Below are 107,139 nucleotides of genomic sequence, written 5' to 3' on the forward strand. Positions count from 1 at the left end.
CCCCCGCGACACCCACGACCTGTCTCCGTTAGCACGCGAACCTAGGCAAGTCAGCACTAGAGGCTGTCCAGTAGGGCAGACGGCCTCACCCGCGCGGGCGCACAGGAGAGGTCACTCGCGCTACCATACAATGAGGCACGGCCAGGCTCGTCCCCGCCCTCACCGTTCCGCCGCCGCTACGGCTTCACGTGGTTCGAGTCCCCGTTGGGCCAGTAGTGCCACGGCGCGAACCCATGCAGCTTCGTGGCCGAGTCATAGACGCCATCCGGCTTCATCCACTTGGCGTGCCCGTCGAAGAAGTTGACGTTCACTCCCTCATTGTGCGGCAGCGGGGTCATCCCGGGCGTGTACGTCGCGCCATAGCCGTGGGCCGCCGAGCACGACGCCAACTGGTTGTAGTTCTCCACGATCATGAAGTGCTCGGCCGGCGATTGGAACTGGGCCAGAGGCCAGCTATTGCCGTGATGGTAGTTGAACCCGTAGCACGCGTAGAGGTTGCCGGGGACTGCGGGCGGCCGGCTCGGACACGAGAAGAGTTGAGTGTTCTTGACGTACGGCATGATGAAGTTGGGCCAGAAGTACGGATCGGGATAGCGGTAGTTGGGCGCCCGCTCGTCGTAGTCCTGGCAGTACGCCATCGTCGCGATGCCCAGTTGCTTCAGATTGCTCAGACACGAGGTCTGGCGCGCCTTCTCCCGTGCCTTGGCGAACACGGGGAAGAGGATCGCCGCGAGAATGGCGATGATGGCGATCACGACCAGCAACTCGATCAGCGTGAAACCACGGCGCGTCATGGGTCCTCACACCCTTCAGTAGATTGCCGTCGGCCCCCGGAGCCATGCTCCGACGGTCGTGGCGGCTCCCTCGTGCGTCTCTCGACATCTCGCCCGGGGGGCGCAGGGGAGGCGCTGCGCTCCCCGGGCGGTCCTCACGCTACCTCAGTACGGCCAGGCAGGATACCAGTGCAGGTCCGACGTCGGTTCTCCCGAGGAGAACTTGCTGGCCGGATACCATTTCGCGTGCCCGTCCACCAGCGCGAAGTTACTGCCGCCGTTGTGCATGTTCCGCGCGGTCGTGTCCATCGCCGCATCGGAGTTGGGCACCAGCCGGTACCGGTAGTAGTTCGAGCTCTGCGTCTCGCACAGCATGACCGTCTCGGCCGGTGACACAAAGGCGGACAGCGCCTGCTGAGGCCAGCCGTTGCTCACGGCATACGTGCATAGGTACGTGTTGGCCGGCGCGTCGGCCGGGTCGAGGGCCTTGTCCCCTGCGCTGGGGCACAGGAAGATCTGCTGGTTCTTGGTGTAGGGGACGATGTACTGGTACCAGTACGGATCGCTGACAGTCGGGACCGCCGGAGCCCCCCAGTACCCATGCCACCGCTGGGACATCTCGTCGTAGTCCTGCACGTACATCAAGCTGGCGAGGGCCAGCTGCTTGAGGTTGCTCAGACAACTGGACTGCCGCGCCTTCTCGCGGGCCTTCGCAAACACCGGGAACAGGATCGCCGCCAGAATGGCAATGATGGCGATCACCACCAGCAGTTCTATCAGTGTGAAGCCATGCTTTCTCATGTTGAGTTTCCCTTTCCTCCTGAGTGGCGAATGTAGCACCGAATGACTGCGCAAACACAACCACCGCGCCATGCTCGGGGGGCATGACGCCAGCACGTCTGCGCATGCGGTTCTCTCTCAGGCAGCAGGGAGGCTAGGGGCCACGGGGACAGGCACAGCGCCGCGCCAGCACCAGCCGGGACGGCATGATTGGCAGTACGACTGCCGGACTCGCTGCGAGGCTGGGGCCGGGACGCTGGGGTGTGGGCGGCGTCAGGCGGAACCGAACCGGATGGACCCGCTGCCGCCACAGGCGGCCGCTCTCCTGGACGAGGCGGCACCGCTCGGAAGCGTCATGGCCGCGCAGGCTGCGAAGGAACGTGTCGGGGCCTGGCGCCAACTGGTCAAGCACCAGCCCCCCGGCAGCCTGGACGGCCGGCGCGCGCGCCACCACCGCCGGGCTCGTCAGCACGACGAGGGCCACGACGGCAGCCACAAACGTCAGGGGGTAGCAGTCACGCCTCATTGCCACGCGTCCCGTCAGGTCGGACACTCCCGCCAATCGAGGTATGTCTTCGCCACGGGCACGCCGATGTCCTGCTCCGTCCTTCCCCTTCCTGCGACGAACGTCTACTCTGGCGTCAGCGTCGTCAGCGTCAGCAGGCTCTGGGCGGGCAACTCGACCGCCACCGCGCCCTGAACGACAGGGACGGGCTCCAACTGGCGGAAGCTGTCCTCCGCCGAGGTCCGCACGGCCTGCAGGCGCGTCAGGTCGGCGGGCAGCCCGCTGAGGCGGGCCGATCGTGCCGCGCCCAGGTTCGCGATGTGCACCGTCAGGGCAGCGCCCGCGCTGAAGGCGGTCACCAGCACCTTGGGGTGGTCCGAGACCGTCGTCAGCGCCTGGGAGTGGTACGGCGTCAGATTGCAGAAGTGCTTCACAAAGAAGAACCGCACCGTCGGCGTGATGCGCTCCTGTCCCTGCTCCTCCTTGCTCAGCTTGACGATGCTGTAGTCGGCGGTGAACTCCCACTGCATCGTCCCCTGTGGCCGGGCATGCAGCAGCAGCTCCTGGTACATGCGCACCTCACGGAGCGCATAGGAGGTGTTGTCGTACGCCCGTGTGCGCCAGGCGCCCGCATCCACCCCCAGCTCAGTCACCAGCAACGGCAGCTTGAGGCGCTCCGCCAGGTCGCCCCAGGCCGCATAGTCGGCGGCGCTGCCCCCGCCCCACGAGTGGAAGGCCACCGCCCCCACGTACTGCATGGCCTCCGGGTCCGCGGCCGCCGGCAGCGCGTACGTGTGGGTGCCCCGCGGCCCCGTGGCGTCCGCCAGCAGCATCCGGGTCTTGAGGCCCTGGGCCTTGAAGTACGCACCGATACGCTTGATCGCGTCCCGGTGCTCCTCCGGCGAGAAGAACACCCGCACGCCGATGTTGGCCTCGTTGAAGCAAAACAGGTCCGGCTCCACCCCGTACTGCCGCCTGGCGTACTGCAGGTACGTCCCCAGCAGCTCCAGCAGTTCGGGCCACTTGTCCGGGTGGATGCGGTGGCGGCTGTCGCGTGGCGCGGCCCCCCCATCCTCGTACAGCCAGCCGGGCAGGTCCCAGATGCTGATGACGTAGGGTCTCCCCAGGCCCTGGATCTGCTTGGCCAGCTCGAACTCCCGGCGGAGATTGCTGCCGGCCTTGTCGCGGCTCTCGAACGCCGCCCAGTCGGGAGCGCCGGGATCCTCGTTGTCGTTCTGCGGCTCCCACTCGGTCGCCGTCAGCTCCGTCCGCGCCCACGCCTGCTTCAGGTGGCTGAGTGTATACTGCGTCACGGGCGACTCGATGGCGAAGCAGTAGTTGCCGCCAAAGCCATCGAGACGGTAGCGGGGATGGCCCGGATCAACGCTCAGCTTCGCGGGCGTCGTGTCCGGCTTCAGCGTCGACGTCAGCGCCACTCGTACGGCGGTGCTCTCGCCCGGCTTCAGGCCGGCGGCCAACTGGCAGAACGCGCTGTAGGTCTCAGTCTTCCACTCCCGGTTGTCCTGCACCGTGACCGGCAGCACTCGGTCCAGCGCCACGGCCAGACTCCCGTCACCGACCGGCATGCCGCAGGTCAACGCGTCGGCCTGCCCGCGCAGGAAGTGCCGGGCCGCCGGCGGGTCCACGGGCATCGTGGCCGCGGCCACTGCGGTTCCCCCGGCGGTCAGCGCCGCCTCCCCGCCGCGGAAGCGGTCCTGCGGCAGGTCCAGCCACAGGTACACACCATCTAGGTCCACCGCCGCTTCGGCGGTCACCCGCATCTCGACGACCACCTGGCCCCCCTGTTCCGACACCGTCTCCTCGTAACGGTAGAACTTCCCCGACTCGACCTCGATACGCCCCGAGCAGACCCGCTTCCCCTCGACGGTGCTGGTCTGGACATCCCGCGCGTCCGTGAGGCTGGGTTGCCTGCCCCAGCCGCGCAGCGGCAGACGGAAGTTGAGCACCACCGGGAGTTCCTCCCCGGCCACCGTCAGCGCCGTGACCCGACCGTTGCGATCCATGGTCGCGACCTGCGCGTGTCCGAAGGCTGCGGGGAGCATGACGACCAGCAGAGGGAGCAGAGGCAGGCGCATGGCAGACCTCCGAGGGGTCACCCGTGGCGGGTGTGGGTTGGGTCTCCACCAGGTGTTCGCATGTCGGGGCGGCGCCGGCGTCTCGCTCGTGCGCGCGCAGATGCCGGTGCCCCAGACACACCTCTTCACTTCCCTATCCGCCGCCGCCCTCCTCCCGCCCGCCGCCCCATGTGGGAGCGGTCACCGACCGCGACCTCCGTGCCCCCCGCCAGGCAGGCTCTCGCCCCCTTCCCGGCGAAATGACTGGTGCCTCTCAGCCTGCCCACGAGGTCCTCACACATGCGCCGGTGTCTCCTGTGCACTTCCCTTCTCGGAGCCCTCGCCATGGCCCACGCAGACCTGACCGTCCTGGATGCGCCCCTGTGGATCTTCCCGGACCAGATCGTCCGCGTCTGTCTGCAGCAGCCCGCCGGCTCCGGCCCCCTCACCGTCACTGCTCCGGCCACCATGAAGCTGCTCGACCAGTGGGATCAGGACAGCATCCAGCGCTTCTACTTCCGCTCCCTCACCCCCGGCGACGCCACCCTCAAGTTCTCCGGCGCGGCCGGCCAAATGGAGATGAAGCTGGAGGTGCTCCCCTGGTCCGCCGTCTTCCAGGGCCGTCGCTACAAGGAGATCAGCCTGCCGCGCCTCTGGCCGCTGGACCAGCCCGCGTACGGCGACCTCAAGACCCGGCATACCCTCTACGACGAGGACAACCTGAAGTCCCGGCGCGGCCAGAAGCCCTCGGCCCTCGCCCTCAGGTGGCACGACCTGACGGACGACCAGATCTTCAACATGATCCCGGGCCCGTCGGTCCCGCGCACATGCCTGATGAGCCTGAGCTTTGAGGGCCTCGGCAAGGGCTGCCCCGTCTGCGGCATGGAGGTCTACAAGGGCCGCAGCGGCTTCTACCCCTGGCTTCTGGACCCCGCCGCGCACCCCTGGAAGGTCGGCTGCCCCAACTGCAAGAACTGGTTCCCCTCCAACGACTTCGCCCATGGCGACATGCACTCCGGCGACTTCCCCGATGACGGCTTCGGCTGTGAGCCGAGCAAGCCCGTGCTCGATAACAACGGCAAGCCCTGGCGCTTCCCCTTCATCGCCTACTACCACGAGTGGCAGCCCTACATGCGGGAGTTCACCCCCGGCTACCTCGAGTGCGCCAACGCCTACGCCGCCACCGGCGACAAGACCTATGCCCACAAGTCGGCCGTCGCCCTGTTTCGTTTCGCCGAGAGCATGTTGGACATGTCGGTCAACCTCAACCACCGGAAGATGGCGGTCCGCGACGCCATACTGCGCGGCCCGGTCGGCGCCCCCACACCCCCCCGCCTCGCCGGCAGCTTCATGTACATCCAGCCCAACTGGGACACTCCGCGCATGGAAGATGCGGCCCGCGCCTGGGACCTCATCTTCGACCAGCTCGAGGGCGACCAGGACCTCCTGGCCTTCTGCCAGTCCCACCACCACCCGGAGATCACCTCGATCGCCGACTTCCGCCGTTTCGTGGACGCCGGCGTGCTGCGCGTCCCGATGCAGGCGTGTCTGGACAACGCCGTCGCCCGCAACTTCCCGATGGAGGAGACGACCCTCGCCACCCTCGCCCTGGCCCTGGGCACCGACAAGACCATGGACGTCGTGGACTGGCTGCTCAATGACAAGGGCATCCGCTTCGCGCTCACCAACAGCTTCTACCAGGACGGCAGCGCCTACGAATCCGAGGGCTACAACCACATCGCCATCCGGGACATGTCCCGCCTCTTCGAGACCCTCGAGGGCCTCCGCAAGCTGCACCCCGACCGGTTCCAGGCGCCGCGCTTCGTCTCGCTCCTGACCGACCCGCGCTACCGGCGCATGTTCGACTTCCCCCTCGAGTCCAGCCTCATCGGCCGCACCAGCCCCAACTGCGGCGACACCGGCAGTTGCGCCCCGACCACCCCGCTGCCCCCCGTCCAGGGCATCCCCTGCAACGCGGCGGACTGGCTGCAGGCCTACAAGGTCACCCGGGACCGACGGTTCCTGCAGGCGCTCTATGGCTCCGCCGGCAGCCTGCTGGCCAAGATCGCCGATCCGGCCGTCCGGGCCGAGGCCGAGAAGGCCGGCCAGGAGCTGGGCTGGCAGGTTCAGACCACGAGCAACTTCCTCGACGGCTACGGCTTCGCCATCCTGCGGTCCGGGGCCGGTGACAACCAGCGCGCCCTGTGGCTCCTGTACGAGCAGTACATCCAGCACCGCCACCCCGACATGCTCACCTACGGCTTCGAGGCGATGCAGCGCAAGCTTCTGCCTGAACTCGGCTACCCGGTCGGGTGGAACTACGCCGGCCACTGGGAGACCAACTGGGGGACTCACTACGGGGCGAAGATCGTCGGCACCAGCGCGTGGGCGTTCAACCGCGGCCGCCTCACCACTTTCGTGAACGCCGCCCCGGTCCAGGTCGCCGAGGCCGTCAGCACCCTCCCCGGCGCCCCCCAGACCATGCGCTCCCGTCTCATCGCCCTCGTGGACGTGGACGACAAGAACTGCTATGCCCTGTCTCTCGAGCGGGTGCGCGGCGGCACGGAGCACTTCGCCGTCTTCCACGGCCCCGACGGAGAGCCCGCCACCGAGGGCCTGAGCCTCCAGCCCTACGAGGGCACGGCGGCCGGGCCGGGCCACAGGTACAACGACTTCACGGGCCTGGCTGACAAGGAACTCTCCTGCCTCGCGCTCATGGCCCGGCCGCGGTCCGCGGTCACGGAGGGCCCCTGGAGCCTGGATGTCGCGCTCCGCAACCAGCAGGACGTGCATCTGCGCATGACCAGCCTCTCGCCCCTGGCCTCCGAGGTCACCCTCGCCAACGGCCAGGCGCCGGGCGGCCGGTCCTCCTACGACCTCACCTTCGCCCTCCAGCACCAGAAGGGCGACGCCCCCCTGGCGCGCCAGTACCTCAGCCTCCTGGAGCCCTACCAGGGGACGCGCGTCATCCAGCAGATCGAGCCCCTGCCTGTCACGGTCGTCACGCCGGGGCCGCAGCCACCGTCCTTTGAGCCGCTGGCCCTGCGCGTCACCGGCCCAGACTTCACCGACACCCTCATCATCCAGGCCCAGCCCGGCCCGACCGTTCAGGCCGGCGGCCTCACCTGCGACGGCCTCCTGGGCTTCCGCCGGGAACGCCGGGGCGCCGCTGCCCTGCAGACACTCATCCGCGGCACGAAACTCCAGGCCGCCGCCGCTCAGGTCGCGCTCCCCTGCGCCGACTTCCGTGGCACGATCACGGCCTGCGACTGGGCCAAGTCCACCATTGACTGCCGCTGGGACCCCGCGGCCGCCCCGACCGACCTCCAGTCGCTCGTGGGCCGGCACGTGCTGCTGAGCAACCCGGCGGGCAGTGCCGCCTCATACCGGGTCCAGTCCGCCACGGCCCTCCCCGGCGGCTGCCGCCTGGCCTTCGCCCTCGACCCCCGCCTGGGGGAGGGCTTCGTGAAGTCCTGCGCCGATGGCACTGTCGTCAGCACGATCAGCCTCATCAAGGCCTGCTACCCCTACTACGCCGGCAAGACCCTGGCCAACGAAGACAACAGCATGACCTACCGCCTTAAGGACGTCGTGCGCGGCGCCAACGCGGTCATTGACGAGGCCCAGCACGGCAAGGTCCCGGCGGCGACGCTCCAGACTCAGTTCACGGACCGGGACGGCGACGGCCTGGTTCGCTACGTCATCTACGACTACGGCGTGGGCGATCAGGTGACGGTGGACAACTTCGCCGTCACACACTGACCGTCTGTGGGAGCGGTCACCACCCGCGGCCTGTGGGAGCGGTCACCGACCGCGATGCTGTGGGAGCGGTCACCGACCGCGATACCGTGGGAACGATCACCACCTGCGGTCTGTGGGAGCGGTCACCGACCGCGAAGCCGTAGGAGCGGTCACCGACCGCGATGCCGTGGGAGCGGTCACCGACCGCGAAGCCGTAGGAGCGATCACCACCCGCGGTCTGTGGGAGCGGTCACCGACCGCGAAGCCGTAGGAGCGGTCACCACCCGCGGTCTGTGGGAGCGGTCACCGACCGCGAAGCCGTAGGAGCGATCACCACCCGCGGTCTGTGGGAGCGGTCACCGACCGCGACCATGCCGCAGTCCTCAGGAGGGTGCCCGAGATGCGACGCCAGGTGCTGACGTGCGCGATGTTGGGTTTGCTCCTGCAGTGCTCCGTCTGCGCCTTGGCGCAGACCACCCCCTGGCAGGTGGACCTGGCCGGGGAGTGGCGCTTCCACACCGGCGACAATCCGGCGTGGGCGCTGCCCGGGTGTGACGACAGCAAGTGGGACCGCCTCCATGCCCCCGCGCTCTGGGACAGCGGCGGCTACGCCAACTACGACGGCTACGGCTGGTATCGCCGCACCTTCGCGGCCCCGGCCGGCATCGCCGCCCACCCCGTGCTGGTCGAGATCGGCGGCGTGGATGACGACGACTGGGTATACCTGAACGGCAAGCTGGTGGGTGAGGGCAAGGGCTGCTACAAGCGCCGGCTCTACCGCGTTCCCGCCGGCCTCCTCCACGAGGGCGAGAACCTGATCGCCGTGCGCATCTACGACGGCAGCATGGGCGGAGGGCTGGCCGTGGGCCCCCTGACTATCCGTCAGGAGTCGCTGGCCGACCGTGTCGAGGTCACCTCCGTCCGCCTCTCCCAGCCCACGCCCACCCACCCGCGCATGTCCCTGGAAGTGGGCCTCACCAGCCGCAGCGCCACCCCCCCGCAGGTGCAACTGCACGTGCGGCTCACCGACTATGTCCGGCGCGAACTGGCCGCCGCCGATCGCGAGCTGTCCGTGCCCCCCGGCGGCGCCGTCACCGCGACCTTCCCCTTCGCCGGCGGCGAATGCCTCGATTATCGCCTCTCGCTGGCCCTGACGCAGGGGGCTGACCGGTGGGAGGGCTTCCGCTACCTGCAGGCCGATGCCCTGCGCGGCCCGCGGCGGGTCTGGCTGCTCAGCGGCACCTGGGACTTCCTGCCGGTGGAGCAGCTTGCCCCGACCCCGCCGTCGGGCGTATGGCAGACCACCATTGTCCCGAACGCCGCCTGGGGCGGCTGGCGCGGCCCGGAGCACAGCGCGTGGTACCGCCGCAAGTTCGACGTGCCGGCCGACCTCGGCCCGCAGCGGCTGGTGTTGCAGTTCGCCGCCGTCGCCCACGGGTGCGAGGTGCTCGTCAACGGCACGCGCGTCGGCTCGCATCTGGGCGGGTTCGAGCCGTTCAGCTTCGACCTGACCTCCGTCGTGCGACCCGGTGAGAACGAGCTATGTGTCGGGGTGACCGACTGGACGGCGGGCCTGAAGCCGGGGGTGCCGGTGCCGCCCGATCCCGAGAAGCTGCCGGCCGGCTGCATGATGATCCCCTTCGGCACCCGGGCCGCCAGTATCCGCGGCCTCTGGCAGGACGTCACGCTCGAGGCCCGCGCCCCGGTTGCCGTCGAGGCCACGAAGATCACCACCTCCGTCCGCGCGGGGACCCTCGGCGTCGCGCTCACACTGCGCAACGACGAGGCCCGGCCCCGCACGGTCAGCGTCGCCCCACAGGTCTGCGACGCAGGCCAGCCGGTCTTCTCCCTGCCGCCGCGCCAGGTCACCGTCCCGCCCGCGGGCACTGTCACGCTGCAGTGGCAGCGCCCCTGGGCCAGGCCCCGCCTCTGGTGGCCCTTCGACCCGCACCTGTACGACCTGCGCACCGAGGTGAAGCAGGACGGCGCCCTCACCGACCTGCACCACACTCGCTTCGGCTTCCGCGAGTTCTGGACTGACGGCCCGGACTACCGGCTCAACGGGCGCATCTTCCGGCTGCGCGGCCTGGTCTGCGCCCCGCGCCCCGAGTCCCCCGAGGCTCTCCGGCGGTACTTCCTGACCGGCATGGAGCGCACCAACTTCACGCTGGTGCGCCATCATATGTTCCCCCGGCCCCGCTACTTCTACGACCTCGCCGATGAGCTGGGCATGTGCCTGAAGGACGAGAGCGCCTTCTACTGCGCCGCGAGCAGCTATGCCCTCACCGACGACGCCTTCTGGGCGAACATGGGGCGCCATGTCGAGGGCATGGTCCGCCGCTCCTGGAACCACCCCTCGCTGTGCCTCTGGAGCACCGAAAACGAGATCCTGCACTGCGGCGGCAGCAACACCCCCGGGGCCGATGCCCGCATCTTCGAACTGGGGCAACTCATCTCCCGGCTCGACCCCACCCGCCCCGTGGAGTTCGAGGGCGACGGCGATGTCGTGGGCCGTGCCGCCACTGCCAACATCCACTACCCCCGCGAGTTCGGCTGCCACGACCACAACCTGTGGCCCAACGACTCGTGGTGGCTGGGGCAGGAGGGCAATGACCGCTGGCCCCGGGACCTGGTCTGGAAGCACGACAAGCCCCTCGTCATGGGCGAGTTCTGCCACTACCCCTACAGCCGCCCGCCCGGCGGCGTCTCCATCTTCGTGGGCGATGACGCCTACCGCTCCAAGGACACCGAGCGGGCCGCGCACGTGATGGGCGTGCGCTTTGTCTGTGAGGGCGCGCGCTGGGCCGGCGTCGCCGGCCTCAACCCCTGGGTCGGCGACCCCGTCTACGGCGAACGCTGCCTCGCCCCGGTCACGGTCATCCTCCGTGAGTGGGATCACCAGTTCTGGGCCGGCGAGACGGTCCCCCGCACGCTCCTCACCCTCAATGACACCCTCGCTACGCGCCGCCTCGAGCTGCGCGTGGCGATCCTGGACGCTCCCCCCGGCGCCTTCTCCTGGACCGCCTCACGCACCCTCGAGCCCGGCGCGCGCTGGGAGGCGACGGTGCCCGTGAAGGTGCCCGACCGCCCCGGCCGCTATCGCCTCGTCGCCCGCGTCCTGCAGGATGGACGGCAGCTCTACAGCGAGGAGCGCCCGCTGGTGGTGGCCGCGCGCGCACCGCTGGCGGCCCCGGCGGGCCTGCGCGTCGCCCTGTTTGACCCGGCGGGCCGCAGCGGACCGGCCCTGGCAGCGGCCGGCCTCCAGTCGTCGCCCCTCGCGGCCCTGGATGACGCCCCCCTGCGCGCCGTGGACCTGCTCATCCTCGGCGCCGACGCCTGGACCTCGGCGCCCGACGCGGGGCGGGACTGCCTGCCCCAGTTTGTCTCCGCGGGCGGCAAGGTGCTCGTCCTGCCGCAGACGACGCTGCCCGGCTGGCTGCCGTCCGGCGTGGTGCTCGACAGGACCCGCGGCGCCACCATGACCTACGAGCGCTGGCCCGGCCATCCGCTGCTGGCGGGGCTGGACAGCGCGGGACGCGACCTGTGCTGGTGGCGCGGCGACCACTTCGTCGCCCACGACCTGCTGCGCAAGCCGCAGGCAGGCAACTTCCGCATCCTCGCCGAAGCCGGGGGCAAGGGCGGACTGCAGTGGACGCCGCTGCTCGAACTCGACGCCGGCCAGGGCTGGTGGCTTCTGTGCCAGTACCTGGTGGACAGCAAGCTGCCGGGCGAGCCCGCGGCCCGCGCCCTGCTGCAAAACGCCCTCACCTACGCGGCGCAGCCCGCCGCCCCGCTGCAGCGCCGCGTGGCGGTCCTCGGCTCACCGACACTGCTGCAATACCTCGCCGGGCTGGGCCTCGCCGCCGACGAACTGGGCGGGCAGTCGCCTGACGGCTACGACCTCATCATCGCCGAGGGCGCTGCGCTCACCCCGCAGACCGCCGCGGCCCTCCGCCAGTGCGCCGAGGCCGGCAAGACCGTCTGGCTCTACGCCGCCGGGGGGGCCGCCCCGGGGCTGCTACAGGCCCTCGTCCCCGGGTGCCAGGGGTCTGCCGCCGTCAACGCGCACGGGCGCGCCGTCAAGCTCGCGCACGACGGCCTGATGGCCGGCATCTCCAACGCCGATCTCTTCTGGTACCGCGAGGACTGCTGGTACGAGGACTGGGAGGGGCGCGGCACCGGCCTGGCCGACGAGCCCTGCACCACGCAACTGCAACTGGACGCCACGGCCCGCGTCTACGCCGAGCCCGCCTGCGTGGCCGAAGTCCCGGTGGGCAAAGGGCGCGTGGTACTGACCACGCTTCGCCTCGATGAGGCGCAGCCCGTCGTGGCCGCGAAGGCCCGCCGCCTGGGCTCGACTCTGCTCACCAACCTCGGCGTCCCGCTGGGCCGCCGGCAGGACGACCTCACCGGCCTCAAGCAGCGCCCCCTGGACCTGCAGCGCTGCTTCACCGCGACCTTGCGCGACGAGACCGCCGACGACGGCCAGGGCGGCTGGACCGATCAGGGCGCTCAGGACCTCCGGGCCCTACCTGCCGGCGCGCTCCGGGCGGCTGGCATGACCTTCGACGTGCGCCCGGGCTGCATAGCCCTGCGCTCGGCGGCGCACCTGCGCTTCCAGCCGGACAGGGTGAGGGACATCCCGGTGGGTGGACCGTGTGTCGCCCTGCACCTGCTGCACGCCGCCGCTTGGGCCGGCCCCGAGGGCACGAGCGTGGCGCGGCTACGGGTCGTCTATCAGGATGGCAAGGAGGCCGTGGTGCCCCTCGTCACAGGGGTGAACATCGCTGACTGGTGGACCCCCGCGGACCTGCCCCAGGCCCGCGTCGCCTGGCGCGGCCCGTCCGCCAACGGCCGGATCGTCGGCGTGTACGCCACCACCTGGCGCAACCCGCGCCCCACCGCCCCCATCGCCACCGTGGCCGTCGAGAGCGCCGGCGGCGACGCGACCTACATGCTTCTGGCCCTCACCTCCGGCGAGAAGCCCTGAGGCGCACTGACGGCGTTCTCCTTGCCCGCAGGCTCCTGGGGCCTTCGCGGCGAAGGGTCCCACCGCGTTACTTCACAACCGTTGCTTCCAGTCCAGTTGCGTGGGAGGCGGGTTGACATGATCGCGTGGCTTCGCGGCACATGCATCTCCCTGGCCATGGTAACGCTGCTGGCGCTTGTGGCGGCGCTCCCGGCTACCGCCGCCGACTACGAGCTCAAGATCGCGGACGCCAGGCTCCTCCTCAATGGCGAGCAGGCCCCGCTCCGCCCCGCGCCCGACTACTTCGGCCCCGGTGTCACCGGGCACGGCCTGTGGGGCACCCCCTTTTACCACACGCAGCTCATCTACACCGTCCCCGCCCTGCCCGCCGGCAGCTACGTCCTCGGCATGCCCATGTCCGGCTTCGGCTATGTGGCCATCCCCGAGCACCTGGCCAAGCGGGTCCAGCTCGTCGTCAACGATCGGCACTACCCGTGGACCAGCATGACCGAGCCGATGCTGCCCGAGAACGCGGCGGAGAAGACGCGGTACCAGGCCGAGCTGCGGGTGGATACGCCGGTCCGCCTAGAGCCCGGCGATGTCGTCCGGGCCGTCTACACCCTCAACTGGCATGACCTGGTCGTCGGGCCCATCCGCCTGTATCGCACCGCGCCGGGCGATGCCGTAACCCACTTCTGGAACCCCGGCTGGGCCAAGCCCCGCGACCTCTGGTTGCTGGCGAAGTGGGAGGAGACCAGCCGCGCAGGCAGTCAGGTGCACCAGCCCTGCCTGCTGTACAACCCCGGCTCCCTGCCCCGCACCTTCCAGCTGCAGGTCCAGGCCCGCGACTTCCTCATGCAGGACCTGCTCTCCAGGACCGAGACGCTGACTCTCCAGCCGGGCGAGAAGCGCTCGCTGGCCTTCGACCTCTCCCTCCCGCCGACGCGTTGGTCGCGCCTCCTGCTGACTGCCACCACCCCCGACGCCGGTCCGCCCGTGCACCTGGCCAGGTTCTTCGTCAATGATCTCACCGAGGGCCCGCGCCCCACCGCCTGCCTCAACGGTGACTGGGAATGGTGCCAGGTCCCCGGCGCGGAGCCCGGACCGGCGCCGCCGGCCAACGCCAGGTGGGAGCAGATCAAGGTCCCCAGCCTCCAGAGCCCCGAAAAGACCCACTGTGCCTGGTACCGCAAGGTCTTCTCCGCCCCGCCCCACGCGCGCGGCGAGCGCCTCATTCTCAAGTGCAACCAGGTGCTGAGCGAGGCGCGGTTCCTCCTCAACGGCAAGCCCGTCGGCTACGAGTACCAGGGCTCGCAGCCCTTTGAGGTGGATGTGACTGCCGCCTTCAAGCCGGGAGAGACCAACGAGCTGCTGGTGGGCGTGCGCGACTGGATTGCGTACTCGCCGGTGAACCAGGAGCGAGTGCGCCGGGGGGAAGCCGCGGTCTTCAAGGACGGCATGGTGGCGGTCGCGGGCTATCCGTGCGCCATGGGCCTGGGCCTCGGCGGCAACGTCTGGCTCGAGGGGCGGCCTGCCGTGTCGGTGCAGGACGTGTCCATCGTGCCCGCCGTCCGCGGCAAGACTCTGTCACTGCACTACACGCTGCGCAATGCCACCGCCCGGGCGCAGGTGGTCGGCGTGAGGCCGGTCCTGCTCGACGGCGGGAAGCCGGTCAGGACGCTGCCACGCGCGCAGGCTACGGTCCCAGCCGGCGGCGCCGCCACCGTCACGGTCGAGCAGTCCTGGCCCGAGGCGAAGCTGTGGTGGCCTGACGCTCCGCAGCTCTATGTCCTGCAGACCGACCTCGAGCCGACGACCGGGGCGCGTGACCGCCACCTCGAGCGCTTCGGCTTCCGCGAGTTCCGCCATGAGGGCACTGCCTTCTGGCTCAACGGGATGCGGGTCAAGCTCCGGAGCAAGTGGGCGGGGATCGGCTCCGGCTACGGGTGGGCGCTGGAGCAGTGGCAGCCCGAGCGCCGCCTGGAGCGGCTGTGGGAGGCCCACTGGTACACCCGCGAGATCGAGAGCAGCCAGCTATCCCGCTGCCACAACATGGACAGCGTCCCCGAAGTCTGCGACATCGCCGACGAGTCCGGCCTGATGATCAAGATCGAGGAGGCCGACTTCGCCCAGCAGAAGTTCACCTTCGACCCCGCCTACTGGCAAAACGCCCTCGCGCACCATCGCCGCGTCGTGGACACCTACAAAAACCACCCCAGCGTCGTGATCTGGAGCGCGGGCAATGAGAACATGTGGGGCTGGCTCTACTTGGGCGAGTCGGTGAAGACCGCCGGCAACCGCCACCAGATCGAGATCGCCCGGGCGATGCACGAGCACGACCTGCAGCACCGGCCGGTCGAATGGGAAGCGGACGGCGACCTCATGGGCGGGTGGGAGTACTACGCGCTGCACTACCCGCGCGAGATCAACGCCGCGCCCGACGTGCCCAACGGCGCCTGGTGGGGCCCCCTCGACGGCAAGACGGTGGTGCCCTACTCGATGGGCCCGGTCACCCTGGGCGCCAAGCCCCTGACTGTCGGCGAGTCCTGCATCCCGGATTCCTTCGCCCACCCCTACGGGCAGACGATCTTGCTTGGCGATGAGGCCTACCTCGGTGGGAACTACTGGTGGGAGGGCTGGCACGAGCTGAGTCGCTACACGATCAATGGCTTCCGGGATGTCGAGTTCGCCCTCATTGACCCCTACATTGATCTGGCGATGCTGCCGCCGCAGGCCGTGGTGCTCAAGGAGGAGACCCGTAGCGTCGTCGGCGGGCAGCCCGTCCAGCGCCATGCCAATGTGCACAACGACGTGATGCGCCCGGCGGACCTGCTGCTGCGCTGGAGCCTCACCGCACAGAAGCGACTGTCAGGCGGGGAGAAGGCGCTGCACATGGCCCCGGCGGAGTTGCAGCGCCTCACGCTGGTGATCCCCACCCCCGCGGTAGCGGCGCCCACCCCGGCCCGGCTGACGGTGGAGTTGCTCGAGAGCGGCCAGGTCGTCAACACCCAGACGCAGGACTGGACACTGCACCCGCCCGTCAAGGTGCAGGCAGGTGACACCTCGGCCCTGGCGCTGTACGACCCGGTCGGCGACACCACCGCCACCTTCCGCCGGCTGGGCTTCGCCCTGAGGCCCCTGCCCGCCCTCGGCGAGGTCACCGGCTCCGGGTTGATCATCGGGCGCAACGCCCTCAAGCAGCCCCCCGAAGGCCCGTGGCGCGAGATGCTCAGCGGCTTCGTGCGGCAGGGTGGCAAGGTGCTGATCCTCGAGCAAGACGGTGCCCCGGACTTCCTCCCTGTGCCCGTGTCGCAGATCGCCGGCCGCAACAGCACCATCGCCCACGTGCGAGCCACCGACCACCCGGCGCTCAGCGGCCTCGCCGCGGACGACCTGCGCTGGTGGGCGCCGGACCACCTCGTCAGCAGCGGCAACATCCGCAAGCCCCTGCGCGGCAACTGGCTCCCGCTGGTGGACGTCGGCTCGGTGGACGGACTCGTGGACACCGCGCTGATGGAGCAGTACGAGGGCCAGGGCAGCTACCTGCTCTGCCAGATGGCCCTGACTGACCACGCCGCCGCCGCACCGCCGGCCGCGCGCCTGCTGCAGAACCTGCTGCAGTACCTGGCGCGCCCCGGCTGCTACCGGACCGCCGGCGCGACGGCCCTGCTCGCCCCGGCCGGTGGCAAGCTGCGCGCCGCCCTCGACGACAGCCGCCTGGTCTACGAGGACATGACCGGCAAGGCCGATCAGGTCACCGCCGAGCGCTTCGTGACGTGCCTCGCTGACGCCTCCGTCCTGGACGCCGCCACCGCGCAGGCCCTGGGCGCCTTCGCCGCGGCGGGAGGGCATGTGATGATCCATCGCGCCGGCCCCGCCCAGCAGCAGCTCCTGCAGCAGATGGGCGGCGTCCGGCTGCGCTTCCTGCCCCTGGACAAGCAGCCCAACGACATCTGCTACCACGTCTTCCGTCGCGGCAACGCCGGACTGATGGCCGGCCTCTCGAACCACGAGTTCTTCTGGGTTACCAACCGCCTCTTCGCCGACCTGCGGCACAACGGCGGCTGGTGGTCCGGCTACGATTGCCCGCCCCAGGAGTGGATCGCGGACTACTTCGTCTCCCCGGGTGACGACCTGGCCGACCGCGCCGAGCGCCTCACCCGCCCCGGCGGCCTGCTCCAGATACCGGTGGGCAAGGGCTACCTGCTGCTCAACCAGTTGCGGCTCGACGAGCCTCACCCCGACTGCGCCGTCACCGTCACGCGGCTGCGGTCACTCCTGCTGACGAACCTGGGCTGTGCCCTGCGCCCCGAGGGCGGCTCCCTCCTGGCCCGCCAGCGCCGCCTGCGCGACTACGACTTCTTCAGCGTGGACCTCTCGCCGTATGCCAACCGTGGCCTGCGTGATGACAGGGCCGCCGGCCTCGTGGGCTGGACGAACCAGGGCGAGAACGACATGCGCGCCCTGCCCACCGGACAGCAGCGCTTCGCCGACATCCCCTTCCTCATCTCCACGCCCAGATCGGCCGTCGTACTGTACTCGCAGTCGGCCGAGAACGCGGGCCTGCCCCGGGAAGTGAAGGGCATCAGGATCGGGCGCCGCGCCGACACGCTCTTCTTCCTGCACACCATCGCCTGGGATGCCCTCAACCCCTTCAAGTACCGGGTCAACTATGAGGACGGCACGGTGCTGGAGATCCCCATCGTCCGCGGCCAGCAGGTCATGGACTGGTGGACTGACCCCACCGGCGAGGTGGAGGCGATGGCGCGCCACGGCATGTTCGTCGCCTGGCGCGGGGACAACCCGATGCACAGGGGCGTGACCCTCCCCGGCTGGGAGTGGCGCAACCCCCACCCGGACAAGGTGATCCGCGACCTGGACTTCTGCACCGTCCCGGAAAGTGGCTACGTCCCCGTCCCCGTCCTGGTCGCCCTCACCGGCGCGGTGGCCCGCCCCGCTGCCGGCGTGGTGGAGGACATCATCGGGACAGCCGGGATCAAGGTGCGCCTGGGTACGCAGCTTCAGGACGTGTACTACCTGGGCGTAGCCGGCCTGCGGCCCGACCACCGGGTCTACCAGCAGGCCCTCGCCGCCCATCGCGCCCTGGTGGTCGGCCAGAAGGTCTACCTCCAGTGGGACGTAGTGCGCGAAGATGCCGAGGGGCGCAGCATCGCCTGGGTGTACCTCGACCCCGACATGTCGCGCATTGCTGGTCTCGCCAACGCCAGGATCATCGGCGATGGCCTCAGCCCCATCGGCGCCTTCTCGGGCAACGACCGCCATCGCACCTACCTCGAGAACCTCGCCTTCATCGCCCAGCAGCGTAAGGCCGGGATGTGGGCCGAGGGGAAGTAGCCCACGCCACGCGCGTGGGCGCGGACGTCCGGAAAGCGAGTGACCGATGCAGCGGACCGTCTCGATCATCGCTGTGCAGCTCCTGGCGGCCCTCGCCATGGCGCAGCCGCTCGCCAACCTGCTCCCGAACCCCTCGTTCGAGATGGTGGAGCCGCCGCCGCCCCAGCGCGACCGCCTCGTGCGCGGCCTCCCTGACCCCGCGGACGAATGGCTGCCGCGCACCTTCCAGCTTTGGGGAGACGGCGACGCCCGCTGGCGGTGCCCGGATGACCCGCAGCAGGCCCACAGCGGCCGCCGCAGCGTGCTGCTCGTGGCCGGGCGCGGCGCCGCCGGCCTGCGCTATGGCCCGCTGCCGGTCCCCGCGCCGGGGCCGTGGACGGTGCAGCTGTGGGCGAGAGGGGAGGGGCAGATCGTCGTGGGCGGCCACCGCACATATCCCGACAAGTGGGAGCCGCTGGGGCAGGAGAGCGCGCTGGCGGTCTCGCCGGACTGGCAGTGCCTGCAGGCGCGGGTCGAGCCGGACGCGACGTGCGGCTGGTGGCTGCTGCAAGTCAGCACGCGGGGCCAGGCGCAGGTGTGGCTGGATGATATGTCCGTCTCGGGGCCCGGCCTCCCCGCCGTAGCCCTCCCGCCGCCGCAGGCTCTGACCGCCGGCACGCACACCCTCCTGCACATGCCCTGTGAGGAGCTGCCCGACCCGAGCCGCTTCTTCATCAAGGGCGAGGTGCGCGTGGCGGCGGGAGGACGCTTTGGCAACTGCCTGGAGCTGGGTCCGGGGGCATACCTGGCCTGCCCCACCGCGGGCCACGTGGCGACCGCCGCCGGCACCATTGAGTTGTGGGTCAATCTGCTGTCACCGGGCTGCGACGGGGTCGGCCTGAACCTGGTGGGTGTGACCGGCTGGGACGGCCTGGGCCTGTGCAAGGACCAGTACAGCCACCTCTCGTTCGACTTCCACGCCAACTGGGCGCCCCTGTGCCGGGCCTGGGCCGATGGCTACACCTACACCTGGCGTCCGGGCGTCTGGCGACACCTCGCCGCCTGCTGGGACCAAGACCTCATGCAGGTCTTTGCCGATGGCAAGCTGATCGCCTGTGCCTACGAGCCGCGCACCCCGGACATGCTGGGCCCCGAGTTGCACCTGGGCGATGCCGGCATGAGGCTGGACGACCTGCGCCTCTCGGATGTGGTGCGCTACCGTCTGCCCATGCCGCCGCTGCGGGTCAAGGGCCAGCGCGGCGGCCAACTGCCCCGCAGCAACTGATCGGCGCCCGATCACATGCCCCCGCGCCGCCCATGGGCGCCGCCGAGACCGCTTGCGGTCTCACGTGTGCGGCGGGGCCCCACAGCCTGCAGCGGGGCCCGCTCCGAGCCAGACTGGAGTTTGGAGAGTGGGTCCATAGGCCGAACTGTACGCCAGCAAATGCCCCGTTTCCGGCCTTTTCGTGGCCCCCAACTGGACATTGACCCCGGCACTTGCTCCCACCCATGAGCGGTGTCCGCACGGGGCCTGTTGGAGGCAACTACTCGCCACTCCCCCCAACACGCCTCCCTGTGCCGTTGACGAGCAGCCAGCGTTGCGTATGGAGGGCATGGAGGGAAGGATGCAGGAAAGGTCATTGCCAAGGCAGGGCCGAACTGCTAATCTGCATTGACCAGAGCTAGACTCGCGCCTTCGCCACGCAATCCGGAGGGGGTTCTACCCATGCCCAGCGACGATAGGACCATTCACGACATCCCCGTCGACAAGGTCCGAGTCAGCCCTCAGAACGTCCGGCCGCACGTCGCCGAAGACGACCCCGACCTGCAAGAACTCGCCGCCAGCATTGACAAGTGGGGCCTGCTGGAGCCGATTGTCTTGCGCGGCGAGTACGACCCCAACGCGCAGACCTATGAGCTGTTGGTTGGTCAGCGGCGGTGGATGGCTCACCGCTTTCTCCCAACAAAGAAGACCATTGAGGCTATCTTCGCAGGCGAAATGGACGATACCGAAGCGCTCATTCGGTCCCTCACCGAGAATCTCGTGCGAACCGACCTCACACGGGGCCAGATCATGGATGCGGTCGGGAAGCTCTACGACCAGTTCAAGAGCGACCGCAAAGTAGCCGAGCGGACGGGCCTGCACATCACCACCGTCAGGAAATGCCTCAATGTTCGGAAGTACGTCGATGGGTCCGAGCGGCTGTCCCACATGCTGCACGACCGCGCTCAGGGCGTCACCCTGGACGACGTCAGCCGGGCCTTGAAAGCGGCCAAGTACGATATGGACATCGCCGTCAACCTCCTGGAAAAGGTGAAGCACGAAGGGCTCAACCCCACGCAACAGTCGAGACTAGTGGCTCTCGCCCTGGATCTGGACGAGCTCAATCCTGACAAGGTTGACCAACTAGTGTCACAGGCGCAAGTGCCGACCTACCAGAAGGTGCTGATGGTTTCCCTCGGCGACGACGCGCGCGGAGCGCTCGCGCAAGCTGCGTTTGATTTCGGCATGTCAGACGAGGACCTTGCCGTGCAGGTCATTGAGGACTGGCTCAAGGCAGAGGAGCGCCTGTAATTGACTGTCGACCACACCGGGCCAACGCCTGCTGTAAGTGAGAAATGGCTGGAACTGATCGCGAAGATCATAGCCAATACCAGGCGCCGCCGACGCAAGCTCAATCTGACTGAACTCGCCGAAGTCATCGAGGAAGCTTCCGCGTTGCTGGGGGGCCTCGTACCACTCGCCGAGACGGTAAGTCTGTCGGAGGAAATGCTGCGTGAGTTCCTGCTGGTAAAGAAGCTCGTTCCCCGCGCCAGAGAACTTGTCCGGAGTCGACAGATTGACAGCGTCGACGCAGTGAGGAGCCTCTCACAGCTGCGCCCGCAGGATCAGGAGATGCTCGCCGAAGCAGTAATATCTGGTCGTTTCACAACTGACGACGCCAGGGCCGCGATCGCGTTCATGAAGGCCATGCCAGAAACAGACATGGGCACCATACTTGACATGATCGACCAATCGCGGAACATCGTCGAATACGTGGCCGAGGTTGTTGTACCTCCGGCGACCGTCGGACCCGAATCCCTGCGGGAGCGGTTTGCAGACATCGTCGGGGAGGAGAACGTGCGCACGGCAACAGTAGAGGGGCGGGTCGCTCTCATCGGCTTGAGCGCGGCGGGACGGCGCAGACTACAGATGGAAGCGAAGCGGCGCCGCATGACAAAACGGGCGCTCATTCACGAGTTGACCCACAAGGGGGCGTGACGTGAGCAACAACGACTATTGCCTGACGGGAATGCTGTGGGGCGACCTCGCTGCCAAACTTGAGGGTGCCGTTCGGGAACTATGGCGATACCGCACTGAAGAAGACCTGCCCCCCAGGAGTGGTCCGGGGCAAATACACCCCTTCGTTAGGGGGCTGTACTTCTCCGCGAAGGTCGTGTATCTCCTGCGGAGGCTGTTCGCCCAGCAAGGGATAGGCCTGCAGGTGAACTGGGGGCAGATTCTGCTAGACGGGAACTGCCTCTGCTCTAGGGAATGCGACGTCATCGTGCATCACGAAGGAGGGGTGCAATGGGACGGCGACACAGGAGTGTTTGACTTCTGGTTCGTGCCGCAGAGCAGCGTAGTCGCAGTGGTCAGCTGCAAGGCACAGAACCTGACTGCTCCTCCGGCAGAGGAAGAAGCGTTCGCCGCTTCAGTATTCCCCCTCGTCAAACAGGTGTTCCTGTTGGCTGAGGCATGCCCGTCCGCGGACTCCGGCGAGAAACTGCGTACAGGCGCAACGGCGCTCGGCTTCACGGACTGCTGGTGGCTGTACGCGGGAGACCCCGACACGCCTGACGTGATCCTTGCTCAGCCGCAGTGGCGCGGGTTCTTCGACCGGATGCTGCAAATCGCCACGGTAGGAGACGCTGGCAACCACCAACCCAGCGACTCTCCGGATGCGGAGGGAAGCTGATGGGCGCATCCTCAAGTGCCAATGCCGGCGCTACCTCGGATGGCTGCGGCTACGATGCCCTCTGGGCAGAGGCAGCCAAGCGCATTGGACATGCGGACCTCGCGGGGCTTAGGGTCCGCTGCCCCTCGTGCCATCGGACCGGAGCGCTGGTATCGAAGTGGCAAGCCAAGACGCCCGTCAAACCGCTCTTCATTGTGCACACGAACGGCAACGGCCATTTCAAGCCCTGTAAGTTGGACAAGCAGGAAGCCGAATCTGCTAGACATAAGGCCCACCTCACTCCAGGTGACGTCATCAGGACGTTCGCCCTGGGCAAGCCCTACGTGCTCTTCAGCGGCGGCAAGGATAGCGTGGCCACGTTGTTGTACCTGCAACGACTCGCGGAAAAGCACCACGTCAAGTTGACGGCCTTGCACGCCGACACTACCGCGGGGTTTCCTGAGGTCGAGGACTATGTTCGAGAGGTGTGTACGGTACTTGACGTCAGTCTCGTGACGGTCCGCCCTCAACGGGACTATTTCGAGACAGCGAAGAGGTGGGGCATTCCAGGTTTCCGGTCACGGTGGTGCTGTGAAACCTTGAAGATCGCGCCTATACGCAGGTTCCTCGCACAACAGAAGGGGCATTGTGTTGTCTACGATGGCATCCGCGCCGCCGAGTCCAACCTGCGAGCGAAGTACGTTCCTGTCTGGTTCCACCCATCGTTCCGCTGTATATCAATCAGCCCAATACTCCGGTGGTCCCATCAGGACACCCTTGACTACGTCGCTTCGGCCGGTCTGCCGCGCAACCCAACCGAGGATCTGGGCACGTCTGGTGAGTGCTGGTGTGGCGCCTACAAGTCTCGCTGTGATTTCGAGGCACTTCTCAATGTGCATCCTGAGATCTTCGACAAGTTGGTCGAGGTAGAGGAAGCGCAGGAAGGGGATTTCACCTTCCTGTACGAGAACGGTCAAAGTGTGCCCCTTTCGACGCTCAGGACGAGATAAGGCGCATCCACGCCCCTGACAGCCCGGCCTTGCCGGGCCAGGGCGACCGCCGCGAGTGCGACTACCTCCCCGCCGCCAGCGCCTCGCTCTCCCGGCCCAGAGGGAAATCGCCAGACAAAAATGTAATAGGACGGCAGGAGACGTAACCCCCGACCGCGAACTCCTGATGATGTAGGTGCTGCTATTCTCCCTGAGGGAGGCATACCACCATGAAGCGCGGGTTCACGCTTATCGAGCTACTGGTCGTGATTGCCATCATCGCCATCCTCGCAGCCATTCTGTTCCCTGTCTTCGCGAAGGCACGCGAGAAGGCGCGGCAGACCAGCTGTCTCAACAACACCAGGCAGATCGGCACCGCCCTGCTCGCCTACGCCCAGGACTATGACGAGCGCTTCACCAAGTTCCAGGGGTACTGGAGTTCGGACAACTGGGATGGCTTGGCCGGTACGTACTGGTACGACCGGCTGATGCCCTACGCCAAGAACTCCCAGATCTTCTGGTGCCCCAGCGACACCGACCATGACAGCGCTACCGGTGGCGGGACGGTCCAGGCCTACAAGTGCGACTACACGTACAGCGAGTTCATCGGCACTAGCGGCGGCGCCGCGCTCGGCTCGATAGACATGCCGGCCAGTTGCGTAGTCGTCACCGAGGGGAACAACAACTACTGCCGTCTCTACAACGACCCGACCTTGACCAAGGCCGGCATGCCCCCGAGTGCCCGACACAACGACGGCTTCAACAACGCCTACGTGGACGGGCACGCCAAGTGGCACAAGGGCTTCCCGAGTTCGGCGGCGACCAAGGCCGACGCCGCCTGGCACTTCCAGTTCACCTATCCGTGACGAGTGTAGCTGACGCGGAGTAAGGAGTCACCATGCCGGCAGCCTGTCCTCAGGCTGCCGGCAATCCCCTATGAGCAGGACCCTGTCCCCGCACGTCGCTGTCGGCTTCGGCGTTGCCGTCCTGCTGGCGGCAATGTACGGGGCCACGGCTGCCCCCGGCCTCTACTGGGCTGATTCGGCTGAGTTCACCGCGGTGGCCCAGACCGCCGGAGTCGCCCACCCCCCCGGCTACCCCCTCTACTCCCTGGCCCTCACTGCGCTGTGGCGGGCCTGCGGCAGCGTCTGGGTGCTCAACTGGTGCTCGGGTCTGGCGTCGGCAGCGGCCCTGGGCTTGCTGGCGTCGGCGGCGACCCGCGGCCAACGCTGGGCGGCAGCCGTCGCCCTCGGCCTCGCCATCCTGACCGTCGGCTGCGGCGGGACCTGGTGGCAGAACTCCACTGTAGCCGAGGTCTATGGGCTGCATCTGCTGCTCGCCTCGGCCCTGGTCTTCCTGGCCGTCAGGCCCTCGCCAGACCCTTGCGGCGCCGCGGCCCCGGCAGTGTTCGGCCTCGGCCTGGCCCACCATCCGCTGATCATCGCCTTCGCCCCGCTGGTGCTACCGGCGCTCGGGCGCGGGGCGAGGCGCCACTGCATCCAGTTGCTGGCGATGCTCGCGCCGCTGGCGCTCTACGCCTGCCTCCAGCTGGCCTCCTCGCAACAGCCGCCGTTTGACTGGGGCAACCCGCAGACCTGGCCCAACCTGCTGTACCACGTTACGGCCCGCCAGTACGCGCACCTCACGGCCGTTCGGCCCCCGCTGTTCGTGCTGGCGGTGCTGGGGCGGGCCCTACAGCAACTCCCGCAGGAGCTGCCCCTCCCGCTGCTGCTGCTGGCGCCGGTCGAGCTGTGGTTCCTGTGGCGGCAGAGGCGCGCGCTGGCGTGGACCATGGCGGCCACGCTGGTGCTGGGGCTGCTGTTGGCCTCGGCCACGGCCGCGGCGCTCAATCCGCCGTACTTCCTGGCGGTATGGGCGCTGCTAGGGTATCTCGGCGCCGCCGGGATCGGTCGGATGCTGGCGCAGCCGCGCGCGGGTCGCTGGGTCGGGGCCGCCTGCATCGTCCTGACTGTGCTCTACGGGCTCTGCCTGGCCGTCCACAACTGGCCCGCGTGCAACCAGCGCGGCAATGACGCCCCCACCCGGTATGCGGACGCGTTGCTCCAGGCCCTGCCCGCCGACAGTGTGCTCATCACCTATAGCGACTCCCTGAGCAACCTGACATTGCAGGCGCGACTGGTCCGAGGCGTGCGGCCCGACGTGGACATCATCAGTACCGGCGATCTGGTCTCGGTAGACTCAGGCCAGACCCTCAGCCGCAACTTCCCCCGACTGGTCCTGCCGCCGGACGGCTACGCCTTCCCGCAGTGGCCGCGCCGCGACCCCCGCGCGTACCTCGTGGAGGACCAGGCGGACTTCGTGCGTCTCCTGCTGGTCAACAACGCTCGCCGGCCTTTGCTTGCGGAGTTCGCGCCGGGGCTGGAGTGGTTGGCGCGCGACGCCGTGCCCTTTGGCCACCTGGTGCGCCTGGCCCCGGGAGCGACGCCGACCACGGGCGACCTGCGCGCCCACTGGCGGCTCTGGCGACGGCTTGAGGAGGCCGCGCGCGGACAACTCGCTCGAGACGAAGCCTCCCGCAAGCCATACGTGCTGGCCGCCAACTCTCTCGGCTGGTACTGGCTCGAGCGAGGGGACAGCACCCGGGCGCTGCAGGCCTTCGCGGAGGCACTGCGCTACGACCCGTGCGACGCCGGTACCCATGGCAACCTCGCCGGTCTCTACGCCCGGCTCGGCGATGCCGGGCCGGCTGAGGCGCACTTCGCGGCCGCCAGAGGCCTGGCCCCATGGGACGCCCAACTGGAGGCCAACTACGCCGTCTTCCTCACGGAGCGAGGGGACCTTCCCGGAGCTGCCCGCGCCAGGGCGCGTGCCCGGGCCCTGGGCTATCCGCCTCTGCCGAATCAGGCGCAGTGAGGGGAAGGGGCAGGCGTAGACCACCTCGCATGCCGCACTGATCGCCATCATGGTGCCCATGCGCACCACGTGCAGCCCAACACCCCCCCAAATCGCACTATCGGTTAACTTTTCCTGCGCGGGGTTCTGCAGGAATCCCCCCCCTTCTGCCACTTCCGTGGTATACTGACTCTGGAGAGTGGGTCGGGCGATCGCGTGCAACTGCCAGGCAGTTGCCCGAGGAAAGTCCGAACTCCAAAGAGGCTGCGCGAGCAGCCTCAGGGCAGGACGCCGGCTAACAGCCGGGAGGGGCGACCCTACGGAAAGTGGCACAGAAACATACCGCCGGGGGCCGTCATCTGCAGTCACGGAAATGGCTCTCAGGGCCCGTGGAGGGCCTGTGACTGCCGATGACGGCAACTGCGGCCTGAGGGTCGGCTGGGGCTCAAGAGGCCCTGGCGGGCCTGGTGCGCGGCCCGGCAAGGGTGAAATGGTGGGGTAAGAGCCCACCAGCGGCATGGAGACATGTCGGCTGGCCAAACCCCGTCCGGAGCAAGCCCACATAGGGAAGCGCGCCCGCCACCGCGCCTCAGGCCGCCCGCGGCCCAGGCGCCCAGGCGAGCAGTCGGTGGCCCGCCGACGCCTTCCGGGTAGGGCGCTAGAGACGGCTGGCAACAGCCGCCCCAGAGAAATGATCGCCGTTCGGAGGGCCTGAACCCTCCGTCCACAGAATTCGGCTTATAGACCCACTCTCCAACCTCAAGACGCGTAAGTAGCAGCCGGTTCTCCACTTATGTGTGTCTGTAAGCTGACCTATTGGACCTCGTTTCCCGCTATTGTCCCCCTGTGATCCCCAAACCACCCCGAATGGGGCGATGGTGCTGTCAAAGCACGGCTGGCACACCCAGGAAGGTGTGAGCTCAAGTCAATGCTTATGACCACAGCCATCGAGGAGTTCGTGCTGCACCTGGAAGCGGAAAAGGGCGCCAGCCCCGGGCAGGTTCTGCCTATCGTTGCGACCTGTGTCTGTTCTACCGCTTGCTGTCCAACTCAGCCAAAGCCCGTACGCATCGAGGACGTGACCGTCGCCGCAGCGCGTTCGTGGACGCTCGACATGAAGGGACGCGGCCTGTCCAGCGGCACCATTGCCCGACGCGGAGAGTGGCCGGAGGTTGGGAACGCGAGTGCGTGTGGCCGTCAAGACCCGAGACATGGCCCATGCTAGCGGTCAGGTGAGTGTCGACGCCGAAGGCAAGTCTGAAGCAACCCGTCCGCGACTACTCCGGGCGTTCGCTGCAGATGCTCTGACCTCTTCTGCGGCCAACCCTGTGGGGCACATACTGTGATGGGGGCCCCGCGGGCTGTCCGCAACCGGGCCGTCGCCGCCCGCTGACACCATGCCCCGTCTGCGGGCACACCTCGCTCGCCCGCCGGTGAACGGACATCTGAGCAGCGGCCCCGTACTGCCCTGCTCTGGGGAGCTGCCGGATGAGTGTCGCGAGTTCCAAGCCCCAAGCGTGCGCCGTCCCAGCCGTCGTCAGGACCGCTCTGAAGGCTTGCCTGCCCTCGCCGGCCCGGTCTCTTGACGTGGGAACTGCCGAGCGACACCGGGCGTTACGTCAACTGATGGGCCTCGCTTCCCGGGGCACTCGCAGCCATATGAGACCGACCGCCTGCTTTGCCATCCTGGCGCTCCTGACCGTCACGGTCGCCCTGCCGGCCGTGCCCGTTTGTGGTGCGGCCGCGCCCGGGGTTGCGCAGGTCGCGGCGAGCTCGTCGTGTTGCGGGTCGGGGGCCTGCTACTGTGGCGACCACTGCGCCTGCGGTCCTGGTCCGGTGGCTCCGGATGCAGGTGTGGCGATCGTGACCCCGCCAGTCACTTCGGCCTTGCTTGCGCTGCCGGCTACCGCCGACGCGCGGGTCGCGGTGGCTCCCGTCAACACCGCGCCGCATGGCCCCTCAGCCCAAGAAGTCGTGGCGCCGCTCCCGGGCCACATCCACTGTGCGGGCAATAGAGCACCTCCTCTGTCGTAGCTTCACCCTCCCACTATGATTCCTGACCTGTCGTTCGTGTGACAGACTGCATGTCTCTCGGTGCCGGTCGCGGCCACTTCCCGGGCGGCACTGCATGTAGCCACAATACCTCGGCCGCTCGGGCTTGGTCCCGAGCTGCCCCAGATGGAGACTCCCATGGACCGAAGGACTCTGTTCACTCTTGCCATCGTCACGCTCGTCGTGCTCGCCGCTCTGGCGGGCGTCCTGCCGCTGAGCGGGTGTCATAATGCTGGCACTAGGGCTGCCGACGTTGGCGCCTCCGGCACCCCAGGTGCGGTCTACACCTGCCCGATGCATCCCGAAGTCACTTCGCCCAAGCCCGGCGAGTGCCCAAAGTGTCACATGAAGCTGGTGAAGAAGGGGAGCTGAATGGCGCAGGTCGAGGTGGCAACACCGGCCAATTGTATAGTAGGGCGTAGTCACGCCGGCGTAGGAGGCACTCCGCTGGGGGTCATCCCTGGCGCGCTGCACCTGTACTGCGGCCCGCGGCGCGTCTGTGTTCGACCCTGGTGTCCGGAACGGCCAACTGTCTGCGGCATGAACACAGGGGCAACCATGACACGGCAACCGCATTCTCTGCTCGTCATCGGCCTGACGCTGCTGCTGTGTGCTGTCCTGTTACCGGCGCCCGGTCGGGCCCAGCACCAGAGCATGCCGGGCATGCAGATGGATGACGGCACGGCGACAACGCCGGCCGCTGGCGGTGGCGATCACGCGACGGCTGTGCCCGCCCAGGATAGCAGCATGCCCGGCATGGACATGGGCGGGGGCGGCGGAGCCAAGCGTGGTATCCCCCCGGTGTCGCTCGTCGCCTTCATCCTCTTCCTGGTCCTGCTGGTGCTGTTCGTGCTGGCGCGGATCAGCCACTGGCGCCGCCCCGCCGCCGGTGTGCTGGGTGGCCTGGCCCTCCTCGCGCTAGTCTATGCCGTCACCGACTACCTCGTCGTAACCCATCGCCGTCCCGGACAGTCCACTGTGTGGCAGGCGACGGCCATGGACATGAGCTCCATCAAGCCCGTCGCCGGCGCCGTGCCGGTCGCCACCGAGCAGGCAACGCGCGGGCCCTTCACCGCCAAGGTCACCTACACCGGCACGGTGGTCGCGCTCAATGATGAGGACATCTACCCGCGCGTCACCGGGCGTGTTGTTGCGGTGCCCGTGTATGACGGCGATGAGGTGCGACCGGGGCAGTTGGTGGCACGACTGGACGACGACGAGCTATCGGGCCGGGAGCGTGAAGCGGCGGCCGGCCGCGAAGCAGCCCGTCTCAACGCTCGGGCCGCTCAGGAAGGGGTCAGTGCTGCCGAGGCCATGCGCCGCCAACGGGAACAGATGCAGGCAGCCGCCGAGACGCGCATCACCGAGGCGAAGCGCATGGCCGCGGCCGCCAAGGCCAAGCAGGTCGAGGCTGAGAAGGCTGTGGCCGAGGCACGCCATGCTGCTGCCGCCGCCGCCCAGGAGCAGAGCATGGCGGCTGCCCGGATCGCGGCGGCGCAGGCCGAGACCGAGGCCGCCCGAACCGGACTGGACAGTGCCGGTGCTGAACTGGACGCTGCCCAGGCCGATCTGGCCTACTGGCGGGCCGAGATCAAACGGATGAAGACCCTCCTCGATGGCGGCGCCGCCTCCGTGGATGAATACCAGATGGAGGAAGCCAAGTACAAGTCTGCGGCGGCCGCGGTGCAGCAGAAGCAGGCCATGGTGGCCGAGCGCAAGTCCATGCTCAACCGCGCCCTAGCGATGACACGCGAGGCCCAGGCGACGGCAGGCCGGGCCGCGGCGCAGGTGTCCGCCGCGGACGCGAACGCCGACCGGATGGCGGCGGGAGTCAACACGGCGCAGGCTGAGTACGAGGCAGCTACGGCGCGAGTGGAGATGGCGCGGGCCGATGCCCGGGCCGCCGCCGCCGAGGTAGCCGGCAGCGCCGCCGGCGTGCGTGTTGCCGGCGCCCAGGCCCGCGCCATGCGGGCCATGACGAGCCAGACCGCCGCCGCCCTCTACGTCGCCCGCACCGTGCGCGGCTACACCGAGATCCGCGCTACCTCCCGCGCCCGCGTTCTGCAGCGCGTCGTCAGCCCTGGCACGCTCGTCACACCCGGCACGCTGCTGCTGCGCCTGGCCCAGGTGGACCGCGTGCGCCTGCAGGCCAATGTCAGCCAGGCCGATCTGGCGGTGGTACGCGTGGGCAGCCGCGTCTGGGCGCGTCCGGTGGACGCCCCAGACCGGCGCATCGTGGCCTCAATCACCTCGATCTCACCCTCCGCCGATCCGGCCAGCCGGACCTCCGTGGTCGAGGCGCTGGTCCCCAACCCGCATCGCTGGTTCCTGCCGGGTGGCGCCGTCGTCATGGAGCTGGAGACCGCCACCTCGGATAGCGCCGTGACCGTGCCCAACTCGGCGGTGGTCATCCCGCCGGGCGAACTGACCGACTCCCTGCGCCGCGCGGTCTGGACGGTCCAGTCCGGAGGCGCGGCAGGCCAGACCACCTACACCTGTGTGATGCACCCGCAGATCCATGAGACGAAGCCCGGCGCGTGCCCCATCTGCAAGATGCCGCTGGTTCCGGAGAAGACCGGCGGCGGCAAGCTGGCCCATCTCGTGGATGTCCAGGTCGGCCCCAGCGACGGGCGGCGCACGCAGATCATCTCCGGAGTGGCCGCGGGCCAGGAGATCATCTACCGCGGCCTGGAGAACCTGCGCGAGGGCCAGAAGGTGCAGGATGTGCCCTGGGGGGAGGCCGGACCAGTGGAGTTGCCCAAGCCGGCTGCGGGCGGAAGCATGCCCGCGATGCCAGGGATGGACCATGGCGGCGGGGGCGGCGCGGGGCATGCAGGGCATGGGATGTAGCCGCCATGGGCGCCCACCTCCCCGACAAGCCACGCTACGAGCGCCACCACGGCGGGACCTTTGCCGCCATCACGCGGGCCTCCATCGAGCACCCGTATGCCGTCCTGGCCTTCTACATCGGGGTCCTCATCCTGTCGGTCATCGCCATCGGCTTCTACCTGCCCCGCCGCTTCATGCCCTACGTCGAGAGCCCCATGATCGGCGTCGTGACCATGATGCCCGGCCTCTCCGCCGCCGAGATGGAGCTCTACGTCAGCAAGCCCATCGAGGAGAACCTGCTCAACCTGCGCCACCTGCGCTACCTCCGCTCCACCTCGCAGGACGGCTTCTCGATGGTCTCGCTCGAGTTCGCCTACGGCATTGACATGCAGAAGGCGCTGTTCGATGTCCAGTCCCTGATGAACGTCATCCAGGGCAGCCTGCCGTCTACCGGCGCCAACCTCAAGCCCTCCTGGGTGCTGGCCATTGACCCGCTGAACATCCCCGTGGTCAGCGTGGCGGTCACCGCTCCCGACTGGGACATGGTGAAGCTCCGTCAGTTCTGTGACAACCAGATGGTGGACCGCCTCAAGACCGTGCCGGACGTCTATTCCGTCATGGCCTTCGGCGGCTACCGGCGGCAGCTCCAGGCCATCGTAGACCGCAACAAGCTGGCGCAGTACGGCCTGTCCATCCTCGACGTACGCAACGCCGTCGACCGTAACAATGTTAGCCGCCCCGGGGGCACCGTCACAGCGGGAGCCAATGAGTCGATCGTCCGGTTCGACACGCTCGCCCAGAGCGCAGCGGACGTGGCGGCCTATCCGCTGGCGGGCCTGGCGCCTTCGGGGCGGGCCGTGCGCCAGCCCAGCGCGGCCGGTACCGGCGGCATGGGTGGCATGGGCGGCATGGGTGGTGGCAGCGCCTCCCCGGCCGCTACGGCAGCGCCCGCCGCCGCCGCCCCGACGCCCGGTCAGGCCGCCAGCCCCCGCACCCTCTACATCCGCGACGACGCGCAGGTCGTGGACACCCACTGGGAGCGGCGCAGCGCCTACCACTACGTCCAGCACGACCCCGGGACCGAGGGCCGCGTGCTCCGGGCCATCGAGATCGCGGTCATCCAGAACCCCGACGCGAGCTCCTGGAAGGTCATCAAGCAGGTCAAGCGCGCGCTCGCGGGTCTACAGCGCGAATACCCGGGCGTCTACTTCGACATCGCCTACGACAACTCGCAGTTTGTGGACATCCTGTTCCGCAACATGTTCGAGGAGCTCGGCGGGGCGGTGCTCCTGTGCGGCCTGGTGGTCTTCTTGTTCCTGGGTGAATGGCGCGCCACGCTCATCACCATGATGAGCATCCCGGCCTCGCTGGCCATGGCCATCCTGGCGCTCATCCCGCTCGGCATGACCCTCAACAGCGGGACCCTGATCGGCCTGCTGCTCTCCATCGGGCGCCTCGTGGACGACAACATCATTGACATCCACGCTGTCGAGCGGCACCTGCGGATGGGCAAGGACTCCAAGACGGCCACCATTGACGGCATCTCCGAGGTGCGCACCGCCGTCATTGCCTCCACCTTCATGATCATCCTGGCCCTGGCGCCGCTGCTGCTGTGCGGCGGCATCGTGCAGCTCATGTTCGTCGAATTGGTCTGGCCGCTGATCCTGGCCCTCACCTTCTCGATGGTCGAGTCGTTCACCCTGACCACCCTGATGTGCTCCTGGCTGCTGCGCCCCGAGGCCGAGCGTGTGCACGAGCACAGGCTGTGGTTCTGGCGACATGTACTCCTGCCCTTCCAGCGCTTCCTGGATCGGCTCGAGGCCGGCTATGCCCGGACCATCGCCTGGATGCTCAAGCACCGGTTCACCAACCTCGCCCGCATCCTGGCCACCATCATCATCGGCTTCGGCTTCTACAACTTCATCGGCAGTGAGATGATGCCACTGGCTGACGTGGGCCAGGCCTACGGCGTGCTGGAGATGCAGCCAGGCACGTCGTTTGCGGAGACCGAGAAGGCTACGCACGCCATCGAGCAACTCATCCTCAGGAACTACCCCGAGATCATCAAGTCCTCCACCGAAATCGGCACGGAGACGATGCTGGAGTCCACCGGCACGTACTTCACCGGCTACGCCATGCCCCTGGTCAACGCCGCCACTTTCATGCTCACCCTCACCGACAAGGAGGAGCGCCGACGCGACATCTGGGCGGTCATGGACGGCCTGGTGGCTGATGCGCAGGCCACCATCCCTGGCATCCGGCGCTTCCAGGTCAAGGAGATGGGCTCGGACGTGATGGCCTCGGCCCAGGCGCCCATCTCGCTGGTCGTGACCGGACCGGACTTGCAGGTGGTGGACCAGCTTGCGAAGGGCACCGCCAAGATCGCGCAGGAGGTCGGCGTCCGCCAGGTGGCCACCGACTGGACTATGGGCCTGCCCGAGTTGCGCGTGAAGGTAGACGTGGATCGAGCTCAGCAGCTTGGTCTGTCGGTGGACAACATCGCCCAACAGGCCTACTACGCCCTCCGCGGTGGCCTTACGAACGAGTTCTACCGCCTGCCGAACCTGCGTCAGGACACGGTGCTGGTGCGATACCGGGAAGACCAGCGGGCCAGCCCCAGCGACGTCAGCCATGTGTACATCACCACCCCGGACGGCCGTCAGGTACCGCTGGATGCCGTGGCCAAAGTGACGCGCGCGTCGGCCCCGACGATGATCACCCATGATGCGCTGCGCCGCTGCCAGACCGTCCTGGGCTTCTACCGCAAGCACGAGATGCCCTCGATGGACCTGGCCATGCTGGCGCAGATGAAGGCCATGGGGGGGCTGAACTGGCCGCCGGGGTACAACGTGGAGATGCGCGGGGACATGACGCAGATGATGGACAGCTTCCGGCGGCTGATCGCCGGCCTGGCCTTGGCCATCGTCTTCATCCTGCTGATCCTCGTGGCGCAGTTCCGCGGCTTCGCCCAGCCGCTACAGATGGTCTTCTCGCTCCCCCTGGAGCTGTCCGGCGTCTTTCTCGCCCTCTACCTCGCCCACCAGACCTTCTCGTCGGTGTCCATCATGAGCATCATCGTGCTCACCGGCATGGACATCACGACGGCGATCCTGCTCGTGGACATGATCATGCGCTACCGCGACCGCGGCATGCCGCGCGACCAGGCTGTCACCGAGGCCTGCCCGCAGCGACTGCGGCCCATCCTCATGACCTCGATCGTCACGATCATTGTCATGGTACCGGTCGCCTTCTTCCCCAGGACAGGGCTGGACGCGTATCAGCCGCTGGCCACGGTGATCATCGGCGGCCTGATCGTGGGCACCATCCTGAGCCTGTTTGACATCCCGATTATGCACACCTACGTGGATGACTTGGTGAAGTGGACGAACCGGTTCTTCCTCAAGCGTGACTGGGAATGGCCGGTCACGGAGGCGACCGACGACGAAGAGGGCGAGATGGAGAGGCGGGAGTGAGCCATGCCGAACGCCAACTACGCGCCCCCCAGACGCCGCGTCATCGGGCCCTTCTTCATCATCGCCCTGATCGTCAGCGTCGGCGTGTTCATCTGGCAGAAGCAACAGACTGCGCGGCGGCTGGCAGACGTGCCGCCGCCCGTAGTGGAGCATCAGGTCATCGGCGGGACGGATCTGGAGGCCGCCGCGGTACCGGCGCCGAGCTACGTGCAGGAGCAAGCTCAGGCGCTGGGTCTGTCTGCCGGGCAACTGAAGTCACTCGCTCCGGTGGTAACGGCCTATCAGGAGGAGCTGGGCCCCCTGCAACAGCAGATGGGCGTAGCCGTCGCGCGCTACGGCCAATACCAGGAAGCGCAGGCCGACCGCCAGCGCGTGAAGGTTGATGACCTCCGGCTGCAGATGGCGGTGATTAGCGATCTGTCGGGACGCATGGCCGTGCTGCGGCAAAGCTACTGGGAACGGACCGCGCGGCTGTTGACCGACAACCAGCAGAGCGCGGCCAAGAAGCTGTGGGCCCGGTCGTTGACCCCAAACATCCAGACGAAAGGACCAGGGCCGTGAACATGGTCAAGCCCTACCGGAGACTATTGCCCGCCGCGCTGGTAGGCGGGCTCCTGGGCCTGCTCCTGGTGGCGGCGGCGCCGGTGACTGCCGAGGACGTCGTCACGACGCTGGCCCCGACGCTCGACCCCCAGGACCTGAGCCTGCAAGCCGCCGCCGAGTACGCCCTCGCCCGCAATCCCGAGCTCCTGGCCATGGCCCAGGAGGTGCGCATGGCCGAGGCCAACTTGCGTCTGGCCCGTGCCGCGGATCGCATCCAGGCCTCCGTCAACGGCTACGCCTCCGCTGGGACCCAGCCGAACATGATCACGAACCCACCGGACCTCATGCCCGACGACATGCGGATGCTTGAGCCAGGGCCGCGCGTGTCGGGCGATGTGCGCGTGATCAAGCCGCTTGCCACGGGCGGACGCACCAGCGCGCGCATCAGTCAGCGCCGACACCTGCTGGCCGCCACCCGGGCCGATCTGGAGACACTGCGGCTGGACGTCTACTATGGCACCCGCGCGGCCTATCGTCGCTGCTTGCTCAACCGGATGCTCGTGGACGTGCGCCGCAAGGACGTGGCCGCGCGCCGGGAACTGGTGCGGGTGGACAGCGTCAAGCTGGAGGCGGGGAAGATCCCGTTGTACTACCACCTGCGCGACAAGACCCGCCTGGCCGATGCCGAGCAGATGCTCGTCAACGCCGAGCGGGACCTGGAGGTCTCTTGCTACGACCTGTCTGTCCTGATGGGGCTCCAGCCGCCGCAGCAACTACGCCTGTCTGAGGCAATGCCAGGCTACATGCCCACGGAACAGGACGCCGACGAAGCCCTGGCAGCCGCGGCCGCCAACCGGCCGGAGTTGGCGGCCCTCCGGGCGCGGCTGGCGGCGGCTGACGCCGGTATCAGCGCCGCGCAGGCCGCCTATCATCCGCAACTGGCCGTCGCGGTCATCTTCGACGCGATGGCCGGTCGCAGCATGAGCGCCGGCGGCTACACCGCCGCCCTCACGGCCGGCGTCCCCTTGGTGGACGGTGGCTCGCGCGCCGCCGAGGTGGCCATGGCCCGGGCCCAACAGCAGCAGCTCTCCGAGCGTGAGCGCCAAGTGGCTCTGAGCGTTGCCCGCGAGGTGTTGGGTTCACTGGCCAACCTCAAGGCCGCCGACCAGAACACTCGCACCGCCCTGGAGGCGCGCGCCGCCGCCGAGGAGGACAACCGCATCACGCGTCTGCGCTACGACGCGGGCAAGGCCATCAACCTCGAGCCCCTCGACGCTCTGGCCGCCCTCGTCAAGGCCCGCGTGGATGCTGTGCAGGCGCTCTACGAGTACAATGACGCCGTGGATGAACTACACCGGGCCATGGGATGCCCGCCCCAGGAGCCGGCGCCCGGCCCATGACCCCGTCGCGGCCGCAGGGCCGCGACGACATGAGGAGAGAAGACACCATGCAGACGAAGCTGTCGATTGCCGTGACCGTAGTCGCCCTGCTGGTCGGCGCCGTGCTGCTGACCGGTTGCCCGAAGAAGGACACCGAGCTGCAGGGAGCGCCCCAGGGCACCATGCCCATGGCGCCGGGACAGCACATGATGCCCGGTGGGCAGATGATGCCCGACAACCAGATGAAGCCCCCGGCCAGTGGTGCGCAGGCGCCGGCTCAGGCCCCCGCTGCCGCCGGCGGGAAGGAAGAGATGGCTAGTTGCCCCGTGCTCGGGACGACCATGGCCAAGAAGAACATGATCCCCTACGAGTACCAGGGCAAAACCTACTACTTCTGCTGCCAGGATTGCGTGGACAAGTTCAAGGCGAACCCGGACAAGTACATCCAGCATCCGGCGGCCCCCAAGCCCGCAGGAGAGCCGATGCAGCACTGACATCCCGCTTGACCCCTGCCGGCTCGACGTGTGCGGCGGGCCCCGCCGCCGGCCGTGGGGCCCGCCGCACACGACGCGGCACCCACGGCCTGTGTTCTTACCTGTGCAGACCTCAGTAGCACGACCCGGTCGCTGCTGCGGGCCGCTGCTGCGTCGTCCGCCGGCTTCTCAGCCCAGCACGCGGCAGACCTTGTTGATGGCCCGTGCGACGCTATCGCAATCCCCGGGCGTCCACCACTGATCAATGCTGACGAACACGGCGCGGCCGATCAGATCGAGCGTCCTGGGACACATGTCTTCCGAGTAGGGCGGCAAGTCCCCCTGATGGTAGGGGCACGTGAAGGGGCAGCCTTCCGCAGTGGCAGTCTTCTGCTCGAGAATCTGCTCCCAATAGGCGTACAGGTGCCAGTCCCGGGAGACGTTCGTGCCGCGGCCGCCAGCCGGGACGCCCTCGGCGCGCAGCGCCTCCGCGAGCCTCTCGGCATGGTCCGGCGCGCTCGCCAGCAGGGCCAGGCGGTAGCCGACGTCACCGTTGATGTCATTGCTGGGCCGCAGCGTCACGTGCGCGGTGGGCTCCACTCCCGACGCGACACGTTGCATGGCCGCGTTGTAGCGCCGGGCCTGGGCGTCGGTCTTGCGCAGTTGAACCAGGTTCACCGCCCCCTCCAGTTCGGAGAGGCGGTAGTTCTGTCCGCAGAAGAGCTCCCCGGGGCGCTTCTCCCTGGCGTAGCGGTCCGGCCGCCAGCAGGCTGCGGTGTCATGCTGGCTCTGCGCCCGGGTGTATACCCACTCGTCGTCGGTCAGCACCAACCCCGCCTCACCGCAGCCGGTGATCTTGTAGCCGCTGATGCTGAAGCATCCGGCGTCACCGATGGCGCCGAGGAACCGCCCTTTGTACTTGCCGCCGCACGCCTGGGCGCTGTCCTCGATGACCAGGAGCCCGTGACGGCTCGCGACCTCGCGGATGGCGTCCATATCGCAGCAGTTGCCGCCCATGTGCACAGGGACGATGGCCTTCGTCCGAGGGGTGATCTTCCGTGCGACATCCTCCGGGTCGAGGCAGAGGGACTCGTCAATGTCCGCGATGACCGGGATGGCGCGGCACGCCACCACTGCTGCCGCGGTGGCGAAGAACGTGTACCCCGGGACAATCACCTCGTCGCCGGGGCCGATGCCGCAGCCCACATAGGCCGCATTGAGCGCCGAAGTGCCTGAATTCACCGCGAGCGCATGGGAGACCCCAAACAGCTCCCGGGCGTAGGCCTCCAGCGCGGCGACCTTGGATGGTCGCGGGTTGTAGTAGCGGTTCAGGTGCGGTGTCGGGATCGGCTCGGCCTCGACAGCCGCGCGGACAGCGGTCCTCGTTGCCTCGCCAAACCCCCACGCATCGGCCAGCTCCATGAACTCCTCGACGCCGATCTTCGGCTCCCCTGTGCCCTCGAACGAAGGCACGGCCCGCGGTCCTCCGTTGATGGCCAGATCCTGTGAGTCTGTGCGCAGTGATGCCATTGCCGTGCCTCCCGGGCGAAGGGATTGTCCCAGCCGCATGTCTGGCGGCATGGTCCACCATTCGCCCGCGGGAGTCCATGGCGCGGACTACGAAGAGGTGTGCGTTTCTCCGATCGGGTGGTTTCCCTCACGGAACCCCGTAGGCGTCGTGCCGGTGACGCGGCGGAAGACCCGGCTGAACTGGTGCTGGTCTGCGTACCCCAGCGCGCAGGCCACCTGCTTGATGCTCATGCGCGCATCCAGCAGTAGTGCCTTCGCCCGCTCCACGCGCCTGAGGTCGAGGAAGTGGCGTAGGGTCATGCCCGTCTGACGGTGGAACAGGCTGGACAGGTAGTTCGGTGACAGCGCCACCTCATTGGCCAGTTGCGGCACCGAAAGGGGACGGCTGAGGTCTCGTTGCAGCAGCACTTTGACCTCATTGACGAGCGGGTGGAGGGTCTCCGTCGGCGGGTTCGCCTCATCCCGCAGGCGGTCCAGACAGAAGGCCGCGAGGTGGAGCAGGTCGCAGCGGGTGAGAGCCACATCGCGCCATGGGCCGGAGGTCAGTCGTCGCCAGCCGGCCAGCAGTTCGGTGGGCACACGACCGAAGTCCCGCCTGGAGCCGACCTGGTAGCCCTCCGTCCGGGAGTACCCGGTGAGCTGGCAGATCAGACGCGACCGGGCGCTGCCGTGCAACCAGAGCAACTCGTAGGGCCGCTTCGTCGTCAGGCAGCACTCACCGTGGACCACGCCGGGCAGGAACAGCATCCAGTCGTCTTCGCGAGCTTCGTAGGTCTGGGACTTGATGCACACGTTCAGGCGTCCGGTGACCACGAACGCCACCTCGCAGCCGTCGTGCTTGTGCCCCAGGAGCCCGGAGACCATGGTCTCCTGCCCGTAGAAGTCCACCCTGGGGAACTGCCGCCGCCGGGATTCGCGTCCGGGGAGAGGCTGCCCCCAGAGGGTCGCAGACGTCCCCAGCCGAGCGATGCCCTCAACGAAGCGCGTGGCGACCAGCTCATCTAGAGACCGAGTGGAGCGGGACACAGGTTACCTCCGCAGCTTGCGCGCCTTGCCCGAAGCGGCGGCAACGGCAGCCCGGTCCGCCGGTCAGCGGCGGGGCTGGTCGGCTCCTCGCAGTGGGAGCAGACGCACGAAGGCCAGGAGGACCATGGCTGACTGGCTCTCCTGGCCGACGGGATACCGAGGGGTGCGCACCCCGCAGGGCGGCCTGGTGCTCACCCGTCGTCAGCTCGCGGCACGCCGGGGCACCACCAGTGAGCCGGCTAGTCCTCGAAGTACGGCTTGAGCATGATGTAGTTGAGCGCAGTCTCCGTTCCCGGCTCGGCTGCGGCGTCGGTGAAGGTGACCTTGAGGGAAGCAGCAGTGGCGCGGAAGCGGAGGTGGTGCAGGTTGATCCGCACCTTCCCGTCGTCGTCCTTCTTGCCCGAGGTGCGGCGGTCTACGAAGACGTACGACTTCTCGGGAATCAACTCCGCACCGGCGCCGAGGACGGCGCTGAGGTGGTGCTCCTTCGGGGCGACCTTGCGCGCGACCATGTCCTTGTAGTCGGCGGTCACGAACTGGAGCGTGTAGACCTTGCCCGGGGTCAGGCCAGTTGCGGTCTGGGTCAGCGTGCTCGCTCCCCCGGCGCCGCGCTTGAAGACACAGAAGGTGTCACCCGCGCCACCGCCGGCGCCCCAGCGTGCCTGGCTACCCGATCCGTAGCCGGCGAAACTGGCAGCCCGGATGGCGTCCGCCGGGTCCGCCGTCCAGCCCTTCAACCCGTCCACGAAGTCGCAGTTGCTCAGGTGCCCGGGGGAGTAGCGGTACCCGTAGGCCTTCGAGAGCATCTCCGTGTGGCCCTCGACACAGTAGTGTCGCAGCAGGCGCATGGACCAGCGATAGAGTTCCTCATCGTCGTAGTAGCTGCCCCAGTACCCCGTCATCGCCAGACCCTTGAGCTGCGGATCGGTCGCGATGAGGCGCAGTTGCATGTCCAGGTAGTACTTGTAGTCCACCTCGGGGTTCACGTCGAGCGAGATGATGGGGATCTGGTTGAAGTTGCCCAGGATCATGCCCGTGCCGGCGGCGGCATTGGGGAAGTACTCGCCCAGCCGCGCCATCGTGTCGGCGAGACGGTCGTTGAGATACCGGGCGGCATCCTGCTCGTTGGGACGGCTATGGCAGTAGATCTCGAACAGGAGACGGCCGCGGCCGTGTGACGCATTGAGGGCGGCGCTGATGAAGTCATTGTGCAGGCCGGGCATCCCGGGCTTGCCGACGATCCACGTGTAGACCAGCCGGTTCTCGGGGTTCGGCAGGAGCCGCAGCGCCTCGGTGTAAGGCAGCAGGGCCGCGCTGCCGAAGAACTGCTCGTCGGCGGTGAAGCCGTCGTACCAGGGCGCAGTCATGCCGGGGCTCTGGGACATTCTGGCGACGAGGTCGGCGGCGTCTTTGGGACTGGTCGTGCCGACGTTCGCCAGCCACTTCAGCCCCATGCGGCGCACGTCCGCGCGGTGTTCCTCAGGGACGCTGCCGCCGTTGAGGGTCGTCACGGCCGGGAAGACATGCCGGACGTGGAAGTCCCAGTCGTACTTGCCGTTCTGCGGCACCTGGCTGCTGGCGCACGCCGGGTAGTTGAACACCTCCGCGATGGACCGCACCACGATCTTCCCGCCTGAGGCCGCTCCCTTGACCACGAGGGTGTGCTTCCCGGCCGGCAACTCCCGGAACGCCTCGCGGCGGTCGGTGGCGGCCGTCACCACTGTGTCGCGGCTGTCTACGCGGACGCTGAGCGCGGGGTCCTCCGCTGCGGTCTCCACCTTGATGAAGACCCAGCCGTCCCGGTCGGTGCTGAACTCGCAGCGTTGCGCCGCCTCTGTGGCCTGCAGCGGCCGGCTCAGCACTTCCACCACCAGGTTGTTCAGCCGTCGGTGGGCCGACACGTCCACCTTGGGGAGTGCCGTCAGCGTGATGACGTGCGTGATGTTGAAGACCGTATTCCCGGTGGCACGCTCGACGATGGCGACGTCCAGCGTGTGGTCACCGGCCGCCAGGCCCGACAGGTCCAGGACATTGCGCTCGGGGGCGAGACGATGCTTCTGCACCGTCTTGCCGTCAATGGTGCCGACGCAGTCGTAGTCGGTGAGGGCGCGCTCGGTCTTGCCGAAGAGGTAGAAGGTGAGCTTGGGATTGGCCAGCGGGATCGCGTTGAGCAGCGGCTCCCAGGCCACGAGCCGGGGACGGCTCTGCTCGAGCAGGAGCGGCGAGGGCGAACTCCCGGCCAGGGCGCCCGCGCTGACGGCCTCGAGCTTGACCTGGGCGAACTGGACCTCACCCACGTACTCGATGGCGAAGAGGGCCACCCCGTAGGTGCCGTCCCTGCTCTTCTGCGGCTCGAAGGTCTGCTCCAGGTGCTGCCAGCCGTTGGTGTTCTCCGGCAACGCCTTGAGCCCGTACTCCTTGTACCAGCCGCTGTCGATAACGATGACGCCACAATGGCCGCTCTTGAAGCCCTGCGTCTTGACGTAGGCGCTCATCTTGTACGTCTCACCGGCGAGCAGCCGCAGGTCGTACTGGCGGCAACTCGACGAGACCCCCTTCTTCGCCTCTGGATTGCTGAATATCACGGCGCCTGTCTTGTCGGGCCCGCCGGTCGGGTTGGCACTGGTGCTGCTGCCGCCCTTGTCCCAGCACTGGGGCCAGGCCTGGCCGTGGCTCTCGAAAGCGCCGTTGACCAGCAGGTTCTCACCGGGCTTTACTGCCGCGCCGACGACGCTTGCCGTGACCAACAGGATCGGGATGACGAGTGTCCTCAGCATTGGACTGCCTCTTCCGTGCAATGGTGGTGGCCCCAGCCAGACAGGGGGGGCGGAGCCGTGGCGCACGACGGGAGCCGGCCGCATGGGCGCCGGTGTCGTTCCGGGGGGTAGGTTCGAGGTGCGCGGCGTCTTCTCCTGCGCGGCTCCCGAAGTGTGCCCTTCGTGAAGGCTGGCTGGCAGTGCAACGTTGCGCCCTGATAGGTGGCGAGGGCCTCAACGGCGAACTGGCCGGTGCGTTGCGGGGCCGTGGGCCCGGAACGGCGCCGCGCCCTATTCCCACGGGGAACCCCGGCTCAGGGAGGCAGGGAATGAACCACCCGCACCTGCGTTACGCCCGTATCATGGGCCATGCTGCCTGGCTCACATTGCTGGCGGGAGCGGCCGCGGCCGCTCCGCCGGTGGCGCTGACCGGGCTGCGGACGTCGCAGTCCGCCGTGCAGGACCGTCTGCGCGCCCGTCCCGATTGCCTGGTCTGGTACCGCTTCGGACCGGCGCCGGCGGGGCTGACCTTCGAGCCCGCTCCTGAGAAGGACGTCCTGAGCGAGACCGCCGGGAGCCTGGAGGGCCAGCGCGCTACGCGCATCTTCCACGGCATGCTGAAGGGGCCGGCGCTGGACATCCCCGCCACGGGGTTCACCCTGTGCTGCTGGCTGAAGATCAACCAACTGGAGAAGGTGGACCGTGGCGGCTACCAACGGACCGGCGGCGGCCTCATGGCCTCCGGTAGCTGCTACTACAACGGCTGGCGGCTGATGGCCTCGCCGGACAGCGGCGGGCTGAGCTTCGCCATTGGCCGGCCCGAGGGCAGCACCGGCATCAGCAGCAACGGGTTCCTGACGCCGGGTGAGTGGCACCATGTGGCCGTCACCTGGGACCACAAGACGCTGGCGCTGTGGATTGATGGAGCGTTGCGCGCGGAGGCGGCCAACACGACGGCCTACACGCCCAGCGCCTCGCTCAAGTACTTCCGCATCGGGGAGTGCAGCGAGGGCACGGGGGTGCTCGACTTCGAGATCGCCGACCTGGGCTTCTTCAGCAGCGCGCTTCCTGGCGAGACCTTCGAGGCTCTGGGTAACCCCGACGCGGTGCTGGCCCGGCGGCTGTCGGAGTTCCTGCGGCAGATCCCGACGCCTCCCGCCGGCCCTCGGGTTGATGCGGCGGCGGAGCGGCGTTACCGCCAGGCCTTCGCGCCGCTGCTGGCGCTCAAGGGCTGCGAGGACTCGCTGGCCTTCCGGGAAGCGCGCTCCTATGCGCGGCTGTGCCTCGCCGCGAGTCTGCGCCGCAGCGGCGCTGGCGCGGAGGCCGAGCAGGCATACCGGCAGTTGGTCGCCGACGAAACTGCCATGCTGCATGTCCGCGCCCGCGCGATGCTCGCGTTGGGGGACCTGCGGCGCGACCGGAAGCAATACGCGGCCGCCCGGAGCGAGTACCAGAAGGCGTGCGACTTCTTCGTCGCCAAGCACGAGGAGTTCCGGACCGCAGCGATGGAGCGGCTGCGCGACCTGGAGACGCTCGCCGACGGCCAGCCGTTTCGCACTGAACGCCAGCGCCGGATTGACCGCATCAGCCGGGCCGTGCCCTGGTTCACCGTGGCGCCGGATGGTGACGATGCCAACCCCGGCACGGCGGTACGGCCCTTCCGCACGCTGGAGCGCGCCCGCGACGCCCTGCGCGAACGCCGCAAGCGCGAGCCTCTCCCGCCCGGCGGTGTCGCCATCGTCCTCACGGGCGGCGTGTATCCCCGACTGAAGGGGAGCTTCGCGCTCACAGCGGAGGATTCAGGAACAGCCGCGGCGCCGGTACTGTACTGCGCGGCGCCGGGCACCAAGCCGATCCTGCGCGCCGGTCAGGCCATCACCGGCTTCCGCCCCCTGGCCGACAGCCCGGCAGCGCAGCGCATCCCCGAGGCCGCCCGCCCCCACGTGCTACAGGTGGACCTGCGGGCCTCCGGCATCACTGACTTCGGCAAGCTCACGCCGCGCGGCGTTGACTACTTTGGTCCGCTGGTCAATGTGGACACGCCGGCGCATCTGGAACTCTTCTTTGGCGGAGTCCCCATGTCCCTGGCCCGTTGGCCGAACGACACGCCCAAGATGAGCGAACGCTTTGCGCTCATCGAGACGGGCGACCAGGAGGCGGTGCGCGTCGAGGGCCGCACCATGGTCAAGGACTCCAACCTGATCTACTACTCCAACCCCCGACAGGACGCCTGGGGCAACGAGCCGGACCCCTGGTTGTTCGGCTACTTCCAGTATGCCTACTTCTCCTCGTACCGCCGGCTGCTGGGGGTGGAACCGGACAAGAAGCGAATGCGAGTCGAACTCGGTGGGCCCGGGCAGCATCCCAACGTAGTCAAGGGGTCGCCCTACCAGGGCATCAATCTGCTGTGTGAGTTGGACAGCCCCGGCGAGTGGTACCTGGACCGCGCCACCGGCCTCCTCTACTTCTGGCCACCGAAGCCCCTGCAGGGCACCGAGGCGGTCGCCTCGATGCTCGAGGTGCCCGTGATCACGATGGACAACACCTCGCACGTCATCCTGCGCGGGCTGACCGTCGAGGCCGGCCGGCACCACGGCGTGACGATCAAGGACGGCGAGGACGTGCTGTTGGCGGGCTGCACCATCCGCGACATGGGCTGCAAGGGCGCCGAGATCAACGGGGGGCAAGGGCACGCGCTGGTCGGCTGCGACCTGTCCTATCTGGGCAACGCCGGGGTGACGGTCTCCGGCGGCGATCTGCCCACACTGAAGCCCTCTGGGCACGTGGTGGAGAACTGCCACATCCACCACTACGCCACCTGGAATCGCGGCGCGTACCAACCGGCCATCAGCGTGAAGGGCGTCGGGGTGCGCATGTCCCACTGCCTGATCCACGACGCGCCGCACCAGGCGTTCCTGCTGGGCGGTAACGACCACATCACCGAGTACTGCGAGGTCCACGACGTCGCGCACGAGGCCGGCGACGCCGGCGCCTGGTACATGTATGGCGTCGTGGCGGCCCTGGCGGAGCGGGGGAACGTGGTGCGCTACAACTACTGGCACCACCTGCCGCAAAACGACACCCTGGCGAAGTACCACTGCGTCTGCCGCATGGGCGTGTACATTGACAACGTCAACGGCGGCGTCACCGTCTACGGCAACGTCTTCTCGCGGGTGGACGTGGATGCCGGCGCTGTCTTCTTCGGCGGCAGCGACGACATCGTCGAGAACAACGTGTTCCACCGGTGCCGGCAGGCCGTGCGCATGGATGATCGCTCGTGGGTCTACGGCAAGGCGTACCAGGGCCTGGACGCGTATCTGGCCAAGATGAAGGTCACCGAGCCGCCCTGGAGCGTCCGCTACCCTCGGCTCACGACCATCAAGCCGCATACCGAGGATCTGACGCTGATCGTCCGCGGCAACGTGGTCGCCCGTAACATCGCGCAGGGGTGCGATAGCTTCCTGTCCGCCAATGCCACTACAGCCCGCTACGCCCGGATCGAGCGCAACTGGGAAAAGGGCGATCCCGGCATGCGCAGCGCCGACACCGGCGACTTCGGGCTGAAGCCCCGCGCGCCGGCCCTCACGGACTGCTTCTTCGAGCCGCTGCCGCTGCAGCAGATGGGCCTGTACAACGACCCGCTGCGGGCTTCCTGGCCGGTCGTGCACCCCAGCGGCAACTACGAGACCCTCACGCGCGACACCACGAAGATTGACAGGGCGGACCGTACACCACTGGCCAAGATGCCGGTGTGCAAGGCGACGCCCCGCACGGCCGAGATCCACATTGACGGTGTGCTGGACCCGAAGGAATGGGGGGGCCTCGATGCAGCTCAGGGCTTCGCGCTGACGCGCAATCCCGACAACGCGCAGACGAAGGCGCAGCCCAGCATGATGTGGCTGCGGCGTGATGCGGAGTGCCTCTACCTCGCCCTGCGTAACGACCTGGAGCCGGGCATGGAGGCCAGGCCCAAAGGCAACTCCCCCTCCTGGTGGGGTGAGGCGGACATTGCCGAGGTCATCTTCGAGGGAGTGGGGGGCGACTGGTGGCCGTCGGACACGGGCCATGGCCCGCTGTTCTACCTGGTGGGCGACAGTGCGGGCGCTTTCGACAGCTACGCGGTGGCGGGCCTGCCCAAGGCCCGCGCCGACGGATTGCGGGGGGCGGTGCAGTATGCGGCCGCCGCGCGGCCAGGTAGCTGGACCGCCGAGTGGCGTGTGCCCCTGTCGGCCCTGGGGCTGGATCCGAAGGCGGCCAAGGGGTGCTGTTTCAACGTGGGGGTACACAAGCCGCGCACTCCCGACGCCTCCGCCAACGACAAGTGGGCAGTGTGGACCGGCACCCAAGGTCCCAACTGGCGTGTCTGGAACGCCGGCTGGCTGGGCCTGTAGGAGTTGTCCTCCTATGGGTGCGTCTCGGCCGTGATCACGCGGAGATGGACGATCGAGTTCCACTCGTTGGTCGTGTTACCGTACCCGCGCAGGCGCACATACTGGACTTCGTGCGGATCAACGGTGTAGGTCTCCAGGTCAGCCGACTTGCCCGAGCTGGCGCCGTCGAACACCTTGCGCCAGGTCACGCCGTCAGTGCTGGTTTCGAGGGCGAACTTCGCCTGACGTATGGCGCCCTGGTGCCACTGGATGCCGACTCCTCTGATCTTCACCGGACGCGCGAGCGTGAGATCGAGCCGGACGTCACGCCCCTCGGCGGCCCAATATTCCCGGCGGCCGGGGATGTCCGCCAGCATGGCACGCAGGGCCTGCAGGTCGGAGTTCTTGTTCGCCTCGATCCACAGTACGTCACTCTGAGGGCCTGGGCGGCTCCGGGTGAGCTGCACGCTGTTGGCCGCGTCGTCTCGCACCACGTCCAGACCGGCCACCATGCCGAGCACGCTATCCGGGACGAACCACTCCTTCTGCTCGTGTACCGCCGGGGCGGGCATCTTGAAGGTGTGGCCGTTCAGGGCGACCTCATCGGCGGCCGCGCGGAAGAGTGCGGTCCGATTGCCGGCTCTGGCGCGCAAGCCTCCGTCGGCCTCGACGGCTTCAAGACCGAGGGCCTTGAGGATTGCGGTCGCGGGGACCAGCAGGCATGTGCCCGCGGTCCGCGTGGGCGGAGCGGGGAGGGGGCGCCCGTCGAGGAACACACGGTTGGCGAGCGGTGGCGCCAGGCGCGGCATGCAACCCGGCGGGACATGGAACTCGGGGGCGCCGGGCAGCGCTTGCGGCCGCACCATCAGATCACCGCCCGGCACGATGGCGAACGCCGTGTTCTGGCCGGGCGCGACGCGGGCATTGAACCGGATCTTGTGGTCTGGGGACTCAATGCTCCAGTCGCCCGGGGCCAGGCCTGTGAGCAACAACTGCTGCTGCTTGCCCGTCGGAACATGAACCTGGAACGGCCCGTCCAGCAGTCTGCCACTCTTGCTCAACACGACCACTCGGTCGGCCAGCGCAAGTGTGAAGGTGGTGGGGGACTCGGCCAGGGCCACCGGGAGCCGCGGCGCCTCCTCGTCCGACATCGGCATGACCGCCAGGAAAGCGTCGCTCGCCTGCTCCCGCTTGGGGGAGAACATGACGCGGCAGCCGTGCCCCTCCGGTTTGGACGGGTAGGGCGCCGTGAACTGCTGCCCGAACACACTGTTGGCCTCTTCGCCCTTCAGGATCTGCAACTCGCGCTCGTCCGGAGTCGGGAGCAGCATGTGCACGTCCACCTTGCCAGCTAGCCCCAGGGCGCTGTTCCTGAGGACCACGCCGTCGGCGGTCTGTTCCGGCGGGTTCAGCGCGTTCAACTGCCAGACCTTGCGGAACTCGGGCTTGGCTGCCGTGACGTTGTCGAGGACGATGAGCGCCGCCGGCGTCTGCTCGTTGTTGAGATTGAGGAAGCAGAACGTGCGCACATACTCCTTGATCTTCTCGCTGTAGGCCGACTTCAGGTCCACTGCGAAGTAGCTGAAGAAGGGGCGCTGCGGCACGGGGCCGAAGCTGGCCGAGATCTTGCTGCCGTGAGCGAGCGCCGGGTTACTGGTCGCGTCCTGGGGAGTGCTGGGGCAGCCGCGGTTGAAGCGCGTGCCGCCATCATTCGCGGTCGTGCCCGGGAACTTCTCGTCCGGGTCCACCACCAGCAGCATGCTGTGCGCGACCGACCGCTTGCAGAAGTTGGTGTCGTAGGGGGTGCCGTAGAAATGGTACTGGCCCAGATCCACCGCCTGCAGGCCGCGGTAGTAGATCTGGAAGCTGCCCGCGTCGGAATGCTGATGGTTGCCGAAATGGTAGCCGCCCCCCTTCATCTCCACCACGGCGTCGGCGGTGTTCGCACCCAGATTCCAACCCGTCCGGGCCACCATGGACCCGAGCACCGGGCCGAAGTCAAGGGTGAGCGGCAGGTCGTCGAGACTCTTCTGCGCCACCAGGTTGGGGTCGTTGAGCAGCAAGTAGGGAATGGGGTCGCCAGCGGTGCCGCCCTGGCGCTGGAAGTCGCCCTTGATGATCGGGTCGGCGGTGTAGGCGTACGCGAGCAGGGGCGTCAGCCCGAGATTCACCTGCTGGCCATCTGAGAAGCCATCGCCATCGCGGAGCATCTGTCCGATAGGCAGGCGCATGTAGAGCCAGAACTTGTAGACGTCACCGATGTTGCCGTCGAAGACCGGTCTGCCGGTCATGCGGCGGAGCAGCCAGGCGGCGTGGAGATCCCAGCCGAACCGATAGGGCCCGTAGCTGACGCCCTGGTTGTGCCGCGGCGACTGGTACTCGAAACGGCGCATCGGCACCAGTTCCTCGAGGATGCGGTAGGCACAGTAGCGATACGGCAGGGGATCCTCGTCATAGATGGCGATGGCCATGCTGAGCAGGTCGCGGTTCACCTGCGCCTCATTACCATGCCCGTTGATGATTGACTGCCGGAACGGGGGCCAGCCGATCTCCATGTCATCGGCCAGGCGCATCAGGTCCTTGCGGATGCTCTCCCGGTCTGCCGGCGCCATCACGTCGTAGCACCAGTCATAGACCAGCGCGCCCGAGTAGATGGCCCGGCCGATCTCCCGGGTGATGTCGAGCAGGTTGTCGAACTGGACCGCCGCCAGGTAGGTACGCATCAGGGCCACAGCTTCGAGGCCACGCTCCCGGTCACCGGCCATCAGGTGGACGAACGCCTTGGCCACGGCAGCCTGCTCCAGCGTGGCGTTGTAGCCTACCTCCGCGTTGGGGGCGACGCTGAACGCGAACGGCTTTGTCGCCTGCTCTCTGACTCGCGCCCACACGGGGGCATTCTCGCCCTGGTCCAGGTTGGCCCGCACTTGCGCCAGCGACGCTTCGTTCACCCACAGGCGCGGCCGGGACTGGGGCGGCACGATGGTCGGCTGATACGCGGCCGCCGCGGCCGGGACTGCCGGGGGCGTGTAGGCTGCGATCTGCAGGGCGTCGAGCCGCATTCCTTCCGGCAGCCAGACCCGGATCTCCTGCTCCTGGCCGTTCAGATCGAACTTGCCGGTGGCCTGCGTGCAACTGCCCGGCGGGCTCCACGGCACAAAGACGACCCGCTTGGTGGGGCGACTGCCGTCAACGGAGATCATGAGCCGCAGCGAGGCGCTCTTCCCGGAGGCCGCCTTCATCGCGGCGGTGCCCTTGGCGTCTGTGGCCGCGTGGGTGCGAATCCAGTAGCGACCGGCCTGCGGCGCCTTCACCGTGAACACCAGGTCCGGCGCACTATCGGGCAGGCCGACGTTGCTGACCACCCCCTCCTTGAGCGACACGCCATGCTTGCTCGGAAAGGTGTCCTGCCCGACCACTTCCGCTCGATCCGTGCTGATCTGCGCGGCTTCGGCCTCGAGGGTGAGCGGGTCGCCGAACGCCGTGCTGGCCAGTGCGCCCATCAGGATCAGGCAGCCAAGCCAGACTACGAGTCTTGCCGTCAGCATGGTGTCAGTCTTCTCTCTTCTGGGGGTCGTGTTCCCGGAACGCGCGGGGCCTGTGCCCCTGCTGGGAACTCGTGAGGCCTGCGTCGGGCTGCTGCTCACGCCTCGCGCGGGTGTCGGGCTGTTTCGGCGCGATGCGCGGCGGCACCTTGGTGACGCGGCAGGGCGTCCTGATGGAGTCACCGTCGGTTCCGCCAGCGCCCGGGCGCGCCCCCGGCTACTGGCCGGACTGCCTGACCAGGATGATCCGGTCCACCAACACCAGGTCGTCCCGCGCCGGGCCGCCGTAGGAGGGCCCGTCGAACTTGAGCGACACCCAGGCCTGCCAGGTGTTGTCCACGCCGGGCTCGTAGACCCGCGTTCCGACCTCCAGATGCGTCCCCCAGCTTTGGGCCGAGAACCAGATCCAGCTATCCGCCGTCACGGTGATCTCGCCGAGCTGGTAGAGACGGTACACGCCCGGCGTGATCTGGTCTCGCGGGATGCTCACCCGCGCCCCGTGCACACCGGAGGGCGTGCCCGGCGGCGGATCGTGGGCGGTCCACTGGTAGAAGCCCATCTGGAAAGGCAGATCGGGCAGATCCACGGTGGCGGCGTAGCCGAAGGCCGCCTGGGGATCGGCGACGGTCTTGCGGCCCGACTTGTGGCTGTAGTTCTTCGGCAGGTACTGGCGCACCGTGTCTGGAGGTGTGCCTGCCAGCCGCTCCGGTAGCGGCTTTGCCTGGCCGCCGCCGGCGATCACTGCCAGCAGGTCCTGGAGCGTCTCCGCGCCCAGCGGCCGGTGCTTCATGCCCGCCGGGGCCGACGCGTTGTTGACGGACGTGATGCGGTCCGCGACCACTGCCGCGTCCCGGTATGCGTCCGGATGGGCCTTCTGCAGGTCGAACCACTTCCAGAGCGTGGCGAAGTCGAGTTCCCGGCGCAGCAGGCGGACATTGAGCAATCGCTCCGTGTCCGCGGCCACCCGCTGCTCCATCTGCTCGAACCAGCCCTGCCAGCGGTGGATGTTGTCCGGGGTCAGGTACGGGAAGGTGCGGTCATCGAGGTTGGGGGAGGTGTAGGTGACTCCGGGCGGCAGCTCGCGCATGGCCTTGCGGCCGTCTTCGAGGGCCTGCAGATACTGCCGTGCCAGCGGTGCGGCCGCGCCGTACTGGTGGTCCGTGAACTCGCGGATGATGGCGTCGGTGTCGCAGTTGACGTCCTGCAGGAGCTTGAGGAACAGGTACGTCTGCAGCTCGCCCAGGCCGGCCCGCTGCAGGTACTTGCAGTGATCGGTGAAGAACCCGCGCACCCCGGCCCGGTACATCAGGCGCACCTGGTTGATGTTGCGCTCCAGGTTGCCGAGGGGCATCTCGATGCCGGTTCCCCAGGGGTTGGGGTAAAGCCAGGCCCAGAGGTTGCCGGGGGCCGCGATGGCATTCCAGGCCTTCAGGTCGGCGTAGGTTTCCTGGAGCCGCGGGTCCGGGTGCGTCCAGTCGGCGAAGTAGCAGTCCTCAATCGGCGCGAAGGAGATGATCAGGTTGGGCGGTAGCCTCTGCCCCTTGGGGAGCAGGGGCGGCTTCTGGGTCTGGCTGCGCCGGTAGGCGATGGTCCGGACGAAGACGCCGGGATGCTCCCGCTGCAGTAGGGCGCACAACTCCAGGTCATAGTCGAGCAGCGGCCCTCCCGGGCTCTGGTACTTCTGCTCCAGGGCCACGCAGGCCGGACACCAGCACAGCCGGCCGGGTGTATCATTGGCATCCAGGGTGATGATCCGGTTGCCGGACTCCGCGGCCAGATGTCTCAACACGTTGGCGGTGAGTTCGCGCCGCAGCGCCGGATTGCCGAAACACAGTTGCATGGTCGGGACACGCTTGCCGGTGGCATTCATGGAGAAGAAATCGGGGTTGGTCGCGAAGTAGTCCTGACGCGGCAGCCAGGTGAAGTCGCGGCGCAGATAGGGGGTCTCGGGCGACGGCGGGATGTACGTGAACAGGCTGTGCACGAACTTGTCGTTGCGCAGGTACGGCACGAAGGGAGACGCCGGGTCCTTGCCCCACTTCTCCGAGGCCATGTTCATGCCGTTCTGGTAGTAGAAGTCAGGGCCCCAGTACAGCGTCAACTCGCGGCTCGGAAAGGAGAACCCGCGCCTTCGGTTGAACGGGTTCAGCGTCACGCTGGGCCGGGCCGGGACCACAGGCTTCTCGTATACCGAGTACCAGCGCCACCCCACCGAGTTCTCGAGGAACTCCATCACCGCGTGCAGGTTGCCGTGAATGCCCTGGCCATACAGGAAGATGTCCGCGCCGCGGCTGCGCGAGACGTGCTCCTGCTCCTTGAGCGACTTCAGCGGGTCGCCTCCGAGACGCTTGAGGGCCGGCGCGCTCACCCCGACGAAGACCGCCGGGGCGCCGGCGGGCAACTCCCAAGCGGCCACGACCGCGAACTCCGCGCCGGTGGTCTGCTTGAGGGTGTCAGCCAGCGTCTGCACCGCAAAGTCGTCCACCCTGGAGGGCTGGTCCGGCCGCACGATGCGGTAGCGGGTGGCGCCGTTGGCGGACAGAGTGAGTGGTGCTGTGCTCGGCGGGGCGGCATGACCTACGGCCGTCAGGAGGAGAAGTGCTGTGACGACAAACGCCCTTGGCATCGTCTGTCTCTCCGTGGCATAGCAGTACCGCAGCCGGCTGACCGGCCGGAAGTGCGGGCGCCGTCCGCGATGCGACCGCAGGCCTTCAGTGGGGCCTCTCCGCCTCGCAGTTGCATCTTGCGCCCTGACGGGTTCTCGGAAAGGCAACGGCTAGTCGCCCCAGAGCACGAGCCGGAAGCCGCGCGGAGGGATGGTGTCCTGCCACTGCGACGCCAGCTCGTAGGTCTTCCCCGGGTTCCACACGTCGCTCCCCCGCGCGCCCGCCTTCGCTCCGAGCTTCGCCAGGTCCAGTTGCAGCGACGCCGCCTGCGCCTCATCCGTGTCGTTCTGCGCCGCCAGCAGCAGTCTCCCCCACGCGAGTAGGCCGAGGCGAGAAGGCGGTTTGACTGTGGGCTCACCAGCGCCACGCCGCTGCCCTCATGCCGGTACAGGCGGAAGACGACCTCGATGGCAACCGAGAGGCGGTCAGTACTGCCCCTGACGCCCGCAGCCTGGGCGAGACGGGCTGTGTCAGGGCTTAGTTGCCGGACCGTGGGCGGTGTGGGGCAGGGCTCCGCGTCAGTACGGAACTGGTCCGCCGCCGCCGGCGCCAGGACCAGCAGAACGGCCATGGACGCGTGACAACGCAACCGCATGGTCGACTCCCGCGACGAGGCCGTTACTGCTTGACCGGCCTGACGAGCACCGGGTACTTGATGGCAGTCGTCCGCGCTCTCGCGTCGGTGGCGTTCAAGGTGAGTGTCGCCCAGGTCAGCCCTGTGTTGCCCACCGCCAGCCGCGTCTCGTATCGGCCCTCACCGCACGGGGTCATCGCCACGGGCTCTTTCCCGGGGGCCGCGCAGGTGACTGTGGTGATCGGGTCCGGCGAGAACGGCTTCACGATGACCTTGGCCAACCCATCCTGGGCGGCAACCGGGCTGTACTGAGCGTTGCGCTCGGGCGCGATGACGGCAATGGCCGGCCACTGGCCGGGGACCGCCTCCGTCCAACATAGAGCGCCGTCTTCGAGGGAGAGCAGCCGGAACTGCCCCGGTGGACCATTGGGGCTCGTGCCCAGCGCCGGACCGGCGAGACTGAGGACGCCGCCCGGGCTGTTGTAGCAGTCGTAGATGGGATGCAGATGTCCGGCCAGGTGGGCCTTGACATGGTACTGGGCACACAGGTTGATCACCCGCAGCGCCTGCTCGCCACCCAGGGATGCCCAGCCGGGCATGCTGTCGAAGGTCGGGTTGGGCATGGCCACCAGCGGGTGGTGCATGGCTATCAGGAACTGTCTCTGACCGCGCCCGTGGGCCAGCTTCAGTTGCTCCTCCAGGTAGTCACCCCATTGCGGCCAGTTGCGCTCGCCGGCGCACCCGCTGCTGTCACCGATGCCGATGAGGGTGCAGTCCTCGCAGTCCGCGACAATGTGCTGAGTCTGGAATACGCTGCGCCACACCTCGACAGGCGGCCAGTCGTGGTTCCCCGCCACGGGGTAGACGGGGCAAGGGGCGCCCTTGAGGATCTCCAGGAACAGCCGCCAGGACGCCTCGTCCCCCGCGTCGGCGATATCGCCCGTAGCGACCACAAACTGAGGCTTGATCACGGGCAACATGGCCGCGAAGTCTCGGAGCGACTCCTGCCCCCGGGTGCCGAAGGACCCCGCCCCGGACGCACTCAGATGAGTGTCGGTGATGTGCACGAAGACAAAGGCATGGGTGGGGATGGCGCACAGGATGAGTGTGAGTGGGGACAGGAGGTAGCGCGCGCGCCAGGGGACGGTGACCATGTGTTCTGCCTCCGATGCTCGTCCATCGCTCAGACCTGACCTTCCCCCAGCCATGGCACCAGTTGCAGTCTGGTAGATCGGGTCTGTTCGGCCCTGCCCTCCGGGGTGGCTGGTTGGTAGCCCGGTGAGCCACGTGGTCGCACGATGTTGTAGCGTCTTCGCCACCATTCTGCCAGAATCCTGGCTTCCACCAGCGTGTCGAAGAGCTCGCCGTCCGGCAGTTCACATCTTGCAGCTCGCCGCTCAAGCTCGAGCTGGCTCGGTACTACCCGGGGCTGTGTCTGATCGGGTACGCCAACGGCTACGCCGGCTACCTGCCAGCCCGGCGAAGCGTGGTGCTCGACGGAGACGGGCCGCGGTATGACTGATGCAGGTTCGTCGGTCTTCCCGCCGTCTATGCCGCCGAGGCTGAGGATGTGCTGGTCGAGGCCGTGTACGCGGTGCTCGCCAACCTCGATCGTGCCAACCAGCCGGCCGTCCACGGGCGCTCGGTGGCTTCGCCATAGCCGTGGGCGGCCAGGACGTAGGGAGCGCACCCCATGACGGCGAAAGGTACGGTCCCCGCCATGATCTGACAGGGCCGGCGGGGCGCCGACCGAAAGAGAGTGAGACAGTATGAGAACTGCGTCACGCGTGCGATTCCTGCTTGTACTCGTCGGACTGCTGTCGCTGGCCGCCGTATGGGCCGCGCCGGCGCAACATGTGGTCGTGGTCAGCATTGACGGCGGCCGCCCCGATGTGATCCTGACCAGCGACACGCCCAACCTCCATGAACTCGCCGCCGGCGGGGCGTACACCTGGTGGGCGCACACCATCGTGCCCAGCATCACTCTGCCCTCCCACTGCTCGATGCTGACCGGCTGCGAGATGGCCAAGCACGGCATCACCTGGAATGACAAGTTCCGCGCCGAGGCGGGCTATGTGAAGACGAGCACCTGCTTCGAGATCGCGAAGGCTGCGGGCCTGGGGACGGCCATGTTCGTGGGCAAAGAGAAACTGCGCCACATCGCCAAGCCAGGCACCGTGGATGAGTTCTCGCTGGTCGCGGGCGGCGCCGTGCCGATCTCCGAGGCGGCGGGCGCGTACTTCAAGGCCAAGAAGCCGGGGATCCTGTTCGTGCACTACCCCGATTCCGATGCTGCCGGCCACGGCAAGGGCTGGGGGTCGCCGGCCCATCACGCCTCCATCGAGAACTGTGACAAGGGGATCGGGATCCTGCGCGCGGCCCTCAAGGACTCGGGCGTGGCAGAGCAGACCATCATCATCGTCACCGCCGACCACGGGGGCCATCTGCTCACCCATGGCACGGCCGACGTGCGCGACATGACGATCCCGTGGATCTGCTACGGCCCTGGCATCATCGCGCCGGGTGAGCTACAGGCGCCGCCGTTCGTCTGTGACACGGCGGCCACGGCGTTGTACGCACTGGGCCTGCAGCCCGATCCGCAGTGGGACGGCAAGCCGGTGACCGCGGCCTTTGTTGCCCCGGCAGCCCAGGCGGCCACGAACTAGACCCCGGCCGACAGTCTGTGGCGGCGCGGCGGGACGAAGGTGTCGCCCCCCCGGGGTTCTTGGTTGGAAGGGGAGGATGAGGGGGGCCCGGTGGACGGGCGCTGCCGCGCCCGCCTAGCATGAGCCGCGCCTCCGGCGCTAACGGCCCCCGCACGCCGTCGCCATCGGGCCATGCGGCATGCCGTTGCCATCGGCCGAGGCCCGGATGCCGTTGCCGTCGAGGCCCGGAGGGCCGACTCAATCTAGGCGGGGGCGGAAGCCCCCGTCACCCGACGCCCTTTGACCTCCTCCGGTCGGGTCGTTGGTGACGGCCGCGTTTGCGGCGCCGGATGTGAGGCGACCCCCAACGCCGCGATGGGCGGTGTCCGGCGGCGGGGCCCGGCGCACACGACGCGCCACCCGCCGCCTATTCTGGCGCGAGCTTCCGCACGTCGGCGCTAGCGGACCATCATGAGCTTGAGGGCGTGGCTGCGGTGCTTGTCCGTCGCGAGGGCGAAGGCCTGCTGGATGTCCCGTAGCGCAAAGCGGTGGCTGATGAGGTGGGCGTAGCGTTCGGGCGCGGCGGAAAGCAGGTCCAACGCTACGCTGAAGTCGCGGCGCGTGCCGAGTTGCGCGTACGCCAGCGGCGCGTATAGCGTCAGCTCCTTCGTCGGCAGCGGGGTGAAGTCGAAGCTGGCCACCGGGCCCGTGTTGCCGCCCAGGAGGGCGACCCGGCCCAGCTTGCCGGCCAGGTCCACCGCCTGCTGGAAGGTACCGTGCGCGCTGCCCACGGTCTCGAAGACGGCGCTGGGGCCCGCCGGGAAGAGGGCCGCGACCTGCTCGCGGAGCGCCTCCGGGTCGGCGCCTAAGACAGTGGGTATCCCCAGAGCCCGCGCGGCGTCGGCCTGGAAGCCATGGCGGGCCGAGAGGGCGACCGTGGCCCCAAAGGCGTGGGCGGCGGCGGCGGTCATCAGGCCGATCGCGCCAGCCCCCAACACGAGCACCTCATCTGCGCCGTCCACACCGACGGTCCGCACCGCGTGCACGCCCACGGCCAGGGGCTCCACGAGCGCGCCGGTCGCGAAGTCGAGCGCGTCGGGTAGCCGGTAGAGCGTGTACGCCGGGCATGTCATCTGCTCGGCAAAGCCGCCATCGGCCGTGAGTGTCAGGAAGCCCATGTCGGGGCACTGGCAGTAGCGCCCGGCCATGCAGTAGCGGCACGCGCCGCAGTAGGTGAACGGCTCCACGCAGACGCGGTCGCCGACGGCCCAGCCGGTGACGCCGTCACCGAGGGCGAGGATCTCGCCGGTGATCTCGTGGCCGGGCACGAAGGGCGGCTGCGGCCAGCGGCCCGCGAACTGGTGCAGGTCGCTGCCGCACAGGCCGCAGGCGCGGAGGTCGAGGAGGACCTCGCCCGGAGCCGGGTAGGGAACGGGTACGTCGCGTACTTCCAGGGCGTTCGGACCGGCGAAGCAGGCGGCCTGCATCGTGTCGGGCATCGGTTGACCTCGGGTGTGTGGGAGGACGACAACGGCGTCCTCACCCCTCCCCCTCTCCCTCGCTGCGCTCCGGAGAGGGGGACGGCAACGGCGACGGCGCGGCGCTACTTCCCTGACGCGAGGAAGACGTTCCCGTCGGTGGGCTGTGGCTGCCACAGGCCCTTCTGGCTCTCGGCGATGGGGACCGGGCAGTGGTCGAAGATGTTCTGGCGGATCAGGTTGGTGGGTACGCGGCCCAGGCGGTCGGGCTGTAGCGTGACAGCCGCGCTGTCCTTCTCGTCGAAGCCCACGAGACGGTTGCCGATCAGGTCGCAGCGGCCGGCGAGCAGCAGGGCCTGCTTGACGCCCGCGGCGCCGCCGCGCTCGATCACGTTATGGCGGAAGAGCGTGGTCGGGCTGCCCCAGATGTTCAACGTGACGGGGCTTTGACAACCGGTGATGAGGTTGTCGTGGAAGTTCCAGTTGGCCAGCGGCGGGAAGACCTCGAACAGGTCGCCGGTCTTCAGCGGCGTCGCGGCGGCGAGCTTGAACAGGTCAGTCTCGCGGTCGAACGGCCCCATGACGACCGGGCCCTGCAGCTTGCCGGCGCGGGCCCACACCAGGTTCCAGCCCTCGTAGCGGGCGGTCTTGCGGCGGGGGAGCGGGACCTGGCCGCCGGCGGACTTGAAGGTCTGCGGGTCAATGATCTCGCCGACGCGGCTGGTGGCGGTCGTGGCCTGGAGGCCGGCGCCGCAGTTGCGGATGATGTTGTCGTGGACGACGAGGTTGAGGGCCGGCTCCAGGATCTGCAGCGCCGTGACCCGCGGATCGCAGGCGCCGCGCACGTACATCTGGTTGTCGCTGATGATGGTGTTCTCGGCGCCGAGGACCTGCACGCAGTGGCGGGGCTTGCTGGTGGGGCCAACCTCGGTCATGTCGAAGATGTTGCCGGTAACATTGGTGTAGGCCGAGCCGAGGTGCACAGCGTCGCCGATGCCCCAGACCTCGACGGCGCTGGAGCCGAAGTTGACGAAGAGGTTGTTGGTGATGCAGACCTCGACGGCGCCGCAGGCCGAGCGGATGGCGCAGCCGCCGTAGGGCACGACGCTCTCGAAGACATTGCCCGAGATGACGTGCTGGGCCGTGCCGAGGATCTCCATGTTCTCGCTGTGGTCCGAGGAGTTGCCGATGGCCACCGTGCCGGCGTTGCGGACGTAGTTGTTCTGGAACTTCACGAAGCGTGAGGCGCCTTCCCAGGCGCAGCCGCCGACATCCACGATGCGGCAGTTGAGGATGGCGGTGCCCTCGGCGTAGTCGTTGTTGTTGAAGGCGTTGCGGCCGCAGTCAATGGCCCAGCAGCGGTCGTAGATGATGGACTTGGAGTAGTTGGGCGGCGGGGGGTTATTGCCCGAGCGGCCCGGGCCGCCGGACCAGAAGGCCTCCAGCGACATGCGATAGGCGTGGACGTTCTGCACGAGCACGCGCTCGGTGCCGATGACGCCGGTGGCGAAGCTGGTCTTCAAGTCCTGCCCCCAGATGCCCCGGGAACCCCAGGTGGGGAAGTGGCCGCACTGGTCGCGGTTCTCAAAGCCCATGTTGCCGATCATCTTGAAGTCGCGGACGGTGCACTCGGTCCCGCCGCGCATCTGCACACACAGGCCGTGGCCCTCGGAGATGTCGAGCACGGTGTTCTCGCCGTCCTGGCCGGCGAGGACGAAGCCGGAGGGGTTGTTGATCCTCAGCCCCGAGCTGAGACGGTAGTGGCCCGGCGGGACGAAGACGTTCTTCTTGCTCTTGAGGCCCTCGTCAATGCCGGCCTGCAGGGCGGGCTGGTCGCGGTGGCGCAGGACCGCGTCGGTAACGGCCTTCGTCGGGGCGTCCTTGAGGGTGAGGACGTTGCCCTCGATCTTCTCGATGAAGGTCTCGAGACGGTCGGTGGCATTGAAGGTGGCGGTGTAGCCCTTCTCCCACTCGAACTGCTTGAACCGGACCTCGAGGCCGCCCTGGAGGGGCTGCCAGTCGAAGGTGATGGGCACCTTGGGCTTCCAGGTGCGGCCCATGTCGTCACTCCAGCGGAAGCTGGGCGGGCTGACCGGCTCGATGTCCACCACGTAGACGCTCCAGCCGGTGGCCTTCTCGTCCAGGCCGCGGATGTCCAGGACGTCCTTGAGGGGGGGCTTGCCCTTGTAGGAGGCGTAGGTCGAGCCCGGCCCCCAGAGGGTGCCATTGAGCGTGCGCGGGCAGCACCTGGAGAGCATGACGCCCTGGCCCACCTTGAAGTCGCCGACGTCCTTGACGGTGATCTGGGTGGCGTTGGCGGTGGTCGTGGCCACGGTCTCAAAGTCCGAGCCCGAGGCGCCGAAGTCGCGAACGTTGAGCCAGGCGGTGGCGTCCTGGGCCAGCGCCGCTCCCGGCGCGAGGAGGGCCGGCAGCAGGGCGAGCAGCAGCAGGTTGCGTCTCATGTCAAGCCTCCTGACAGGAACATCGTTCGCAGCGGTGGCGTGACCGCTATTGCTGGGCGGGAGGCTTAGGGTTGGCCCCGCCCCCCATGTTGACCTTCCCCACCGGCGTCTTGGCCGTGCCCGGCCAGGTGCTCCCGCCGTAGCGCCAGTCCAGCTTCTGATAGGCCGCCAGGAAGGCGCCCATGGCGCCCGACGAGCCGTCGCCGACCTGGCCCTCGGCGTCCACGGCGTAGCGCAGTAGGTCCTGGCTGAACTGCAGTGAGTCCTTGACGTTCTCCTTGAGCACCCGCAGCAGCGCGCGGCGCGGGGCCTTCGGGTCGTGCGTCAGGGCCTCGGCCTCCTGATTGGTGATGGCCGCCATGGCGGGGAGGTCCATGGGCGCCTTGACCTTGCCGACTTCCTTGAACAGCGGCGCCCCCCGCACCGGCGCGAGCGCCGCCAGCGCCGTCGCCGAGACCAGCGGGTCCTCCCACAACATGCCGGGCTCAGCCTGTGCCGCCAATACCGGATAGGCTCCCAGGATGAAGGCCTTCTCCAGGTCCACGTGGCTGTCGCTGCGGGCCAGTATGGCGCCCAGGTACACCAGTTCGCGGGCGCGCTGGAGGAGGGTGAGGTCGGCCGCGGCGGGCAGGGCCACCACCTTCCTGGCATACTCCAGCGCCTGAGGGCGCAAGTCCTTCCCCACAGGCAGGCCGGCGATGGTACTGACCAGGGCCGCGCGCGGCAGGGCCGCGGTCCGGTCGGTGGGAGGCTCAGCCGCCCACCGAGTCGCCGCAGCCAGGAGCCGGGGCGTGAGATCGCTGCGCAGCGCGGGCGGCAGTTGCAGCGCCACCAGACCCACCAGCGGGGGAATGGGATCCGCGGCGCCGTGAGTGGCGATCCACTTCTGGACGAACTGCCGGTACTTCTCGCCCTCCGGCCGGGCGGCGGCTTTGAGCATTCCCCACATCAGCAGCAGGCCCGCCTCATCCGCCGCCACGGTCTCGGGCTGGACCTGGGCGAGGATCTTGTCCGCCACGAGCTGTTGCAGATCGCGCTGGCTGAGGCGCTCCAACTCGACGGCGCGACGGGCCGCGTCGGTGCGGGCCTCCTTGCGGTTCAGGTTCAGAGGGCTGGTCAGGCACTCCGCCAACACGCGGCCGGTGGCCAGCGGCGTCTGCAGGTCCAGCAGCTCGGCAGCAGTGGGGGCGAGGTCAATCTGCAGGGCCTCCTGCTCGGAGACGAAGTCGCGCTTGATGTCGGGGCCGAGGGCCAGCAGCATGATATGCTCACACTGGTCACAGTGGTCGCCGTGGCCGTGGAAGTCCTCGGTATGGCGCCCATGGTCGTTGGTGAAGAAGACGGTCGTGGTGTCCTTGTAGTACGGATCGGCCTGGATGCCGTTCCACAGGGCCCACATCTGCTCGTCGCAGCCGCGAATGGCGGCCTGGTACTCGCTGATGTCCTTGGCGACGTGGCCCGCATGGTCGGTCCAGCCCCAGTTCACGAACACGAGGTCTGGCTGGTCCTGCTTCATGACCTCGATGACCTTGGCCGTGACCCCCTTGTCGCCTTCAGCGTCCTTCTCGTTCCACGTGGTATCCTTGTCGCCGCTGACGTGCGAGGCGGCGAACTGCTTGCCGTACGCCGGGTGCGAGCTGTACGGCAGGAAGCTGTAGACGGCCTTGCCGAAGACCGACCAGGCCTTCGTCGGCGGGACGTGCTTCTCGTCGCGGAGGACCTCAAAGAGGGTGGGCATGGTCAGGCGCGGGCCGCCGTTGGGGATGCACTGCCAGGTGCCCGAGATGGTGGTACTGTGGCCCTGGCGGGTGACGGTGATGCCGCGGTCGAAGTAGCGGGTGAACAGTGTGCCCTGGGGCCGGAGGTCGTTGTACAGGTGTGGAATCTGGGTGTGCTGGGGATCGCCGAAGGTGTCCATCCACCGCACCCCGTCCATCACCACGATGAAGACGTGCTTGGTCTTGTACTCCGCCGCGGCGGCGGACGTCGCGACCAGCACCGTCGCGACTGCCACGACCGCCGCCAGAACGAACCAGGTGAGCCGGGTACGCATGTGGCTGCCCTCCTTGGCCGTCTTGGGCCGGGGTAGTAAGGGTTCCTCAGAACCCCAGTGACAGCCCCCTATGGATCGCCAGCCCGATCTGCTCGACATGACCGCGCCGGCCGTTGTACCACAGCAGCCAGCGGTCGCGCTCACGTACTGCGAACGGTTTGTAGCACGCCTCCTCGTCCCACGCGCCGGGCGTCGGGGAGATGATCGGGTTGGCCGGGTGGCGCTGCCAGCCGGTGAGCCCATCCCGCGAACGCGCCAGGCAGATGCGCGCGGTGTGTTCGTCCGCAAAGCCGAGGTAGAACATGACCTCCCAGCCACGGTGGCGCAGCACCTGGCAGGCCGTGACCTTGTGCCGCTCCCACGCGTGGGTGGGGTCGGCGGTGAAGACGGGGTTGGCCGGGTGCTTGCGCCAGTGCAGGCCATCGTCGCTCTCGGCATAGCCGATAGCGTCGGGCTCGTACTGGTCGCCGGCGGAGTACCACATGCGGAACACGCCCCGCCGGCGGTCCCACCGCACGTGCGGGCACATGGCCGCGCCCTTCTCCCACGGCTCCTCCGCCACCAGCACCGGCCGCGCGCTCAGGCGCCGCCAGTCGAGGCCGTCGCGGCTCGTGGCATAGCCAATCCGCGACTGCCCCTGCGCCTGGCCGGTGTACCACATGTGTAGGCACCCGCCCCGGCGCACCACCACCGGGCGGTTGATGTCGCACTCCCAGCCGCTGTCGCTCGGGCCGAGCACGATCTGCGGCTCACCCCAGGTGACGCCGTCGGCGCTCTCGGTCAGGGCCACGCTCCGGCGCGGGCGCCAGGAGAACCACATGTGGTAGCGGCCACGCTCGCGCAGCACCGACAGATCGAAGCAGGTGCCCAGGTCGCCGCCGAGGACGGGGTTGCCCTGGTGCTTGCGCCAGTTGCTGTCCGGCGGTGTCGCCATGTTGTTCGTCGGTGTGTCCATGCGTGTGCCTCGTGGGGCCCCGCCCGCTGCGCGGGCACCCCACGACTCCCGACCGTGGCGGGAGGGGAGGAGGGTTGCCCGTATGACGGGGGCTTCCGCCCCCGCCTAGATTGAGCCGCGCCTCCGGCGCTCAACGGCCCCCGCCATCCCGCCATCCCCTCATCCCCTCATCGCGCTCTCTCAGCCTCCCGTCGTCCATACACCCGCTCCGCCGTGTTCCAGCAGATGTTCGCGCGCGCCTGTTCGCTCAGTTGGTCCAGGAACACGTCGTAGCGCTGCATCTCCGGGCCGAGGCGCTCGAAGCGGGCGACGAGGTCGGAGCCGAGGCAGATGCGGTCGCTGAAGCGCTCGGTCAGCTCGAGCCAGGGTTCTTGCGGCTTGCCCTCGGGGCAGATGATCACATCGAAGATGATCCAGGAGTAGTCCACGATGGCCTGCGGGAACTGCTCCAGCAGGCGCCAGATCATCTGGTGGTAGAAGGGGACGTTGACGCGGCGGGAGATGCCACAGTGGGCCAGGACGAAACGCGTGCGCGGGAAATCGCGCAGGGCCTCCTCAAACTCGTACAGGTAGAGCGGGTGGTCGCCGCGGCTGACGGCCGTCACGTTCTGGTGGATGAGCACCGGGAGGTCGTGCTCGGCGGCGAAGTCGTAGATGGGCCAAAGGGCGCGGTGGTTGGCACGCGCCGGCTCACCGTAGGTGAAGGCGGTCAGGTCGTCATGGCGCAGCAGCAGCTCCCCGATGCCGGCCCAGACGCCCGGGAACCATTCGAGCATCCGCTGCACATCGCGCAGCGCGAAGCGGTCCACGGGGTTGAAGCCGCAGATCAGCGGGTACAGGCGGGCACGCTGCTCGACGGGGAGCGACTGCACCAGCCGGGCCACCAGCACGTCGGTGTGGCCATAGTAGTAGCAGGCGGCGTCGTTGGCCAGATAGTAGTCCGGCGCCTCACGGTCCCACTCGGCCCACAGCTTGGCGACCGGGAGGCCGAAGATGACGGCCTTGCCGACGCCCCCGCGGTCCATGGCGCGGATCAGGTCGGCGCCGTCCGGCGTGTCCTGGATGAAGCTCACGGCGTGCAGGTGGGCGTCTATGAGCGGGTACTTGCTGCCGGCCAGCGGCCCCAGCGAGCCGCGCCGCGTGGGGTCGCGCTGCCAGGTGGCGATGCTCTCATTCGGCATCGAGGGCCTCCAGTCGCGCGCGCAGGCACGCTCGTTCTGCGGCTTCCAGGAAGGGCTCGATGGATCGCCAGTGCCGCGCATTACCGACTAGGGCCCGCACCCGCTCGGCGGGCAGTTGCGCCACGAGCCGGTGGCTCAGCTCCACCGGCAGGGCCCGCATCAGGTGCGCCAGATCGCGCGCGCTGCCCACCAGGCCCACCACGTGGTCCCAGCCCAGCATTGCGATCAGGCGGTGCTGGCCGTCGGTCTCCAGCGCGTTGAGGGCGAGGCTGAGGGCATAGCCGTCCTCCAGCAGGTCGCACAGGAACGCCGGGCCGAGGAGATCGAGAACGGTCACGTCGCCGTGGCCGTAGGTCCACTGGAGCACCTCGGCCAGTTGCTCCGGTGTCTCGATGAGACGCCGCAGCGCCTCGGCGCCAAGCCCGGTCAGGAGCGCCTCCTTGACCCGCTCCTCGGCCAGAATGACCAGCAGGTCCCGCAGCGCCGGGCCGTCCTCGAGCGCCTCGGGCAGCACCGGGCCGACACAGGCAAGCAGGAAGAGCTGGTCCTCGGGCTGGAGGACCTTGAGCAGGCGCTGCAGATGCCGCGGGCCGCGCACGAGCGCCGGGAGGTGGGGCCGGAGCTGCTCGAGCACGGCCCGGTCGTGGTCGCCCTGAAGCACATCGAGCGCCACCACCAACTCCTCGGCATTGGCGACGGTCGCGGTCTCCCCCTCGATCGTGATCCTGTACTCGTTCACGCGAACGCTCCTTTCGGGGCGCAACACACCACCTCGGACATTCTCCGCGGGCTACTCACGGGCCTTCGTCGCCTGCGCCAGGTCCATGCGGCGCAGGCGCCTCATGCCCAGCCAGGTGGACACGAAGACGAGCCCCAGGACGATGGCCAGCGTGGTGAGATGGACCCACGGAGGCAAGAAGGCACGGAACTCCATATTGTCGGTGTTGTACGAAGCGGCGAAGAAGCGGTTGAGGGCGCTACCCAGTGGCAGGCCCAACAGAAGCCCCAGCACCGCCAGGGCAAGCAACTCGATCCCCGCCAGCCAGGCAGTGGTGCGGGCCGAGAAGCCGAGGCTGCGCAGACTGGCCAGCTCGCGCGTGCGCTCCAGCAGTGACACGGAGGCCACGCTGTGGATGGCCGAACCGGCCAGCAGCGTGCCGAAGCTGAGCAGGACGCCCAGGAAGATGTACATCAGCGCCATCTGCTGGTTGATCTCACGGCGGGCATCGGGGAGGGTCGAGACCAGAGCGACCTCGTTGGACCGCTCGAAGAGCCGGCGGAAGGGCTCGACCGCCTCCGGGGCGCAGTCGAAGTGCGCGCCGTAGCCGCTCTGCGGCCACGCCCGGTCGGCCAGCGAGCGGCGCACGTCCCAGTACTCGCCGTAGCCGCTGTTGCCCATCGCCACGTCGAGCAGACCGGCGATGCGCATCGCTGTCTCCAGGCGCCGCCGTCGGCCCGATTGGACCCACTCGACCCGGACGACGTCCCCGGTCTCCACCTGCAACCCCCTCGCCAGACGGCGAGGGATCCAGATCGTGCCCGGGGCCAGGTGCAGAGGCCGGCCGCCGACGGTCCGGGGGCGCAAGAGCGACTGGCCGCGCTGCAGGCCGGTCAGCACCAGCTCGCGCGAGGCCCGGTTGCTGCTGATCCGCACCGGGAGGCTGACCACCGGCGCACACGCCCGGCCGCCGCGCCGGGCCGCCGCCGCCGCGGCGATGGCACTGCCCCGAGGGCTCGTGAACTGCAGGTCCACCTGGTAGTGACGAGTGCCGGTGAGATACTCGTCAATGGCGTCCATGGTCGAGACGTATGAGCCGAAGGTCGTCAGCAAGATGCTCACGCCCCCGGCGATGCCGGCTACGGCGAAGATCGTCCGCGAAGCGCGGCGGAAGACACCTCGTATCGGGATGCGGTAGATGATGGCGAAGAAGCGTGTCCAGCGGACGAGCGCACGCTGCGCTGCCAGTCGCGTACCGGTGTCGGTCTCCCCGCGCATGGCGATGGCCGGCGGGAGCCTGGCGGCCAGCCGCGCCGGCAGGTACGCCGCCGCCAGCCCCGTGAGCAGCGCCAGCACCAGCGCCGTGCCAATGGTGTCCCAGTGCGGCTGGGCCGAGGCGGTCGGCAGGTGCAGTTGGTGGACGTACATGCGGTTGAGGTACACCGACAGCACATGCCCGAGGATGACGCCCGGGATGGCTCCGAACACGGTCACAAGCCCGCCCTGCAGGAGGTACTGCAGGCCGATCTCGCGGCGACTGAACCCACAGGCCCGCAGCGTGCCGATCACTGTCACCTGCAGCCGCACGATCCGCGACAGCGCCCCGTACAGCGACAGGGCGGCAGCGATGAGGAAGAGGACCGGGAAGAAGACGCTGAGAGTGGCAAAGCCCTTCTGGTCCAGGTCCAGCAGGCGCTTGCTGGGCTGCTGATCCTGCGTATATGCCGTGTCCACCCCGTAGGCGTGAACCATGCCCTCCAACTTGGCGGCGACTTCGCCGGCGTGGCCGGGGTCGGTGAGGCAGTGGATCTGGTTGATCTCGCGCCCCACGCCGAACCACGCCCGCGCCTGCTCCTCGTCAATGAAGGCGACCCCGAAGGTCCCGCGAGCCACGAACATCTCGTGCCGCGAGGGCACCGGATAGACGTACTCGGGGCTGGTGGCGAAGCCCACCAGGACGAACTCGCGCTCGCGACTGAGGTACGAGCACTTCAGGTGGTCGCCGAGGTGGTAGCCGTTCTCGGCGGCAAACTGCTGCTCGAGCACAGCCTCGCCGGCGCCGGCGATGAAGCGGCCGGAGGTGATCCACAGCGCGTTGATCGGCGGCTGCTGTCCCGGCCGGGTCGCGATGAAGCGGCCGAGCACGCGCTGGCGCTCGCGGCCTCGCTGGATGATGGCCCCGTCCTTGACGAGGCGGCCGAGGGCCTGGCGCACGTGCGGGATCGTCCGGGCCCTGGACACGAGGCTGGCCGGCCCCGAGTCAAACAGCACCGAGGCGTCCGCGAAGTGCGTCGCGCCGTAGATGCGGCCATAGACGACGGTGAGGTTCTGGTAGGACTGGTAGAGGCCGACGTACAGGAAGATGCCCAGGGCGACGAGGAGGGTCAGGGAGACAGCCTGGCGCACCAGCAGGAGCGTATCCACCCAGAGCTTGCGCCAGAGCATGGGTGGGCCGCCCCGGAGGCGGGACAGCAGCAGCCGGCCGCGGCGATCAAGACAGCTCACGCGGATGGACCGCCTCACCCGCTCCCACCTCCACCACTTCGCCGCTGCGCAGCCGGACGACGAGGTCCGCCACGCGCGCGAAGGCGGGATTGTGCGTGACCATGAGCACGGTCATGTCGCGCCGCCGCGTCTCCTCCCACAGCAGTGCGAGAATGTCGCGGCCGGTCTCGAAGTCCAGCGAGCCGGTGGGCTCGTCAGCCAGCATCAGCCGCGGCTCCTTGACCAGCGCGCGGGCGATGGCCACCCGCTGCTGCTCGCCGCCGCTGAGCTGGGAGGGCAACTGGTCGGCGCGGTCGGCCAGACCGACCTCGGCCAGCAGCTTGCGGCTCAGCTCGTCGTGCGCAACCAACTGCCCGACCAGCCGCACGTTCTCCAGCGCGGTCAGTGTCGGCACGAGGTTGAACATCTGGAAGACAAAGCCGACCGTCTCGCGGCGGTAGGACGTCAGTTGCTCCTCGTCCAGGCCCGACAGTCGCCGGCCGAAGACGCTCAACTCGCCGCGCGTGGGTGTGTCGAGTCCTCCGGCGAGGTTGAGCAGCGTCGTCTTGCCCGAGCCGCTCGGACCCACCAGCACCACGAAGCGGCCCGCCGGCAGCGTGAGGGTCACACCCCGTAGCGCATCCACGGTGACATCGCCCATGGAGTACTGCTTCCAGACATCCTCGGCGGCAACGGCTACGCGACCGGCCGCGGGAGCCTCGCTCACGGGCGCGCCTCCGACGAGGCCATGGCCTGGGGCCGCACGCGCTGCCCGGCGCGCAGGTTCTCCTTGCCCGTGACCACGACCGTCTCGCCCGACTGCAGCCCACCGGCGATGGCGATGCGGTCGAAGTTGTTGGGGCCAATCGTCACCGCGCGGCGCTGCACGGTGTCGTCGGCCTGCACGACCCACACGGCCTCCTCGCCACCCTCATGGACGACCGCATTGGTGGGGATCAGCAGCCCGCGAGCGAGCAAGAGGATCTCGCCGTCTACATCCACTTCTGCGCCGGGCGGGAGGGGGAAGGAGGCCTCGACGGGGTCGCAGCGCACACGCACTTGTCGCGAGGAGGCGGGCAGGTCGGGCCGCGGCACGGCCTCGCGGCCGATCTCACTGACCGTCATGGCAAAGGGCTGGCTCAGGTAGCCGCCGGCCCGGCAGGTGAGACGCTGACCGCGCCGCAGGCGGGCGGCGTCCTCGGGCTCGGCGAACACCGTGACCCACGCCGCGCCCGTCTCGACGACCCGTAGCACCGCCTCGCCCGGGTTCACCACCGCGCCGGCCCGGCGGTAGATGACCACGACAGCCCCGTCGTAGGGCGCCTGGATGACATCGCCCAGGTCGCCGCCCGTCACACCAAAGGCGGCTGCGGGGAGGATGCGGGCCAGCAGTTGGCCCCGCTCCACGCGGTTGCCCTCCTCGACGTACACATCCACCAGCCGGCCCGTACGCTTGAAGCCCAGGTCAGCAGCACGCGCCTCAACCAGCCCCGAAGCGGCCAGCGGCAGCGACAGGCTCCCGGTCTCGGCTCGGGCCACCTCCACCCGCGGCACGTGCCCGCGCAGCGCGCTGACGACCAGCCACGCCATGGCGAGCGCCAGCGCCAGCAGCAGGTAACGATAGCGCCCAGCCCAGCGGATCATCTCACGCTCCGTGCACCATTCAGTGGAAGTCCTCGGTCGTGGCCAGGCGCCAGGAGGCGCCCCGATTGTCCGAGACCATGATGGTCAGTTCGCTCGGCGGCGCCGTGTAGAACTCGTACTTGGCCGGCTTCTTGAGGAAGCTGCCCAGGGGCAGGTTGGGGTTGCCGGTCAGGAAGGACTTCTCGCGGTCCGGCCACATGTACCGGGCAGCGTAGAACTCGTCGCGGTAGATGCACAGGCTGGCCGTCTGGGCCCAGTAGCACAGAAACAGGCGCTGGCGGACCGGGTCGAGCGTCAGCTTGTGGTAGTAGACATGGTAGTAGGGCTTGTACGGGATGACGAGGGGCTGGGGGGCCTGCCACGGCTGGCCCGCGGGCTTGCGGTGCAGGGACAGCTTGAAGTAGTAGCCCGGGTCGGAATGGCGCGTGACGGTGTAGAGGGTGTCCTGGTCGTCGCAGACCAGCCCGGCGTAGGACGTGCCGGCAGCGACCTTCTCCGGCGCGCTCCAGGCCGTGATGTCCCACGGCTGCAGCGAATGGGTGTAGACGAACGGGTCGTGATGGCCGTTGATGACCACATGGAGCACGCCCCGGCTGTCGGCCACGAAGCCCGGCCAGTTGTGCCCGTCCTCCGCGTTCCGCCCGCCGAAGCCGACCAACACCGGCTCGGAGAGCTGCTTCGTCTTGAGGTTGTACGTGCGGGCGTACGACGGGACGCCGTCCTCCTTCGTGTGGCCGGGCAGGATCGTGAGGCGGCCGTAGATGAGGAAGATCGTGTCGCCGTGGGTCAGCGCCTGGTTTGACTCGCCGGAGTGCGGGGCCAGGGTCACGCCGTCCTCGGCCAGCAGCACCGGCTCGGGCAAGGCCAGCGTGCCGTCGGGGCGCTTCTCGGGGGCGAGCAGGTAGATCTTGGTCGGCGACAGGTAGTGGCTCAGCAGGATGAGCGGCGGGCGGTTGAGGCAATCGGGGTTGTGGCCCACGAACTTCTCGAAGCGCACCACGTACTCAGGCAGCAGGTAGGTCTGCCAGGTCTTCATGCCGTCGGGCGAGTAGAGGAGCAGCGCCTTGCGGGTCTTCCAGTTGTTGTTCCGCTCGCTGATGTTGGCCAGCACGTAGGTCCCGCCGTCTCTGTCCCAGCGGACGGCCGTCTCATTGCCCGAGCCGTTGTCGGTGGGCTCAAGCGCCTTGTAGCCCATCTGCTCCCGCGCGTAGGGCTCGATGACTTCGGTCAGCAGGTCGCGCACCTGCCACTTGCCGTCCGGGCCGAGGGTCTCGAGCAGGCCGCAGCCATACTGCAGTACCGGCTTGCCCCGCGGGTCGAAGCTGACGAAGCCGGGGTGGTAGCGCGGGTAGTAGCCGAAGAGGGCCCGCTCGGCCTGGAAGTAGGGCAGCACCTGGACCGGGGCCCTGGCCTCCGTACGCAGTTCGGGGTATGGGTGGTTCAGGACCGTGGGGTCAAAGGCGGGGGCCTGACCGTGAGTCGCGAGCTTCCCGGCCGGCGGGGGCGGCGCCACCCACGGCGCGGGATCGGACCGGACCGCCTCGGCGCTCAGGCGCAGGTCATCCAGCGTCAGCGCGGTGTACGGGTTGGGCTGGCGGTCGAGGATCTTGGTGAAAAAGCAGAGGGCGTCCACCTGCCGCCACCCGGTGGGCTGTTCGTAGGTGGTGAAGTCCGACAGGCTCACTGTCAGCTTGCGCCAGCCGGTCCAGTCCACGGCGAAGGTGTAGAGGTAGTAGTCGAGCCACGGCGTCTGCGGGCTGTCGGAGCGGGCCGCGAGGGTGACGAGTTCGCCGGTTGCCACGTCGGAGTAGGCCCAGAAGCTGAGTGACTTGCAGGCGCTCCAGTCGTGCGGGATATCCGCGGTGCTGATGGTGGGAAAGCGCGGGTGGTCGGCCCAGCGGCCGGCGGCGGCGCCCTGCTTGACGCGGTCGGTGACAATCTGCACGCCCGCGTCCAGCTTCGCCAGAGGCAAGTGGCGCACTGCCCAGATCTCCTCCTCCTTGAACTCCGAGAACAGCTCGGGCGCGGCGCTATGCCACAGGCCGGGGGCCTCGAAGGCCATCGCGGGGGTGGTGGTCGGCTGGGCCAGGGCCAGACCGCACGACAGGCTGAGGAGGCCGGCCCATAGGAGAGATCGTCGCATGGGGTGTGTTTTCGCCGGACAGGCCTGTCCGCCCTGCCCAGACAGGATTCGCCGCGCCGCCGGCGAAGCGTGAGAGCAGCTTGCTGACAAGGAGTTCAACATGGCCCAGACGACCAAGCTCAGCGCGGATGTGGCGGTGGTGGGTGGGGGGCTGGCCGGCGTATGCGCCGCCATCGCCGCCGCCCGGCACGGCGCGCAGACCATACTCGTCCAGGACCGCCCGGTCCTGGGCGGCAACACCTCCTCGGAGATCCAGGTACACGCCACCGGGGCGGATTGCTCCGGTGGCCGTCCGCATGCCCGCGAGGGCGGCATCCTCGAGGAGATGCGCCTGACCGAAGCGGTGCGCAACCCGCAGCGGTGCGGACAGGTGTGGGACCTGGTGCTGTGGGAGTGGGTCACCCGCGAGCCGAAGCTGACGCTGCTGCTGAACACGATCTGCACGGGGGCCACCGTGGGCGACGGGGTCATCAAGTCCATTACCGCCGAGCGGCAGAGCACCGAGGACGTATTCGAGATCGCAGCTCGGGTCTACATAGACTGCAGCGGTGACGGACGCCTGGCGGCCGAGGCCGGGGCGGGGTTCATGATGGGGCGCGAGGGCCAGCAGGAGTTCGGCGAGCCCGATGCCGAGGGGCCCGACGGCAAGACCATGGGCTGCAGCCTGATGTTCGTCGCCAGGGACATGGGCGTGCCGGTGCCCTTCACGGCGCCGCCGTGGGCGATCCCGTTCAGCGACGAGACGCTGCCCCACCGCGGCCACATGGAGCTGTCGCACGGGCACTGGTGGATCGAGTACGGGGGCGAGCTGGATGTCGTCAAGGACTACGAGGCGATCCGCGACCACCTGCTGGCATGTCTGATGGGCCTGTGGGACCATGTGAAGAACGGCGGGCGACACGGGGCCGAGAACTGGGCGCTGACCTGGTTCTCGTTCGTCCCCGGCAAGCGAGAGAGCCGGCGTATCATCGGCGAGCACATCCTGACCGAGGTGGACCTGCTGGAGCTGCGGCAGTTCCCCGATGCCGTGGCGCACGGTGGCTGGTCCATTGACACTCATCCGCCGGCCGGCATCCATTCCCCCGAGCCGCCCTGCAAGTTTGTGGGCACGCCCGACGTGTACGGCATTCCGCTGCGCTCGCTGATCTCGCGGGACCGGGGCAACCTGATGATGGCGGGGCGCTGCCATTCGGCGACCCACATGGCGATGGCCTCGACGCGCGTGGCGGCCACCGGGGCAGCGATGGGGCAGGCCGCGGGCACGGCGGCAGCGCTGGCGGCGCGGCATGGCTGCCTGCCGCTGGCCGTGGCCGAGCAGCACATCGGGGAGCTGCAGCAGACGCTGCTGCGCGATGACCACTTCATCCCGAACGTGGTGAACGAGGACCCGGCGGACCTGGCGCGGCAGGCGACCATCACCGCGAGCAGCGCGGCGCCCGACGGCGCGCCGGAGAAGGTGGCCGACGGCGTGACGCGGCTACGCGACGGCGACATCCACCAGTGGGTGTCGGCCGAGGGCCAGCCGCTGCCGCAGTGGCTGCAGCTTGAGTGGAGCGCGCCGGTGACGGTGGGCGAGCTGCAGTTCGTCTTCGACAGCGGCTTCGCGCGGCCGCTGACGCTCACGCAGAGCGACGGCTTCAACTCACGCATCGTGCGCGGCCCGCAGCCGGAGACCGTGCGGGACTACGTGATCGAGGCGCGGCAGGGCGGGCAGTGGGTGGAGATCGCGCGGGCCTACGACAACTTCCAGCGCAAGGTGGTGCACCAGTTCGAGGCGCGGGAGGTGGAGGCGGTGCGACTGGTGGTGAGCCGCACACAGGGCGACCCGCAGGCGCGGGTGTATGAGGTCAGGGCGTACGGGTAGGTGAGAGCCGCGCTCCAACGGGGGCTACACGCCAGGGCCTAGCTTGGCCAGGACGAAGGCGACGGCGAAGCCGAGGATCGTCATCGGGGTGATGAGGAAGCCGCCCTCGTGGTAGGCCTCCGGGATCATGCTGTTGGCCAGCATCGAGAGGATCGAGCCGGCGGCGAAGCCCTTGATGATCCCCTCGGCCTCGGGCGAGAGGGTGCTCAGGAAGGCGTACGACGCGACCACGATCACGGTGAGCAACAGGCTGGTCGCCGACCAGATGCCGTAGACCCACTTGCGGCTGTGACCTTCCTGGAGCAGCCCCGGCACCGAGGAGATCGCTTCCGGCAGGTTGGACAGGAAGATCGCCCCGGCCATCAGCAGGCCGGTGCCGTGGCCGTTGGAGAGGCTGACACCCAGGGCGACCGACTCGGGGACGCCATCGAGGATGGCGCCCAGCGTGATGACCGAGCCGGTCGCGTCGGCCGTCTCAGCCAGGTACTGCTTGGCCCGGTGGTTGCGGGCGCCGGCGCGGTGCAGGAAGTAGTCGCCGACCAGGAAGACCAGCCCGCCGAGGCCGAAGCCGGACAGAGCAGCATCGAATCCGCCGGCCTGGAAGGCCTCCTCCATCAGCACGAAGGTGACGGCGCAGACGAGGACCCCCGAACCGAAGGCCATGAACATCGCCGTGGCGCGACGGGAGATGCGGAGCCTGAGCCCCAGGCACGCTCCCACCAACAGGGAGAGACCGGAGACCGCACCATAGATGATTGCATCGAGCATATTCCCCATTATGCGACGGCGACGGGCGGAGACCTCCGTCATGCCGCCACCGCGCCCGCCCCGGCCAGGCGCGCGGCCGGCCGCCCCGACCACGCGTGCAGTGAGGTGCTCCTGCCTGGTGTTGCTGCTGACCGCGGCCGCCTCCTGTGCGGCGCAGGCCGCCTATCTGCCGCCGGGCACGCCCGAGGTGGACGGTATCCACGACCTGGTGCTGATCTACCAAGGCCTGAAGTCCCGCCCCACCTGGAACAAACAGGCGCTGCTGCCCTATGTGGCCTATGTGGATGAGCAGGGAGTGCCGCGGGACTGGCTGTTCGATGGGTTCCTGTTCATCGAGTTCGCCACCGATGACGGGATCTACATCCACCATCATCTCAAGGACAAGCGCCTGCCGACGATCGCGGACTGGCAGTGGCTGGCCGACGGCTGGTTCCGTCCGGGCAACGGCCTCGACGGCCTGGAGGAGGCGACGGCGGAGGCGGGCGCGAAGCTCGGGCAGCCGGACCGCATGTCACCGGTGGTGATCACGCTGCCCCTGCCGCTGAGTGCCGACGAGGCGTTCGGCCCGCTGCCCGGCGAGACCGGGAAGCTGAACTTCTCTCGGCTACACGACCGCCAGTACGCCCTCAAGTGGTACATAGACCGTGTGCGGCAGCAGTTCCAGCAGCGCGCGTACCGCCACCTGAAGCTGGCGGGGTTCTACTGGACGCCGGAGTCAATCCCGCCCGACGACCGCGAACTGGTGACGTCCACCTCCGCCTATCTCAAGGCCGTCGGGCTGCATCACTACTGGATCCCTTACCACGGGGCGACGAGCATCCGGCAGTGGCGCGACCTGGGCCTGGCGGGCATGATGATCCAGCCCAACTACTTCTTCCCGACCCCGCCCCCGGCCGAGAACCGCTTCATGATTACGGCGAAGATGGCGCGGCTGGTGGGTGGCGGCATCGAGATGGAGTTTGACGGTCGCGCGCTGAGCAGCGACGACTTCCACCGGCGGATGCTGGGCTACCTCGATGCGGGCGTGTACTACGGGTGGATGAATGACGCTTTGCTGGGCTGGTATGAGGGGGGCGGGGCGCTGGGCAAGATGGCGGCCAGCCCCGGGCGCGGCCGCGAGCTGTACCGCAAGGTCTACGAGTTCGTGAAGGGGACGTACCAGCCGTCCGGCCAGTGGGACTTCTCGCGGTTCCCCATCGCAGAGCGTAACAACAGTCTCAACCTGGCGCTGGCCGGGCGAGGGGCGCAGGTCAGCGGCGCCCCCAAGCGGCCGGAGTGGGGCGATGACATCGGCCCGGAGAAGCTGGTGGACGGCGACATTGACACGTACGGGGGGATGAGCGGCTTTGCGGCGTTCTTCATCCCCGGCGCGGTGACCATCGAGTTGCCCCAACCGGCGACCGTCGCGCGCACGCAGATCATGTTCTTCGAGACCGACGGGCGGTTCCACCGCTACAAGGTGGAGAGTTCGGCAGACGGGCAGACCTGGGAGGCGGCGGTGGACAAGAGCGCGGGGGAGTGGCGGGGGTGGCAGGTGGACAAGTTCGCGCCAAGGCAAGCCAGGTACGTGCGCCTGACCGTGCTCCACAACTCCGCCAACAGCATTGCCGCGGTAGTCGAGTTCGAGGTCTACAGCGCCCCGGAGTAGGGCACGAATGCGGCGCCGGAGGCAGGCCCGAAGGGCCAGGCAGGGAAATGACCGGGGGTGGAGGGGCGGAAGAGGCAGACGCATGACGCACAAACGGCATGACGCCAATGAGAGAGGACCTAGAAAATGAGCAAGATCGGTCTGCAGTTGATCGTGTACGGACAGCGACAGCGTGATGACCTGGCCGGCGTGCTGGCGGAGGTCAAGGCAGTTGGGTACGACGGAGCCGAGACGGGCGGCGACGGCCACGGGCTCCTGGGCGCCGAGGTCATCATCAACACTTTCAAGAACGCCGGCCTGGCCCTCACGGGCATCCACTGCGGCTATGGTGACATGGTTGACGAGGCGAAGGTCAAGGACCACATCGCGTTCCTCAAGCAGGCGGGCTCGCGGTTCATGATCTGCTCGGGCGTGGCCGACAACAACGCCATCGCCGGCTACGAGCAGTCGGCCGACACCTTCAACAAGGTCGGGCAGATGTGCGTGGATGCCGGGCTGACGTTCTGCTACCACCACCATGCCTGGGAGTTCAAGCCGCTCGAGGGCGGCAAGCAGGGCATCTACACGCTCATCGAGCGGACCTGCCCGAAGCTGGTGAAGCTGAACATTGACGTCTTCTGGGTGCACATCGGTGGGGCGAACCCGGCGAAGTTCATCGCCAAGTATTCCGACCGCGCCGGGTACTACCACTTCAAGGACGGCGCCAAGACCGCCGACGGCCAGACGTTCATCGAGCTGGGTCAGGGCGAAGTGGACCTGGTGGGCGCCAAGGATGAAGCGCTCAAGCACCCGCTGGACTGGATCGTGTGCGAGCAGGACCGCACGACGAAGGAGCCGAAGGTCTCGATCAAGGAGAGCTTCGACTACCTCAAGAGCATCGGGCTGTAGGGCTGTTGCTGGAGCGCGGCTGTAGGGCGGGGGCTTGTACCCCGCCCAGTCGTTCGGTCTGTGGCCTAAGGGCGGGGTACAAGCCCCCATCCTACAACGCCAGGGGAGGGTCCGACCATGCGCAAGCAACTGGATGGTCTGCGCTGGGAAACCTGCTGGATGACCGAGGTGGGCTGCCTGAAGGGCTGCCTGGCCCATCTGGGTGTGGAGATCACGCTGCCGCACCTGTACGGGCTGAGCGCCTACGCCTTCGTCATCAACATGCACGAGGTGGCCTGCCCGAGCAGCCCCACGGCCTGGCGCAGCGCCGACCTAGTGGCGGCGCTGCTGCCCAACCTCGGCGCCCAGGCGGAGTTCGCCCTGGGCAGCACGGAGACGGGCGGCCTGGCCGAGGCCCAGGCCAATGCCTGGGAGTTGGCACGGCGCTATCTGGACGCCGGGCTCCCGGTCTATGGCTGGGAGCTGCATTGGCCCGAGTACTACGTCGTGCACGGCTACGACCATGTCGGCTACTACTACCGGGGCCCCGGCTGTGAGGACGGGGGCGGGCCGAAGCCGTGGCAGGAGCTGGGGGCCACGGAGATCGGCATGGTCTACGTGGCCGGGCTGAAGCCCTGCCCGCGTACCTCGACCCAGGCGGCGGTGGCCGACGCGCTCGAAGTGGCGTTGCAGCTCGCGGAGCCCGACAACCCCTGGCGCCTGGAGAACTACACGACCGGGCCGGCCGCCTACGACGTGTGGGCCAACGCCCTGGCCAGCGGCATCGCCAGCGAGTTCGGCCACCGCTATTGCGCCTCGGTGTGGGCCGAAGGCCGCCACCACGCCGTGCGCTTCCTGACCGAGCTGGCCGAGAGCCTGCAGGGCGCGGCCGGCGAGGCCGCCCAGGAGGCCCTGGCGGCGTACCGGCGTGTGAATGTGCTGCTGGGCACGGTGGCCCAGGAGCATGTGTTCCTGCCCTACGACCAGATCCCCGAGGGGCAGACGCTGCAGAGCGCCGAGTCGGCCAGTATGTTGCGGCAGGCGGGGGAGGCCGAGACGGAAGGGCTGACGGCGCTCAGGAAGCTGGCGGAGGCCCTGCGCGGCTGAATCCCCAAGACACAGGCGGACTGCATGAAGCAACTCCCATACCTGTCGTTCCTCGTCCTGCTGCCGACACTCGCCCACGGGTGGCCGATCATGAACTCCTCTAGCCAACGTCTCACGCTGCGGTTCGCGTCCGCGGCCGAGGCCAACTTGGCGAAGCTGAGCTTCGCCCCGGTCTACGACGACCGGGAGTGGGCGCTGTCGGCCCGGTGGGACGACAGCAACCCCAACAGCCTCGTCATGCGCGAGCACATGGCCAGGTACGGGCTGAAGGGCACGTTCTACCTGACGGGCACCGACCCACAGGGGCGGCTCGGCGAGCAGTTCGCGCGCGACCTCATGCGCGACGGGTTCTCCATCGGCGGCCACACCCAGACCCACCCCTCGCTGACGATGGTGCCGCCCAATGAGATCTGGCAGCAGATCATGGCCAACCGCATCGAGCGCGAGGCGCAGACCGACACGCCGATCAACTCGTTCGCCTTCCCCAACGGCCGGTACAGGTCCGACACCGATCCGCAGGCCATGGCGGACATCACGGCGGCGCTGGAACGGGCGGGGTACTTCCACTGCGTCTACACCGACTTCGTGCGCAACAACCCGCACCTGAAGCAAGCGGAGTGGACGACCGGGTGGCAGGTCGTACCCGGCGACAAGGTGGTGGACGCGGCGAAGTTCCAGGAGAACCTCGACAAGATCCTGCGCTTCAAGGACACCTATCAGACGACCTCGCACTGCATCTTCCTGGGGGTGCATGCCTGGCAGCAGGGCGAGGAGTGGCCGAAGTTCGACGCGGTGCTGCAGACGCTGACAGACCGCAACTGGTGGATCTGCAACCAGACGGAGTGGGCGGCGTACTCGCGCCAGGCGCGGGAGGCGACCTGCCGGCAAGAGGAGACCGCGGCGGCGCAGCCGGCGCGCGAGTACACGATCACGCGCCCCGTCGCGGCCGAACTGGGGGCCGCGGTGCCGCTGACGGTGGTGGTGCAGGGAGCCGCGCCGCAGCAGGCGCTGTGCGAGGGGCAGCCGGTGACGATCGAGCAGCGCGGGGGCCGGGCGATCATCAACCTGCCGGCAGGGCAGGAGGGGGCACCACCGGCGAAGATTGACCACGTCGCGGTCGAGGCCGGGAGCCAGGAGTACGTCGTCTCGAAGGACTTCCCGGGGCTGCGCTTCCGGATGCAGTTGCAGCCCCGAGGCGAGCAGCCCGGCCTGACCCTGCAGTGGCAGCCGGCGCCCGAACTGACGGGGGTCGCGGTCAGTTGCCGCCTGCCGCTGCGCTATCTGCAGAGCGGTGGGGCAGGCCTGCCGACCGCCGAGGGGAGCCGGCTGGAGCAGCCGCTCGCCCGCTTCCCGCTGCAAGAGCGGCCCGACCTCGAGCGCTACCGGAGCGGGCCGGAGTACTTTGTCGTGCAGTTTGACTTCACGTCCCAGTGGGGGCCGGGCCGCATCTACGTGACGACCCAGGCGGATGTGGATGGCTAGGAGCGAGCCGGCATGGTGAGCTGGCAGGACATCGCGGACGCGCGCGGGCGGATCGCGTCGCTGGCACGGGTCACGCCGTTGCTGCCGATCAACGAGCATGTGGACGGCGCGCGGCGGGTGCTGCTGAAGCTGGAGAGCCTGCAGTACACCGGCGCCTTCAAGATCCGCGGGGCGGCCAACTGCCTGGCGCAGCTTTCCGCAGCGGAGCGGGAGCGGGGCGTGATGGCGGCGTCGGCGGGCAACCACGCGCAGGGCGTGGCGGCTGCCGCGGCGGCCATGGGCATCACGGCGACCATCGTCATGCCCGAGACCACGCCGCTGGTGAAGGTCGAGCGCACCCGACGCTATGGCGCCACCGTCATCCTCGACGGCCCGGACTTCGAGGCAGCCTACGCGCACGCCCAGGACCTGTGCGGGCAGCGCAACTGCGTCTTCATCCACCCCTTCGCCGATGAGCGCGTGATCGCCGGACAGGGCACCGTCGGCCTGGAGTTGCTCGACCAGGCCCCCGAGATGGACAGCGTCGTCGTGCCCGTCGGGGGCGGTGGGCTCATCGCCGGCACAGCACTGGCGATCAAGCAGCGGCGGCCCGAGGTGCGCGTGTTCGGCGTGCAGACCGAGGCCGTGCCGGCGCTGGCGCAGTCCTTCGCGCAGGGGCAGCCGGTGGCCGTCAAGCCGCAGCCAACCATCGCCGAGGGCATCGCCGTCGGACAGCCTTCGGAGGTGACATTCGGGCTCATTGAGCAGGTCGTGGATGACATCGTGACGGTGACCGAGGCACAGATCGCCGCGGCGATGCTGGACCTGTTGGAGGACCACAAGCTGGTGGTGGAGGGGGCCGGGGCGGCGCCGCTGGCGGCCGTGCCGCAGCTGGGGGAGAGGCTGGGGCGGCAGACAGTGCTGCTGGTGTCGGGGGGCAATGTGGACGTGACGACCCTGGGCGCGGTGATAGACCGCGGGCTGGCGCAGGCGGGCCGCGCGGTGCGGCTGCGCGTGGACCTGCCCGACCACCCCGGGGCGCTCGCGAAGTTCGCGCGGATCATCGGCGAGGCCGGGGCGAACATCGTGGAGATTCTGCACAACCGCACGACCGGGCACATTGAGGTGGGGGAGGCCGAGGTCGAGGTCGTGCTACACACGCGCGGCCCCGAGCATGTCGGCGAGATGCTGGAGCTGCTGCGCGCGCGAGGCTACAACGCGCGGCGGCATGAGTGAGCAGCTTTCTGCTTTCGTGCCGCTTTCTTGCGCCATGCAAGGACTGCGGAAGGACTGCGCAGCGTTAGTGTTCTGGTAACATAGTTACACCAACGGACATGCACGAACCAACACCGCCTGTCGAGACGTCGCCCGATGCCCACCCCCGCCCCTCGCGCTGGATTGTCGCGGGAGGACTGGCGGCGACGCTGCTACTGGTCGGGCTGGGGGTGCTGTTCGGGCCGCGCCTGTGGACGAACCTCACCGACGGCCTCCCCGTCCGCCCCTCCACCACGCTCATCAGTGTCCTCGATGTGTTCCGCTGCTGCATCCTGACGTGGAAGGCTGTCACGGTGATGGTGCCGGCCTTCCTGCTGGGCGGGGCCATCGCGGCCTTTGCGCCGACGGGCCTGATCCTCAAGTACCTGGGGGCGCGCAGTCACCAGCCGCGGGCCTATGTGACCGCCGCGCTGTCCGGCTCCCTCATGTCGCTGTGCTCCTGCAACATCGTGCCTCTGTTCGTGAGCATCTACCGGCGAGGAGCGGGGCTGGGGCCGGCGTTCACGTTCCTGTTTGCGGGCCCGGCCATCAACGTCGTGGCGGCCATCTTCACCTTCCAGGTCATCGGCTGGCGGCTGGGCGTGTGGCGGGTCGTGGGTGTGCCGCTCATCGCCATCGCCATCGGCCTGCTGATGACACTGATCTTCCGGCGCGAGGCGCGGGACCTCAAGGCAGCACAGGCCGCCACTCCCGAACTGGACGACGGCATGTCGCGGCGGCTGTGGGCGCTGTTCGCCCTGCTGCTGGCGATGGTGATCTTCGGCTCCTGGCAGAGCGACCGCGTGTTCCCGCCGCCGGGGTCCGAGCAGCAAGCCGCCTCGTGGCTGCCCCTGTTCGTCGGCCTGCTGGTCCTGGCGGCGGCCGTGGTCGTGCTCATGGCGCGGAGCTTCGCGGCCGACGAGCGGCGGGCGTTTCTGAGCGAGAGTTGGGCCCTGGTCAGACTGGTGGTGCCGGTGCTGCTGCCGGCGGTGCTGGTGATCGGGGCCATCGCCACCTTCGTTGACGTGAAGCTCGTGTACCATCTGGTCGGTCAGGCGCCGGCCGGGAGCGGCTGGTGGGGATCGCTCCGGCCCATCCTGCTCGGCTCCGTCTTCGGGGAGCTGATGTACTTCCCGATCCTGACCGAAGTGGCGTTCACCAAGGCCTTCCTGAAGCTGGGGATGGACGTGGGCCCGGCGCTGGCGCTGCTGATCGCCGGACCGGGGAGCAGCCTGCCCGGGTTCATCATCATCGCCCGGGCCATCGGCTGGAAGAAGGCGGCGGTCTATGAGGTGCTGGTGGTCGTCGTCACGACGGCGTACGCGGCGCTGTTCGCCAGCCAGATTGGGTCATACATCTGCTCGTGCATGATGCTGAAGTAAGGGCGGCCCGCGGCGGGCTGGAAGCCCGCACTACCGGGAAGGCCGCGCTACGCGGTAGGACTACTGGGGGGCCTGATCGCTTTGTGCCATGGCGCGCTGAACGCGCCCGACTGGAGGTCACGAGGATGCGCACGTGGTTCCCGTTCCTGCTCCTGATCGCACTGGCGGCCCTGCTGGCAGGATGCCCGGCCCGGCAAGCCCCGCCGGCGAGTACCGCTCCGCCCGGCCCGACGCCGGCGACCATCGCCGGCGAGGTCCAGGCCTACATCCCCTGTGGCATGGTCATCCCCATGCACGCGGTCATCCAGGCCTTCGAGGCCAAGAACCCCAGCGTGAAGGTCAAGAGCACCTACGACAACGCCGGGATCATCGTCAAGCGCCTGGCCGAGAAGGGTGAGACGGCCGATGTGGTCGTGTCGCCGGGGAAGACCGAGATGGCGGCACTGGCGACGGCGGGGTTGGTGGATGCGGCCGCGCCGCAGACCGTCGGCACCTTCGAGCTGGTCTGCATCGTGCCCGCGGCCAGCACCCAGGCCATCACCAAGCCTGAGGACCTCAAACAGTGCAAGACCGTCGCCATGCCCAACCCGGATGTGAACTCGACAGGCGCCTCGGGCAAGGAAGCCCTGACCAAGCTGGGCCTGTGGGAGGCGTTGCAGCCCAAGATGATCCAGCCGAACCACGCCATCGAGGCGCACACGATGGTCGCCGCCGGCAAGGCCCAGGCGGGGATCGCGTACAAGAACTGCCCCCTGGAGACCAACCCGGAGAAGCTGAGCAAGTCCAAGGTGCGCATCGCCTTCTCCTTCCCGGCGGACTCGTATGAGAAGCAGCCATGCCTGGTCGCCGTGACAACCAAGGCGCCCAACCGGGCCGCCGCGCAGGCGCTGGTGGACTTCGTCGCCTCGGCCGAGGGCCGCAAGATCCTCGGCGAGAACGGCATGACCGGCTGCCTGGACCTGGCGCCCGGAGCAGCCAAGACGGACGGGGCAGCCCCGGCGACAGAAGCGGGCAAGCCCGCCGTCAAAGCCGACATCACCGTCGTGGCCTTCTACCCGGGCAATGAGAAGCACAAGCCCATCCGCGATCTGGTCATGGGTCTGCCCCAGAAGTTCGGCCCACGGGTGAGTGCCGAGTTCGTGGACTTCACCAGCGACGAGGGCTTCAAGAAGTGGCACGACGAGAAGGGCCTCACGTGCGGGGCCATCCTGATCAACGACCAGCAGACCTGGACCTACGAGCGGAACGGCAAGGTCAAGGAAGTCACGTTCAAGATGGCCGAGGGCGGCGAGTGGACCAAGGAGGACCTGTACGGGGTGGTTCAGAAGCTGCTGAAGGAGAAGCAGTGAGGCGGGAACGGTGAGGCGGGAACGGTGCGGGGGCGGGGTCGTGAGCGCCGGAGGCGCGGCTCAGGCTAGGCGGGGGCGGAAGCCCCCGTCAGGCGGGCACCCCTCCTTACCCTCGTCCGGCGCACCGGCACGCCGACGACAACGTTGTGAGGAGGACGGCGATGGCGAGGCAACTGTGGGTACTGCTGGCGGTGGGTGTGGCGCTTTCGGGGTTCACCGGCTGCGCGAAGAAGCCGACGCCTCAGGCACCGGCGCCACCGGTGATGCCCACGGCCGACGCGTCCCTGCAGGGCGAGCTGACCATCTTTGTGCCCTGCGGGATCGCCGGTCCCTATGGCGAGACCAAGAAGATCTTCGAGCAGCGCTACCCGAACGTCAAGGTGAAGCAGGAACTCGCCAACATTGACGTGCAGGCCAAGCTGCTCGCCGAGGGCAGAGCGCAGCCGGATGTGTGGTTGTGCCTGGGCGACCGGGAAGTGCAGCGCGTGCAGCAAGCCGGCCGCATCGAGGGCGAGCCGGTGACGTACGCCTACAACGCGGTCGCGCTGCTCGTCCGCAAGGGCAACCCCCAGCAGATCGAGTCGCTGGCCGACCTGGCCAAGCCCGGGGTCAAGACCATCGCTCTGGCCACGCCCGAGAACAGCTCCGGCTACTACACCGAACAGGCCCTGCGGAAGCTCAAGCTGTGGGACCAACTGGAAAAGAAGCTGTGGCTGACGCCCGAGCCCGTGCAGATCAAGGAGCAGTTGCTCCAGGGCAAGGCCGACGCGGGCGTAGTGTACTACCCGTGCACGCGCGAGACCCACATCGTGGGAGGCAAGCCCGTCGAGGTGCCCGGCAAGCTGCAACTGCTGGGCAAGATCCCGGCCGAGGTGGCCAGCCCGATCCCCGCGCAGGCGGCGGTCATCAAGGGAGCCAAGAACCCCGAGGCCGCGAAGGCTTTCCTGGCATTGCTGCTGGAGCTGCAGGTGCAGGACATATGGCAGACGTTTGCCTTCGACCCGGCCGTCGTGGACCCCAATCAGATCAGCCTGTACATGTACTGCGGCGCCGGCATCCGCCCGATGATGGACCCGGCGGTGGCAGCCTTCAAGCGGGTGAAGCCCAACGTGCGCATTGATGTCGGCTATGCGGGGTCGGGCTGCCTGCTCAGCCAACTGGCGTTCAGCCGCCGGGGCGATCTGTACATTCCCGGCGAGGAGTTCTACCTGACCCAGGCCAAGCAGCGCGGGTACCTGACCACCAGTCAGCCGGTGGGGTACTTCGAGCCGGTCCTGCTGGTGCAGAAGAGCAACCCCAAGGGGATCAAGACGCTCGCGGACCTGGCCAAGCCCGGGGTGAAGGTGGGCCTGGGTGAGCCGGGAGCCTGCGCTGTTGGCGTGGCGGCGGAGAAGCTGCTCAAGCAGGCCAAGCTCAGCGACGCCGTCAGCAAGAACGTCGTCTACCGCGCCGGCAACGTGCCGGAGTTGGGCAATGCCGTGAAGCTCAAGTCCCTGGATGTGGCCATCGTCTGGAACGTCACCGCCGCGCAACTCACGAGCGACTGTGACACCGTGCCCATTGAGCGCTCGCTGTACGAGCCGTCGTTGGTGCCGATCGCGCTGCTCAAGTACACGCAGCACCAACCGGAGGCCCAGGCGTTCGTGGACTTTCTGACCGGGCCCGAAGGGCAGCGGATCGTGGCCGCCAGTGGGATGACGGCAGCGACGAAGTGAGCCCGTAGCCCGGCGGAAGTTGCCCGACAGGAGTGTCGGGCGTACCGCGTCACGGGGCCACCTCGGCGGGGCCCGGCGCACACGGCGCGCCACCCACCGCCCGACAAGAGTGTCGGGCGTACCGCGTCACGGGGCCACCTGTCGTCTTGTACTCGTCATGACCCGTCTCGGTGCCGTCTTCTTTCGGTTCCTGTTCTTCTCCAGCCTCGCGCTGCTGCTCAGCGTGATCGTGGTCACACTGCTGGCGATCGTAACGTACCTGGACGTCAAGAGCTTCACCGCCGCGCTGCTCTCCGCCGAGGTGCTGTTCGCGATCAAGCTGACAGTCGTCACCACCAGCATCACCACCGCCATCGCCGTGGTGCTGGGCATTCCCTCGGCCTATGTGCTCAGCCGCTACCGCCTGCCGTGCCACGCCCTGATAGACACGCTGCTGGACCTGCCCATCGTGCTGCCGCCGCTGGTGGCCGGGATTGCGCTGCTGGTGTTCTTCCAGACGGCGCTGGGGGAGTGGATCGAGCAGCACATCATGCCCTTCGTGTTCACAACGCAGGGGATTGTGCTGGCGCAGTTCCTCCCCGCGGGGACCTTCTGCGTGCGGTCGCTGAAGGCCGCTTTCGACAGCGTAGACCCGCGGATGGAGCAGGTGGCGCGGACGCTGGGCTGCAGCGAGCGGCAGGCGTTCTTCCATGTGCTGCTGCCACTGGCGCGCAACGGCCTGGTGGCGGGGGCCATCATGACCTGGGCGCGGGCCGCGGGGGAATTCGGCCCGATCCTCATGTTCGTGGGCGCCACGCGGTTCAAGTCGGAAGTCCTGCCCATCGCCATCTTCCTGAACATGTCCATCGGCAACGTCGAGATGGCGCTGAGCGTGACGGTGATCCTCATCGCGCTGGCGATCATCGCCCTCTTGTCGTTCCGGAAGCTGGGCGGGAGGGGGTACCTGTGGTGAAACAGGCCGCCCTGATCGGTGTCCTGCTGGCTGCCCTCGCCGTGGGGGGCTGCCATCGCGAGCCGCCCCGGCTACTCATCATCCGCGGCGGGCCGTCGGTGGAGAAGCTGTTCTCCGAGCTGATCTCTGGCTACCAGGCCGCTCACCCCGACGTCCAGGTGGTCAGCAACTTCACTTGCCCGCCCTGCCGCGCGATGGCGACCCGGGGGATGCCCGTGGACTTCGACCTGTTCGTCAGTCTGGGTGACTTCGAACTCCAGACGCTGCGCCAGCACTCCCAGTTCGTCCCCGCCGCGACCCAGGCCATCGGGACAACGCGCCTGGTCATCGCCACTTCGGCTCACGCCCCGACACCAGTGCGAACGGTGGCCGACTTGCATCGCGGGGGCCTGCGGCGCATCGGGGTCGGGGACCCCGAGAGCGTGGGGGTGGGACACTATGCCGAGCAGGCGCTGCGCCGGATGGGGCTGTGGCAGGAACTGCGGCCGCGGCTGGTATTCAGCCAGAGCGGATGCGAGCTGCTCAAGTGGCTGGGGCTGGGTCGCGACATTGACGCGGCTGTGGTCTTCAGCCTGTGCGTGGGTGACGAGCCGGGCTCCGTGCAGCAAGTGATGGAGCTGCCGGCCGAGGCGGCGCCGCCGGTGCCTGTCCTGTTGTCCGTGGCGCAACAGGCGCCGCACCAGGCCGAAGCGATGCGCTTCGTGACCTTTGCGCGAGAGGCGAGGGAGACCCTGCGGAAGCACCGGGTGGAGGCAGTGGAGCGGTAGAGGAGAGGCGTGGGATGTCCGCCGCACGCGGACGGGGCCCCGCGCCTCATCCATACAGCCATGATCGAGATCAAGAACGCTCACAAGAGTCTGGGCGAGTTCTCGCTGCGCGGAGTCGATCTGCGGATCGAGGCCGGCGAGTACTTCGTCGTGCTCGGCCCCACGGGGGCGGGCAAGACCGTGCTGCTGGAGTGCATCGCCGGGCTGCACCGTCTGGATCAGGGCGAGGTGTGGCTGGAGGGACGCGAGGTGTCGCGGCTGGCTCCGGAGCTGCGCCGCGTGGGCTATGTGCCGCAGGACTACGTGCTCTTTCCGCACATGTCGCTGGGCGAGAACATCGGGTTCTCGCTGGCGCTGCGGGGCGTGGCCCCCGCCGCGGCCCGGGCGCGCGTGCAGGAACTGGCGGAGTTGCTGAACATCGCCCACCTGCTGGACCGCAAGCCCCGCACGCTGTCGGGCGGCGAGCAGCAGCGCGGGGCGCTGGCCCGGGCGCTGGCCCCCGAGCCGACCGTGCTCCTGTTGGATGAGCCCCTCAGCGCGCTGGACGAGGGCACCCGGGCGGAACTGAGCGTGGAGTTACGCCGCATCGCCGACGAGCTGCACACGACGGTGGTGCACGTGTGCCACAACTTCGACGAGGCCCTCGAACTGGCCGACCGCATCGCCATCGTCCACCAGGGCCGGGTGTTGCAGGTGGGGACACGGGCCGAGGTCTTCCGTCGCCCCGCCTCGGCCTTTGTGGCGCGGTTCGTCGGGGCGCAGAACCTCTTCCCGGTGCTGGAGGCCGACCGGCGGCACAATACGGTGAAGCTGGCGGAGACGATGGTGCTCGCGACAGGTCCGCTACCCGAGGCGGGTGAGCTGCTGGCGATGATCCGGCCCGAGGAGATCGCGGTGTGCGGGGGCGGCGAGGCCGGGGCACGGCAGTGGACGCTGGCACGCGTGGACGACCGCGGGCGGCTGGTGCGGTTGACGCTGCGCGGGCCGCTGCCGCTGCAGGTCGCGATGACCCCGCAAGCCTTCGCGGCGGCGGGAGTGGGCGAGGGGCAGGCGGTGGCGGCGTCGTGGGCCCCCGGGGCGGTACACGTGCTGCCGGCGTAGGGGACGTGGTAGTGCGGGCATGGTCCGTGGTGCGCGGCTCTCCAGCCCGCCGCCCGCCCCTTCGGGCGAACGGCTGTGGGAGCGGTCACCGACCGCGATAGTGGCCACCCGGTCGCGGTCGGTGACCGCTCCCACACCCTCCTCATCTCCTCATCCCGCCATCTCTCCATCTCGCCATCCCCTCATCCCCTCATCCCCTCATCCCTCCCGCCCTCCCTCCCTCCCGCCGTCCCCCGAACCTTCCCCCGGGTGCGGCTGCCGTGCTATAATCGGCCCGGCGTCCGGGCAGCGGACGCACGCATCTCTGACCTCCCGGGCGGCCGGTCGTGGACTATCGGATACGCTGGCAACAGCAGCGGCGGCAGCGCCGACGCAAGCGACTGCTGATCATACCCGCCGCCCTGGCGTTGGCGGCAGTGCTGTACTTGCTGCTCCGCAACGTGGGGGGCGGAGGCGCCACCTACTGGGTGCATGAAGAGCCGTTCCACCTGACCCCGCACTTCGCCGTCTCCCCCTCCCTCGTCTATGCCGTGTGGTCGGATGGCCACATCGAGGCCCTGCGGGCCAACACGGGTGCGCCGACGGACGCCACACCGTTCTTCTCGACTCCCGAGGGCTTCAACGCCACACCGACCGTCGCGCAGCATATACTCTACGTCGGCTCAGACGCGGGTGTCGTGCGGGCTCTCGACGGCCGCACGGGGCAGAAGCTGTGGGATCACGACACCGGCGCGCCGGTGCGCTGCCAGCCGCTGCTGGCGGGCGGGCGGGTGTATGTGGGCAATGAGGACGGGGTCGTGTACTGCTTCATGCCGGGGGGCACCAAGGTGTGGACGCAGCGGCTGACGGACGGCCTAGCGGGCCAGCCGGCGCTGGTGGAGAAGCTGCTCATCGCCGCCACCGCGCGGGGCGGGGTGTATGGTCTGGACGCCGGCACCGGGCGTGTGGCGTGGCGGGTGGACCTGCAAACGCGGGATGTGCCCACACCCGTGTTCTCGCCTGTGACGGCGGCGCCGCCACTGGCGCTGGTCGGCAGCGATAGCGGACTGCTGTACGTGCTCGACGCGGCGACGGGCAAGCAGGTGCGGGAGCCGTATTACACCGGCGGGCTGGTGCGGCAGGCGGCGGCGGTGAGCGACCAGGTGATCGCCTTCGGCAGCACAGACGGGTGGCTGCGCGTCGTCAGTCGCGACGCGCAGGAGCCGCTGTGGGCGTACCAGTTGCCCGGCCCGGTGGAAGTTGGGCCCGTGATTGCCGGCAACGTGATCTACGTGGCCAGTGCGACGCGTCTGCTGGCCCTGGACGCGGCCTCGGGCCGGTTGCTCCGGACGTGGAAGGGCGAGCAGTTCGCCGGCGACCTCGCCGTGACTGCCGACACGATCTACATCGGGACGAACCGGGGCCAGCTCATGGCCCTGGCGGCGCTGTGACGGATCATGCACGCAGTGACTGCGGGAGCCGAGCTGTCCCGCCGCAACTTCATCCTGGGGCTCATCAACGGCGGTCTGTTCATCCTCCTGACGGCCGTGATGGATACCGACACGGTTGTCACCGGGTTCGCCTGGCAGTTGACCGGGGGCAATGCGCTGCTGATCGGCATCCTGGTGTCCGTCATCAACACCGGGTGGTTCTGGCCCCCGCTGTTCCTCAGCCCGACCCTGGCGACCCAGCAGCGGCTGATACCGTGGTACTGGGTGTCGGTGGTCACACGGCTGGTCGGGCTCTTCGCCATGGCCGCCGTGGTCTGGACCATTGACCGGTTCTCGGTGGGCGCGGGCTTCGCGCTCTTTGCGCTGATGTTCCTGGTGTACACCGTGGGGGGCGGGGTCAGCCTCATCCCCTTCATGAGCATCGTCAGCGATACCATCCCCCCGCAGTGGCGCGGCAAGTTCTTCGGGGCACGGTACCTTACCGGTGGTCTGGCGGCCTTCGCCGCCGGGTTCGGGGTCAAGGCGGTGCTGAGCGAGCAAGGGCCGTACCCCTTCCCGCAGAACTACGCCGTCCTGTTCACCCTCGCCGCCATCCTGGCGGTCCCCTCGCTGATCGCCTTCTGCTTTGTTGAGGAGGTCCCGCGTCCTCTGCAGCGCCGGCGGCTGCCGCTGATGGTGGAGTGGCGGCGCGGTCTGCGGGTCCTGCGGCGCGACCGGAACTTCCGCCGGCTGGTGGTGACGCGCTCGACGGCGACGCTGATGCTGGGGCTGTCGCTGCCCTTCATCGTGCCGTACGCGCTGTCGCAACTGGGGAGCCCGGCGGCGGCCGTGGGGCTGTTCATGTCGTGCAAAGTGCTGACATACGCGCTCTCCAACGTGTTCTGGAGCCGGGTGAGCGACCAGGGCGGGAACCGACGACTGTTGCTGCTGTCGGCGCTGATGGGGTTGGGGGCGCTGTGGATGCTGCTGGGGGTACGGCTGCTGCCCGAGACGCACCTGGTGAACGTGGTCGGGCTGTCGCTGTCGTGGCGGGTGGCCTTCCTGTGCGTCATCTTCGCCGCCTTTGGCTTCTCCAACGCCGGGCAGGAGATCGGCTACACCAACTTCCTGCTCGAGCTGATCCCCGAGCGCAAGCGCCCCACGTACCTGAGCGTCTTCTATCTGGTGTGGCTGCCGATGTGCTGGGTGCCGTTCCTGGGCGCGCTGCTGATCGGCAGCGGCCATCGGTTCATGCTCGGGTTCGTGCTGGCGGCGCTGCTGTCCGTGGTGCTGGTGCGGTTCACGCTGCGGCTGCGCGAGGTACGGGACCTGGAGGTGTCGGCAGTGCAGACCTCGGCGTGGCGGCGGGTGCGGGGGTAGGCAGCAGGCCACCAAGGTCACGGGGGGACCGGGGGGGACGGCCGATCAGCAGGCAAAAAAAACCGCTGACAGTACAATGGGTGCTGTTCCCTGACCACCCATCTTCTACCAGCGGCTGCTTTCGGTAGGGTTGAGCAGCCACTGGTGGCTGCCAAGATCCCCCTACTGAGAGCGGGCTTTACCCTGATCGAGCTGCACCTGTATGTTACCCCAAAACGGGCAAAATGTTCCCATGAATCTTTGCGAAGAGCCAAGAATCTTCGCGCACGACCTATTCGCCGACCTGGACGAGCTCGTAGTCGGGCTTCCCGAGCTTCAGTTCGTGGCAGCATTGCACCTGGACGTACGGGTCCTTGGCATGGACGCGCTGGAACAGATGGCCCTGCTTGGTGATCTTCATCTGGTCCGGCAGCGTGCCCGGGATGTACTCCACGGTGCTGATGAGGTCCAGCGAAGCCTGCTCGATGGCCACGATGTCGTCGCCGGCCACGGCGCCCACGTCCGGCACCAGAGGCTGCGTGGACCAGCCCCAGCAGTCGCACAGCGGCGTGATGTTATTGAGCACCGTCACATAGTAGACCGCGCCGCGCTCGAACCGCTCCAGGCACTTCTTCGTCGCCCAGGCCATGCCCATCTGGAAATGGCGGTAGCGTGACTGGTCAATGTGGATCGCCTGCACCGGGCAGGCCGAGACGCAGTGCATGCAGTAGCGGCAGTGATGCTCGCTCAGACGGAAGTTGCCACTCTTGTCGAAGCTGATGGCGCCAGTAGGGCAGTTGTCGCGGCACTGATAGCAGTGGGTGCAGGCCTCGCCGTTCCACTCGAAGACGCCCCCCATGAGGCCGTGGATGGCGCCGCGGGTGCGGGTGCTGACACAGCCCATGGCGATGTTCTTGATGGCCCCGCCGAAGCCGGAGTGGCCGTGGCCCTTGCCGTGGGACAGCACCAGCAGGGCGTCGGCATCCACGACGTTGCCGCACAGCTCCACATGGTCGAGAGTCTCGTAGCCGACCGGCTCGTGGTAGTAGTACTTGTCCGCGATGCCCCCGGCGGGCAGGATGGGGCAGCCGAGGACCTCGTGGGTGTAGCCGCGCTTGTAGGCCTCGAAGAACGCGCTGGTGCCATCGGTGATGAAGGGGCGGCCGCCGCCCTGCTTGATGGCGTCCACGACAGTGCGCACGAAGTATGGGTGCAGCGTATAGATGCCGCTGCCGCCGCCCAGGTGCATCTTGAGGCACACGGTTTTGCCGGCGAAGCGCTGGCCCAGCCTGGCCTTCTCGATCATCTTCGCGTACTTGTAGGGCAAGCTGGCCTCGGCCGCCAGCCGGGGCAGGTGAGCAGAGGCGAACAGAACCTTCTTGGACATGTCGTGACCTCGAAAGTGAATCTGGGAACGTGTCTACATATTTCCCCACTGCCCCCGTGCCGACCTCCGGCGCGCGCCCTCGGCAGGACAACTCCCTGCCGAGGGGCAATCTCACCCCACGGAGGCCCCCCATGCGTCGCTGCTCACTCCTTCTGGCCCTGCTCATTCCGGCGTTGGCCGCAGGCGCCGACCTGCCGACCTGGGACGCCCTGCCCGCCGCGCCCCGCTGGGAGCTGCAGATGCTCGGCGTCACCGATGCGGCCCGTCTCGCGCAGGCCCGCGCCGCTGTCTCCAAGCGCCTCGTGCGCGTGGCCCTCGTGGGCGAAGGGGGCCTGAGCCGCAAGGTCCTCCGTCCGCACCTGTATCCCGGCTGCACGATGGTCTACCGCACCGGGGGCGACTCCGGCCACGGCGCGCACGACACCGGCCAGATCGCCGTCATCCTCGACCTCCTCGGTGTCCTCGGCGTCCGCGTGCACCTGACCTCCTACCAGCCGCCCGACGACACCGCACAGCTCGCGGCCGCCTTCGCCGCCGCCGGGCAGGAAGCCGACCTCGTCGTCACCTACCACTCCTTCTGGGGCGATGACGTACACCTCATCAGCGACGCGATGGCCAGCCGGCCGGAGGCGCTCTTCCTCGCGCCCTACGGCGAGGTCGGCCAGCCGCGGACCTCGACCTCCATGCAGGCCCACTCGTACAAGCCGTGGGGTGGGGGCGTGGCGAACCTGTTCACGTGCGCGCCGCTGGCCCGCAAGTCCGACGGCCGCCTCCTGATCCCCTCACACCGCGACGCGGCGGACACGGAGATCATCAACCTGGTCGCCCCCTCGTACTATGCCAGCGGCCCGGGCGGTACATGCCCCTCGGTCGGCGTCGTAGCGGCTGTAGCGGCGTATGCATGTGCCGCGGCGCCATCGCGCCTGAGCTGCGGAACGCTGGCGCGGCTGTTGCACCAGAGCGTGTGCGTGGACGAAGCGGCGCTGACAGCGGCGCCACCGTTCACGGCGGAGCATGTCGCGAAGCTGCGGGCGTCACTGGCCACGCTGCAGGAGCCGGACGCGGGGCATGTGCGGAAGCTGGGTGCGGTCGGGGTGGTCTCGCTGTGGCGGGTAGACGGCCTACTCGCGAAGCGATAGCCGAGCGCGCACCGTCCCGCTCCATGCAGGAGATGTCAGCCTGGTCGACGAAATGGTAGCGAAGCGTTCCTCTGTGCGTGTCGGTTGCGGCGCGGGCGAGGCGCAGGGGGCGCCAGGACGGCAGAGCCAATCGAGACCTGCTAGGAGCACTCCATGCGAGACAAGAGACACCCCCTTGACATCATGGCGGAGCAACTGGAGACCCTCGCAGACAGTCCCGTTGCCGCTCAGGAAGCATCCCCCGACCACTGGGAGCTTCATTCCGCCACCGACGAGTCCGTCGGCGACTACCCTCAGGCGGTGCTCTCCGACCCCGACTTCGACTGGGGCGAGGCGGAGGGGCTCGGCCCCGACGGCTTCCCGGCAATCCCCATCCCGGGGATGAAGCTGCAGCGGAAGGCCCGCTGGACGGACGTGTTGAGCTCCAACCTCTGGCGGGGGGGACATCTTTTCAACGAGAAAGCACTGGCCGTGTTCAAGCAGTGCGACCTGGGCAACGTCCGCGAGTACCCGGTGGTGGTCCGCGGCAAGATGCTCTCTGCCCGCTCACTGACCTACCTGCACTTCCGGAACATCGTTGAGCCAACGGCGGTCGACTTCGAGCGATCCGAGTTCTACCTCGCCGACATACTCGGCATCCCGACAGGGCCGGTTGCCGTCAACTCGTTCGATGAATGGGAGGAGAAGACGCGGCAGGCCCGAGAGGGACAACTGGAGGGCTGCGAGGAGTTCAGCCAGATCGAGTACAAGCGGCTGTACTTCATGCCCGGCCAGACGCCCTCGGTGGACTACTTCAGACTCGCCCGCCTGGGGATAACGGTCTACATCTCCGCGCGCCTCAAGGACGCGATCCTGAGTTCCGGCCTCACCGGACTGGAGATCAAGCCGAACAAGAGGTTGTTCGCCAGTCCCTGAGGAGACAACCCGGCGCTGCACCTGCCCCGGCCTCCGGATGGACCGGCCCGGCCAGACCGTCCCGGCGCCTGGTTCGGCGAGAGGGGCGGCTTTACAGCCCCGCGGGCCCCTGATATAATGGCGCAATCATGAACGGCGTCTGCTGCCACAACGGGGGTTGCACTACGCCTGACGCATAGAGCGGCAGCGCTTCACGGCGTCTCATATTCCGTCACACCAGCCGCGTCCGGAAACCCTGACGCGGCTTTTTGCTGTGTACCTATCCCAACTCACATGGAATGGAGGTAGTCCCATGAGCGAGATGAGCGAGATCACGATCACGCTGCCCGATGGTTCACAGAAGCAGGTGGCTCGCGGGACCACCGCCCTGCAGGTCGCCGAGGGTATTGGCGCGCGGCTGGCCAAGGCCGCTGTAGCCGCCAAGTTCAACGACCAGGTCATTGACCTGAGCCGCCCCCTGCAAGGGGATGGCTCGCTCGCCATTCTCACCTTCAAGGACGCCGAGGGGCAGGATGTGTACTGGCACTCCGCCGCCCACATCATGGCCGATGCCGTGGTGCGGCTGTTCCCGCACGCCAAGCCGACGATCGGCCCGGCCATCGAGGAGGGCTTCTACTATGACTTCCACGTAGACCGGCCCTTCAACGACGAGGACCTCGAGCGCATCGAGGCCGAGATGCACAAGATCGTGGCGGCCGACGAGCCGTTTGCCTGCCACGCCGTCCCGGCCGCCGAGGCGAAGGCCCGGTGGGAGCAGGCGGGCAACGAGTACAAGGTCGAGCTGGTGGCGGACATCGTTGCCGGGGAGCTGGGCGAGGAGGCCCCGCGCGGCGCGGACAGCATCCGTGCCTTCGAGGCCGGCCATGCCGCCGACTACGACCGTGTGTCGGCCAGCATCTACGAGCACGGGAGCTTCGTGGACCTGTGCCGCGGGCCGCACGTCCCCTCGACGGGCGCCATCAAGGCCCTCAAGCTGACCTCGACCTCCGGCGCGTACTGGCGCGGCAGCGAGAACAACCCGATGCTCCAGCGCATCTACGGGATCGCCTTCCCCGACAAGAAGCTGCTGGATGAGTACGTCGAGAAGCTCGAGCAGGCCAAGGCGCGCGACCACCGCAAGCTCGGGCGCGAGCTGGACCTGTTCTCCTTCCACGAGGAGGCCGGGGCAGGGCTGCCGTACTACCACCCCAACGGGGCGATGCTGCGGCACCTGGTGACGGACTTCGCCACCAGGGAGCACCTCAAGCGCGGCTATGTGCTGCTGCGCACCCCGCACCTGATCAAGTCCGACATCTGGTACACCTCGGGCCACGCCCAGCAGGGCTACCCGATGTACTACACCGAGATCGAGGGGCAGTCGTACGGCATCAAGCCGATGAACTGCCCGGGCCACATCCTGATCTACAAGACGCACAAGCACAGCTACCGCGAGCTGCCGCTACGGTACTTCGAGCTGGGCACCGTGTACCGGCACGAGCGCTCGGGCGTGCTGCATGGTCTGCTGCGCGTCCGCGGCTTCACACAGGATGATGCCCACATCTTCTGCACGCCCGCGCAGCTCAATGACGAGATCATCGGCGTCATTGACTTCGCGAGCTACATGCTCAACACGTTCGGGTTCAGCGAGTTCCAGATCTACCTGTCCACGCGGCCGGAGAAGTCGGTCGGCAGCGACGAGCAGTGGGAGATGGCGACCAACGCGCTAGTCGGCGCCCTGAACCAGAAGGGCCTGTCCTTCGAGGTGGACGAGGGCGGCGGGGCGTTCTACGGCCCCAAGATCGACATCAAGGTCCGCGACGCCATCGGCCGCACCTGGCAGTGCGCCACCATCCAGTGTGACTTCACCCAGCCCGAACGCTTCGACGTGACCTACGTCGGCGAAGACGGCGGGGAGCACCGGCCGGTCATGATCCACCGCGTGGTGCTGGCCGGCATCGAGCGGTTCCTGGGCGTCATCATCGAGAACTACGGCGGGGCGTTCCCGGTGTGGCTGTCGCCGGTGCAGGCGCGCGTGCTGCCGATCACCGACAAGCAGCTCGACTACGGCGCCGAGGTGGCGAAGAAGCTGCGCGACGCCGGCTTCCGGGTGGAGCTGGATCAGAGCAACGCGACCCTCGGCGCGAAGATCCGCGACGCCGAGATGCAGAAGCTGCCGTACAGCCTGATCGTGGGCGCCAAGGAGGCCGAGGCCGGCACCGTCGCCGTCCGCCACCGCGAGGAGGGCGATCTGGGCCCGCAGTCGCTGGAGACGTTCATGGAGCGGCTGGCGAGCGAGAACGTGCCGGGGGCGTAACGACGACGGCATGCAGGATGGAAGGATAGAAGGATGGGGAGGATACGGCAACGTGTCCTCCCCATCGGCGCTTGTAGGAGCGGCCCCCGTGGTCGTCACCGGCGGCGTCCGCCGTCGGCAAAGAGCACTCTGAGCGCCACCATGAGGCCCACCAGTAGTGGCATCGGGCCACTGCTACAGATGCGCGCCAGCGCGGCAATCGGGTCGGCGGGGGAGGCGTGCCGGCTGAGCAGATGCAGTGTCAGATAGACCCCGCACACCACCAGCGCCACCGTGAGCAAGACGAGAGCCCGCCTGGCGAAGGGGAGCCACAGCCCCGGCGGGTCTGGCTCAGCCTCGGCCCGAGGGGCCACCTCTGTGGGCTCGCCGGCTACGGGCGCAGGCTGCGCGAGTGCCGGCCGGGGCGGCACCGGAGCCACGGTCACGGCGAGCGTCTCTCCGGGCTGTGTCAATCGCTCGTGCAGACACGCGCCGATCGCGTTCACCTGCTCGGGCGTCAGCACTGCCGGGGCCATGCCCAACTCGAGCACTGACCGCAGCTCGTGCGCCGGCATGACGGGGGTGGTTGTCTCCGTGCGCAGTTCCCCGCGTGTGAAGACGACCACAGAGCGCACCGGCGCCGGTACGCCGCACCTGGTCAGGTACCGGGCCAACGCCTGGCAGTGGTAGGCGTTCTGCTGCACGGGGTTCTCGCGGCGGTCCTTGACGACGCGGCCGGCGTAGAGCTTGACCTGCGTCCACGAGCGCTCGCCTTCCCGGCCATAGACGCGGCCTGCCCAGGCCTTCACCTCCAGGCATGTGACACCATCGGGCGCGACGACGACGATGTCTAGCTGGGTCCGACCGGCATCCGTGGGAAGCGTGAGGTCGTGGAGGAGCAGGACACTGTCAGGCAGCCGAGTCAGACAGGAGAGCACGTCGCGCTCGCCCTGCAGGCCGATGCGCCCGGTCTCGTCCAGGGAGTCTGCATAGGCCACGTCGGCGCGCCAGCGGCGACGGGGTGGTCGCGGCGTCGCTGGCACGGCCATGCCCGACAGCAAGGCCCACACCGAGAGCGCGGCGACCGCGAAGGCGCCGACGGGCAGAGAGAGGGGCAGCAGGCAGCTGACCAGCCCGACCCACACCAGCCACGGCACACGTTGCAGGCCCCGCGGCGGGGCCTTGGGGACGGTTGGCGGAGGCGGTACGGGTGGGAGGACGATGAACTCGTCGAGGCAGAAAGCGCGGCTCACGATCCTGGCCACGGAATACCCCCCTTGGGGACGGCGACGTGCGTGCGGCACATTGCGTCAGCAACCATGATAGGCGCAGCCCATCAAGATTGCCTCAGGAGTCGCGAGAGAATGAGTGTCCTGTCGGGACAATGTGCGCACGCACGACGCACCTAGGGGGTGTCACTACACGGCGCCGCGCCGCCCGATGAGGGAGGGCACCGGGCGGCGCGGGAGCCGGGAGGGGAGAGGGTGCTACCGAGACGCTCTGAGCGGCCGCATCGCGGCGGGAGGCTCCGCGATGGGGGCAACGTCGGCCGGCTCAGCCGCGTCGTTCGACGTCACCGGTGTCGCCGACACGAGCTTCCGCAACTGGTTGCCCAGGGCAGTGACCTCCTCGGGCGTCAGCGGCGTGGGCGACGGGTGCGCGGCGAGCAGGGACTTCAGGCCCGACGGCGTAATCGTCGGTGTGGTAGTGTTCGTGTGCAGGTCCGCCTCGGTGAAGACCACGGCGGGGGCCAGCTCCAGCCGCCGCCCCGCCGCCGTCAGGTAGCGCGAGAGGACCCGGCAGTGCTCTGCGTTGCGCGCGACGGGGTTCTCGCGCCGGTCCTTCATCGCATCCAGACCGTACTCCTTGACCTGCGTCCAGAACGGCTCGTCTTCCTGTCCGTAGATGCGCCCGACCCAGGGCTTGACCTCCAGGCACCACAGGCCGTGGGGCGTCACCACCACCAGGTCCGCCTGCATGGTGTCCGCGCCGCCCGGCAGGATCAGGTTGTGCAGCACGATGTGACTGTCGGGCAGTGCGGCCAGGCGACGGATGACGGCAATCTCGGCGCCCAGGGCCTTGCGCCCGGGCTCATCGCCCACGAGCGCGGGATAGTGCCAGGCCCCGCCGGCGCCCAGGCGCCGCCGTCGGTCCCGGCGCCGCATGGCGGCCGGCGTGGGCAATAAGGCCTCCCAGGCCGCGAAGCTCACCAGCGCAAATACGCCCAGCGGCAGGAAGGACCACAGCAGCAAGACAACCAGCCCCAGCCACAGAACGCGGGGGATGCTGTTCAGACGCTGCAACGGCGCCTCCGCCCAACGGGGCACGGCCAGGCGGGCCGGGGGCGGCAACGGTATCAGTTCATCGAGACCCAGGACCGAACTCACAATCCTGGCCATAGGGATTCCCCCTACCAGACGGTAGACTGCGACAGATATCATGAATAGGACGGCTACGCCTGATAGTGTACCTCGGAGCGCTCAATCGAGACGCAAGGCTACTTCAAGGAACGCCGGAGGTCTCACTCCGACGGCCACGGTTCGGAGCCTTGCCGGGCGCCGCCCTCGCGCTATACTGAGGCTACAGCAGGTACCTCAACTCACCGGTGCGAAGGCATTCCCATGCTCACCGACCAGCAGGACGCTTACGGCCATCTGATCCAGGATGCGGTTCGCGGGCTGGACTCGTATGAGGTGGATGAGCGTGATGACGGGTATGTCGGGGTCGGCCCCGCCAGCATGTACGTCGCGCCCTTCGACCAGTGGCCCGCCCACCAACAGCGCGCCACGGGCTTCGCGCAGGGGCGCGTGCTGGACATCGGCGCCGGCGGGGGACGGCACTGCCTGCACCTGCAGGAGCAGGGGCATGACGTGCTGGCGACGGACAGCTCGCCGCTGGCCATCCAAACCTGCCACGAGCGCGGCGTCAAGCACGCCCAGGTCGTCCCCATCACCGCCCTTTCCTCGCGCTTCGGCGTCTTCGACACCGTCCTGATGCTGGGCAACAACTTCGGGCTGTTCGGGAGCTTCACCCGCGCCCGCTGGCTGCTGCGGCGCTTCCGCGGCTTCACCTCGCCCCATGCCCGCATCATCGCCGAAAGCACTGATCCCTACCAGACCACCGCGCCGGAGAATCTCGCGTATCATCAGCGCAACTTCAAGCGCGGGCGCATGGGCGGGCAGATCCGCCTGCGCATCCGCTTCCGCGCCTATGCCACGCCGTGGTTCGACTACTTGCTGGTATCGAAGGCGGAGATGGAGCGGATTGTGGAGGGGACGGGGTGGCGGGTCGTCGAGTACCTGGACTCGCCAGGGCCGACGTACATCGCGATCATTGGGCGGACTGCCTGACGCGAGCGCACGAAGGTGACATCGGTGCTCGCTCAGGCAGCGCCCCGACCGTCACACACCAAGGAGGGAACGGCCATGCGCGTGTCACAGAACCTGCTGTTCAGCGGTACGGCGCCGGGAGAGGAGGACCCGAACCTGCCGGCCGGCGAGTCCATCGCGCAGATGATCGAGCGCGGGTTGCAGGCGCGTTCGTGGACCATCGTCGAGCCCACCGACCTGGGGGACCATAGCCTCTGGACCGTAGGCTGCAAACGGGAATCCGCCGAACTCGAGATGACTCTCGCTGCGACCTTGGAGAAGGATCTGTGGATGCTGCAACTGGCAGCCTCCTACATCCCGGGTCTCATCGCGCGCTGGCGCCACAAGGAGCCCTCGGCCACTCCCGAGGATGTCTTCAGCCTGGCCCAGGACATCCACGCGATCCTGTTCGCGTCGGGCGAGTTCCGCGACCCGAAGTGGTGCTGGGACAACTTCCCGAGCGACGAGATCGCGTCGCCGACGCCACCCGCTCCGTGAGTGTCGGCGGAACATGTAGGCATCCGCCAGCCCTGGGCGTCCCGGGCACCGAGTCCACATGCCTGTCACCGAACGCACTGCAGTGAGGCCCAGAGCATGAACAGCACCTACCCCATCCTGGAGTTCGATCCCGCGCCCGAGGCGCTGCTGGAGCCGTCGAAGCTGCTGGCGACGCGGGACGTGCCCGAGCACTGCGTGCTCTGCTTCTTCCGCGAGGTCATCCAGGCGCTGCAGGACCAGCACGGGGCCCGCGAGGTGACGTGCCTGCGCAGCGAGATGGGCACCCACCCGCTCTATGAGCTAACCGTCCAGGGGCGGCGGCTGGGCGTCTATCACCCCGGCATCGGCGCGCCGATGGCCGCGGCGTCGCTGGAGGAACTCATCGCCCTCGGCTGCCGCAAGTTCATTGCCTGTGGCGGGGCCGGCGTGCTGCAGCCTGACATCGCGGTGGGCCATCTCGTCGTCCCGACCGCCGCCGTGCGCGATGAGGGCACATCGTACCACTACCTGCCGCCAGGCCGCGAAGTGGCCGCGAGCGCTACCGCGGTGGCCGCCATCGAGGCGACGCTGACAGCCAATGAGTGCGAGTACGTCCTGGCCAAGACCTGGACGACCGATGCCTTCTACCGCGAGACCCCGGCCAAGATCGCGCACCGCCGCGAGGAGGGGTGTGTGACGGTCGAGATGGAGGCGGCGGCGTTCTTCGCGGTGGCGCAATTCCGCGGCGTGCCACTGGGGCAAGTGCTGTACGGCGGCGACGATTGCAGCGGCGACACCTGGGACCACCGGAGCTGGCACCGGCGCGAGGGAGTGCGCGAGCGGCTGTTCTGGCTGGCTGCGGAGGCGTGCCTGAGGCTGTAGGCGCTACACGGGGGGACGGCTCCGAACCGGATCGGGCGGCTACGACCGCTGCCATTCCTCGAGTTGCTGGTAGTCGCGGTACTGCTGCCACTCGGCGCAGGCCTGCTTGAGCAGCAAGCCGACCACGACCATCGCCAGGAAGATGCCCGCCATCAGGTAGACACTGTGCCAGGCCTGCTGCGTGGCCTGGGCGGAGGGGTCCAGCATGGCCTCCGGGGGACGCATCAGGTACTGAGTCAGTGCCTCCAGGACCCCGGCCCTGTGGAGATGGCGCCAGCCGCCGAGGTCGAGCACGAAAGCGTGCAGCATGCCCACCAGGAGGCACACCTCGGTGGCGAACAAGACGACGATACGCCGCCGCAGGCTTCGGCCCACGGCGGCTAACTCGGGAGGGAGCATGTTGGGTACCCGCTATGGCTTCGCTTTCCTCATGTTAGCAGTCGTCCCTCAAGGTCGTCTCACGAGTCGGCGAAGAAGTGCTGTGCTGGGGGCGCTCCTCATGGCGAGCGGGCTGCTGTCCGTTGCCGTGGCCCAGCCCCCCGTCCCTCCCGGCGCGGCGGCGCTGGGGTACACCCGGTGCGTCATCAACGAGCGCCCCGCGGTCGCCGACATCGCGCCCGGCAAGGATGGCGACTACAAGTGGTTCAGCGGGCAGTGGTATTCGCAGCAGCCGCCATCGCTCGACCACTACGCCATGCAGGACGGCGTGCTGGCGCTCAGTCTCGGCGGCGACCTCGTGAGCGTCGCGCGCGACTTCCCCGGGGGGAAACTGCCCTTGCTGCCGGGGATTGACGGCTTCTACGTGGAGTTCGAGGTGCGGCTGTCGGACAACGACCCCGACCACTGGCCGGCCGTGTGGCTCATGCCCGCCGAGCACAGCGGCAAACAGCAGGACCACTACGCGGGTGACCCGCCGGGCTTCGAGCGCTGGATGGAGCTGGATGTGGATGAGGGGGGCTTTGGGCCGGGGCTGACGGGCACGGTGCATAGCTGGACCGGGATCTGGAAGGGAGCCCCGCCCTACCAGCGCGAGATGAATCACAACAATGTGTCCAAGGTGCCGCTGGACCGCAGCCAGAAGCACACCTTCGGCGCGAGCTACGACCCGGTGCGCCAGCAGGCGACGTGGTGGGTGGATGGCGAGCAGCAGATGAGCGCGGGCTACCCCTACGTACCGGGGGTGGCGGCCAAGCAGCACTTCTATCTCATCATGAGTGCCCAGACCCACGGCGCCCGGAAGCCGTACCAGATGTTCGTCAGCGCGGTGCGCGCGTTCGTGCCGCCGAGTTCAGCCTTGCCGGCAGTGTCCTGACCACTCTACCGAATCGGAGCGACTATGACCCGCTACGACAACCTGCCCTACTCCACCTACCACCAGGATCGCCGAGTGATGGATGTCTTCCTCCCCGACGCGCCCAACGGCGCCGGCATCCTGTTCGTCCACGGCGGGGGCTGGAACCGCGGGCAGAAGGACGGCTGGCATCCGGTCATGGAGCACTTCTGCGGCCTGGGCTATGCCTGCGCCACGGCCGAGTACCGGCTGTGTCCGCAGGTGACGCTCGTGGGGATCATCGAGGATGTGCGGCTGGCGATGTGCTTCGTGCGAGAGCGGGCCGAGGAGTGGGGCTGTGACCCGGGACGCATCGCCGCGTACGGCTCCTCGGCGGGCGGGCACCTGGTGGGGCTGCTGGCGACCATTGGGCCGGGCGATCCGCTGGGGGTGACTGACGAGTTGACAATCCGCGACACCGTGCCCCAGGCGGTGGCCGCCATGAACCCGGCGCTGTCGCTGTCACGGCTGCGGCCGGACCTGGTGCCCGAGGAGATGCTGACGGGCTGGCCGGCGCAGGTCGGGTCACCCGAGCCGGAGGAGCGTGTGAGGGGAGGCGAGCCGCCCTTTCTCATCGTCGTGGGCGACCTGGACGAGACCACGCCTCTGGCGATGCAGGAGGCAGCGGCGGAGGCTCTGCGAGCGCACGACGTGCCGGTGGAGTTGGTGGTCGTGCCCGGGGCCGTGCACGGCGCGTTCTACGGCGTGACGTCGGAGGTGCAGCAATTCGCCCTGCCGCACATTGAGGGGTTCCTGCAAAGGACGCTGGCAGTCGCGGCGCAGTGAAGCCGCGCTCCTACGGCGCCCGACAGGAGTGTCGGGCGTACCCATGGCGCTCTAGCGGCGCCGGTTTGTGCTTGCCACCAGCCCGCCCGCCCTGCTAAGCTCTTCGCCAACCATGTCCCCCTTGCTCATCCTGGCCGTCGCCATCGGGCCGTGCCTGTTCTGGCTGTGGTTCTTCATCCGGCGCGACCGGCTGGAGCCTGAGCCGCAGGCGCTGGTCGCGCGTCTGTTCTTCCTCGGCTGCGCTTCCGTCATCCCGGCGGCGTTGCTCGAAGCGCCGATCCCCGCGCCGCTGGATGCCATCCTCGGCGCCCCGGTGATCGAGGAGCTCACCAAGCTCCTGGTCGTGTACCTGTTCATCTACCGCCACGTCGAGTTCGATGAGCCGATGGACGGGATCACCTATGGCGTGTCGTGCGCGCTGGGCTTCGCGACGGTGGAGAACCTGTTCTATGTGGCCGGGGCAGCGGAGAAGACCGTGGGGCTGGCAGTGGTGAGGGCGTTGCTGTCGGTGCCGGGTCATGCGCTGTGGGCGGTGCTATGGGGGTACGGCCTGGGTCGGATGAAGTTCGTCCGTGGCCCGTCGGCGCAGGGCTTCCTGTGGGCCGGGGTCGCGCTGGCCATGGCGTCCCACGCCGCCTTCAACTTCACCTGCACGCTGGCGAACTGGCAAAGCGGGATCGCGTTGGTGTTGCCACTGCTGGCCATCCTCGGCTGGGTGGCGGCCAACCGGCGCACGCGCGACGCGCTGATGCGCGGGCCGCTGCGGCCGGGGGCCATGCCACTGGGGGCCCCAGGCTGGCACCGCCCGGCCCCGCCGGCGCCCCTCCCGACACCGCCCCCTCCGCCGCCGCACATGCTCACTCCCCCTCCGCCGCCGCATGAGGCGCCATTGCCCTCACCCCCACCCTCGCCGTCCGAGGAACTGGACTGACCTGTAGCGCGTGGGGGGTGGGTCGTGGGCTGGTGGCCGGCCTGCGGGCACACAAAAAAACAGCCAGGTCGGTTGTGGGAGAGGAACCGGACCTGGCTGTTTGTGCTCCACCGGGACTATGGCATAAAGTTCTTTTCGGCGGAGCCCGTCAGCCTCTAGCCTGGGCGCAAGTCGAGGGGGCAGAGGAAGGCTAGAGGCCGAACTGAGGGCTGAGTGCGAGTGTAGCTATGTATAAGCTACGGTCGGTAAAGCTGCACAACCCTGTATCACATACTATAGCGGCCACAGTACCCTCTGTCAACCCCCTATTTCGGTGCAATTTCGGCGCTGGAATCGCCACCCTTCCGCGGGCAGGTGCTCGCCTGTGGCGCGGCCAATCCTCCGCTGGTAGGTGACCGCCTGAGACCTGCCAGGTGAGGCCATGAGCGACCCCCGCGAACTGCCCTACGAGCAGTACGGGCACGAGTTCACGCACGCTGAATGGATGCAACTGATGATCCACTACTACCGGGGCGAGATGAACCGGGCCACCGTGTGGCGGCAGCGCCTGGATGTCACCACCAACTGGGCGGTCGGCGCCACCGCCGCCATGCTGACTGTGATCCTCGGCAGCAGGGAGATGCCGCATGTCGCCATCGTGCTGCCCGCGGCGATCGTCGTCATCATGCTGCACATCGAGGCGCGGCGCTACCTGTACTACGATCTATGGCGGTCGCGGCTGCGGATGCTCGAGCGCGGGCTGATCGCGCCGGCTCTGTGGCGCGAGGTGGCGCAGCGGGAGATCGAGCACGAGGTGGACTGGCGCCGCAAGCTGGCCGAGGACATGCACCGCGCACGGTTTCACATGCCGTACTCGGAGGCCTTTGGGCGGCGGCTGCAGCGCAACTACACCTGGCTCTTCCTGCTCAACTACGGAGCCTGGCTGCTGAAGCTGGCGATCTGCCCGCAGACGGCGCTGTGCGCGGGCGATCTCGTCCGGCACGCGGCCCTGGGGCCGGTGCCGGGGACGGTGGTGCTGATCGGCGCCACACTGCTGCTGATCGTGTGCTTCGCCCTGGGACCAATCCTGACGCGCCACCGCCATGCGCGCGGTGAGGCGCTGCCTTATGTGTCTGAGCAGGACACCGAAAGGTGGGGTATCGTATGAGCATGGGGTACCGTCAACTGGGCACGACCGACCTGACCGTGTCCGAGATCGGCTTCGGCGGCTGGGCCATGGGCAAGCTGTTCTGGGGCGACGACGTGCAGGACAGCGAAACGACAGCCGCCATCCACCGGGCGCTGGACCTGGGCCTCACGCTCTTTGACACCGCCCCGGTCTATGGTGACGGCCACAGCGAGTGCGTCCTGGGCGCGGCGCTCGGGGCGCATCGGGCCGAGGTCGTGGTCGCCACCAAGTGTGGCCGTGTGCGCAACGCGGAGGGGAAGCTCTACAATGACTCGCGGCCCGAGAGCATTCGGGGCGAGTGCGAGCAGTCGCTGCGCAATCTGCAGACCGACGTCATTGACCTGTACCAGGTGCACTGGCCCGACGAGCAGGTCCCGTTCGAGGACACCATGGCGGCGCTGATGGCCCTGCGCGACGAGGGCAAGATCCGCCACATCGGCTGCTCGAACTTCACCGTGGCGATGATGCAGCGGATGATTGCGGCCGGGAAGCTGGCGTCACTGCAGCCGCCCTACAGCCTGTTGCGTCGGGGCATCGAGGACGAGATTCTGCCCTTCTGTCGCGAGCAGGGGCTGGGGGTGCTGTGCTACAGCCCGTTGCAGCGGGGGCTGCTCACCGGCAAGTACCGGCCCGGCGCGACCTTCCCCGAGACCGACAGCCGCAGCCGCGACCCGCTGTTTGGTGAGGAGAAGCTGGCGCGGATTGCCGCCGCGGTGGATGAGATGGCGGCGATGGCGTCGGCCTACGGGCGCACGCCTGGCCAGATGGCCGTGGCGTGGGTGCTCAACCAGCCCGGGGTGTCGGTGGCGCTGTGGGGAGCCAAGCGGCCGGAGCAGATCGAGGAGTGCACGGGGGCGGCCGGGTGGAAGCTGACGGCGGACGAAACGACACGGCTGGAAGGACTGTTCGACGGCATCTAGGAGCCGGTAGTGCGGGCGAGGAACGGGTAGTGCGGGCTTCCAGCCCGCCCGAGACAATGAGAGAGGCCGATGATCGGTGCGATCATCGGCCTCGTTGTTGCTGCGGTTCACATCGCGGAGCGACGCAGGCACGCCTACGATGCGGGCACGCGCGAGGCTCAGGCCTCGACCAGGTGCGGGGCGAAGGGCTCCAGGTAGTCGCGCCAGAGCGGGTTCTTGGCTGCCGCGGTGAACGTGGCGTACGACAGGTAAGGAATGAACCGCGGCCGGCGCGGCTTGCGGATGAGCTTCATGTCCGCCTCGCGCGGGGTCTTGTTGCCCTTCTTGTTGTTGCATTTGAGGCAGCAGGCGACCAGGTTGTCCCACGTGGACTGGCCGCTGCGGTCGCGCGGGATGACGTGGTCAATCGTCAGGTCGCGGGACACGTGGCCGCAGTACTGGCAGGTGTGGCTGTCGCGGGCCAGAATGGCCCGGCGCGACAGCTTTAGCTCCGGCAGCGGCCGGCGGATCGGGTAGGCCAGCCGCACGACTGTGGGCAGCACCATCTCGCTCTGTGACGACCGCACCACCTGCGCCCCGTGCTCCAGGGCAATGGCCTTGCCCAGGCACAACAGGGCGACCGCTCGACGCCAGCTACAGACGTTGAGCGGCTCGTAATTCTGATTCAGTACCAGTACCTGACCCTTCATGATCGTGCTCTCAAAACAGGCGATGCCGGAAAACGAAAGACCCGCGGACTCAAGAGTCGCGGGCCTGCGGTGCCTGGGGGCTCAGCGGACAGAACTCGAAGAGCGCCTGTATGCGGAAATAGGCAGCCCGGTTCCGGTCCGCTCCCGTACTCTTGACGTGTTGTCCGGCCGATAGACGCAAAATTCGGTCTCCCTTGTGCAGCTAAGGAAGTGCTACTCCACCATCCGGCGAGTTTAGCAAACTTGTGTTCGTAGTGTCAAGATGGTGGGAAGCGGGGTGTGACTCTTGGTTGTCGGCTGGTGGCCTGGGGCGCAGAGGTCTGGCGGGGCGGGAGTCGTGGCGTCCGCAGGACGCTCGGCGGTGCGCAGCACCGCCCCTCAGCCCGGCGTTTCAACGCCGGGGAAGAACGCCCCCTCTCCCTAGAAGTGCCTTCCGTCCGCAGGACGATTGGCCGCAGGCCCGTCTCGGGCGCAGACGTCTGCCGGGCGTTCCGACGATCGTCCTGCGGACGGAACGGGACGACCGCAAGAAGAGGCAGAGGGGCCGCGACGTCCCGGACGCTGAAGCGTCCGGCTGGGGTGCGGTGCTGCGCACCGCCAACCGTCCTGCGGACGGAACGGCCGCCATCCGGAGCACCGCCAAGCGCCCTGTGGGCGGAACCGTCGCCATCCTCAGCACCACCGACCGTCCTGCGGGCGGGAAGACCCCCGTGGCATCTAGTGTTCTGTCAATAAAATACCGATACAGTTAGGAAAGGATCTCGGAGTCGCTGTAGAATAGGCAGAGCATCACCGCGAAGGAGTGATGCATGCCTGGCCCACGCGCCGTCCCGATTGTCCTATCCGACGCTGATCGTGCGCACCTTGAGAAGACCGTTCGTCAGCAGACCGCGCCGCAACGCATGGTGTTGCGCAGCCGCATTGTGTTGCTGGCTGCCG

Annotated in this window: 70 protein-coding genes and 1 other RNA gene; 44 read left to right on the forward strand and 27 right to left on the reverse strand. The window is 68.3% G+C overall.

The annotated features are described in order from the left end of the window. Positions 1 to 176 precede the first annotated feature (176 nt). The 4 genes from LLH23_03070 to LLH23_03085 all read right to left on the reverse strand — a co-directional run bounded on the left by LLH23_03070 (position 177) and on the right by LLH23_03085 (position 4,154). Positions 177 to 794 carry a DUF1559 domain-containing protein gene (locus LLH23_03070; protein ID MCE5237454.1) on the reverse strand — a complete coding sequence of 206 codons (618 nt, stop codon included), beginning with the start codon at positions 792 to 794 and terminating at the stop codon, positions 177 to 179. Positions 795 to 938: 144 nt separating this feature from the next. Next, positions 939 to 1,574 carry a DUF1559 domain-containing protein gene (locus LLH23_03075; protein MCE5237455.1) on the reverse strand — a complete coding sequence of 212 codons (636 nt, stop codon included), beginning with the start codon at positions 1,572 to 1,574 and terminating at the stop codon, positions 939 to 941. Between the two features lie 133 nt (positions 1,575 to 1,707). Next, positions 1,708 to 2,079, reverse strand: a complete 372-nt coding sequence (locus LLH23_03080) for a hypothetical protein (GenBank protein MCE5237456.1) — start codon at positions 2,077 to 2,079, stop codon at positions 1,708 to 1,710. A gap of 104 nt (positions 2,080 to 2,183) precedes the next feature. Then, positions 2,184 to 4,154, reverse strand: coding sequence for a hypothetical protein (locus LLH23_03085; protein MCE5237457.1), 1,971 nt, complete (start codon positions 4,152 to 4,154; stop codon positions 2,184 to 2,186). Positions 4,155 to 4,478: 324 nt separating this feature from the next. Here LLH23_03085 and LLH23_03090 point away from each other — a divergent pair, with 324 nt between their 5' ends. The 17 genes from LLH23_03090 (at position 4,479) to LLH23_03170 (ending at position 36,727) form a co-directional block, all read left to right on the forward strand. After that, positions 4,479 to 7,895, forward strand: coding sequence for a hypothetical protein (locus LLH23_03090; GenBank protein MCE5237458.1), 3,417 nt, complete (start codon positions 4,479 to 4,481; stop codon positions 7,893 to 7,895). Between the two features lie 379 nt (positions 7,896 to 8,274). Beyond that, the gene (locus tag LLH23_03095; GenBank protein MCE5237459.1) at positions 8,275 to 12,864 is read left to right on the forward strand and encodes a hypothetical protein; all 4,590 of its coding nucleotides are present in this window, start codon (positions 8,275 to 8,277) and stop codon (positions 12,862 to 12,864) included. A 117-nt stretch (positions 12,865 to 12,981) separates the two neighbouring features. Beyond that, positions 12,982 to 18,198 (forward strand): hypothetical protein, encoded by a 5,217-nt coding sequence (locus LLH23_03100; GenBank protein ID MCE5237460.1) that lies wholly within the window; start codon positions 12,982 to 12,984, stop codon positions 18,196 to 18,198. 46 nt (positions 18,199 to 18,244) lie between these two features. Further along, entirely contained in the window at positions 18,245 to 19,462 is a 1,218-nt protein-coding gene (locus LLH23_03105; GenBank protein ID MCE5237461.1) for a LamG domain-containing protein, read from the forward strand. A gap of 441 nt (positions 19,463 to 19,903) precedes the next feature. Further along, positions 19,904 to 20,752: a ParB/RepB/Spo0J family partition protein gene (locus tag LLH23_03110; GenBank protein MCE5237462.1), complete on the forward strand. Its 849-nt coding sequence runs from the start codon at positions 19,904 to 19,906 to the stop codon at positions 20,750 to 20,752. Beyond that, a complete protein-coding gene (locus LLH23_03115; protein ID MCE5237463.1) occupies positions 20,753 to 21,439 on the forward strand; it encodes a hypothetical protein in 687 nt (228 codons plus the stop codon). A gap of 1 nt (position 21,440) precedes the next feature. Further along, positions 21,441 to 22,136 carry a hypothetical protein gene (locus LLH23_03120; GenBank protein MCE5237464.1) on the forward strand — a complete coding sequence of 232 codons (696 nt, stop codon included), beginning with the start codon at positions 21,441 to 21,443 and terminating at the stop codon, positions 22,134 to 22,136. Next, positions 22,136 to 23,125, forward strand: coding sequence for a phosphoadenosine phosphosulfate reductase family protein (locus tag LLH23_03125; protein MCE5237465.1), 990 nt, complete (start codon positions 22,136 to 22,138; stop codon positions 23,123 to 23,125). Before LLH23_03120 ends, LLH23_03125 begins: the two co-directional genes overlap by 1 nt. Before the next feature lie 209 nt (positions 23,126 to 23,334). Next, the gene (locus tag LLH23_03130; protein MCE5237466.1) at positions 23,335 to 23,970 is read left to right on the forward strand and encodes a DUF1559 domain-containing protein; all 636 of its coding nucleotides are present in this window, start codon (positions 23,335 to 23,337) and stop codon (positions 23,968 to 23,970) included. Between the two features lie 70 nt (positions 23,971 to 24,040). Next, complete coding sequence (locus LLH23_03135) at positions 24,041 to 25,978, forward strand: DUF2723 domain-containing protein (protein ID MCE5237467.1); 1,938 nt, start codon at positions 24,041 to 24,043, stop codon at positions 25,976 to 25,978. Positions 25,979 to 26,153: 175 nt separating this feature from the next. Continuing rightward, positions 26,154 to 26,714, forward strand: an RNA gene (gene rnpB, locus LLH23_03140) — RNase P RNA component class A. Positions 26,715 to 28,147: 1,433 nt separating this feature from the next. After that, positions 28,148 to 28,381, forward strand: a complete 234-nt coding sequence (locus LLH23_03145; GenBank protein ID MCE5237468.1) for a hypothetical protein — start codon at positions 28,148 to 28,150, stop codon at positions 28,379 to 28,381. Between the two features lie 186 nt (positions 28,382 to 28,567). Beyond that, the gene (locus LLH23_03150; protein MCE5237469.1) at positions 28,568 to 30,859 is read left to right on the forward strand and encodes an efflux RND transporter periplasmic adaptor subunit; all 2,292 of its coding nucleotides are present in this window, start codon (positions 28,568 to 28,570) and stop codon (positions 30,857 to 30,859) included. A 5-nt stretch (positions 30,860 to 30,864) separates the two neighbouring features. Next, entirely contained in the window at positions 30,865 to 34,311 is a 3,447-nt protein-coding gene (locus tag LLH23_03155) for an efflux RND transporter permease subunit (protein MCE5237470.1), read from the forward strand. Positions 34,312 to 34,314: 3 nt separating this feature from the next. After that, complete coding sequence (locus tag LLH23_03160) at positions 34,315 to 34,872, forward strand: hypothetical protein (protein MCE5237471.1); 558 nt, start codon at positions 34,315 to 34,317, stop codon at positions 34,870 to 34,872. Positions 34,873 to 34,874: 2 nt separating this feature from the next. Next, entirely contained in the window at positions 34,875 to 36,254 is a 1,380-nt protein-coding gene (locus LLH23_03165) for a TolC family protein (GenBank protein ID MCE5237472.1), read from the forward strand. Positions 36,255 to 36,301: 47 nt separating this feature from the next. Beyond that, positions 36,302 to 36,727: a YHS domain-containing protein gene (locus LLH23_03170; protein ID MCE5237473.1), complete on the forward strand. Its 426-nt coding sequence runs from the start codon at positions 36,302 to 36,304 to the stop codon at positions 36,725 to 36,727. A gap of 168 nt (positions 36,728 to 36,895) precedes the next feature. Here the strand turns inward: LLH23_03170 and LLH23_03175 are convergent, their stop codons facing one another. From LLH23_03175 to LLH23_03185, 3 genes are all read right to left on the reverse strand, one after another. Then, a complete protein-coding gene (locus LLH23_03175; protein MCE5237474.1) occupies positions 36,896 to 38,236 on the reverse strand; it encodes an aminotransferase class V-fold PLP-dependent enzyme in 1,341 nt (446 codons plus the stop codon). Positions 38,237 to 38,323: 87 nt separating this feature from the next. Continuing rightward, the gene (locus LLH23_03180; protein MCE5237475.1) at positions 38,324 to 39,262 is read right to left on the reverse strand and encodes an AraC family transcriptional regulator; all 939 of its coding nucleotides are present in this window, start codon (positions 39,260 to 39,262) and stop codon (positions 38,324 to 38,326) included. A gap of 239 nt (positions 39,263 to 39,501) precedes the next feature. Then, positions 39,502 to 42,039, reverse strand: coding sequence for a hypothetical protein (locus LLH23_03185; protein ID MCE5237476.1), 2,538 nt, complete (start codon positions 42,037 to 42,039; stop codon positions 39,502 to 39,504). A gap of 308 nt (positions 42,040 to 42,347) precedes the next feature. Here LLH23_03185 and LLH23_03190 point away from each other — a divergent pair, with 308 nt between their 5' ends. After that, on the forward strand, positions 42,348 to 46,409 hold the full coding sequence (locus LLH23_03190; protein ID MCE5237477.1) for a hypothetical protein: 4,062 nt from the start codon (positions 42,348 to 42,350) through the stop codon (positions 46,407 to 46,409). A gap of 11 nt (positions 46,410 to 46,420) precedes the next feature. Here the strand turns inward: LLH23_03190 and LLH23_03195 are convergent, their stop codons facing one another. The 4 genes from LLH23_03195 to LLH23_03210 all read right to left on the reverse strand — a co-directional run bounded on the left by LLH23_03195 (position 46,421) and on the right by LLH23_03210 (position 54,806). Then, positions 46,421 to 49,933, reverse strand: a complete 3,513-nt coding sequence (locus LLH23_03195; protein MCE5237478.1) for a discoidin domain-containing protein — start codon at positions 49,931 to 49,933, stop codon at positions 46,421 to 46,423. Positions 49,934 to 50,147: 214 nt separating this feature from the next. After that, positions 50,148 to 52,556 carry a DUF4838 domain-containing protein gene (locus LLH23_03200; GenBank protein MCE5237479.1) on the reverse strand — a complete coding sequence of 803 codons (2,409 nt, stop codon included), beginning with the start codon at positions 52,554 to 52,556 and terminating at the stop codon, positions 50,148 to 50,150. A gap of 658 nt (positions 52,557 to 53,214) precedes the next feature. Next, on the reverse strand, positions 53,215 to 54,324 hold the full coding sequence (locus LLH23_03205; protein MCE5237480.1) for a metallophosphoesterase: 1,110 nt from the start codon (positions 54,322 to 54,324) through the stop codon (positions 53,215 to 53,217). Between the two features lie 29 nt (positions 54,325 to 54,353). After that, positions 54,354 to 54,806, reverse strand: coding sequence for a transposase (locus LLH23_03210; protein MCE5237481.1), 453 nt, complete (start codon positions 54,804 to 54,806; stop codon positions 54,354 to 54,356). Between the two features lie 151 nt (positions 54,807 to 54,957). Here LLH23_03210 and LLH23_03215 point away from each other — a divergent pair, with 151 nt between their 5' ends. Further along, positions 54,958 to 55,836: an alkaline phosphatase family protein gene (locus LLH23_03215; protein ID MCE5237482.1), complete on the forward strand. Its 879-nt coding sequence runs from the start codon at positions 54,958 to 54,960 to the stop codon at positions 55,834 to 55,836. A 437-nt stretch (positions 55,837 to 56,273) separates the two neighbouring features. Here LLH23_03215 and LLH23_03220 read toward each other — a convergent pair whose 3' ends face one another. The 10 genes from LLH23_03220 to LLH23_03265 form a co-directional block, all read right to left on the reverse strand. Then, positions 56,274 to 57,314, reverse strand: coding sequence for an alcohol dehydrogenase catalytic domain-containing protein (locus LLH23_03220; protein ID MCE5237483.1), 1,041 nt, complete (start codon positions 57,312 to 57,314; stop codon positions 56,274 to 56,276). Positions 57,315 to 57,418: 104 nt separating this feature from the next. Further along, positions 57,419 to 59,755, reverse strand: a complete 2,337-nt coding sequence (locus tag LLH23_03225; GenBank protein ID MCE5237484.1) for a hypothetical protein — start codon at positions 59,753 to 59,755, stop codon at positions 57,419 to 57,421. 46 nt (positions 59,756 to 59,801) lie between these two features. Continuing rightward, positions 59,802 to 61,808 carry a sulfatase-like hydrolase/transferase gene (locus tag LLH23_03230; protein MCE5237485.1) on the reverse strand — a complete coding sequence of 669 codons (2,007 nt, stop codon included), beginning with the start codon at positions 61,806 to 61,808 and terminating at the stop codon, positions 59,802 to 59,804. Between the two features lie 46 nt (positions 61,809 to 61,854). Next, positions 61,855 to 62,763 (reverse strand): hypothetical protein, encoded by a 909-nt coding sequence (locus tag LLH23_03235; protein MCE5237486.1) that lies wholly within the window; start codon positions 62,761 to 62,763, stop codon positions 61,855 to 61,857. A 167-nt stretch (positions 62,764 to 62,930) separates the two neighbouring features. Then, complete coding sequence (locus LLH23_03240; GenBank protein MCE5237487.1) at positions 62,931 to 63,944, reverse strand: amidohydrolase; 1,014 nt, start codon at positions 63,942 to 63,944, stop codon at positions 62,931 to 62,933. Continuing rightward, a complete protein-coding gene (locus LLH23_03245) occupies positions 63,934 to 64,683 on the reverse strand; it encodes a hypothetical protein (protein ID MCE5237488.1) in 750 nt (249 codons plus the stop codon). Before LLH23_03245 ends, LLH23_03240 begins: the two co-directional genes overlap by 11 nt. Before the next feature lie 51 nt (positions 64,684 to 64,734). After that, on the reverse strand, positions 64,735 to 67,185 hold the full coding sequence (locus LLH23_03250; protein MCE5237489.1) for an ABC transporter permease: 2,451 nt from the start codon (positions 67,183 to 67,185) through the stop codon (positions 64,735 to 64,737). After that, positions 67,154 to 67,807: an ABC transporter ATP-binding protein gene (locus tag LLH23_03255; GenBank protein ID MCE5237490.1), complete on the reverse strand. Its 654-nt coding sequence runs from the start codon at positions 67,805 to 67,807 to the stop codon at positions 67,154 to 67,156. The genes LLH23_03250 and LLH23_03255 overlap by 32 nt, the downstream gene beginning before the upstream one ends. A gap of 62 nt (positions 67,808 to 67,869) precedes the next feature. Continuing rightward, positions 67,870 to 68,790: an efflux RND transporter periplasmic adaptor subunit gene (locus LLH23_03260; protein ID MCE5237491.1), complete on the reverse strand. Its 921-nt coding sequence runs from the start codon at positions 68,788 to 68,790 to the stop codon at positions 67,870 to 67,872. Positions 68,791 to 68,809: 19 nt separating this feature from the next. Next, on the reverse strand, positions 68,810 to 70,933 hold the full coding sequence (locus LLH23_03265) for a BNR-4 repeat-containing protein (protein ID MCE5237492.1): 2,124 nt from the start codon (positions 70,931 to 70,933) through the stop codon (positions 68,810 to 68,812). Between the two features lie 100 nt (positions 70,934 to 71,033). Here LLH23_03265 and LLH23_03270 point away from each other — a divergent pair, with 100 nt between their 5' ends. Continuing rightward, positions 71,034 to 72,797: an FAD-dependent oxidoreductase gene (locus LLH23_03270; GenBank protein ID MCE5237493.1), complete on the forward strand. Its 1,764-nt coding sequence runs from the start codon at positions 71,034 to 71,036 to the stop codon at positions 72,795 to 72,797. A gap of 24 nt (positions 72,798 to 72,821) precedes the next feature. Here the strand turns inward: LLH23_03270 and LLH23_03275 are convergent, their stop codons facing one another. Beyond that, on the reverse strand, positions 72,822 to 73,565 hold the full coding sequence (locus LLH23_03275) for a ZIP family metal transporter (protein ID MCE5237494.1): 744 nt from the start codon (positions 73,563 to 73,565) through the stop codon (positions 72,822 to 72,824). Between the two features lie 118 nt (positions 73,566 to 73,683). Here LLH23_03275 and LLH23_03280 point away from each other — a divergent pair, with 118 nt between their 5' ends. From LLH23_03280 to LLH23_03340, 13 genes are all read left to right on the forward strand, one after another. Further along, entirely contained in the window at positions 73,684 to 75,213 is a 1,530-nt protein-coding gene (locus LLH23_03280) for a DUF4855 domain-containing protein (protein MCE5237495.1), read from the forward strand. 126 nt (positions 75,214 to 75,339) lie between these two features. Next, a complete protein-coding gene (locus tag LLH23_03285; GenBank protein ID MCE5237496.1) occupies positions 75,340 to 76,101 on the forward strand; it encodes a sugar phosphate isomerase/epimerase in 762 nt (253 codons plus the stop codon). Positions 76,102 to 76,218: 117 nt separating this feature from the next. Then, positions 76,219 to 77,187, forward strand: coding sequence for a BtrH N-terminal domain-containing protein (locus LLH23_03290; protein ID MCE5237497.1), 969 nt, complete (start codon positions 76,219 to 76,221; stop codon positions 77,185 to 77,187). Positions 77,188 to 77,211: 24 nt separating this feature from the next. After that, on the forward strand, positions 77,212 to 78,669 hold the full coding sequence (locus tag LLH23_03295) for a polysaccharide deacetylase family protein (GenBank protein ID MCE5237498.1): 1,458 nt from the start codon (positions 77,212 to 77,214) through the stop codon (positions 78,667 to 78,669). 12 nt (positions 78,670 to 78,681) lie between these two features. Then, the gene (ilvA, locus tag LLH23_03300) at positions 78,682 to 79,884 is read left to right on the forward strand and encodes a threonine ammonia-lyase (protein ID MCE5237499.1); all 1,203 of its coding nucleotides are present in this window, start codon (positions 78,682 to 78,684) and stop codon (positions 79,882 to 79,884) included. A 98-nt stretch (positions 79,885 to 79,982) separates the two neighbouring features. Beyond that, positions 79,983 to 81,284, forward strand: a complete 1,302-nt coding sequence (locus tag LLH23_03305) for a permease (protein ID MCE5237500.1) — start codon at positions 79,983 to 79,985, stop codon at positions 81,282 to 81,284. A 125-nt stretch (positions 81,285 to 81,409) separates the two neighbouring features. Continuing rightward, the gene (gene modA / locus LLH23_03310; GenBank protein MCE5237501.1) at positions 81,410 to 82,633 is read left to right on the forward strand and encodes a molybdate ABC transporter substrate-binding protein; all 1,224 of its coding nucleotides are present in this window, start codon (positions 81,410 to 81,412) and stop codon (positions 82,631 to 82,633) included. 161 nt (positions 82,634 to 82,794) lie between these two features. Further along, positions 82,795 to 84,348 (forward strand): molybdate ABC transporter substrate-binding protein, encoded by a 1,554-nt coding sequence (modA, locus tag LLH23_03315; GenBank protein ID MCE5237502.1) that lies wholly within the window; start codon positions 82,795 to 82,797, stop codon positions 84,346 to 84,348. A 157-nt stretch (positions 84,349 to 84,505) separates the two neighbouring features. Next, a complete protein-coding gene (locus tag LLH23_03320) occupies positions 84,506 to 85,300 on the forward strand; it encodes an ABC transporter permease (protein MCE5237503.1) in 795 nt (264 codons plus the stop codon). Next, a complete protein-coding gene (locus LLH23_03325; protein MCE5237504.1) occupies positions 85,297 to 86,067 on the forward strand; it encodes a substrate-binding domain-containing protein in 771 nt (256 codons plus the stop codon). The genes LLH23_03320 and LLH23_03325 overlap by 4 nt, the downstream gene beginning before the upstream one ends. Before the next feature lie 9 nt (positions 86,068 to 86,076). Further along, entirely contained in the window at positions 86,077 to 87,168 is a 1,092-nt protein-coding gene (locus tag LLH23_03330; GenBank protein ID MCE5237505.1) for an ABC transporter ATP-binding protein, read from the forward strand. Between the two features lie 326 nt (positions 87,169 to 87,494). Then, positions 87,495 to 88,598 carry a PQQ-binding-like beta-propeller repeat protein gene (locus tag LLH23_03335; protein ID MCE5237506.1) on the forward strand — a complete coding sequence of 368 codons (1,104 nt, stop codon included), beginning with the start codon at positions 87,495 to 87,497 and terminating at the stop codon, positions 88,596 to 88,598. Between the two features lie 6 nt (positions 88,599 to 88,604). Further along, positions 88,605 to 89,957 carry a hypothetical protein gene (locus LLH23_03340; protein MCE5237507.1) on the forward strand — a complete coding sequence of 451 codons (1,353 nt, stop codon included), beginning with the start codon at positions 88,605 to 88,607 and terminating at the stop codon, positions 89,955 to 89,957. 271 nt (positions 89,958 to 90,228) lie between these two features. On the opposite strand, the gene LLH23_03345 is transcribed toward LLH23_03340, so the two are convergent. Then, positions 90,229 to 91,323, reverse strand: a complete 1,095-nt coding sequence (locus LLH23_03345) for a DUF362 domain-containing protein (GenBank protein ID MCE5237508.1) — start codon at positions 91,321 to 91,323, stop codon at positions 90,229 to 90,231. Positions 91,324 to 91,454: 131 nt separating this feature from the next. On the opposite strand from LLH23_03345, the gene LLH23_03350 reads away from it, so the two are divergent. From LLH23_03350 to thrS, 3 genes are all read left to right on the forward strand, one after another. Continuing rightward, positions 91,455 to 92,462 carry a hypothetical protein gene (locus LLH23_03350; protein MCE5237509.1) on the forward strand — a complete coding sequence of 336 codons (1,008 nt, stop codon included), beginning with the start codon at positions 91,455 to 91,457 and terminating at the stop codon, positions 92,460 to 92,462. 153 nt (positions 92,463 to 92,615) lie between these two features. Then, positions 92,616 to 93,377 carry a hypothetical protein gene (locus LLH23_03355; GenBank protein MCE5237510.1) on the forward strand — a complete coding sequence of 254 codons (762 nt, stop codon included), beginning with the start codon at positions 92,616 to 92,618 and terminating at the stop codon, positions 93,375 to 93,377. 292 nt (positions 93,378 to 93,669) lie between these two features. Continuing rightward, complete coding sequence (gene thrS, locus LLH23_03360; protein ID MCE5237511.1) at positions 93,670 to 95,670, forward strand: threonine--tRNA ligase; 2,001 nt, start codon at positions 93,670 to 93,672, stop codon at positions 95,668 to 95,670. Positions 95,671 to 95,765: 95 nt separating this feature from the next. On the opposite strand, the gene LLH23_03365 is transcribed toward thrS, so the two are convergent. Further along, entirely contained in the window at positions 95,766 to 96,914 is a 1,149-nt protein-coding gene (locus LLH23_03365) for an NERD domain-containing protein (protein ID MCE5237512.1), read from the reverse strand. Between the two features lie 222 nt (positions 96,915 to 97,136). Beyond that, on the reverse strand, positions 97,137 to 98,048 hold the full coding sequence (locus LLH23_03370; GenBank protein ID MCE5237513.1) for an NERD domain-containing protein: 912 nt from the start codon (positions 98,046 to 98,048) through the stop codon (positions 97,137 to 97,139). Positions 98,049 to 98,270: 222 nt separating this feature from the next. On the opposite strand from LLH23_03370, the gene LLH23_03375 reads away from it, so the two are divergent. The 3 genes from LLH23_03375 to LLH23_03385 all read left to right on the forward strand — a co-directional run bounded on the left by LLH23_03375 (position 98,271) and on the right by LLH23_03385 (position 100,376). Beyond that, the gene (locus tag LLH23_03375) at positions 98,271 to 98,999 is read left to right on the forward strand and encodes a methyltransferase domain-containing protein (protein ID MCE5237514.1); all 729 of its coding nucleotides are present in this window, start codon (positions 98,271 to 98,273) and stop codon (positions 98,997 to 98,999) included. Positions 99,000 to 99,074: 75 nt separating this feature from the next. After that, the gene (locus LLH23_03380; protein MCE5237515.1) at positions 99,075 to 99,515 is read left to right on the forward strand and encodes a hypothetical protein; all 441 of its coding nucleotides are present in this window, start codon (positions 99,075 to 99,077) and stop codon (positions 99,513 to 99,515) included. A 96-nt stretch (positions 99,516 to 99,611) separates the two neighbouring features. Beyond that, the gene (locus LLH23_03385; protein ID MCE5237516.1) at positions 99,612 to 100,376 is read left to right on the forward strand and encodes a nucleoside phosphorylase; all 765 of its coding nucleotides are present in this window, start codon (positions 99,612 to 99,614) and stop codon (positions 100,374 to 100,376) included. A gap of 39 nt (positions 100,377 to 100,415) precedes the next feature. Here the strand turns inward: LLH23_03385 and LLH23_03390 are convergent, their stop codons facing one another. Beyond that, entirely contained in the window at positions 100,416 to 100,751 is a 336-nt protein-coding gene (locus LLH23_03390; protein ID MCE5237517.1) for a hypothetical protein, read from the reverse strand. Positions 100,752 to 100,875: 124 nt separating this feature from the next. On the opposite strand from LLH23_03390, the gene LLH23_03395 reads away from it, so the two are divergent. The 5 genes from LLH23_03395 to LLH23_03415 all read left to right on the forward strand — a co-directional run bounded on the left by LLH23_03395 (position 100,876) and on the right by LLH23_03415 (position 105,511). Further along, on the forward strand, positions 100,876 to 101,688 hold the full coding sequence (locus LLH23_03395; protein ID MCE5237518.1) for a hypothetical protein: 813 nt from the start codon (positions 100,876 to 100,878) through the stop codon (positions 101,686 to 101,688). Between the two features lie 24 nt (positions 101,689 to 101,712). Next, entirely contained in the window at positions 101,713 to 102,492 is a 780-nt protein-coding gene (locus LLH23_03400) for an alpha/beta hydrolase (protein MCE5237519.1), read from the forward strand. A gap of 112 nt (positions 102,493 to 102,604) precedes the next feature. Then, complete coding sequence (locus LLH23_03405; protein ID MCE5237520.1) at positions 102,605 to 103,423, forward strand: PrsW family intramembrane metalloprotease; 819 nt, start codon at positions 102,605 to 102,607, stop codon at positions 103,421 to 103,423. A 421-nt stretch (positions 103,424 to 103,844) separates the two neighbouring features. Next, complete coding sequence (locus LLH23_03410; GenBank protein MCE5237521.1) at positions 103,845 to 104,570, forward strand: DUF2270 domain-containing protein; 726 nt, start codon at positions 103,845 to 103,847, stop codon at positions 104,568 to 104,570. Beyond that, positions 104,567 to 105,511, forward strand: a complete 945-nt coding sequence (locus tag LLH23_03415) for an aldo/keto reductase (GenBank protein ID MCE5237522.1) — start codon at positions 104,567 to 104,569, stop codon at positions 105,509 to 105,511. The genes LLH23_03410 and LLH23_03415 overlap by 4 nt, the downstream gene beginning before the upstream one ends. Before the next feature lie 158 nt (positions 105,512 to 105,669). On the opposite strand, the gene LLH23_03420 is transcribed toward LLH23_03415, so the two are convergent. Next, the gene (locus LLH23_03420) at positions 105,670 to 106,200 is read right to left on the reverse strand and encodes an HNH endonuclease (GenBank protein ID MCE5237523.1); all 531 of its coding nucleotides are present in this window, start codon (positions 106,198 to 106,200) and stop codon (positions 105,670 to 105,672) included. Positions 106,201 to 107,139: the final 939 nt, after the last annotated feature.

The sequence above is a fragment of the bacterium genome (assembly GCA_021372615.1).
Lineage (GTDB): Bacteria > Armatimonadota > Zipacnadia > Zipacnadales > UBA11051 > JAJFUB01.

Excerpts from the sequence above, each read along its gene's own strand:
- LLH23_03305 (MCE5237500.1), top strand. The coding sequence starts at position 79,983 with ATGCACGAACCAACACCGCCTGTCGAGACGTCGCCCGATGCCCACCCC.
- LLH23_03185 (MCE5237476.1), bottom strand. The coding sequence starts at position 42,039 with ATGCTGAGGACACTCGTCATCCCGATCCTGTTGGTCACGGCAAGCGTC.
- LLH23_03265 (MCE5237492.1), bottom strand. The coding sequence starts at position 70,933 with ATGCGACGATCTCTCCTATGGGCCGGCCTCCTCAGCCTGTCGTGCGGT.
- LLH23_03320 (MCE5237503.1), top strand. The coding sequence starts at position 84,506 with ATGACCCGTCTCGGTGCCGTCTTCTTTCGGTTCCTGTTCTTCTCCAGC.
- LLH23_03225 (MCE5237484.1), bottom strand. The coding sequence starts at position 59,755 with ATGAGACGCAACCTGCTGCTGCTCGCCCTGCTGCCGGCCCTCCTCGCG.
- LLH23_03420 (MCE5237523.1), bottom strand. The coding sequence starts at position 106,200 with ATGAAGGGTCAGGTACTGGTACTGAATCAGAATTACGAGCCGCTCAAC.
- LLH23_03125 (MCE5237465.1), top strand. The coding sequence starts at position 22,136 with ATGGGCGCATCCTCAAGTGCCAATGCCGGCGCTACCTCGGATGGCTGC.
- ilvA (MCE5237499.1), top strand. The coding sequence starts at position 78,682 with ATGGTGAGCTGGCAGGACATCGCGGACGCGCGCGGGCGGATCGCGTCG.
- LLH23_03190 (MCE5237477.1), top strand. The coding sequence starts at position 42,348 with ATGAACCACCCGCACCTGCGTTACGCCCGTATCATGGGCCATGCTGCC.
- modA (MCE5237501.1), top strand. The coding sequence starts at position 81,410 with ATGCGCACGTGGTTCCCGTTCCTGCTCCTGATCGCACTGGCGGCCCTG.
- LLH23_03410 (MCE5237521.1), top strand. The coding sequence starts at position 103,845 with ATGAGCGACCCCCGCGAACTGCCCTACGAGCAGTACGGGCACGAGTTC.
- LLH23_03285 (MCE5237496.1), top strand. The coding sequence starts at position 75,340 with ATGAGCAAGATCGGTCTGCAGTTGATCGTGTACGGACAGCGACAGCGT.
- LLH23_03380 (MCE5237515.1), top strand. The coding sequence starts at position 99,075 with ATGCGCGTGTCACAGAACCTGCTGTTCAGCGGTACGGCGCCGGGAGAG.
- LLH23_03415 (MCE5237522.1), top strand. The coding sequence starts at position 104,567 with ATGAGCATGGGGTACCGTCAACTGGGCACGACCGACCTGACCGTGTCC.
- LLH23_03290 (MCE5237497.1), top strand. The coding sequence starts at position 76,219 with ATGCGCAAGCAACTGGATGGTCTGCGCTGGGAAACCTGCTGGATGACC.
- LLH23_03240 (MCE5237487.1), bottom strand. The coding sequence starts at position 63,944 with ATGCCGAATGAGAGCATCGCCACCTGGCAGCGCGACCCCACGCGGCGC.
- LLH23_03350 (MCE5237509.1), top strand. The coding sequence starts at position 91,455 with ATGCGTCGCTGCTCACTCCTTCTGGCCCTGCTCATTCCGGCGTTGGCC.
- LLH23_03160 (MCE5237471.1), top strand. The coding sequence starts at position 34,315 with ATGCCGAACGCCAACTACGCGCCCCCCAGACGCCGCGTCATCGGGCCC.
- modA (MCE5237502.1), top strand. The coding sequence starts at position 82,795 with ATGGCGAGGCAACTGTGGGTACTGCTGGCGGTGGGTGTGGCGCTTTCG.
- LLH23_03105 (MCE5237461.1), top strand. The coding sequence starts at position 18,245 with ATGCAGCGGACCGTCTCGATCATCGCTGTGCAGCTCCTGGCGGCCCTC.
- LLH23_03255 (MCE5237490.1), bottom strand. The coding sequence starts at position 67,807 with ATGGGCGATGTCACCGTGGATGCGCTACGGGGTGTGACCCTCACGCTG.
- thrS (MCE5237511.1), top strand. The coding sequence starts at position 93,670 with ATGAGCGAGATGAGCGAGATCACGATCACGCTGCCCGATGGTTCACAG.
- LLH23_03200 (MCE5237479.1), bottom strand. The coding sequence starts at position 52,556 with ATGCCAAGGGCGTTTGTCGTCACAGCACTTCTCCTCCTGACGGCCGTA.
- LLH23_03150 (MCE5237469.1), top strand. The coding sequence starts at position 28,568 with ATGACACGGCAACCGCATTCTCTGCTCGTCATCGGCCTGACGCTGCTG.
- LLH23_03355 (MCE5237510.1), top strand. The coding sequence starts at position 92,616 with ATGCGAGACAAGAGACACCCCCTTGACATCATGGCGGAGCAACTGGAG.
- LLH23_03100 (MCE5237460.1), top strand. The coding sequence starts at position 12,982 with ATGATCGCGTGGCTTCGCGGCACATGCATCTCCCTGGCCATGGTAACG.
- LLH23_03155 (MCE5237470.1), top strand. The coding sequence starts at position 30,865 with ATGGGCGCCCACCTCCCCGACAAGCCACGCTACGAGCGCCACCACGGC.
- LLH23_03220 (MCE5237483.1), bottom strand. The coding sequence starts at position 57,314 with ATGCCCGACACGATGCAGGCCGCCTGCTTCGCCGGTCCGAACGCCCTG.
- LLH23_03270 (MCE5237493.1), top strand. The coding sequence starts at position 71,034 with ATGGCCCAGACGACCAAGCTCAGCGCGGATGTGGCGGTGGTGGGTGGG.
- LLH23_03080 (MCE5237456.1), bottom strand. The coding sequence starts at position 2,079 with ATGAGGCGTGACTGCTACCCCCTGACGTTTGTGGCTGCCGTCGTGGCC.
- LLH23_03405 (MCE5237520.1), top strand. The coding sequence starts at position 102,605 with ATGTCCCCCTTGCTCATCCTGGCCGTCGCCATCGGGCCGTGCCTGTTC.
- LLH23_03090 (MCE5237458.1), top strand. The coding sequence starts at position 4,479 with ATGGCCCACGCAGACCTGACCGTCCTGGATGCGCCCCTGTGGATCTTC.
- LLH23_03145 (MCE5237468.1), top strand. The coding sequence starts at position 28,148 with ATGGACCGAAGGACTCTGTTCACTCTTGCCATCGTCACGCTCGTCGTG.
- LLH23_03195 (MCE5237478.1), bottom strand. The coding sequence starts at position 49,933 with ATGCTGACGGCAAGACTCGTAGTCTGGCTTGGCTGCCTGATCCTGATG.
- LLH23_03110 (MCE5237462.1), top strand. The coding sequence starts at position 19,904 with ATGCCCAGCGACGATAGGACCATTCACGACATCCCCGTCGACAAGGTC.
- LLH23_03075 (MCE5237455.1), bottom strand. The coding sequence starts at position 1,574 with ATGAGAAAGCATGGCTTCACACTGATAGAACTGCTGGTGGTGATCGCC.
- LLH23_03175 (MCE5237474.1), bottom strand. The coding sequence starts at position 38,236 with ATGGCATCACTGCGCACAGACTCACAGGATCTGGCCATCAACGGAGGA.
- LLH23_03165 (MCE5237472.1), top strand. The coding sequence starts at position 34,875 with ATGGTCAAGCCCTACCGGAGACTATTGCCCGCCGCGCTGGTAGGCGGG.
- LLH23_03095 (MCE5237459.1), top strand. The coding sequence starts at position 8,275 with ATGCGACGCCAGGTGCTGACGTGCGCGATGTTGGGTTTGCTCCTGCAG.
- LLH23_03395 (MCE5237518.1), top strand. The coding sequence starts at position 100,876 with ATGGCGAGCGGGCTGCTGTCCGTTGCCGTGGCCCAGCCCCCCGTCCCT.
- LLH23_03375 (MCE5237514.1), top strand. The coding sequence starts at position 98,271 with ATGCTCACCGACCAGCAGGACGCTTACGGCCATCTGATCCAGGATGCG.
- LLH23_03235 (MCE5237486.1), bottom strand. The coding sequence starts at position 62,763 with ATGGACACACCGACGAACAACATGGCGACACCGCCGGACAGCAACTGG.
- LLH23_03070 (MCE5237454.1), bottom strand. The coding sequence starts at position 794 with ATGACGCGCCGTGGTTTCACGCTGATCGAGTTGCTGGTCGTGATCGCC.
- LLH23_03340 (MCE5237507.1), top strand. The coding sequence starts at position 88,605 with ATGCACGCAGTGACTGCGGGAGCCGAGCTGTCCCGCCGCAACTTCATC.
- LLH23_03275 (MCE5237494.1), bottom strand. The coding sequence starts at position 73,565 with ATGCTCGATGCAATCATCTATGGTGCGGTCTCCGGTCTCTCCCTGTTG.
- LLH23_03370 (MCE5237513.1), bottom strand. The coding sequence starts at position 98,048 with ATGGCCAGGATTGTGAGTTCGGTCCTGGGTCTCGATGAACTGATACCG.
- LLH23_03295 (MCE5237498.1), top strand. The coding sequence starts at position 77,212 with ATGAAGCAACTCCCATACCTGTCGTTCCTCGTCCTGCTGCCGACACTC.
- LLH23_03130 (MCE5237466.1), top strand. The coding sequence starts at position 23,335 with ATGAAGCGCGGGTTCACGCTTATCGAGCTACTGGTCGTGATTGCCATC.
- LLH23_03260 (MCE5237491.1), bottom strand. The coding sequence starts at position 68,790 with ATGATCCGCTGGGCTGGGCGCTATCGTTACCTGCTGCTGGCGCTGGCG.
- LLH23_03400 (MCE5237519.1), top strand. The coding sequence starts at position 101,713 with ATGACCCGCTACGACAACCTGCCCTACTCCACCTACCACCAGGATCGC.
- LLH23_03205 (MCE5237480.1), bottom strand. The coding sequence starts at position 54,324 with ATGGTCACCGTCCCCTGGCGCGCGCGCTACCTCCTGTCCCCACTCACA.
- LLH23_03345 (MCE5237508.1), bottom strand. The coding sequence starts at position 91,323 with ATGTCCAAGAAGGTTCTGTTCGCCTCTGCTCACCTGCCCCGGCTGGCG.
- LLH23_03170 (MCE5237473.1), top strand. The coding sequence starts at position 36,302 with ATGCAGACGAAGCTGTCGATTGCCGTGACCGTAGTCGCCCTGCTGGTC.
- LLH23_03135 (MCE5237467.1), top strand. The coding sequence starts at position 24,041 with ATGAGCAGGACCCTGTCCCCGCACGTCGCTGTCGGCTTCGGCGTTGCC.
- LLH23_03085 (MCE5237457.1), bottom strand. The coding sequence starts at position 4,154 with ATGCGCCTGCCTCTGCTCCCTCTGCTGGTCGTCATGCTCCCCGCAGCC.
- LLH23_03230 (MCE5237485.1), bottom strand. The coding sequence starts at position 61,808 with ATGCGTACCCGGCTCACCTGGTTCGTTCTGGCGGCGGTCGTGGCAGTC.
- LLH23_03385 (MCE5237516.1), top strand. The coding sequence starts at position 99,612 with ATGAACAGCACCTACCCCATCCTGGAGTTCGATCCCGCGCCCGAGGCG.